The following is a 115,343-nucleotide window of genomic DNA, read 5'->3' on the forward strand; positions in this document are numbered from 1 at the left end:
TTCGCCCGCCTCGTGCGCGCCAACCTCATGCATCGCAAACGAACAGACAGCCTTCTCAAACCACCACCCAGCACCAATCAGCACAAAGACCAGATGGTGATGCAATGGGTGTGAGTTTAAACCGGACAGTAGTGGGCTTGTCCCGAGCATCTAACCACGTTTGATCTTGTGGCTCGTTAGATCCTCGGGACAGGCCCGAGGATGACGAAGGGGGCTTCGCTGAAGCCCCCTTCTTTTCGTAACCTTAGTGGTTGTCGCGGGGCACGCCCTTGGTCTGGGCAATGCGCTGGTACTTGACGGCATTTTCCAGAACTGCGCCGGTTTCCATCTGGCCGACGAGGCCGCGCTGGATTTCCTGCCATGGGGTCTGGTGGTCAGGGTACTTGTAGCCGCCAGATGCGGACAGGGCCTCATAACGCTTGGCCAGCTCTTCGGCAGAAATCAGAATGTCTGCCTTGCCGTTGCCAACGTCGATGCGAACACGGTCGCCGGTCTGAAGGATGGCGAGACCGCCACCGGCAGCCGCTTCCGGCGATGCGTTGAGGATGGACGGGCTGCCCGATGTGCCGGACTGACGACCGTCACCGATGCAGGGAAGCGACGTGACGCCCTGCTTGAGCAGGTAGTCCGGCGCACGCATGTTGACGACTTCTGCCGCACCCGGGTAACCGATAGGGCCCGCACCGCGCATGAACAGAACCGTGTTGGCGTCGATGCCGAGCGACGGATCGTCGATACGGTGGTGGTAATCTTCCGGTCCATCGAACACCACGGCCTTGCCTTCGAAGGCTTCCGGATCGTTCGGGTTGGACAGGTAACGCTCGCGGAATTCAGGCGAGATAACGCTGGTCTTCATGATAGCCGACGAGAATAGGTTGCCGCGCAGAACACGGAAGCCTGCACGCTCCTTCAGCGGCTGATCGAACGGACGAATGACCTTTTCGTCTTCGATGATGGCACCACGGCAGTTGTCGCCAATGGTCTTGCCGTTCACCGTCATCGCGTCTTCCTTGATGAGACCCTGCGTCATCAACTGGTTGACGACAGCTGGAACACCGCCTGCGTGGTAATAATCTTCACCAAGATATTCGCCGGCAGGCTGAAGGTTGACCAGCAAAGGCACTTCTTCGCCGTAGGTCTGCCAGTCATCGACCGTCAGTTCGACGTCGAGGTGGCGGGCCAGACCGTTCAGGTGGATTGGCGCGTTGGTGGAACCACCGATAGCAGAGTTGACGCGGATGGCGTTGATGAAGGCGTCCTTCGTCATGATATCGGAAGGCTTGAGGTCTTCCTTGACCATTTCAACGATGCGCAGACCGGTAAGGTAGGAAATTTCCTGACGGTCGCGGTACGGCGCGGGAATGGCGGCAGAGCCCGGCAGCTGCATGCCAAGTGCTTCGGCCAGCGAGTTCATCGTCGTCGCCGTACCCATGGTGTTGCAATAACCCGTGGATGGGGCCGAAGACGCAACCAGCTTCACAAAGCCGGCATAGTCGATTTCGCCCTTGGCCAGAAGTTCGCGGGCCTTCCAGACGATGGTGCCCGAACCGGTGCGTTCGCCACGGAACCAGCCGTTCAGCATCGGGCCGACGGACAGAGCGATGGACGGAATGTTGACGGTGGCCGCCGCCATAAGACAGGCAGGCGTGGTCTTGTCGCAGCCAATGGTCAGCACGACGCCGTCGAGCGGATAGCCGTAGAGCACTTCCACGAGGCCGAGATAGGCAAGGTTACGGTCGAGACCAGCGGTCGGGCGCTTGCCGGTTTCCTGAATCGGGTGAACAGGGAATTCGATGGCGATACCGCCGGCTTCGCGAATACCTTCGCGCAGACGGTTGGCAAGCTCAAGGTGGTGACGGTTGCAGGGCGACAGGTCGGAACCCGTCTGGGCGATACCGATGATCGGGCGATCCGACTGCAATTCCGCCTGGCTGAGGCCGAAGTTCATGTAGCGCTCGAGATAAAGCGCCGTCATATCCGCATTGTCAGGGTTATCGAACCAAGCGCGCGAACGCAGCTTACCGCCCTTGCCTTGAGTTGCGGGTAGGTTGTTCGAGTCTTTCATGATTTTGGTCTCCAGCCGAAAGTGGCGAATGGGTACGACAACAGGATTGCGACGACCTTGTGATGAGCGGCAGAGAAAAGAGCCCGGCGGGCAGGCGCACGCACCACGTCCAGCTGAGGACATCGCCCCAGGAGACCCGTCTTCTGAAAACAGTCGATGACGATTGTCACGAAATTTCCGCCCTGAATTATTCTTTTGCCCCGCCCTCATCTGCGACAAATGCCTGTAACGGTCAATGCCCCGGATCAGCGCTCGGTATTCATATTACTATTTTGTGAGGAAAGGCCTTGTCAAGTAAAGCCTCAGACCGATCCGTTCAGCCATATGAAAATATTTTGGCCTCTAATTTTATTGTAAAATAACAATAAATTCCATTTTCCTGCGTTTCCGCGGCGAAATCAACATGAGAAATTACTGAAAAGCACCTTTTCAAAGGTAATACTATATGCTCATATCGGTCTCGTCATAGCCGAATTCATCTCTGGGAGGATATAAGATGAAAAAAGCAATTGCGGCAGTTACTGTCGCTTTTTCTGTGTGTCTGGCATCAGGCGTTTCCGCAAAATCTCTGACCGTTGGCTTCTCGCAGATCGGCTCCGAATCCGGTTGGCGCGCGGCTGAAACGACCGTTACCAAGCAGCAGGCCGAAAAGCGCGGCGTCACGCTGAAGTTCGCCGATGCGCAGCAGAAGCAGGAAAACCAGATCAAGGCTGTCAGAGGCTTTATCGCGCAGGGCGTCGATGCGATCTTCATCGCACCCGTCGTCGCTACCGGCTGGGATGCCGTTCTCAAAGAAGCCAAGGAAGAGAAGATCCCTGTCATTCTTCTCGACCGTCAGATTGAGGCTCCCGACAGCCTGTATCTGACTGCCGTGACCTCCGACCAGGTCCATGAAGGCAAGGTTGCCGGTGAATGGCTGGCCAAGGATGTCGGCTCCAAGGATTGCAAGGTCGTAGAGCTTCAGGGCACGACTGGTTCTTCGCCTGCGATCAACCGCAAGAAGGGCTTCGAGGAAGGCATCGCATCGCATGCCAACATCAAGATCGTTCGTTCGCAGACCGGTGACTTTACCCGCACCAAGGGCAAGGAAGTCATGGAAAGCTTCATCAAGGCTGAAGGCGGCGGCAAGGATATCTGCGCAGTCTACGCCCACAATGACGACATGGCCGTTGGCGCAATCCAGGCTATCAAGGAAGCTGGCCTGAAGCCCGGCACGGATATCAAGGTCGTGTCCATCGATGCCGTTCCTGATATCTTCAAAGCCATGGCAGCCGGTGAAGCTAACGCAACTGTTGAACTGACACCGAACATGGCCGGTCCTGCCTTCGATGCGCTCGACGCTTATCTGAAGGACAAGAAGGAGCCGAAGAAGTGGATCCAGACGGAATCTAAACTCTACACCGCGTCTGATGACCCGATGAAGGTTTACGAGGAGAAGAAGGGACTGGGCTACTAAGCCGGTTTCGACTTCGGGAACGGCGGGCAACCGCCGTTCCTTCCTTACTATCCGTGCAGGAAAATACCATGTCCGAAGCCAGCCCCCTTCTGGAAGCGCGCGCCATTGGAAAATCTTTCCTCGGCATCGCTGCTCTCGATAATATCGACATATCGCTCAACCACGGTGAAGTGCATGCGCTGCTCGGTGAAAACGGTGCTGGGAAATCGACGCTCATCAAAATATTGACCGGTGTCTACAGCCGGGATCGCGGCACGATCCGCCTGGAGGGAAGCGAAATTTCCCCTGCGAATGTCGCAGAAGCACAGAACCTCGGCATTGGCACCGTCTATCAGGAGGTCAATCTTCTCGAGAACCTGACCGTTGCCGAAAACCTCTTTCTCGGCAGACAGCCCCGCCGTTTCGGCCTAATCGACCGGCGTGAAATGCGCATGAGATCGCAGACGCTTCTGGCGCGTTACGGACTTTCGATCAATGTCGATGCGCTGCTTTCCAGCTATTCGGTCGCGATCCGTCAGATCATCGCCATTGCCCGCGCCGTCGATCTCTCCGGCAAGGTGCTGGTGCTGGACGAGCCTACGGCCAGTCTCGACAACCACGAAGTCGAGATGCTGTTTACCGTGCTGCGGCAATTGCGCGCCGAGGGGCTGGGCATCGTCATCATCACCCACTTCCTCAACCAGGTCTACGACATTGCCGACCGCGTGACGGTATTGCGCAACGGCAAGCTTGTCGGCACCCGCACCATTTCCGAGCTGCCGCGCGGCGAGCTTATTTCCATGATGCTGGGCCGGGAGCTGCAAAGCGTGACGCATGATCGCCAGGCCCCGGAAGCAACCGTGGTGGAAGGCGAAGCCCCAATTCGCTTTACCGGTTACGGAAAGCGCGGCAGCGTTGAGCCCTTCGATCTCGATGTCCGCCCCGGCGAAGTCGTCGGCATTGCCGGTCTGTTGGGTTCGGGCCGCAGCGAGACGGCGTTCCTTCTTTTCGGCATCGACAAGCCGGATGGCGGACAAGCGAGCATCGATGGAAAGACAGTTGCCATCACCTCGCCAGAAGCGGCCATCGACAACGGGTTCGGCTTTTGCCCGGAAGAGCGCAAGACGGACGGCATTATCGGTGATTTTTCCGTGGCGGATAATATCGCCCTTGCGCTGCAGGCCCGGCAGGGATGGATGCGCCCGCTCTCGCACAAGCAAAAAGCCACCTTGGCGGATGGCTTCATCAAATCGCTCGACATCCGCCCGGCGGATCGCGAACGGCCGATCAAGTTTCTGTCCGGCGGCAACCAGCAGAAAGCTATCCTCGCACGCTGGCTGGCAACCGATCCACGCCTGCTCATTCTCGACGAACCCACACGCGGCATCGATATCGGGGCGCATGCGGAAATCCTGAAAATGATCGAGCGGCTCTGTTCGCAAGGCATGTCGCTCATCGTCATATCGTCGGAACTGGAAGAGCTGACGGCTGTGGCGCACCGCGTGATCGTTCTGTCCGACAGGCGACATGTGGCCGAACTCAAGGGAGAAGACGTGACGGCTGACAACATCATGCAAGCCATTGCCAGTGCCGCCAGAACGGAGGCCGCATGATGAATATTGTCACCAAGCGCCTGAAACGGCTGGCACCCCAACTCGCCGCCCTCGTCATCATCCTTGGCGCCATCGCGGCCATCTCGCCCGGCTTTCTGAACGTCTCGTTCCAGAACGGACGTCTCTATGGCAGCATCATCGACATTCTGGTGCGCGCCGCACCCGTGGCGCTGCTGACCATAGGCATGACGCTGGTCATTGCCACCAAGGGCATCGACCTTTCCATTGGCGCAGTCATTGCCATCTGTGGCGCGGTTGCGGCGATGTTGATCAGCGGTGGCCACTCGATCCCGGTCGTCATTGTCGTTTCGCTGGCTGTCGGCATTGTCTGCGGCATCTGGAACGGCATTCTCGTCGCCATCCTCGATATTCAGCCGATCATTGCCACCCTCATTCTGATGGTCGCGGGGCGCGGCATTGCCCAGTTGATTACTGAAGGCGTTATTCTGACCTTCAACAATGACAGCTTTTCCGCCCTCGGTTCCGGCTCCTTTGCGGGCATTCCGATGCCGATCATCATCTGGGTGCTGACCGCCTTGCTGATCGGCATTCTGGTGCGCAAATCGGCGCTCGGCTTTCTCATCGAAGCGACCGGCGTCAACCGCCGCGCCGCAGCGCTTGCCGGTGTTAGAGCCCGCTTCCTTCTGTTCTTCGTCTACGCCGTCTCAGGCCTCTGCGCCGCCGTCGCGGGCTTGATCGTGACAGCCGATATCAGGGGTGCGGATGCCAACAATGCCGGGCTTTGGCTGGAACTGGATGCCATTCTGGCGGTGGTCATTGGCGGCACATCGCTGAATGGCGGGCGTTTTTCCATCACGGCCTCGCTGATCGGCGCATTGATTATCCAGACGATCAACACAGGCATTCTCGTGTCCGGCTTTCCGCCAGAGTTCAACCTCATCATCAAGGCGGGCATCATCATCGTCGTGCTGACACTGCAATCCCCTGCCATCGGCACCTTCATCGGCTTTGCAAGATCGCGCAAACCGGATGGCCCTGCCCCGCACGCCAAACCCGTGAACCATGAGGGAGCCGCGCGATGATCCACACCCGCAACCTACCCTTTCTGACGACACTCGCGGTCTTCATCGTCGCCTATGTGCTGTGCGTCATGCAATATCCCGCGATGTTTTCCACCCGCGTCGTTGGCAATCTCCTGACGGACAATGCCTTTCTCGGCATCGCCTCTGTCGGCATGACCTTCGTCATCCTCTCCGGCGGCATCGACCTTTCCATCGGCTCGGTCATTGCCTTTGCCAGCGTGTTCGTGGCCGTGCTGGTCGGCACCTATAATGTCCACCCGCTGGTGGCCTTTGCTGCCGTGTTGGTTATCTCCACCCTGTTCGGCTGCCTGATGGGCGCGATGATCCGCTTTCTGACGATCCCGCCCTTCGTGGTGACGCTGGCGGGCATGTTTTTGGCGCGCGGTGCGGCCTATCTCATCTCGACCGACTCGGTGCCGATTTCGCATCCCGTCATCGATGCCATTCAGGGCTTCTATTTCCGCTTTCCCGGCGGTGGGCGGCTGACGGCGCTGGCCATTCTGATGCTGATCGTCTTTGCCGTTGGGATTTTCGTCGCAAGCCGCACGCGCTTTGGCGCCAATATCTACGCACTCGGCGGCAACCAGCAATCGGCGGAACTGATGGGCGTTCCCATCGGCAAGACGATCATTGGCATCTATGCTCTCTCGGGCTTTCTCTCGGGGCTGGCGGGCATTGTCTACACGCTCTACACCTCGTCGGGCTATTCGCTGGCGACGGTGGGCGTGGAACTCGATGCCATCGCAGCCGTGGTTATCGGCGGCACCTTGCTGACGGGCGGCACAGGGCTGGTGGCAGGCACCTTCATCGGCCTGCTGATACAGGGGCTTATCCAGACCTATATCGTTTTCGAAGGCACGCTTTCCTCCTGGTGGACGAAAATCGTCATCGGCATACTATTGTTCATATTCATCGTGTTGCAACGCACAATCATCTGGTATTCAAACAGACGATTGGCCGGGGGACATCCGGCATAACGGAAGCGGAGGCATTGATTGGGGCTGCTGGAAACCACGATTACCGGACGAAAGCGGCGTAGCAGCCACGCGCATGTCGTGGCTGAACTCGGCAGCGCCATCGTCTCCGGTCGCATTCCTGAAGGCTCGCTTCTGCCGAATGATGCGGAGCTTTCCCTGCGCTTCGGCGTCTCGCGCACCGTGCTGCGGGAAACCATGAAAACGCTGGCGGCCAAATGCCTTGTGGAGCCCAAAGCCAAGGTCGGCACCCGCGTTCTGGAAAAATCCAGCTGGAATTTCTTCGATCCCGACGTTTTGGGCTGGCGCTGCGACGCCGGGCTGGACCCTGAATTCATCAATCATCTGGCCGACATCCGGCTGGCGCTGGAGCCCGCAGCAGCAGCGGCTGCCGCCCGCCATGCCTCCAGCGAAGACATCGTCTCGCTCTACACCATCGCTGCGCAGTTCGATAATCTGAACCACACCCCGGAAACCATCGCCAAGGTCGATCTGGATTTCCATCTGGCGGTCGCGCGTATTTCCGGCAACCCGTTCATGCGCTCTGCCAGCGGCCTGATCGAGGCGGCACTGGCCATTTCCTTCCAGCTGTCCTCGCCCGCCGCTTCGCCAGAGACGATTTCGGAGATTGCGTCCAATCATCTGCGCATCGTCCATGCCATTGCGGCCCGGGACGAAGACGCTGCCATCAAAGCCATGCGACAGGTCATTCTGGTTGGCAAGGACCGGATCAAGAATGCTATCGCGGAGTGAGCATCCGAAGCCTTAATGAAAATTGCGGCCTTTGACGGTGATGTGGTCGTCTCCATCGTCCTGAATGTCTGATCGTTTCGGCAGGCGACGTCGGTCTTCCGGCGGAATGCCGTGATGGAACTCATCGCCCCTCCCATGCGGCAGCGGAAACGGCCCCTCCCTTTCGCCGACGCTTTTCAGCACATCCGAGAGATCGGTGACGCGATGGGCGACCAGATGCACGACCTCGCCTTCGCGCTGGAGCTTGCCGTAGATGCCAACCATCCCCGCCGAAAGGATGACGCGGCGGAATTTCTCGAAGGTTTTGACCCAGACCACGGCATTGGCAATGCCCGTCTCATCCTCCAGCGTCATGAAGATGACGCCCTTGGCCGAGCCGGGCCGCTGGCGGATCAGCACCAGCCCCGCTACCTCCAGCCAGCGTCCGTCTTTCGAATTGACGGCCTGCGCACAGGTGGTGATGCGCCGCCGGGAAAGATCGTCGCGCAAAAACGCCATGGGATGCTGGCGCAGCGTCAAGCCGACATGGCCGTAATCCTGCACCACCTCACCGCCAGCCGTCATGGGCCGCAGGGCAACCTCCGGCTCGCTCAGTTCCGCAATCACGCTATTCTGGCGCGTGGCCGCCGCCGCAAACAAAGGCAGCGGCTCATCCCGCAACGCCTTGATGGCCCACAGAGCCTGACGGCGGGAGAGGCCAAGCGATGGCAGAAACGCATCGGCTTCGGCAAGGGCAACCAGCGCATCGACGGGAACACCGGCCCTACGCCACAGATCATCGATGGAAACAAATGGCCGGTCCTCACGGCACGCGATGATATCGCCCGCGCGCTTGTTGGACAGGCCCTTGACCAGGCACATGCCGAGCCGCACGGCATTGCGTTCCGGTCCGACTTTTTCTTCCAGAGCACAATCCCAACGGCTGGTGTTGATGCAGACCGGGCGCACGACGACACCGTGATTTTGCGCATCGCGGACCAATTGCGCGGGGGCATAGAAGCCCATCGGTTGGGAGTTCAGCAGCGCGACGCAGAAAATATCAGGGTGGTGGCATTTTACCCAAGAGGACGCGTAGGCGATCAGGGCGAAGGAGGCGGCGTGGCTTTCAGGGAAACCGTAGCTGCCGAAGCCTTTGATCTGTGCGAAAAGACGTTCAGCGAATTCCGGTGCGAAACCGTTCTTGATAAGCCCGCCAATCAATTTACTTTCAAAATTGGCAATCGTTCCGACATTCTTGAAGGTCGCCATTGCCCGCCTTAACTGATCGGCTTCATTGGCAGAAAAGCCCGCACAATCAATCGCGAGCCGCATGGCATGTTCTTGAAAGAGCGGGACACCCAGCGTCTTCCAAAGGACTTGTTTGAGCATGGGATGTTCATACTCGATTGTTTTCCCCTGCGCTTTTTCCTGCCGCCTTTTGAGATAGGGGTGGACCATATTGCCCTGAATAGGACCGGGCCGCACAATCGCCACCTGAATGACGAGGTCGTAGAGTTCCTGCGGCCTCAGCCTCGGCAGCATGGACATCTGGGCGCGACTTTCGATCTGGAAGGTGCCTATCGTGTCAGCCTTGCAGATCATGTCATAAGTTGGCTTATCGTCATTCTTGATGCTGGTTAGCTCAAATTTCTCGCCTTTTCGAACCGTTAGCATATCGAAAGCTCGACGCATGCAGGACAACATGCCTAGTGCGAGGCAATCCATCTTCATGAAGTCAACAACCTCGATATCATCTTTGTCCCATTCGATAATGCGCCGGTTATCCATGGCGGCGGGCAGAATGGGGACGAGTTCGTCCAGTCGGTCATGGGTCAGCACGAAACCACCGGGATGTTGGCTGTGATGGCGCGGCGTGCCGATGAGTTGCCTTGCAAGGTCGAAAGCCAGTTTTACGCGGCGGTCATTGAGGTTGATGTTGAGGTCCTTCGCCTCCTTCTCACCGGCATCTTCGGTCCACCACCAGATTTGCGAGGACATGAGCTTGGTCAGGTCTTCCGGCAGGCCCAGTACCTTGCCGACATCGCGAATGGCACCCTTGCCGCGATATCGGCTGATGACGGAACACAGGGCTGCCTTGTCATGTCCATAATGGCCGTAAATCCATTGTATGATGTCTTCGCGCCGCTGATGCTCGAAGTCGACATCGATATCCGGTGGCTCGTCACGATTTTCCGACACGAAACGCTCGAACAGAAGATCGCTTTCATTTGGATCGATGGCGGTAATGCCAAGCACGTAACAAACGGCGGAATTGGCCGCCGAACCCCGCCCCTGACAGAGAATTTCCATCTTCCGTGCCTGACGGACGATGGCATTGACCGTCAGAAAATAGGGCGCGTACTTCTTCTTGGCGATAATCGCCAACTCATGTTTGAGAATATTTTTGACCTTTTCCGGCAGGCCATCGGGATATCGTACCGGCACTTCGTCCCAGACGTATTGTTCAAGCGCTTCCTGCGCGCTCAAGCCCGGTATTTGACGTTCATCCGGGTACTGATATTTCAGCTCTTTGAGCGAAAACGTGCACCTTCGCACAATCTCCAGCGTTCGACTGAGAGCGCCAGGATAGGCGGAAAACAGCCGGTGCATTTCCTGCGGCGGTTTCAGATAGCGGTCGGCGTGTCGCTCCCGCCGGAAACCGGCATCGTCGATGGTGCAATTGTGGCGGATGCAGGTCACGACATCTTGCAACATGCGGCGTTCCAATTCGTGAAACAGCACGTCATTGGTAACGACGGTGGCGACGCCAATGCGCTCCGCCATGCGCGAGAGATCATAGAGGCGCACATGATCGTTCGGGCGGCGGCGCAGGCTCATCGCCACATAGGCGCGATCACCGAAATCCGCTTTCAAGCGCCGCAGCCGAATGGATAGAAGGTCATCCACAAGGTCCGGCAAGAGGATGACCAGCAGCCCCTCGCCATAGGTGACAAGATCGCTCCACCTCAGATCGCACTTGCCCTTTGCAGCATCTTTTTTGCCGTGGGTGAGCAGACGGCACAGCCGGCCATAGGCGGCGCGATCGGTGGGATAGACCAGCACGGAGATATCATCTTCCAAGTCGAGCCTGCACCCGACGACAAGCCGGATGCCGGTTTTTTCTGCCGCTTCATGGGCGCGCGGGATGCCTGTGAGGCTGTTGCGGTCCACGATGCCCAGCGCCTCGATGCCGAGGGCTTTCGCCTGCGCGAACAAATCCTCGCAGGAGCTGACGCCTCGCAGAAACGAGAAATGCGACGTCACCTGAAGTTCGGCGTAATGGTCGCTCATCCGAATAGCCCGTGCAAAAACCAGCCCTGGGAGCCGGTATTGGCGTGCTCGCCATCGCCAGAGCGGAAAATCCAGAAACGTTCGCCGCTCTCATCCTCCACCGTGAAATAATCGCGAACGGCGGCCTGTTCGCGGTCGCGTTTCCACCATTCGCCGAACACGCGTTCCGGCCCATCGGCGCGCTTTACCAGACGGCGGATGCCGCGCCAGGTGAAGCTTTTGGGGGGATGGTCCGGCAGCAGCGCCATGGTCTGGATCGGTTCCGGGCGGGCAAAAAGGCGCACCGGGCGTGGCCAGTGGTCCGGCCAGCCGAGGGTATCATCGGCAGATTGGGCGGCCACCATCTGCACGGAACGTTCCGGCACATCGCTGGCGACAGCGGTATAACGATATACCTTGTGGCCGCGGTTGATGATGACATCGACGGTTTCACCAATATCGGCTTTTACATCGTCCAGCAGGGTAGAGCGGGCCTGACCCAGCACCAGCGCTTCCGCATGGGTTGCCGTCAGGGTCATTTTCTCGATGCCGAAACCGGGATTGATCGTATCGATCCGGTCGCACAAAAGGCGGGTGAGCTGTTTGACATCGCGAACCGGCTTCGACGTTCCCGCACGGATGGCCTGCAAGCCGCTATCGACCCGGTGCAGCACCAGATCGACACGCCGGGCGCCAAGGCCGCGTTTTTCAAGCCCGATGCAAAGCTGGCGAACGAGCTTTTCGGTGTATCGTGCGATGGTCTCGACAGCGGAAATGGGTTCGGCAAAGAAGCGGAAGGCCTCGACCAGTTCCGGGATGCGGATCGGTTCGATGGGTTCTGACAGCAGACAATGGGCCTGATCCAGCCTGCGGCCGATTTCCGGGCCGAACCGCAAGGTGAGCGGCGCGCGCGCCGTCGCCATCAGCTCTGTAATGGTGCGAAAACCCAGCACTTTCAGGTCGGCTACGACCCTTGGTTCAAGGCGCAGTGCTGCCAAGGGCAATGCTGCGAGGGCGGCTGTGGCCCCATGTTGCGGCACGATGGTCACAGGCTCTTTCCCGAAACGGGCAAGCGCATGCGCCGCGCCCCAGCTATCGGCAATCGCAGCGCGTGCGGTAAAGCCAAGCCCGTGCAAGCGATTGACCATGCCGGTCAGCATCAGCTGCTCGTTGCCATGCAAATGGTCTGCGCCTGTCGTATCCAGCACCAGACCGTCGGGTGGGTCTGGCGCGACGATGGGCGCATAGATGCGCAGGAACCAGAAGGCGAGATCGCGCAGTGCTTTGGCGTCGTCGGCTGCCTGCAACTCTTCAACGATGAGTCCTGGAATGATGGCCTGCGCCTTGCTGACGGGCATGCCGAGCCGCAAACCGGCAGCGGTCGCGGCCACATCCTGCGCCGCGATAACGCGGCGGCTTCCCTGTCTGGCGATCATGACAACCGGACGATCAAGCGCTGGCGCTTGTTTGCCAAGCGCCCTGCGATATCGATCCGTCGACCATGTCGGCAGGTAGAGCGAGACGACCCTTTGCATCACAGGCTTCCACTTCAAAATCGGCACATTCGCCGCCACGACAGCGCAAAAGCTCCAGAAACCAACGCGCCCTCCCTACCCCCTGCACGGGCAGTGGCGTGGAGGGCCGCACGGAAATACGCCAGCGGGTCACGGCAGCGGTTGGCTGTCCAAACTCCACGGCACCGGATGGATGACGCCAGCGGCGAATGGCAAGACCGACGACACCGGAGGCTTCCGCTGCCAGTTGCAGACGCCGGGACGTGTTCATCGGCAGTTTCGACACCTCCCCCACCACAGCCCCGAAGCCGTTGCAGCGCAGGCCTTCCTCGAAACAATCCAAGACGCCCTTCTCATCGCGACACTCCACGATGATCAGCCGGTTTTGCGACAGGCCTGCCTGCGTCAAGGCGGGCATGAACAGATCAGGCCGCGTCACGCACCACAGGATTTTGCCTTTCACACGCGCCGCGATGCCTGCCGAAAACAGGGCCGATGCGGCACCATCCACCGCGCCATTGCCGCCACCGCTGACCTCATGCAGGCTGCCAAGCTTCAACCCACCGCCGGGCAGATGGTCATCGAGTACGGGAACACCGAAGGGCAGAATCTCCTGATGGCGGGCCGGGCCTTGCGTGATCCGCTCCAGCCTTTCCCGCAATTCTTCCACAACAAGCTGTTCTGCGCGTTTATGCATGACACAAGACTTTTCAGGAGCATTTCACGCTAAAATACCAACTGTTCACTTTTTGTTCCAATTTCAGCAAAGAGTCAATAACGCTGGCATAGGAGTCTTGTGGAGAAAAGAAAAAGCCGGAAAACCGGCTTTTATAAATGCTCACTGCCCGGCGACGGGACGCATGGCAATGCGTGAAAAAGGCCCGGCACTCGCGGGTGCCCGCTGTGGTAGGGTCAGCTTTCCCGCTGCGTAATAGAGAAGGAAGGAGCCGATCTGATAGGCAAAGATAATGTCGATTTCCACGAAGGAACGCACCACGAAGAGAGCACATAGCGCGCACAGGATCAGCCCTTGCGGATCGTCTTTCTTCACCAGAATTGAGCGCAGATGCCCGATCAAGGTGCCATACAGCACGATTGCCAGCAGGAACATTCCCACGAAACCATTTTCAACGACGGTTTCGATATAGGTATTGTGGAAGTGAAAGCCGCTGCGTGTGGTGATGAAGAAATCGGCCCATAGGCGTTCCGCATCAAAGAAGCCCATAACCCAAAAGCCCTGATAGCCGACACCCAAAATGGGAGAGGCCTTGGCCGCCTCAATGCCCTGCTGCCAGAGATATGTGCGCCCGGTCAGGGTCGTATCTTTGCCGAAAATGCCGAGGATGGCATCGAGCAGCCCGAATTGCAGAGATGCCACGGCTATGAGGCCGCCAGCACCGACAAGCGCCAGAAAGATCATCTTGCGATTGCCGGGAGACAGCATGTTCATGGGCAGGAAGCCGATGATCATGGCCACCACGGCAGCCGTGGTGATGACCGACGTGGCCGATTGTGATGCCAGCAGGCAATAGGCGGACAGCAGACCCGCGACCCCGGCGATGCCGAGCCACAGGATATCCCGCTGTCGCAACACCAGCACGGAGGAAGCGGCGAAGATGACGCCCAGCGACGCATAGAACCCGAGCTGGTTCTTGGAAGAGAATGCACCGACGAAGCTGACCGTGCCATCGAGCGCATCGAACAGGTAAAGGCCGAACAGCAGCGAATACAAGAGAACGACGATGGTCCCGATCAGCGCGCCGCGCGTCAGTGTCCTTATCGAAATCACCCGCATGGCAATCAGCGCGCAGATGATATGCGTCATATATTGAATGGACGAACGCATGGTCACAGACATGGCATCCGACCAGAAGCTGGACAGGATGGCGAGAATTCCGAAGGCGAAAATCCAGAGATATTTGAAGTAATTGCCCAGCACGCGCCGGTAATCCACCAGCACCAGCGGAAACCACACGGCGTAATAGGCGAGGATAGAGACCTGCCCGAACTTGGATGAATAGGCGAACACGAAGAACGACAGCGCCACCGCCGCCGTTCCGTAGAGGCCGTTTCTATCCGGATCGATCAGTGCCGATTTGGCAATCCGCATCTCGACCTCACTGCATCAGAATTTCTGATGACACCTTTATCACGTCGCCGGGCTGGATGGACGTCGTTTCATCGGCCTTGATTTCCTTGGACTTGCCCTCTTCCTCACGCACGATGATGTAGGTGATGGTTGCCGACTTGCCCGATGGATCGAAGCGGATTGCTTCTGCCGATTGCGCAAGCGCCTCGGAAATCAGCTCACGGCTGGTTCCCAATTGCAGGTTCAGCTTTTGCAATTCGGCTTCCGTATCCTGCAATTCCTTGGAGCGCTGCGCGACCCAATCATTGCGCAGATTGATCTCGTCCTGCATGGCCTTGTTGATATCCTGCTTGGCGCGCAGCGAAGACGTATCGATATCGAGAAGCGTGGACTCCACCTCGGCGGCACGCTCCTCGGCGGAAATCCGTCGTTGGGCAAGGGCAAGCCCCTGCTCGTTCAGACGGTTGACCTTCTCGCGGTCTTCATTTGCCAGCTGAAGCTGACGGTTCTGCGTTTCCGACTTCTTCTGCAGGGATTCGACTTCCGTTTCCAGAAGCTGCCGCAGATCGGTCAGCGCCTTCAACTGAAGCGTATAGCGTTCGCTACGCGACTTCATGAGAGCATTCTCGCTTTCCAGAAGCGCATCGATATTGATGATCTTTTCAAGCGCAGGCGTCTTGGTAATTTCCTTGTCGCCCCGGACTTCGGCCTGAAGCCGCGCCTGTCTCGCCAGAAGGCGACCACGCTGGTCATCATAGACGGCGGCATCGCCGCGGGCATTGATGAAATCACGGGCAAAACGCTGACCGGCATCCGACCGGCGCAGACCGCCGGACAGGCTGACGGCCTTCAGGACGGTGAGATTGGGTGCGTAGGGATATTCGCCAGGCTGCTGAACATCGCCCGTGAGGAACACGGGACGGAACTGCGAGACCTCGACGGAAGCGGACGGAAGATTGCGCAGGGCAAACTTGCTTTGCAGCTGCGCACCGATTTCCTCGCCAACCTCACCCGTGGTTTTGCCGGCAACATCCAACTGACCAATGAAGGGAAGAGACAGCGAACCGGATGCACCGACGGCATAATCGCCGTTGATGACATCCCAGTTGCGGATCGTGCCATCGGCAGGCTGCCATTCCGCAACGCGAATGCGAAGCTTGTCGGCAGTGCCAAGGCGGTATTGATTATCCTGAGCGAAAGCGTGGAGCGGACCGATAACGACCAGAGAGGCCGCTATGAAAAGCGCAGGAACCTTGCGCCACGCACCATTCAATGAAAATCCGGCGGCAGTGCCAACCATATTGAACTCCATATTTACGGCTGCGCGCGCAGCCGGATTACGACCAGCTTTTAAGCCGGTCGCAAATGCCACAAAAAAGTGGCCGCAATATCTTAATGCTGCAAAACGCCAAGCTAAGGATTTTGTTCAATAGCTGCCGCGTGACATGCACACAGCTGGAATGGTTTTGACGATAATAAACACGTCCTGCATCATCGACCAGTTGCGCACATACTGCGTGTCGAAATCGACGCGAGCCTTATAAGACACGTCGTTACGACCACTGATCTGCCACAAGCCGGTGAGGCCTGGGCGTGTGCTGAGATAATAAGAAGCTGCACTTTCGTAATAGTTCAGCTCTTCATCAACCACCGGACGGGGGCCGACGACACTCATCTCACCACGAATGATGTTGATAAGCTGTGGCAGCTCATCAAGGCTGAGCTTGCGCAGAACGGTTCCGATTGCGGTAACGCGCGGATCGTCCTTCAGCTTGCGTGTTGATTTCCATTCCTCTGCAGCGTCTGGATTTGCAGAGAGATACTGTCGCAGGACTTCATCACCGTTCATCACCATGGTGCGGAACTTCAGGCAATGAAAAGAACGTCCGTTATGTCCAACACGACGATGCCCGTAAAATGCGGGACCGCGGTCAGAAAATTTAACCAAAGCCATGATCATAAGAAAGATCGGGCTAAGTACGAGGAGTGCTAGCAGGGCTGACGAAACGTCAAAGCTGCGTTTAGCGATTCCTCCGATCGGAAAGCTCACATCAAATTCATCTGAGCTACTAAGCGGCGAAACAGCCGATCGAGTCGCGGACTTCATAGAGAGGACTCCATTTATGTTTTGCGATGGTCGGTACCCGTTGGGCGCGTCATTTCGAGTATCATCTGACAGCAAGGCTGTGACCAGAATTTGGTGCTTTTGAATTTTTTGTGAGGCACCCCGCCTTAGTCTTACCGGGCAGGCGAACCCAAAATACTCACAAAAGAACTGGTTTTAATATTAAAATACAGCCAACCAAGAAGAAACGCACCAACGCTTCCCACGCCCTTCAAGGCAACGGTGTTACCTTATGTATTGAGGAGGAAGCTACATTTGATTTATTCTTATAGCGTTCTCGGTTTGCCCTGACGCCAGAGACCCTTCCGAACAGAAATCAAAGCTTATCAAGCAAAAAACGCTATGGTGCAGCGCAACAAAATTGCGGCAACGCACACTCAAAAAGACAAGGAATGTCTGTATTTTTATGAAGAAAAATTAATCTCGTCTTCAAAATTGCAGGAATCGATGTGCAAAAGGGACGCAATCATGACGCAAATGAGGCGAAAGAATGGCAGATCGCATTTGCATAGCTCCGAATAATGTTCGGCGAGTTCTCATATGCAGATATAATCGATTGAGCCAGTGACGATTGCGTGATTCTGCGTGGATTTTTTGACCGCGACTGCTCCCGCTCATCAAATTCCTACGCCACGGAGGTTGGCAGTTCACATTATTCCGGCGTAGCATGGTGACAAATCGTCGGCGACCTTCTGCTCGCGACTGAAATGCCGTGACGGTCGCGCCACTGGGGAGAGTGGTTGGTCGTTGCCTGAAATGGGAGGAGCCGTTTCATGTTCACCAACGCCATGAGCTTTGATCTCGGCGAAGACATCGACGCATTGCGCGATATGGTTCATCGCTTTGCGCAGGAACGGGTAAAGGCGCTTGCAGCCCAGATCGACAAGGCAAACGAATTCCCGGCAGAGCTTTGGCGTGAGATGGGAAGCCTTGGGCTTCTGGGCATTACCGTTCCGGAAATCTATGGCGGTGCGGATATGGGTTATCTGGCGCATACGGTTGCCGTGGAAGAAATAGCCCGCGCATCCGCTTCCGTCAGCCTCAGCTACGGCGCGCATTCCAACCTCTGCGTCAACCAGATCAAGCTCAACGGCAGCGACGAGCAAAAAGCCAGATATCTGCCGAAGCTGGTTTCGGGTGAGCATGTCGGCGCTTTAGCGATGTCTGAGGTCGGGGCCGGTTCAGATGTGGTCTCCATGAAGTTGCGGGCCGAAAAGCGTAATGACCACTATCGACTGAACGGCACGAAATATTGGATAACCAACGGGCCGGACGCGGATACGCTGGTGGTTTACGCCAAGACCGACCCGGATGCTGGCAGCAGGGGCATCACCGCCTTCATCGTGGAGAAATCCATGAAAAGCTTTTCCACCGGCCCGCATTTCGACAAGCTGGGCATGCGCGGCTCCAACACGGCGGAACTGATCTTCGAGGATGTCGAAGTGCCGATGGAAAATGTCCTTGGCGAAGAAGGCCGAGGCGTGCGGGTGCTGATGTCCGGTCTGGATTACGAGCGCGTCGTTCTGTCCGGCATAGGCACTGGCATCATGGCGGCCTGCCTGGATGAGATCATGCCCTATCTCAAGAGCCGCAAGCAGTTCGGCCAGAACATCGGCAGCTTTCAGCTCATGCAGGGCAAGATTGCGGATATGTATACGGCGCTCAATACCGCGCGCGCTTATATGTATGAGGTCGCCCGTGCCTGTGACCGGGGCAAGGTGACCCGACAGGATGCAGCGGCCTGCGTTCTCTATGCTTCGGAGCAAGCCATGATCGTGGCGCACCAGGCGGTGCAGGCCTTGGGCGGTGCAGGCTTCATGAATGAGACGCCCGTCAGCCGCATGTTCCGCGATGCCAAGCTGATGGAGATCGGTGCCGGGACATCGGAAATTCGCCGGATGCTGATCGGGCGCGAGCTGATGGAGAAGCAGGCGCAATGACCGTTCTGAAATCCGCAATCCTGACCAGCAGCGAAACCTTCACAAGCAATCGCAGCACCCATGAAGCCGCCTTGAAAACGGTGGAAGACGCCGTCGACATCGCCATGGCTGGTGGTGGCGAGACGGCACGCGAGCGCCACCTTGCCCGCGGCAAGTTGTTGCCACGCGACCGGGTGACCCGGTTGCTCGATCCCGGCTCCCCGTTTCTGGAAATCGGCATCACTGCCGCTCACGGTGTTTACGATGCTGCCGTGCCGAGCGCGGGGCTGATTACCGGCATCGGCCGGGTTAGCGGTCAGGACTGCATGATCGTCTGCAACGATGCGACGGTGAAGGGCGGCACCTATTTCCCTCTGACCGTCAAGAAACACCTGCGCGCACAGGAAATCGCAGAGGAAAACCACCTGCCCTGCCTCTATCTGGTGGATAGCGGCGGCGCGAACCTGCCCAATCAGGACGAGGTTTTTCCGGATCGCGATCATTTCGGGCGCATCTTCTATAATCAGGCACGGATGAGTGCTGCGGGCATTGCCCAGATTGCCGTGGTCATGGGCTCGTGCACCGCAGGTGGGGCTTATGTGCCGGCCATGTCGGATGTTACCATCATCGTGCGAGACCAAGGCACGATTTTTTTGGCTGGTCCGCCGCTGGTGAAGGCCGCGACCGGCGAAGTCATCTCTGCCGAAGAACTGGGCGGCGGCGATGTCCATACGCGCCTTTCCGGTGTTGCCGATTATCTGGCGGAAAATGATGAGCACGCGCTGGCCCTTGCCCGACAGGCCGTGGCCGGTCTCAACCGCCGCAAGGTTGAGACCGTGACATGGCAAGCACCGGAAGACCCGCTTCACGATCCGCAGGAAATTCTCGGTGTCGTCCCGGCAAGCCTGCGGACGCCTTACGATATCCGCGAAGTCATTGCCCGCATTGTCGATGGTTCCCGTTTCGATGAGTTCAAGGCGCGTTTCGGTGAAACGCTTGTCACCGGCTTTGCACATATCATGGGCTGCCCTGTGGGCATCGTTGCCAATAATGGTGTGCTGTTCAGCGAGGCGGCGCAGAAGGGTGCGCATTTCATCGAACTCTGCTCCCAGCGCAAAATCCCGCTCGTCTTCCTGCAAAACATCACCGGCTTCATGGTGGGGCGCCGATATGAGAATGAGGGCATTGCCCGCCACGGCGCCAAGCTGGTGACGGCGGTGGCAACGACCTCCGTTCCCAAAATCACCATGCTGGTGGGAGGCTCCTTCGGGGCGGGCAATTACGGCATGGCGGGCCGCGCCTATTCTCCTCGTTTTTTATGGACATGGCCCAATAGCCGCATATCGGTGATGGGCGGCGAACAGGCCGCAGGCGTTCTGGCGACCGTAAAACGCGACGGGCTGGAGCGCGCGGGGCAAAGCTGGAGTGCGGAGGAGGAAGCAGAATTCAAGCGACCCACCATCGAGATGTTCGAGCGGCAAAGCCACCCGCTCTATGCATCCGCCCGGCTGTGGGATGACGGTATTATTGACCCGCGCAAAAGCCGTGAGATTCTGGCGCTCAGCCTTTCTGTCTCCCTCAACGCACCAATAGCCGACACCCGCTTTGGCATTTTCCGCATGTGAGGAGAGCGCGATGTTTCAGAAAATACTCATCGCCAATCGCGGAGAAATCGCCTGCCGGGTCATAACCACGGCGCGGGGCATGGGCATCAGGACAGTCGCGGTCTATTCCGACGCGGATGCGCAGGCCAAACATGTGCAGCTTGCCGATGAAGCCGTGCGGATCGGCCCGCCAGCGGTTTCGGAGAGCTATCTGAACGGAACGGCAATCATCGAGGCCGCATTGAAAATGGGGGCGGAGGCGCTGCATCCCGGCTACGGTTTTCTGTCTGAGAACCCCGATTTCGTAGAGGCTGTCGAAAAGGCGGGGCTTGTGTTCATCGGCCCGCCCTCGACCGCTATCCGCGCCATGGGGCTGAAAGATGCGGCAAAGGCATTGATGGAAAAAGCCGGTGTACCTGTGGTGCCGGGCTATCATGGTGCGGAGCAGGATGCCGCCTTTCTAAAGGACAAGGCTGCGCAAATCGGTTATCCGGTGCTGATCAAGGCGCGCGCCGGCGGCGGCGGCAAGGGCATGCGACTTGTTGAAAGGCCGGAGGATTTTTTCTCGGCGCTGGGGAGCGCGCAGCGTGAAGGCGCGAAAAGTTTTGGCGACGCCGCAGTGCTGGTCGAGAAATACATAACCTCGCCGCGTCACATTGAAATTCAGGTTTTTGCCGATGCCTTCGGCAATGTCGTCCACCTTTTCGAGCGGGATTGCTCACTCCAGCGCCGCCACCAGAAGGTTATCGAAGAAGCACCTGCGCCAGGCATGACAGAAGAGGTGCGCGCCGCCATGGGTGCAGCAGCCGTGGAAGCCGCCCGCACGATTGGCTATCGCGGTGCGGGTACCATCGAGTTCATTGCCGATGGCAGCCAGGGTCTACGCATCGATGGTTTCTGGTTCATGGAGATGAACACGAGGCTTCAGGTGGAGCATCCGGTTTCGGAAGCCATTACCGGGCTGGATTTCGTGGAATTGCAATTGCGCGTGGCGGCGGGGGAACCCCTGCCCTTTTCGCAAGATGACGTAACAATCACCGGCCATGCCTTCGAGGCCCGACTTTATGCGGAAGACGCGGCGCAGGGCTTTTTGCCAGCCACGGGAAAGCTGGACCATCTGCGCTTTCCAAATGGTGCAGAATTCGAGCGGGCGGCCATCCGCATCGATAGCGGCGTGCGCTCCGGCGATACGATCACGCCGTGGTACGACCCGATGATCGCAAAAATCATCGTGCATGGCGAGACGCGTGACGCGGCACTGCGAAAGCTGACGGCCACGCTGAGCGGAACCGAGATCGCTGGGACGGTCACCAATCTGGCGTTCCTGACCGCACTTTCCCGCGACGCCAGTTTCGCCTCCGGCGATGTCGATACCGGGTTGATCGCACGGCATTTGCCAGAGCTGATCATAAGGCCGGAGCCCCCAGCTTATGGATCAGCCGTTGCTGCTCTGCTCATCGCTGGCCTTCTCGATCAACCCACGGGATCAGACCCTTTTGATGTGTTGCGCGGCTTTCGCATTTGGGGCTCATCCAGCTTGCAGCTATCACTCATGCGAGAGGAAAATGTCGAGCATATCGACATGCTGGTGGATGGCGCTGCCGTGAAGAATGCAGCGGGCAATTTTCGTGTAACGCGAAATGGGAACGACGTGACAGTGGAGGACGCTGGTCATCGTCAAACCTTCCGCGTGTTTACCCAGCAGGATAAGGCCCATCTCTTCATCGATGGTCATTGCTTCAGTTGGACGAAGATCGATCCACTGGCGCAAGCGGTAGCGAAAGATGAGGGTGGCAATATGATAGCCGCCCCCATGCCTGGGCTAGTTACGAAGGTGTTTGCCACAGCAGGTCAATCCGTCCAGCAAGGCGAGGCCTTGATGGTGCTGGAGGCCATGAAGATGGAGCATGTGCTGAGCGCACCGCGTGATGGCACCATCGCAGGACTGAACGCGACAGCTGGCCAGCAGGTCAGCCATGGAGACATCCTTATCGTCTTCGAGGCCGAGAATGGCTGATAAAGTCACGATCTTTGAAGTCGGCCCGCGCGATGGGATTCAAAACGAGAAGGCGATGATCAGCACCGCCGACAAGATCGCGCTGATCGATAGGCTCTCTCAGACTGGCCTTCGAAAAATCGAGGTCACCAGCTTCGTCGGCCCCAAATGGGTACCGCAAATGGCCGATGCTGCCGTTGTGTTGGCGGGCATTCGTCGCAAGACCGGCGTGACCTATGCCGCGCTGACCCCCAACCTGAAAGGCCTTGAGGCGGCGGTTAGTGCCGGAGCGGATGAAATCGCGGTCTTCGCCTCGGCATCGGAAGGCTTCAGCCAGAAGAACATCAACTGCTCGATTGCTGACAGCATCGAGCGCTTCGAGCCGGTTCTCCAAGCGGCAAAGGACATCGGCCTCCCCGTGCGCGGCTATGTCTCCTGTATTACGGATTGTCCTTATGACGGTGCTGTTGCTGCCGAAAGTGTCCTTGCTGTGAGTGAGACACTTCTTGCGCTTGGCTGCTACGAAATCAGCCTTGGCGATACGATTGGGGCGGCAACACCGGAAAAGCTTGAGGGTTTGTTGCGTTTGCTGTGCCGTCACATCGATGCAGCAAGACTGGCGGGGCATTTCCACGACACGCACCATCGTGCCCTCGACAATATAGAATATGCGCTGGAGTTCGGCATCCGCACCTTCGACAGTTCAGTCGCGGGCCTTGGCGGCTGCCCCTATGCGCCGGGCGCCAAAGGCAATGTCGCGACGGAAGCCGCCGTGGCCCGGCTTTCTGCGCTGGGCTATGACACGGGCGTCGATATGCAAGCACTGGAAAACGCTGCCGCTTTCGCCCGCCAGATAACAGGAGCCGCGCATGGAATATGAAACATTGCAGGTGTCCAGAGATAAGCGCGGCGTGGTTTCCCTTACGCTGAACCGGCCAGATAAGCGCAACGCCATGACGGCGACGATGATTGCGGAGCTGTCGGATTTTGCGGCTAAGGCCAATGCCGATGATAATATCCGGGCGATCATTCTCGCCGGAAACGGTCAGCTTTTCTGCGCGGGTGGCGATCTCTCATGGATGATGGCGCAGATCGAGGCTGACCGTGAAGCCCGGATGCGCGAGGCGAGAAAACTGGCGGAAATGTTGCGCGCGCTGAACGAACTTCGCGCGCCCCTTATCGGCAAGGTTCACGGCGCAGCCTTTGGCGGCGGCATAGGCCTGGCGTGCATCTGCGATGTCGTGATTGCCGCTGACGAAACAAAGTTCGGCCTGACCGAAACAAAGCTCGGCATCATCCCCGCCACCATCGGCCCTTATGTTCTGGCACGGATCGGTGAAGGCTTCGCGCGCCGCGTCTTTATGTCAGCAAGACTATTCGACGCCGCGGAAGCTGCATATCTCGGACTGATCAAAGCAGCCGTACCGGTGTCCGATCTGGATGAGGCGGTGGAATTCGAAGTTGCCCCGTATCTGAAGGTAGCCCCGCAAGCCGTTGGGCGCGCTAAGGCGTTGGCCCGCAGCCTGTCGATGAAAATCGATGATGCAGTGATCGATGCCAGCGTTCAGGCGCTCGCAGACTCCTGGGAAAGTGATGAGGCCAGAGAAGGTATCTCTGCTTTTCTGGAAAAGCGCCCACCGCGTTGGGCCAAATATCCATAAAAAAGAGCCGCCATTTTCATGGCGGCTCCAAAAATCAAAACCTATCAGGCTGCGCGTCGCTCGTGGCGACCTTCTTCGACCTCTTCGACAATCTTGCCGACAAAGGCTTCAAGGTCATCTGGCGAGCGTGAGGTGATAATGCCCTTATCGGTTACGACCTTCTCGTCCTTCCAGATGCCACCGGCATTCTTGACGTCAGTCTTTATCGAACCGTAGGAGGTAACCTGACGGCCCTTTACGGCATCGGCTTCGATGAGAAGCCATGGTGCGTGGCAGATGGCGGCGACGACCTTGCCGGATTTGACGAATTCTTTGACGACGCGCATGGCATCATCGCTGGCGCGCAAAATGTCAGGGTTGATCTGACCGCCTGGGAGAACCAGTGCGTCGAAATCTTCCACGCGGACATCCTTGGCGAGAATATCGACCTTGATGCTATCGCCCCAGTTCTTCTCATCCCAGCTTTTGATTTCGCCGTTTTCGAGAGATGCGATTTTGACGTCGGCACCCTTCTTTTTCAACTCTTCATAAGGCACCCGTTCAACTCTTCATAAGGCACCCGCAACTCGGAACGTTCATATCCGTCCGTTGCAAGAATCACGATTTTAGCAGCGTTGATAGCTGTCATGGCTTTCTCCTTTGCTAGATTGGTGTGCGAAGCTCAGTTGGCTTCGTCTGAATTGACGGATGGCAAGAAAAACTCGACATCGTCACGTCTTGCCTTTTCCAGTACCGCTATACGGTCCTGCCAGAAGCGTTCTGCTTCTTCCGGCTCTGTGTCGTATTGGCGGACGAAGGTCTTGTTATCGTCTATCATCACCTGACGGGTTCCGCCGAGGAGCATGTATTCTTCCGCAAGCTTTCGCGTTTCGGTCTTTTCCATCGCTTTTCTCCTTGGCGGGAGTGATCATATCGGAGAGCCCCGGATGGGTAAAAAGCTCGGCTGCTGTTTCGTTGGCCTTCAGAACAAAACAAAAAAATCCTGACGTCGTCAGGCATCGTTATGTTCGTGTGACACAGCAGCTCTCCTGCCAAGTGAACGTGCCCCCTGGACAATGGTTCCTAAAAAAGCAGGACGGAATAGAAGAGAACGATCAGTCGCCCAGCGCTTCGATCTGCTGAATCAGGCGCTCGGCTGACAGAAGCGCGGCGCCGGTTGCGGCGACCATTTGCGGCAGGATCAGCCATTCCAGCATCCACGCGGCACCGGATCGTTCCTGCTCATGCACCATTGCCTGATGCAGTGCTGAGACCTGCACCGCATTGAAACGCGCTAACGCCACCAGCGTTTCCGCTACGATAGGATTTTGCTTGTGTGGCATGGCAGACGAACCGCCGCCACCGGAGAGACGAATGCCGTGCCCCAGCTCAGCAAGCAGGGCAACATCCTGCCCAAACTTTCCGAGAGAGCCGGTGATGAGTGACAGGAAATGCCCGAAATCGGCAATGCCATCGCGCTGGCTATGCCACTGCGAGATATCGGCAAGGTCAAGCCTCTTTGCCAGTTCGGTGCGCAGGTCCGATGCCTTGTCTCCGAATTTCTCCAATGTACCCGCAGCGCCACCAAATTGAAGGGAAAAGCCCTTTTCCAGCAGGGTATGGAGGCGTTCTTCATGACGGTAGAGCGGCTTTTGCCAGCTTGCCACCCGGTCTGCGACCGTAATGTGAATGGCGGCCTGCATGCGGGTGTATCCCATGAGGGGTTTTGAACCATCGCGCTTGGTGAGATTTTCCAAACCCGAAATGCAGGAGGACAGCCGCGTGCCGATGATGAAGGCCGCGGACTTCAGGCGCAGCATGAGGCTCGTATCGATCACATCCTGGCTCGTCGCGCCGAGATGTACTTTGGTAGCAGCCTCGCCGCCCACCGCTGCGCGCAACTGGCGCACCAGTTCCGGTATGACGACACCGTCCTTTGCCACGCCATCCCGCAGGGCGGCATAATCGGCCGAGGCCGTTGCGAGACCTTGCGAAATGCTTGTGGCTTCCCCGTCTGAAATAATGCCCGTCGCAGCCTGCGCCGCCGCTAGCGCGGTTTCAAACCGCAGCATAGCGGCGATATCGGTTTCCGCGGAAAATAGCGCTGCTATTTCCGCATCACCGAAAAGACCGCCGAGGACAGGATGTTCAAAAGGGGAAAAGCTCATTTTGATCTCAAATGTCGAAGAAAACCGTTTCGCTGTCACCCTGAAGATGGATGTCGAAACGATAGGTGCTTCCTTCTTCCTTCTTTGCGATCAAGGTTGCAAGGCGTGGCTTGTGTTCAACACGGGCCAGAACCGGGTCGCTCGCATTCGCATCGCCTTCTTCCGGGAAATACATGCGGGTGTGTAGACCGATATTGATGCCGCGCGCGACAATCCAGAACGTGATGTGCGGGGCCATCCAGCGACCGTCCTTGAACGGTACCTTGCCGGGCTTGATGGTCTCGAAAACGAATTCACCCGTATCCATGCTGCCAGGCGAGCGGCCAAAGCCGGAGAAATTTGGATCAGCCGTGCCGCGTGTTTCGCTGGGGCTGTTATAAAGCCCTTCGGCATCCGCCTGCCAGATTTCGATCAGCGCGTCTTTCAGCGCATTGCCGCCGCCATCGTAAACCGTGCCGCGAATGGTGATACGCTCGCCCCTGGCGTTGTCATTATAAAGCGCAGCGGAACCGAGGTCCTCGGCAAAGACGCCTTCAATGCCGACGAAATTGGGCGTGCAGCCAATATGGACATATGGACCTGCTGTCTGGGACGCGCTTTCCTTGAAGTAATAAAGCGGCTGAACCATCTCAATTGCCCTCCATGCGGTTTTCAAACAGGGTGGAGCGGCGTCCGCGCAGCACGATATCAAACTTATAGGCACGCATATCCATCGGGATCGCCGAGGTCATGTCGAGCGCCGCAACCAGCCGCTCGATGGCCGCTTTGTCCGGAATGGTCTTGACGATTGGACATTGCCAGATCATCGGATCGCCTTCGAAATACATCTGGGTAATCAGTCGCTGGGCAAAGCCGTGGCCGAAGACGGAAAAGTGGATATGCGCCGGGCGCCAGTCATTTACGCCATTGGGCCATGGATAGGCACCGGGCTGGATCGTCTTGAACCAGTAATAGCCATCCGCATCGGTAATCGTGCGTCCAACGCCGCCGAAATTCGGATCGACCGGCGCGAGATAGGTTTCCTTCTTGTGCAGGTAACGCCCACCCGCATTGGCCTGCCAGAACTCTACCAGCGCACCATCGACACCCCGGCCACGTTCATCCAGAACGTGACCATGCACCAGAATGCGCGGGCCGATCGGCATTTCACCGGGCTTGGCATAGTTGAGGATCAGGTCGTTATCCAGCGGGTTAAGCATGCTGTGGCCAAAGACCGGACCGGTGATCTCGCTTCTGGTGCCTTCCAGCGAAATCAGCGCGCGCTGCGGCGAACGCAGGACCGAGGTCTTATATCCCGGCGCAAATGCGGGCGGATGAATGCTGAGGTCTCTGGCAAAGAAGGGTCCGGTTTCGGGCGGTGTATTCGTCATTTCTTTTCCTCCTCACGAGAAGACGCAGCCCGCATTTCGGCAAGCGTGGCCTTCGCAATCTTGAAAGCATGGTTGGCGGCTGGAACGCCAGCGTAAATTGCCACATGCATCAGCGCTTCGCGAATGTCTTCCTCCGTCGCGCCTGTATTGGCAGTGGCGCGCACATGCATGGCCACTTCCTCATCCTGACCCAGCGCGGCAAGCAGCGCTATCGTCACCATGGAGCGCTCCCGCTTGGTCCAGTGCGTGCCAGACCACACCGTGCCCCAGGCCGATTCCGTGATCAAGCGCTGAAAGGGCTGGTCGAACGGTGTGGACGCCGCCTGCGCACGATCCACATGGGGGTTTCCAAGCACTTCGCGACGGGTCTTCATCCCGTCTTCGAACCTGTTCGTCTTTTCGTCATCAGCCATGGTCAAAGCTCCGGCAGGGATTTGAGAAAAGTCTCGGCAGCGGCTGCATAGGCTTCTGGCTGCTCAAGGCAGGGTATGTGTCCGCAGTCTTTTATGGTGCTAAGGCGACTGCCGGGAATAAGTGCCGACAGCGCAGCGACCAGATCCGGCGGCGTCGATCCATCGCCATCACCAGCAATGCACAGTGTGGGAACTGTGATTCTGGGGGCAAGCGCGGTGAAATCGGCATCGCGAATGGCGGCGCAGGTTCCGGCATATCCCGCTGCATCCTGACGGGCGAGCATGGTTCGCGCACCGAGATAATCCGCATTGTCCGACTTGCGGAATGCAGCTGTAAACCACCGCTCCATGACGCCATCGACCAGCGGCGCGATACCATCGTGCTCGATCTTGCCGATGCGGTCATTCCACATATCCGCAGAGCCGATCTTGTGAGCCGTATTACTGAGGATCAAGGCCGCGACGAGATCCGGGCGACGGGCGTAAAGGCCCTGCGCAATCAATCCACCGACCGACAGACCCCAGATAACCGCCTTCTTGATGGAGAGGTGATCCAGCAGCGCTTCCAGATCATCGACGTGGTCGTCAATCGTGTACGGCGCATTTCCGGTGTCGGAAAGCCCGTGGCCGCGCTTGTCATGAAGGACATAGGCGTACCCATCACCCAGCGCCGCCATCACCGCGTTCCAGATACGGAAATCCGTGCCCAGCGAGTTGATGAAAACGATAACCGGCTTTGCCTCGTCGAGACCGGCCGCCTGATAGTGAATAGCCCGCGAGCCGGACAGCAAAAATTGCATGGTCACATTCCTCCTGCCAGCGATATTGCAAGATCGAATTGGTTAAGTAAAATAAGTTTATTGAGATTATTCATAACCAATAGATTATGAGAAATGATCGATCCAAGGATCAAATTTCGCCATATCCAGACCTTCGTGGAAATCGCACGCCAGAAAAGCGTCGTGCGAGCAGCCACCATCTTGCGCGTCAGCCAGCCTGCCGTCACCAAAACCGTTCGGGAATTGGAAGAGGTCCTAGGCGTCTCGCTGTTTGAGCGCGATGGGCGCGGCATAAAACTCAGCCGCTACGGCGAGGTGTTTCTCAAGCACGCGGGCGCAACGATGACGGCCTTGCGACAAGCGGTGGATTCGGTATCGCAGGATGCGACGAAAGCCGGGACGCCGGTGAGGATCGGCGCGCTGCCGACCGTCTCCGTCAGCATCATGCCAAAAGCCATGAACAGTTTTCTGAAGGAAGAAACTGGCAGCACGGTCAAGATCGTCACCGGAGACAACGCCGTGTTGCTGGAGCAACTGCGTGTGGGCGATCTCGACCTCGTTGTCGGTCGCCTTGCCACGCCAGAAAAAATGACCGGATTTTCCTTCGAGCATCTCTACTCAGAAAAGGTCCGTTTCGTCGTGCGTGCCAACCACCCTCTGCTGGCGGAAACCAATTCGATCTTCGAGCGACTTCACGCGTTTCCCGTGCTGACACCAACCCGTAATTCCGTCATCGGCCCGGTTGTCGATCAGTTTCTGCTGGCGCATGGGGTCTCGCCCCTGCCGACGCGCATCGAAACAGTCTCCGACGCCTTCGGCAGAGCCTTCTTGCGGACCAGCGATGCGGTTTGGATCATTTCCGAGGGCGTCGTCGCAGCCGATATTGCCGATGGGACGCTTGCCGTGCTGCCGCTGGACACATCAGATACCAGCGGCCCGGTGGGCCTGACCATGCGCGCCGATACACAGCCTTCCCTGCCGCTTTTGCTGCTCATGCAAATCATCCGGGAGACGGCGGCGGCGCTTGGGTCAAGACAACCTCAATAAGCTTTCCTTTAAACCAGCATTCTGCCGAGTTCGGACTGAACACCCAGCAGCGCTGGAAGATAGTTCTCCACCAGCTCCTCCATAGAAGCAGCTGTTGCAGGCACCCCGACATTAAGCGCGGCGACCGTCTGACGGCGAACATTCCTGAGCGGCACGGCAATGGAACGCAAACCCATCTCCACTTCCTGATCGATCAGCGCAAAGCCTCTGATGCTGGTCGCTTCCAGTTCCGCCATCAGCACTTCGATATCCGTGATCGTCCGCGGGGTTCTGGCTTCAAAGTGGGACATCGTGAGAATTCGACGACGCTCCTCAACAACAAGCGCTGCCAGAGCGACGCGCCCCATGGAGGTGCAGTAGGCGGGAAGGCGGGAACCCGGCATGAGGGCGATGGACATGACCCGTCTTTGGGCAGCGCGTGCAACATAGACGATTTCGGTTTCATCCAGAATGGAGACGGATGTGCTTTGCCCGATTCTTTCGGAGAGTTGGTCCAGCAAAGGCTGGACGATGCGCGGCAAGGGCATGGTGGCCAGACAGCCGGTGCCAAGCCGCAAGACCTTTGGAGTTACCGTGAAATATTTCCCGTCATAGGCGGCATAGCCCAGTTCGGAAAGTGTCAGCAGGCATCGACGGGTCGTTGCGCGATCCAGACCGGCAATGTCTGCGGCTTGCGAAATCGACAGCCGGGGATGGTCTGCGCTGAATGCCTCGATGACCTTCAAGCCCTTTGCGAGCCCGCCCATCAAATCTCTCTCGCTCGCCATGTCATCATCCATTTGTGCGATATACGAACAAAAATCATATAACGCACAAAATGATTGCAGTCGAGATGGTTTCGGCTTTACCTCTTGGCCAACGTAACGGCACAGCTACGACCGTCGAGGAGGCATTGCATGGACAAAACAATCAACAGCGCGGCTGAGGCGGTCTCCGCCATCGGTGACGGCGCGACGATCATGATAGGCGGCTTCGGCGGTTCCGGCGCGCCGATTGAACTGATCCACGCGCTGATCGACAAAGGCTCGAAAAACCTCACCGTCATCAACAACAATGCCGGCAACGGACGTATCGGGATTGCGGCCATGATCGATGCGGGCATGGTGCGAAAGATGATCTGCTCTTTCCCACGCTCCTCCGATCCTCGCGCCTTCACGGATCGTTATCTGGCAGGTGAAATCGAACTGGAACTGGTACCGCAGGGCACGCTGGCGGAACGTATACGCGCGGGTGGCGCGGGCATTCCAGCCTTTTACACACCAACGGCCTACGGAACCGAGCTCGCCAATGGCAAGCCGACTGCGGAGTTCGATGGACGTCATTACGTGCAGGAACGTTGGCTAAAAGCGGATTTCGCTATCGTCAAGGCGCATCTGGGCGACACCCATGGAAACCTGACCTACAGCAAAGCTGGCCGCAACTTCAATCCGCTGATGTGCATGGCGGCAGCGACCACCATCGCCCAGGTCTCAAAGCTCGTTCCCGCCGGCGAGATCGACCCGGAACAAGTCGTAACGCCTGGAATATTCGTCAATGGCGTTGTCGAAATCGATAATCCGCAACAGGAAGAAGCCCTGATCCGTGCAGGAGTGGCCTACGTATGACCGATACTCAAGCTCTCAACACATTCGAAGACATCAAGCTCTCCAACGCCCAGATTGCTTGGCGCGCAGCGCAGGACATAGCCGATGGTGCCTATGTGAATCTGGGCATCGGTTTTCCGGAAATGGTCGCGCGTTACCAGCCGCCCGGTCGCGAAGCGATCTTTCATACTGAAAACGGCATTCTCAACTTCGGTGAGGCTCCGCCGGAAGGCGAAGAGGATTGGGATCTGATCAATGCGGGCAAGAAGGCTGTCACGCTAAAGCCGGGTGCCGCGTTTTTCCATCACGCGGATAGTTTCGCAATGGTGCGTGGCGGTCATCTGGATGTCGCCATTCTCGGTGCCTATCAGGTCGCGCAGAATGGCGATCTCGCCAACTGGCGTGTCGGCTCCAAGGGTGTACCTGCCGTAGGTGGCGCCATGGACCTCGTGCATGGTGCAAAACAGGTCTTCGTCATCACCGAACATGTGACGAAGAAGGGTGAACCAAAACTCGTCGATACATGCGCATTTCCGCTGACCGGAGTCGGCTGCATTACCCGCATCTACACCAGCCACGCCGTAGTGGACGTGGTGGATGGTCACTTCGTGCTGCGGGAAAAGCTACCAGCCATGAGCATCGAAGACCTGCAAGCCATGACCGGTGCCAAGCTACACATCGATGGCCCCGTGGCCGATCTCGTTGCTCCAGAACTGTGAGGCACCTGACATGACTGACGTTTTTATCTGCGATTATATTCGCACTCCCATTGCTCGCTTCGGCGGTGCACTATCTTCCGTGCGTGCGGATGATCTCGGCGCGGTTCCTTTGAAAACGCTGATGGAGCGTAACGCATCCGTCGATTGGGAAGCTGTGGACGACGTGATTTTCGGCTGCGCCAACCAAGCTGGTGAAGACAACCGCAATGTCGCGCGAATGTCTCTGCTGCTCGCCGGACTGCCGGTTTCTGTTACGGGAACGACCATCAACCGCCTTTGCGGTTCCGGCATGGATGCCGTCATCACCGCCGCCCGCGCCATCAAATCCGGCGAAGCGGAACTGATGATCGCCGGTGGCGTGGAAAGCATGAGCCGCGCGCCCTTCGTGATGCCCAAGGCGGATTCTGCGTTCTCACGCAACGCCGAAATTTACGACACCACCATCGGCTGGCGCTTCGTCAACCCGGCAATGAAAGCATTTTACGGCGTCCATTCCATGCCGGAAACCGGCGACAATGTCGCCATCGACTATGAAGTGTCCCGCGAAGATCAGGACGCTTTTGCAGTGCGCAGCCAGCAGAAGGCGGCGCAGGCGCAGGCCAGTGGCAGGCTCGCAAAGGAAATCGTGCCGGTCAGCATCCCCCAGCGCAAGGGCGATCCCGTCCTCGTTTCCAAGGATGAGCATCCGCGTGAAACCAGCCTGGAAGCACTGGCGAAGCTAAAGCCAGTCAACCGTATGGATGGCGCAACCGTCACGGCAGGCAACGCCTCCGGCGTCAATGACGGTGCGGCAGCGCTCATCATCGCCTCTGCGGCAGCGGCAAAGAAATACGGCCTGACACCAATCGCCCGCATTCTGGGCGGCGCGACGGCTGGCGTTCCGCCCCGTGTCATGGGTATCGGCCCCGCACCTGCCTCCAAGAAGCTTCTTGCCCGTCTTGGCATCAAGGCGGACGCCCTCGATGTGATCGAACTGAACGAGGCCTTTGCCTCGCAGGGTCTGGCAACGCTGCGACAGCTCGGCATAGCGGACGACGATCCACGCGCTAACATCAATGGCGGCGCGATTGCGCTCGGCCATCCGCTCGGCATGAGCGGGGCGCGCATAGCTGGCACGGCAGCGCTGGAGCTTTCGCTGACCGGCAAGAGCAAGGCGCTGGCCACCATGTGCATCGGTGTGGGCCAGGGTATCGCCATCGCTCTGGAACGCGTTTGATCGTCAACGAGGCTCATTACCACAAAAATAGCGCCAGACGATCAAGCGATTGTCTGGCGCTTTTGCATTATAACGAGTGACCTATTGCTGTCAGCTCATTGTATCGGGGTGGGATTTGCCAAAGCTTTCTTCAAGTCATCGCTCATCGGCAGATTAAGGCTCATACCTATTCCGGGGATGGGGCTTTCGAACCAGCGTTTGTAGATCTCGGCCATCTCCGGGCTGGTGTAAATCTCCTTCAAAGCCTCGTTTACAGCTGCCGCAAATTCGGTGTCGTTCAGCCGCATCATGAAACCATAGGGCTGGGAATCCGTCACTTTCTCGTTCGAGATATGGTATTCGGCGGGATTTTTGGACTGGCCAATCATCGCGCTCAAAAGGACTTCGTCCATGGCGAAGGCGGAGACTCGGCCCTCGGTGACCATATCGAAAGCGGCCTGCAACGAATCTACGGGCACCACGGAGACATTGAGCTTTTTCGCGCGGTTGGCCTCGTTTATGTCACTCACATTGACGGTGCCGAGTGCCACGCTGACAGAGCGACCTTTCAGATCGCCCAAAGTATTCAGCTTGTTTTTCGCCAGAGAAACGTAACGCGTTGCGCCAAAAAAATGGCTGAGGGAGAAAATCGCGCTTTTTCGTCTCTCCACCGTATTGGTGCTGCCGTTGCATTCGATGTCCATATTCCCTTCATTGAGCAACTGAACGCGATTGCTGGGCGTGCGTGAAACGAACTCGATCTCGATCTTGTCCATTTTCAGCCGCTCTCTCAGCTTTTCCGTCACTTTGCTGCAGAGATCGATGGAATAGCCCATGATCTGACCATCGGGAGCAGTGAAGGAAAATGGCGGCGTGACGCCGTAGCCGATCCGGATTTTACCCGTTTCCTTAATGCGCTCTAACGTCGGTGTGGTGAACTGGGCCGAGGCAATACCGGCAGATAGCAACACCAGCGCCATTGGAAGCACGAGACGTTTTGAAAGACGGTGCTTCATTGCAGATATTCCTTCGGATCACGAAACGCAGCCTGAAGCTCTGCGGACATGGGAAGATTGAAATTGCGCCCGTCCGGCGGTAGCGGCGTCATGAACCATTTGTCATAGATGCGGTTGATGTCACCGCTGACGAATATATTGCGGAGCGCGTCATTCACGACCTTGTGGAAGTCCGCATCGTTCTTCGGCATCATGATGCCGTAAGGCTCCGGCGGGCCAAATGTTTCAGACGAAATCATGTAATCATTGGGCGACTTGGAAAAGGCGACCTGCGCCGCAAGCAACACGCCATCCATGACGAAGGCAGATGCCTTATCGTTTTCCACGAAGGAAAAACCATCAGAATTCAGCTTCGCCAGAAGCACGGAAATGTTGAGCTTGTTGGCACGGTTGAGGTTCTGCAACTGCTCGATATTGACCGTGCCGGTGGTGGACGCCACGGTCCGACCTGCGAGATCTTTGATGCTCGTCAGCGCGCTTGATTTTTTCGCTACAAACCGCGTGGCCGTGATGAAATGCGGATAGGAAAATGCCACCTGCTCGCGGCGCTCGGCATTGTTGGTCGTGGCGCTACATTCGAGGTCGATTTTTCTGGTTTTGACCAGCAAAAACCGCGTAGCGGGCGTGGCAACGACATAGTTGATGTCGATCTTGTCCAGTTTCAGCTCGGTTCGCACATGTTCTGCAATGAGATTGCAAAGCTCGACCGAATAGCCGATTGCGCCGCTATTGCCCGTTACAAAGGCAAACGGCACCTCATCCTCGCGGTAGCCGATGGAGATGGTTTTCGTCCGGGCAATTTTAGCCAACGTGCCCTCGTCCTCGGCATGGGCGACCGATGAAGACACGGACAGAATTTGAAGACCGAGGGCGACGGATAAAATGCCGCCGGCAAAAGCTTTTAGAAACCTGTTATTCACGCACCAAAACTGAGGATATCGCATGTCTTCACGCTCCTAGCGATGAAACCTTCCGGGGGTAGAAATCCTGATAAATATGCTGGATGTCTTCGATCTTTGCGGGACGTCCGAGATGATATCCCTGCCCCAGCCCACAGCTGGATGACCGCAGGAACTGGAGTTGGTTTTCGGTCTCGATTCCCTCGGCGGTCGTCTCAAGCCCGAGGCTTTTGGCCAGCTGAAGCAGGTTTGTGACAACCGCCCGGCTATCGGCTCGCTCTTCGATATTCATGACAAAACTGCGGTCGATTTTAATCTTGGTCACCGGTAGCGTCATCAGATAGCTGATGCCGGAATAGCCCGTGCCAAAATCATCCAGCGCTATGCCGACGCCAAGAGCGCGGAGGCTTTCGAGCGTTTCCTGACATTCCAGCGCGCAAATCTGGACGCTTTCGGTCAATTCCAGTTCGAGACGTCTGGCTGGTACACCATGGATCGCCAAGGCTGATTTGACGTTTTTGAGAAAACTGCCCTGCTGAAGCTGGACGGGAGAGACGTTGACGGCAACGAAAGTCTCCGGCGGCAGCAACTTGGCGTCCGCGCAGGCCCTGTTCAAAACCCATTCGCCAATCGCCACGATCTGTCCGGTCTTTTCGGCAACGGGAATAAAGTCGGCGGGAGACACCCAGCCGAGTTTTGGATGGCGCCATCTCAGCAGTGCTTCGAAACCCACCGGTTCAGATGTCAGCACGGAAAAGATCGGCTGGTAATGCAGTTCGAATTCGCCATCACGCAGCGCGGCATCCAGATCATGCTGCAAGACGTGGCCGCGTTCGCCGGACATTTCCATGCCCTGTTTGAAGAACCGGAAGGTTCCCCGCCCCTCGGATTTCGCCGCATAGAGCGCGATATCCGCTTTCTTGAGAAGCTCCGAGCTTTCGACCTCAAGACAGGTTTCGGTGCAAATACCGATGCTGGTGCCGACGGACACTTCGCGTCCCAGCAAGATGAAGGGCCGCGCAACGGAGCGGATGATACTGGCGGCGAGTTTGCTGGCTTCGACCAGCGAATCCTTGCGTACGACCTGAAGAATGGCGAATTCGTCGCCGCCCAGACGCGCGGCAATATCGCCTGGCTTCATCAGCAGCAGCAGGCGTTCCGCGAAAGAGACCAGCAGCGCATCGCCACTGGCGTGCCCCAACCCGTCATTGATCGACTTGAACCGGTCAAGGTCCAGCAGCATGATGTTGAAACGGTGCCCCCCCTCGCCCATCTGGGCAATCATGTCCTCGAGCTTCTTGCCGAAGAATGTGCGGTTCGGAAGACCGGTCAGAGCATCGTGATGGGCAAGATGCTCCATGTGTTTCGCCACATCCCGCACCTGCCGCAAATGCTCGCGCTCGACAACCGCCTCGCGAAGCGTTTCGATTGCCACGGCAAAATGGCCGATCTCGTCGTTGCGGTTCTGGAAGGGCGTGACCGAGCGCGTGTCATCGCGGGCAATGCGGCTGAGTGCGCTGACAAGGGCCGGAACCGGCTTGAAAACCTTGCGCATGATGAGGGTAACGGCTGCGCCCGTCAAAATCAGAATGGTCAACAGCAGGACAAAGGAATTGCGCAGAAGCTTGCTCTGGCTTTCTTGAAGGGCCTCTGCCTCGCCGATTGTCGTCACCAGCGCGCCTTGCAACTCGCCCTTCAAATTGACGACTGGGACATAGGCAATGAAGTGACGAATACTTCCGACCTCAGCAAACCCGGTGAAGAACTGAAGAGGTTCGGCATATTCGGGAAGCGAAAGACCTGTGCCGTCATTCGATCCGAGCGCTTCAGCGGAACTGATGAAGTGCCTGTCATCACTGGCCTTCTGAAACAGCCAGATATTGTTCTTGGTCTGCGCGGCGGCCAGCCCCAAAACATCGGAGGGGTTGAAGCCGGTGTCCAATATCGACGCATCGTCGCCCAAGGGGCGCTCGCTGATGATCTTGGTGATCTGCCCGTCATCGGCGCTATCGATGGCGATGAAGGTATAGATGGTGCGGATGGTAGAGCTGGTCACCTGGGCATTCAGCTCTGCCTGCCGACGCCATTGCTCAAGCGAATCCCGCTCCACCATGACCCAGCCGATTGTCGCGCCCATGACATAGGCGAGAACCACGCTACAGACGAGAAAGACGTTGATTTTCCAGAAAAGCGAATGGTACCACACAAGCCGCGTCTGGCCTGCGAGCAGATCGCCGGCCTCCCGTTCAGACTTGTTTGCGTGATCGACCATTTTGGCCTGATACCTTTTCCCCGAAGTTGCCAAACTCTACGGGCGCATGCCTTAACTCATGCTTTAAAAGGACTCAGCAAATCGCTATTCCCCACAACCATTCCGAGACATGGAAAACAAACTCTAAAAGAGTCTGCTAATTTTGATGCCCATGGTTGGAAACGGGTTGAAAGGCGCGACGACCTTTTCAGTCATCCGCCTCTCGAACACGCAAAAATCAGGTGCCGTAGGACTTAAGCGACCTGCAGACGCTGTGTGCTCTCTGCACCTTCACGCGACGCATTCAGGCAACGGGCAACGACATCGTGGTTGAGCCACTGTACCGGGCCGCGCGGCTCGGAAGACGCGCCGAAAATCAAACGTCCTGTGGCTTCGACCACCAGCGCGCTCAGCATATCGCTGATCATGACCTTGCTGTCACGATGCATGGCGGTGATTTCGTTGGACGTACCGATTGTCAGATCGGCCTGCGATTGGCTGTTGGGCATCGGCCAGGCAGAGAAGTCATAGAAGGGAACCATGACATCGCTGGCCTGCAGGCTGCTGATCTTGCTCATGACATCATCAAGCGTGTGACCATCTGCCAGAAGCGCTTCGCAAGCCTGCCACTGTTCATCCGCCCACTTGCCGCCGTTTTCCTTTTTCAGCGCCAGCAGAAGCGGGATAAGCGGCAGTTCGATGCCGGTGAACACATCCGAAGAATTGGTGCGGATCTCCGGGCAGTTGTAAACGCTTGCCTTGATGCCCTTGGCCCATGCGTCCTCGGCAATGCCTTCAAGACGCATCTTGGCATAACCCTGCGTGTAATTCGTATAGGTCTGCCAGCGGTATTCGCCGCCAATCAGAATGCCCGTGCCGTGATAACCATAGGCCGTATAACGGACCTGACCGCCTTCTGCTTCGACGCGTTCGCGAATAGCCGCGCTGGCATCGATGAGATGACGGAAGGTGTTTGCGGAGACTTCATCGAAATTGCGAAGAATGAGCTTGCCCATATCGCTATCGATCAGAGCCTGCGACGACATATGGCGCGCGCCAGTGCCCTTGTAGATTCGGTTCGCAACGACGAGGAAAACCTTCGCCTTGGGAATGCCGCCAGCCATGGTGTGTGCGAAGAAGACGTTACGACCTGCGGGAATCATGCCATCGAGAATGCTCATGACCTTTGCCAGCGCGGTCGTGAAGCGCTCCGTGGCCACGGCCTGGCACTTTTCGATATAATCCCAATCGAGCTTTTCGCGTTCCCAGCTTTCCAGCGTCAGTCCGGCCAGCATATCCGTCGCCGTCGGGCCGCCTTCCGGCGCATCGAGATCGAAACCGGCCATCAGGGGAACATTGATGATGGTTCCACCCAGTCTTGCTTCCGCTTCAGCCAGTTCTTCATCGGTCAAAGGCCGCAGGGAATTGTTTTCGTCTCGCCGTCCAACGGTGATTCCAACGATCTGCATGCCGGCTTTCCGGGCTTGGTCGAGAAGGCCGGTCGCGTAACCGCGCCCGAACAATTCGCCAAACAGAACAAAGACATCGCCTTTTCGAAACACTGTGTTGTCGGAGATAGTCTCCAGCGCGATCGGTTTTTTCATGTGCTCAGTTCTTCGAATAAGTGGGCATCAGGCAGTACGCCCGACATTTGCTGGATACTTCTTGAACGCAGTCGCTGCGAATGGAAAGTCATTTAAAATGACGGAATATTTCGAAACGTGAAGATGGACACGTTTTTCTGGCGGGACAGACCCCCATAACGAGATGAAACGCATGCGAACCCCTCCTCCAACGCCTGAAACGCATAGCATTTTTCTCTACAGCGATTCTGCATCTGGATAATGACAGCCGATCTTGCTCTTTCCGAACACCGCCTGTTAAAACAGATAATCTCTTACAAATAACGAGCGATCGACAGGAGCTGCGACAGCCTTGCTGAATTTCATGAATCGGTGGAAGCAACAGCCGGGTCGAAACACGACGCAATCCAGCGAATCGTTCCAGACATGGTCCATCGAGGTCATGCCGCGCACGGTTGCCAAGATAGATGACTTCAAGGAGATTTTGCCCGAGGGCACCCGCGTCTACATCGCGCATATTGCAGGCACGTCCATAGAAGACATGGTGGCGACGGCAAAGCGCCTTGGTGATGATGGCTTTACCGTCATGCCGCATTTTCCGGCCCGCGGCATTCCCGATGTCGCAACACTCGAAAACTGGATCAGCCGGTACCACAACGAAGCAGGTGTGACAGAAGCGCTCTTGCTCGGCGGCGGCGAGGCTCGACCTGCCGGAAACCTGACCAGTTCAATCGACCTTATCAAAACGGGCCTTTTCGACCGCTACGGTTTCAAGCGCCTGCATGTCGCAGGTCACCCCGAAGGCAGCAAGGATATCGACAGGGACGGCACCACCGCGCAAGTGGATGCCGCGCTGAAATGGAAAAACGACTTCTCCACCAAAACCGATGCGGACATGGCCATCGTTACCCAGTTCGGTTTCGATGCCAAAGTGGTCACGGACTGGGCGGAGCGGATGCAAAATGCCGGCATCACGCTCCCTATCCATGTCGGCATTGCAGGCCCAGCAAAACTCCAGACCCTGATCAAATTCGCCATTTCCTGCGGCGTCGGTCCATCGCTCAAGATTCTGCAAAAGCGCGCAATGGATATCAGCCGTCTGCTCACGCCGTATGAGCCAACCGAATTCGTCTCAGCGCTTTCACACTATAAGGCGCAAAATCCACACAGCCTGATTGAGCATCTGCACGTCTTTCCGCTGGGCGGGATACGCACGGGAGCCGACTGGATGAACCGCAATATGACGCCCGAAGCGCATAAGCGGAGCGCCTGATCGGCATCCCGCACATCATCAGTTACGCTTACGCATCCGGCATCGGCCCGACATAACGCGATTGCGGACGGATGAGCTTGCCGAGATGTTCTTGCTCCAACACATGCGCCGTCCACCCGGCCATGCGACCGGCGGCAAAAACGTTGGTGAAGCTTTCGCGCGGGAAACCAACGCCTTCCAGAACCAGCGCCGTGTAGAATTCGACATTGGTCTGCAAGGGGCGCAGCGGTTTCTTTTCAGCCAGCAGAGCCAGAGCCTCTTTCTCGACCGCTTCGGCGAAACCGATGCGTCCGCCACCATCCCGCAATGCGCCGACCGCCTGTTTCAGCACGTCGGCACGCGGGTCGCGCACGCGATAAATGCGGTGGCCGAAGCCCATCAGCCGTTCGCCGCGTGCCAGCGCATCGGTCAGCCATGGGTGAATGTGGCTCTCGTCGCCAATCGCATCCAGCATATCCAACACAGGTCCGGGCGCGCCGCCATGCAGCGGACCTTTTAGTGCGCAAAGTGCGCCGATGACGGAGGAGAACATGCCAGCTTTGGTGGAGGCGATGACGCGAGCGGTGAAGGTGGATGCGTTGAGGCCATGGTCAGCCACCGTCACCAGATAGGTATCCAGCGCCTTGACCTTCTCGGGAGAAGCGAGAGCGCCGTGCAGCATGTGCAGGAAATCTGCGGCCTGGCTGAGTGTCGCATCTGGAGCGACAGGGGCCAAACCGGTTTTCTTTCGGGCGATTGCGGCAGCAAATACCGGAACGGCAGCAACGGCCATGATGTGGTGGGCTTCCGGCTCTGCATCTGCCAGAGACGACAGCAAAAGCCGTAGCGCCTCGACCTGAGACAGGTTTTCCGTTGCCGGGAGAAGCGCTTCGACCAGACGGAAGGCGCGCAGCCGCGCCTTTCCGAGTGCGGTTTGAATGGCGGCTTCATCGCCGGGGCCGGAAGCAAGGCCTTGCCACAGCAGGGCAAGAACGGCCTCGAAGCTCCAGTCCGAAAGGCGATCCAGATCATATCCGCGCACAATCAATCGGCCCGCCGCACCATCGACATGACTGAGAACGGTCTCGGCGGCAACGACATTTTCCAGACCGGGGCTGGCGGCTTCCGAAACCAATGTGAGGGGTGACGCGATGTTTGCTGAAGTGGTCATGATAATCCTCATGGGTTGACTTCCATAAGAATGATGCTTGAATCAATATAATCAATCTTGATTCATTTAATCAATGTCGGGAAAATGACGAGACACGAACAGTTCATCGACGCGGAAGCCGCTTCGCAAGCCCTCGGCGTCAGTCGCGCAACACTTTATGCCTATGTCAGTCGCGGTTTGGTTCGCACCATGGAAGGGCCGGACGATCCCCGCCGCCGCCTTTACAGCAGCCACGACATCGACCAACTAAAGAAGAACAAATCCGTCGGCAGAAAGCCCAAGGATGTGGCCGCGACAACGTTGGATTGGGGCCTACCAGTCCTGTCTTCCGGCATCACGCTGATCGAAAATGGCCGTCTGTTCTACCGGGGCCGCAACGCCGTGAAGCTGGCCGAACATACAACGCTTGAAGATATTGCCCGGCTGCTCTGGAGCTGCGGCGACCACGATCCCTTCGCGTCCAAGACGGAATTGGAGTGGAACGAGGCACTGCTCGATCTAACGACGGATTTACCCCTGACGGAACGGTGTCAGGCTCTGCTTTCTTTTGTCGATGCGGGTCGAATGACGGCATGGCAGCGCGACAACCGCAAACTATGGCCGAGTGCCGCTGCCCTGTTGCGCAGCATGACGGCAGCAGCCAGCAACAGCCAGCCCAGCAACCTCGCAACACATCTGCATCTGGCCAATGTCTGGAAGTTGGATGAGGCCGCAACGGATATCATTCGCCGCACGCTCGTTCTGCTGGCCGACCATGAATTGAACGCGTCCGCTTTCGCCACCCGCGTCGTTGCATCCACAGGGGCGTCGCTGGGTGCCTGTCTTGATGCGGGCCTGTCAGCCTTGAGTGGGCCTTTGCATGGCGGCATGACCAGCCTCGTCGAAATTCTTTTCGATGAGGTCGATGCGGCAACGGATGCTGCGACAGTGGTGGAAAGGCGGCTGCGCCGTGGCGACGGCCTGCCAGGCTTCGAGCATCCGCTCTACCCCGATGGCGACCCGAGAGCAGCAGCGCTTCTGCCGCTCTTGCCGCGCGACGAAAAGCGCCAGTCGCTAATCGATACGGTGGCCGAAACGACAGGCAAATTACCGACCATCGATGTTGCACTCGTGTCGATCCGCCGCGCGCTGGGCCTTGCACCCGGCACGGCGCTCAACCTCTTCGCCATCGGTCGAACGGTTGGATGGATTGCCCATGCTTTCGAGCAGTTTCAGGAAAAGAAGCTGATCCGCCCTCGCGCCCGCTACGCTGGTCCACCACCGGAAAATACATGAGGCATAATCATTTCCTGTCGAATATATGTTGAAGACCATGTATTTCGACGTCGACAACAATCGCTTCACTTGCCAGCATCGAAAATGACTGCAATGAAATCGACAAGAATTGACGTTACGGGAGGCTGTTGCATGACGACGATGACAGAGGCGAATATAAGACTTGGCGCTATTCTCGCCGAGGCTGAAACTCGGCAGTCATCGCTCAGCGCTGCCCAACTGCAAAGCAGCGGCCTTGCGCCTGACAGCATCGAAGCGGGCCTTGCGGCGCAGGCGATTGCGGCTGCGGCTATCGGCAAGGAAATCGGCGGCTGGAAGATCGGCATGAACAATGGCCGCGCCGTCGCTGCCCCGTTGCTGGATGTTTTCGACAGCGCCGGTGCTGCACCATTCGACGTTCCCAAACCCGGTGCCGTGGCCATCGAGATCGAAATTTGCTTCGTTCTTTCAGACGATATTCCGGCACCTGCCACCGGAAAGGAATATTCCGCCCAAGACGTGCTTTCGCATGTCGCCTCCGTTCATTTTGGCGCGGAGCTTTGCAGCTATCGTCTGGTGGAAGAGGGCAAGGCCCCCTTTCCGCTGCATGTGGCAGACCGCATGGGCAATCACTCCTTCGTTCTGGGGCCGCAAATCGATCAAAGCATTCTTGAACGCATGACCAATCAGGATGCAACGCTGCCTGCGCTGGTTCTGGAAGGCGAAGATGGTGTGATGTTTGCTGCAGAGCCGAAGCACCCACAGAGCGATCCGCTTGCGCCGCTGCTTGCCTACGCCAACGCGCCGCTCGACCATTTGGGTGGCCTGAAGCGTGGACAGGTCGTCACCACCGGCAGCCTATGCGGCCTTGTTCGGCTGTCCGGCCAGACTGCGGTGAAGGCCGTCTGGGGCGATATTGCAGAGATTTCAGTCAGGCTGCCCGCGTAATCAGGCAACGCCGACATAGGTCTTGAGGAGACCCGGGTCGGCGCGCAGCGCCTCCACATCCATGGTCGCTTTTGCTGCACCATTTTCCACGAAACACACGCGGTCCGCAACAGACAGCACCGCCTCTATGCGCTGTTCCACCAGAAGCACGGCTTTGCCGCGCGCGCGCAGTTCAAGAATGACTTCGCGGATCGTCGCGATCATCGATGGCATAAGCCCCTCGGTCGGCTCGTCCATGAGAACGAGGGAAGGGTCGAGGCACAGCGCGCGGGCCGTTGCCAGCATCTGCTGCTCCCCGCCGGAAAGCGTGCCGGAGACCTGATCCAGCCGTGTTCTAAGGATGGGAAACAGCGCAAAGATGCTGTCGAGGATCACGAGATCGGTCTTGCGCGTCATCAGCCCTATCTCGAGATTTTCCCGCACGGTCATCTCAGCAAAGAGCCGCCTGCCCTGGGGAACATAGCCGACGCCGTGTTTCGGCACCTCATGTGCAGGCAAGCTGGTCAACTCAACGCCGTTCAACGTGATTGATCCACTGCGCGCCGGGATGAGGCCCATGATGGCTCGCAGCGTCGTCGTTTTCCCCGCGCCATTGCGACCGAGCAGACACAGGACCTCACCGGGCTGCACATCGAGCGAGAGGCCTTTCAGCGTGCGGCTGTTGCCGTGATAGACATCGAGATCGCGAATGGAGAGCATCTCAACTCCCTCCCAGATAGGCAGTCTGCACATCTTCATTGGCGCGGATATCATCCGGCGCACCGGTGGCCAGCACCTGCCCGCCATTCAGCACCGTGATGCGATCCGCCAGCCGCATGACCACCCGCATATTGTGCTCGATCAAAAGGATCGTCGTGTCTTTCGACACGGCTTTGACAAGATCGCAGAAGCCATCGATTTCACTGTCCGAAAGCCCCTGCGTTGGCTCATCGAGGATGAGGAGTTTCGGCGCGAGCGCCAGACCCATGGCAATTTCCAGAAGCCTTTGGTGACCATAGGCAAGCGCCCCGGCCTTCCCATCGGCCCTATCAGCAAGACCGACCTTTTCGAGTGCTGAAACCACAGCGTTTTCCAAAGCCTGATTTTTCCAGCTCAGCCAGCCGGATTTTCGCTGCAAGGTATTTTGCGCCGCCAGTGCTACATTCTCGAAAACACTCAGCTTCGGATAGATGCTGGTGATCTGGAATGTGTAGGCAATGCCCTTGCGCACGCGCTCATAGGCCGTATCTGATGTGATGTCCTCACCGAGAAAGGTCACCGTTCCCGAACTCGGCGCGATGCGCCCGGACAGAAGCGAAACGAAGGTGGTCTTGCCCGCGCCATTCGGGCCAATCAGCGCATGGATTTCCCCTTGGGTGACCTCGAAATCGACGGCTTCGACGGCCTTGAGGCCACCGAAATGGCGGCTGAGAGCCCTAGTGAACAGCAGCGTTATGGCAGCCATGGCAGCCACCTTTCACGTATCGATCCGAGAATGCCCTTGGGGAAAAACAGCACCAGAAGCACTAACGCAATGCCGGTGACCAGCATGTAAGCGGAGGTGTATTCGCTGGCTATATCGATCATATAGAACATCGATACCGTACCGAGAATGGGGCCAAGCAGGGTGCCCGCGCCGCCGAGAAGCGTGAACAACAAAGCTTCAATCGAATATTGAATGGAGCCGAAGGACGAGCCGACATAGGCAAAGAGCAGCGCATAGGCCGCGCCCGCCATGGCGCAGATGGTGCCGGAAAGGGTCAACGCGATGAGCTTCAACGCAAATGTGTTGTAGCCTAGCATGGTGGTGCGCGCCTCGTTCTCCCGCACCGCCACCATCACACGACCGGCAGGGCTGCGGATGACGAGGAAGGTAATCAGCAATGCGAAGGCCATCAGCGCAAAGGCGATATTGTAGCGTATTGCCGCATTGGTGAGATCAAAATTTGTGCCAAGAAGCTCGAAGCTGCGCGCCGAATGCGGCAGCATCAGCCCCTCCTCGCCCCGCGTCCATTCGGAGAAATAGAGGCTGGCCAGATAGGCGACCTGCGAAAACATCAGCGTCACGATCATGAAGGCGACGCCTGTCGTGCGCAGAGAAATCAGCCCGATCAGCAATGAGACGGCAAATCCGACACCGATCCCGGCCGCGAAAGCAGCCGGAACGCTCCATTCCAGATGATAGGCTGCGAGCCCAGCGCCATAGAGGCCGCTGGCAAAAAACAGCGCGTGCCCAAGGCTCAGCAGCCCGGTGTAGCCGAACAGCAGATTATAACCCATGGCGAAAATCGCCAGCACCATGACCCGCGTCATGGCAAGATGGTGATATTCCGGCAGCAGGAATTGCAGGCAGAAGAACACAAGAAGGACTGCGCCATGCAGACCCAGGATTTTGGCAGATGACGCGCCCCTCATCTCGCCTTGGCTCCAAACAACCCTTCCGGTTTGAAGACCAGAACCAGCGCAACAAGCAGCGTCGAGATCATCTTGGCCAGCGTCGGTGAAAAGAACACGGAAATGATGCCGTCGCTCAAACCTATCACCAGTGCTGCGACGACGGTGCCGCGAATGCTGCCCAGCCCGCCGATGATGACGACGATGAAGGAGAGCAGCAGCGGATCAAGACCCATGAGGTAATGCGCCTGCCGGATCGGCACGATAAGCACCGCCGCAATAGCCGCCAGCATCGCGCCCGCGGCGAACACGAAACCATAGACCCGGTCGATGGGAATGCCGAAGGCCTGCGCCGTCTCCCGGTCATATTGCGTGGCGCGCATGATGAGACCGATGCGGGTGCGGGTCAGGACATACCAGACGGCAATGAGAAGAACGACGGCAATGGCGATGACGAAGAGATTGTAGGCGGAATATCCGAACCACGGCAGTTGCAGGCGATAATAGAAAGGTGCCGTGACCGGACGAGCATCTGGCCCATAGGTCAAAAGCACCGTCTGCTGAATAATATAGAGCATGCCGATGGTGGCGACGATGGTGGATTCCGGATCGTAGGACAAACGCCGCAGCACCAAACGTTCCCCGGCAAAGGCCACGGCACCGACGACAAGCGGGCTGATGATGAGGGCGAGGAGAAAGCCGAGCGCTGGATGCATGCCAGCCATTGAGGTAACCCACCACGCCAGCACGGCTCCCAGCATGTAGAATTCGCCGTGCGCGACGTTGACGATACGCATAACGCCGAAAACCAGCGACAGGCCGAGCGCCGTCAGTGTCAGCACGGCGGCCTGCAGGAGCCCTTCCAGCGTGGCAAGTAACAGGAACGGGCCGAATGCCACGCGCTTATCCCTTCAAAACCGCAAGCCACCCTGCCGGGGTCCGGCACGGTGCAACATCTCCGTTCTTAGATCACAGAGACATCTTCGTATAGTCTGCGGTGATTTCGTAAGCGCCATCCTCGATGGACGTCTTGTGGACGACATCCAGCTTACCGCCGCTGACTTTCGAGATGTACTGGTGCCCGTAGCACTGGTGGTTCTTGCCGTTGAAGATCTTGTCGCCCTGCGGGTGGTCGCGACCTTCGTCGAATTTCTCCAGCGATTCCATCGCCTCGATAAAGGCAGCCCTGTCCTGCGGCCCGCGATAGCCTGCCTTTTCCATGGCCTGCTTAATGACGAACAGCGTTTCCCACACACCGAACATATGGGAATAGGTCGAGATATCCTTGGGGTCGGCAGCGCTTGCACCATTCTGATCGATACCCACGGCGGCGCGATAAATCTTGTCCCACTCGCTCTGGTCCTTCTGGGCATAGCGCGGCATGCCTTCCCAGAAATAGGTGTCTTCCAGATAAGACAGCTGCGGCGTCGCCAGATCGACGGCTTCGAGACTGTCGATGAAGCCGAAGATTTGCGGTCGTTGCGATCCGTAGAACTGGCCGAGTTCTGTCACGAAGGTCAAAACCGAAGGCCCGACCATGACGTGGTATAGCACCTCCGTATCCGAGGGAATGCGTGGCAAATACCGGGTGAAGGATGTCTCCGTTGGCGGAATGGCGATGAGTTCCAGTATCTCGCCGCCCTGCGCCTTCATCGCGGCGGAGAAGTAATCGCGGTGATCATGCCCGAATGCGTAATCCGGGAAGATCATCGTCGCCTTCTTGCCGAGGTTTTGGGAAATCCAGGGCGCCATGGCGGTAACCTGGCTGCGCACATCGGTAATGCAGGGCTGGAAGCAATAGCGGTTCAGCTTGCCGGATGCGACGTGGAAACCCTCGGACACAACGAGATAGGGCATCTTCAGCTCACCCGCGCGCGGTGCCGAACCGATCACCACATGCGAAAACAGCGTGCCGAAGATGGCATCGACCTTGTGCTGGGCAGCGAATTTCTCCACCACTTCGGCACCACGTTTGGCATCGGTACCGTCGTCTTCGACGATGATCTCAACGGGGCGGCCATTGATACCGCCTTCGTCATTGATGATCTTTGCGGCGGCCTTCGCCACCCGCTCATACCAGCGGCCATAGGAAGCGCCGATACCGGTTCGGTGAAGCTGCATGCCGAGCTTGATCGGCTGCGAGGTCTGGGCCTGCGCATAACGCACGAAGCCCGGCGCAACACTGGCTGCCAGACCCGCACCTGCGGTAGCGCCGAGGCCCAGAAGCGTTGCGCGTCGCGTGACATTTGTCTCCGGTGTGATCAACTCGTCGGCCATTTCCATCCCCATCAATGAGCATTCCTGCCCATTGTCTCCTGCCATCATAGCGGCAATATGCGATTGGCTTTCGCACTGCCTAAAAAACCAGAGGGCGATTTATGCCGTGCAATGCCGCATACGTAAATACGTGAACAATAGGAATTGATAAATATTATACAATCCGATTCTATACGTCGATAATTTAACCAGCCGATCTAAAATCATACTATTAATTCCCAATGAGCAATAAAAAACAATAATATATCGCTTTTATCGCCAACAATATTATCCAGTATTGCCGCCCCATCTAGAGAATAACAGAGACGATCGAGCGAATGTCGCAAACTGACAAAAAAGAGATTTGTGGAGCGACATTCTCCTGCCAGCGCATCCGAAGCCTACCTTTGCTGCCCGGCACAATCCTTATCGCGAGTCTCTTGAGCATTACACCCGCTTTTGCTCACGGAGCGGAGCGCGGGCTGATCATGCTTCTGCCGACGAATTATTATCTCATCGGTGGCGGGCTGGCTGTATTCCTGTCGTTCATGATGCTCGCTGTGGTTCCCAATCGCTGGTTCTCAGAGCTTGCACACAAGACCGTTGCGATTGCGCCCTCGCTTGGCATTCCCAAAGCGCCGGTCAGTTTTCTTGCATTCCTGCTGCTCGCGATTTGTGTTCTCGCCGGTTTCTTTTCAGTCCATGATCCCCTCAGCAATCCCTTGCCGCTGGTCATCTGGACCGCATGGTGGGTGGGTCTGACGCTGGCGCATGCCATTTTCGGCAATCTATGGCTATGGCTCAACCCGTGGACGGGCGTGCTTTCGGCACTGCGCAAAGTCACCGGTTCCGAATTGGGACGGAAGCCGATATTCAATCTGCCAAAGCGTATTGGCTATGTCCCAGCCATCCTGCAATTTTTACTCTTCGCATGGTTTGAACTGGTCTCGATTGCGCCCGAAGACCCGCCTCGGCTTGCAAGTGCCGTCCTGTGCTACTGGCTGTTCAACTTCATTGCGATCATGCTGTTCGGTCAAACCGAATGGATGAAGCGTGGCGAGCCCTTCTCCGTGTTCTTCCGCATGATCGGGATGTTTTCGCCTTTGTGTCTCCTCGAAACTGAGACAGGCAGGAAGATAGCGCTCAGCTGGCCGGGTGCGCGGTGCCTCACCGCCGAACCGCTTCCGCTCTCCGGCACAATCTTCATTCTGCTGACGCTTGGCACCGCATCCTTTGATGGCTTTGCCGAAACCTTCACATGGCTCGGCTTCATCGACGTGAACCCGCTGGAATTTCCGGGCCGTAGCGGTGTGATGCTGCCCAATACGCTGGGGCTTTTTGTTGCTCCCATTGTCCTGGCGATTTTGTTTTACGCCAGCGTCGGGGCAGGGTTTCTCCTGGCGGGCAGAACCAAGTGGAAAGACCTGCAACCCTTTGCCGGACGCCTCGTCTATTCCATCGTGTCGATTTCCATCACCTTTCATAGCGCCCATTACCTGACGCAGCTTCTGATCAACGGCCAATATCTGATGGTCGTCATGTCCGATCCCTTCGCGCTCGACTGGAACCTGTTCGGCACAGCAGACATGCATGTCACCGCGTCTTTCCTGCAAAACCTGGAAAGCGTGCGTCTTGTGTGGACAGCGCAAACGGCGATGATCGTGGCCGGGCATGTCGCTGGTATCATTGTCGCGCATGGCATTGCCACAGCGGAATTTCAGACGTCAAAAAACGCTGCCGTCTCACAGATATTTCTTGCTGCGGCCATGGTGTTTTACACGGTTTTCGGGCTCTGGCTTTTGTCCACGCCAACGGTTGGCTAATCTTTCAGCCGCCCGCATACCCCTGACTTTTCACAGGGGTCCAAGGCCCATTTATCTCTTTTTCGCCACAAACCAAAACGGCATCGCTGTTACACTTTCAGCTGGAGGAAATGTCGGGGAGGACAGTTTCAACAGGAGATATTTCGATGGCGAAGTCGATCATGAACGCTCTTGGCAAGCCGCTTTATTACAGCGACACGTCCACCGGCTTTTTCTCTGCAACGGGCTCCGGCCCAGACCTTTACGGCACCAGCAAAAATGACTCCATGTGGGGTGACAGCAGCGTCAACGTCACCATGCGCGGTGGCACGGGCGACGACATCTATTATCTCTACTCCACCATCAACCGCGCTGCCGAAGCACCCGGTGAGGGTATCGATACGATCAATACCTGGATGGGCTATACGCTTCCCGACAACATCGAAAACCTGACAGTCACGGGCGATGGACGCCACGCCTTCGGCAATGTGCTTGATAACATCATCAGCGGTGCATCCGGTTCGCAAACCATCGATGGCGGTGCGGGCAACGATGTTCTGACCGGCGGTGGCGGGTCAGATACGTTTGTGTTTGCCAAGGGCAACGGCACGGATCTGATCACAGATTTCGGTGCCGATGACATCATCCGGCTGGATGGTTACGGCGTCACCTCGTTCGATCACCTCGTCAGCGCCTCCACCCAGAAGGGCAGCGATCTCTGGCTCAACTTCGACAATGGCGAAAGCGTTGTTCTGGCCAATACCACCGCCGATGACCTGAGTGCCGACCAGTTCCGCCTGACGCTAGATCGCTCTCAGCTCACCTCGACCTTCTCCGACGAGTTCAACTCACTGTCGCTCAGCGATGGCCAAAGCGGCGTTTGGGAGCCGAAATTCTGGTGGGCAGGAGAAGAGGGCGGCAGCCTTCACACCAATTCCGAAAAGCAGTGGTACATCAACCCTGCCTATCAGCCGACATCCTCGGTTAATCCGTTTTCGGTCCAGAATGGCGTCCTCACCATCACGGCGGCCCCTACCCCGGACTCGATTTCCGATGCGGTAAACGGCTATGATTACACCTCGGGCATGCTGACCACGCATCCATCCTTTTCGCAGACCTATGGCTATTTCGAAATACGCGCGGATATGCCGAGTGATCAGGGTGCTTGGCCCGCCTTCTGGCTGTTGCCGACCGATGGCCGGTGGCCGCCGGAGCTCGATGTGATCGAAATGCGCGGGCAGAACCCGAACACGCTGATCCTGTCTGCCCATTCCAATGCGTCAGGTCAGCAGACCTCCACCATCAACAATGTCAATGTCGCCAGCACCGAAGGCTTCCATAAATACGGGCTGCTGTGGGAGGAAGACCACATCACATGGTACTTCGACGACGTCGCTGTCGCGCAGGTCGATACGCCCGCCGACATGCATGACCCCATGTATATGATCGTCAATCTGGCTGTCGGCGGCATTGCCGGCACGCCAACGAACGGGCTGCCCAACGGCTCGGAAATGAAGATCGACTATATCCACGCCTATTCCATCAACGATCCGGCCATCAGCGATATGGCGCAGACGACCCCGGCGGATAACCTTCTGATGTGATGCAGACCCGATGCTGGCATTTATCGATAAGCGTTAAATGCCAGCTTTCTTGTTCTGGGACGTGCGGGTTGCGACGCTGGCGTAATGCGCCTTCTTCTGATCATACATGCTGATATCCGCACGCCGGACCATGGCTTCCAGAGTCTCGCCCTGCTCGCTGGTGGCGACACCTATGGAGATGCCAAGCGGCGACGTGGAATAGAACTGGTTGTTGATCTTGAGCAGTTCGTAGATCGTGTCGACCATAGTCGTCGCCGCATTCTTGTCTGCGCCCGGCATGAGAATGGCAAACTCATCGCCACCGATACGGGCGGCATGGTTGGGTGACGCGACGACACCGTTCAGGACCTCGCCCAGCCTGCGCAAAAGCTTGTCGCCCGCATCATGACCCAGCGTGTCATTGGCGATTTTCAGGCCGTTGAGATCAATGATGATGGCAGAGACCGGGCGCAAGCTGTTGCGCTCCAGCCGGTTCAGCTCATCCGTATAGAAAGCGCGATTGTAGAGCTTGGTCAGCACATCATGCTTGCCCAGATATTCCAGATAGGCCTCGGCCTTCTTGCGGGCGGTAATATCCGTCAGCGCCACCTGCACCAGCGACCAATCCTGCTCATGGCCCGGAAAGACCGAGAACTGCAACAGGACGTGACGCTCGGAACCATCCAGCGCGTAATTGACGACTTCGCGCTGGTGGAACAGATTGCCGTTCCAGAGGTCGATCAGCTGTTCCTTGAAGGGCTTGTCCATTTCATCGCGAAACACATCGCCAAGGCGGTGTAGCAATGTCTTCTCATCCGGCGCGCAAAATAGGTCGAGCGTGGCCTTGTTGACCTCGATGACCCGGATTTCGCTCATGCACTGACGCACGAACTCGGGGTGCACATCCATGAACACCCGGAAATCCACGATGCCCCGGTTCTTGATGTCATCGATCAACCGCTTGATGTGGCTGAAATCCTCGACCCACAGCGACACTGGCGAATGTTCGAACATCCCTTCCGCGTAGCGCCGGTTGCTTTGCTCCAGCCTGCGCGCTTCTTCCCGCTCTGTTACGTCTTCAGTGGTGATCAAGATGCGCTCGAGCGTGGCTTCATGGCCGGGAATGACAGCGCCGCGAAGCTGGATATCCAGCCGCTCTCCATTCAGCGCGTAATTGACCGCATGGCTGGAAAAGCGGGGCTTTCCCTCCCACAGAGCTTCCAACTCGTTGATGTGGCTTTCCAGCATGTCATCGCGAAAGACACGATGCAGGTTTGCCAAAAGGTGATCGAAATCGCGGGCAGCGAACAGCTCCAGCGTCTTGTCGTTGACCTTCAGCACCCGAATTTTCTGAGAACATGCCTGCACGCGCGACAGGTCTTCCCGCAGAAAAGACCGGATGTCGTTCACACCCTGCTGGCGCCAGATGTCGAACTGACGCTTGACGCCAGAAAAGTCCTCGATCCACATCGCCACCGGCGCAAGGTTGAAGATATCTGCATCAAAGGATTGCGACATGGGCGTCATCTCTGTCTAGCGGCCTTGGAGAAGGTTTGCGCGCAAGATTTCGCGCAAACCAATGTCAAACAACTTCACCTGCTGAACTAAAGAATTTGCTAATTTGCTGCACCGCAACAGCAAAGTTTATGCTTTATCACTAAATGCCGAACTACCAAAGTTTAACGTGTCGGTTCACATCCTTGTAAAGCAGGTAACGGAAACGACCGGGGCCACCCGCGTAGCAGGCCTGCGGGCAAAAGGCGCGCAGCCACATGAAGTCACCGGCCTCAACCTCCACCCAGTCATTGTTCAGCCGATAGACTGCTTTGCCTTCCAGCACGAACAGTCCGTGTTCCATGACATGGGTTTCCATGAAGGGAATGGTCGCGCCCGGCTCGAAGGTCACGACATTCAGATGCATGTCGTAGCGCCCGTCCGCCGGGTCGATGAAGCGGGTCGTCGCCCACTTGCCTTCGGTATCGGGCATGGCGGACATTTCATGATCGTCTTCATGCGTGAAGATCGCAGGTGGCAGTTCCAGTCCTTCGACCACGTCGAAGACTTTTCTGACCCAGTGGAATTTGGCGGGTGCAGACCCCTCACCGCGAATCTTCCAAAGCTGACCGGCAGGAATATAGGCAAAGGAGCCTGCGCGCAGAGCATGCCGTTCGCCCGCATGTTCGATGCTCATCTCACCATCGACGACGAAAATCGCGGCCTGTGCGCGGGCATCCGGCTCAGGCCTGTCGCTTCCGCCGCCGGGCATCACTTCCATCACATATTGTGCGAATGTTTCGGAAAAACCCGTCATCGGGCGTGAGATGATCCAGGCACGCGTGTCGGTCCAATGCGGCAATACACTGGTGACGATATCCGACATCACCCGTTTTGGAATGACCGCATAGGCCGTGGTGAATGTCGCCTTGCTGGACAGAAGCTCCGTCTGGCCCGGAAGCCCGCCGAAATCAGAATAATACCGCTTGTTTTCCATGATGCACTCCAACGCCATGCTATGTCTTAGAATGCTTTAGAACCTTTCAGCGCCAAATGGAATCGTCATTTCATCGAGAGAAAGCCGCGCCACTTTCTCGGCGGCGCGGCTTGCGATTTCGGTCAAGGATCACGCCTTCTTCCGAATGACGCCATAGACGATATTGCGGTTTTCTCCGAAGAACACCTCCGCTTCGAAGGCCGATGGATCGATGCTGGCATTGATGATGCCCCACATATCCGCCTGTGAGCGCAGCAGAAGCGCCCAGTTCATGAAGGTCTCCATGAAACCGTCGTCGTCGATACCCTCTGCGAAATTGGCGAACAGGAACGTGCCACCCGGCTTCAGCATATCAAGGCAACGCTGCGTCAGAGTGATTGCCACCTTATCGATGAGGTAATCGTAAAGACCCGCGGCATAGACAAAGTCGAACTGTCCAAGATCATGCTTGCGGGACATAAGGCCACGAACCGACCCGTCGATCGCTTCGACAGCGGTGCCGCTGAAGTCTCTTGCAATGGCACCGATACTCATCGGGTCTTGGTCAAGCGCGACCCAACGCTTGATCCCGCCTTTTGCTAAAGCCGTCGAGCGATTGGCTTCGCGAAGATGCCCTGCCGCCACCGTCAGTATTTCAGTTTCCGGCCCCTTCTGCTCCGCAATCTGATCGACGTAGCGTGTCAGAATATCCAGACGCTCGCGGACTGCGGCTGAGGATAAAGAGTTTCTGGTGCATTCATAAAGGGTGGCACCCAAAGGAGACGCCGCGCTCACCTTATCGGAAACCGCTTCGTGTCCATAAATAAAATCGAGCAGTTGAGCGTCGCCGGAGTAGCCGCGCGGCTTTACGAAAGACCAGTTTGTGAACGGATCCTGATGCAAATATTCGGCGACGGGGTGGTTTTGAGCGATGGGAATGAGCTCTTTCCACACTCCAGAATGGCATTTTCTACGAAGCTGATGCAATCTTTTGGCGACTGAATGTATAATTTCCTGCGGGAAATTGTCCCCAATAAATTGCTGTTGTGCCAAATTGAGAATGAGAACAAGCTCTGCTTGTCCGAGCACCAACTGCTCTTCAAAGCGCTCGTCTCTTTTAGCAAAAATTTTCTGTGATATTGCCTCCGGAGTGATCAAGCTCTCTCCGTCGAATGATTTATTCTTGAGCTGGGACACTAACACCTCCAACGTTTAAGACATTGTTAACGCTATAACAATTCGAACGGGATGGCGAGAGCCGGAAGCAGTGGAATCTGACGTTATTGGAATTTATTTCTAAGTCTGTACGTTTAAGGTAAATCTAATATCCGTGTTTTTCTGACAGGGATTCAAACAAACTTAATCTGCACTGGAATAGAGTTCGGGCGCTCGTTGTTAGTCTGCGTCTGCGCATGAAAGCTCAAAGTGTAGATGCAGAATTGTCAGAAAAGCGACGGAATAACGAAGGCATTATTGCGAAATATTGCAACCAATGGATCAGTGCATGAAGCACAGTTTGGCAGATGTGGTTGAGTTAGATTTGCATGCAGACGCATCTCGCACGAGATCGGCTGACACGATGCGTGCAATTTTCTTGGAAGAAGCCGACACGAAGAGACGATTGGCGATACGCCGAGGCCTGTGGGCTTCCGGCCCGATCTATCTCATGTTCTCGCTAACGGACTTTCTTCTCATTCCAGACGTGGCCGTCCATACGATATTCCTACGTTTCGTGGTCGGCATCCTGGCGTTGATGACATTGGAAATGCAGATCCGTGGCGCGGTGAAGACGGACCAGATGGACCTGACATGTGCTGCTGCCGTGGTCAGCAGTTATATCGGCTGGCTTTTGCCCGCCATGATGACCAGCCACGTCACCAACATGTCTTATTACATGGTTTTCGGTGCCATATTCATGATGGGCGCCAACCTCTTCTTCACCTTCAATTTCAAGCTGTCGCTGGTCGCCTCCAGCCTCATCCTTGGAATATACTTCGTGGCCCTCAGCTATTTCCATGAAGACATCTATTATCTGATTGCCTTCGGCACCTTTTACCTCACTTGCTTCGTCTTCACGTCCTATGTGAATCTTCGCCTCAATCGCGAGCGGTACCATGTCTTCCTCAACGCCATGGAAGCGAAGGTGCAGCAGCGTGAAGCAGAAGATCGGGGCAGAGCGCTGCTTCGCCTGTCCAATACCGATCCGCTGACGGGCCTTGAGAACCGCCGCGCCATAGACGAAAGGCTGCGGCATCTCTGGGATGGCTGGATGGAATCCCAGCGCAATTTCGCGGTCTTCCTCATCGATGTCGACTTCTTCAAGAAGTACAATGACTTCTATGGCCACCAGGAAGGCGACCGCTGCCTGATACAGGTTGCCCAGACGCTACAGACAAGTATGGCCCGTTTCGATGCCGTGATTGGCCGTTATGGCGGTGAGGAGTTCATCGCCCTTGCCAGCTTCAGAAGTGCCAAAGACATCGAAGACATTGCCGAGACGCTGCGGCAGACAGTTGAAGACCTTTCGCTGACCCATGAAAGACGCCGAGACGGCACATCCATCATCACCGTCAGCGTCGGCGCGTCCTTCACACGACCACAGCCCGATCCGAAGCTTGAGCGTATCATCAACGAAGCCGACCGCGCGCTCTATCTCGCCAAGGCCAATGGTCGCAACACCGTCAAGCTCTTCGATCCCAATGATCCGCACAACAGCGACGATACGGAAAACGTCGCGGCCCTGCTCAATATCGCCATCGCGCAGGATCTCGTTTCCCTCGTCTACCAGCCCATCAAGAATCTATCATCCGACAAGATCATGGGGGTCGAAGCGCTGATGCGGCTGCGGCTTCTGGATGGAACGCTGGTTCCGCCCAGCATCTTCATTCCCATTGCCGAACGCAACGGCGTCATCATGGATCTCGGTCTGTGGGCAATCCGCACCGTGTGCCAGCAGGTTCTCAGCTGCGATAAAATCTCCGTTGTCAGCGTCAATGTCTCACCCATTCAGCTGAAAAGCCCCGGCTTTGCCACCTCCGTTGCCGCTATTCTGGGTGAGGTCGGCGTTGCCGGTGGAAGACTGGCGCTGGAAATCACCGAAGGGCTGGAGATGGACATGAATTCCGATGTTCTGCGCTGCATCAGCGATCTCAAAACACTCGGTGTGCGTATCTGGCTCGATGATTTCGGCACCGGCTTCGCTGGCCTGTCATGGCTGCGCCTCATCGACTTCGACACGGTCAAGATCGACAAGTCCTTTCTGCATGATGCCCACACCCCACGCGGCAAAGTCATGCTGAACGACATCATCGGCCTCATCCGCAACCGTGGACACAAGATACTGGTCGAAGGTGTGGAAACCGCAGAGCAACTAGAGTTGCTGAAGGAACTGCGGATCGATCAGGTTCAGGGCTATTATGTCGGGCGTCCCGCCCCTATCGACAAGTTCCGGCTGGAGACAACGCCCTATCTTCCCCGCACCGGCCTGATGCGGCCAGCCTGATACGAAAAACCCGGCGATGGTTCTCGCCGGGCCTATCAATTCTATCTCTAGAGCGGGACTTTTCAGTCCCCGCCTCCAGGCACTTCACAGACATCCCGTTCACCCACGATGATCGAGCGCTTGCCAACATGGTTGGCCGGGCCGACGATGCCTTCCTGCTCCATGCGTTCCACCAGCGAGGCAGCGCGGTTATAGCCGATGGACAGGCGGCGCTGGATATAGGAGGTCGAGCACTTCTTGTCGCGCAGTACCACCTTGACGGCCTTTTCGTAAAGGTCTGCCGTATCGTCCTCGGCCATGGCCGTCTTATCGAAAACGGCGCTGTCTTCTTCCTCGGCGTCGTCAGCCTCGTCGGCATCTTCGGTGACCGTTCCCAGATATTCCGGGCGACCTTGCGTCTTCAGATGCGCGACGACCTTTTCCACTTCTTCGTCGGAAACGAAGGGGCCGTGAACGCGGGCAATGCGTCCGCCACCGACCATGTGCAGCATGTCGCCCTGGCCCAGCAGATGCTCGGCACCCTGCTCGCCCAGAATGGTGCGGCTGTCGATCTTCGACGTCACCTGGAAAGAGATACGTGTTGGGAAGTTGGCCTTGATGGTACCGGTGATGACGTCCACCGATGGGCGCTGCGTAGCCATGATCAGGTGAATACCGGCGGCACGCGCCATCTGCGCCAGACGCTGGATGGCACCTTCGATTTCCTTGCCGGCAACCATCATCAGGTCGGCCATCTCATCGACGATGACGACGATGTACGGCATGGCCGTGAGGTCCATCTCCTCCTGCTCGTAGACGGCCTCACCCGTTGCGCGGTCGAACCCGGTCTGCACGTTGCACATGACCGTCTCGCCCTTGCCGCGGGCGGAAGCTGCACGGGCATTGTAACCATCGATATTGCGAACACCCAGACGCGACATCTTGCGATACCGGTCTTCCATCTCGCGCACGGCCCATTTCAGCGCCATGACGGCCTTCTTCGGGTCGGTCACGACCGGTGTCAGAAGGTGCGGAATGCCGTCATAAACCGAGAGTTCCAGCATCTTGGGATCGACCATGATCAGGCGGCACTCTTCCGGCTTCAGGCGATAGAGCAGCGACAGGATCATCGTATTGATCGCCACCGACTTGCCGGAACCGGTGGTGCCAGCCACCAGAAGATGCGGCATCTTTGCCAGTTCCGCCACCACAGGTTCGCCGCCGATGGTCTTGCCGAGGCAAAGCGCCAGCTTCATGCGCGTTTCGGCATAATCGGGAGACTCGATCAGTTCGCGGAAATAGACTGTCTCGCGAACCGGGTTCGGCAGTTCGATACCGATGACGTTACGGCCGGGCACGACGGCAACGCGGGCAGAAAGCGCCGACATGGAACGGGCGATGTCATCCGAGAGGCCGATGACGCGGGAAGATTTGACACCCGGCGCTGGCTCGAATTCGTAGAGAGTGACGACCGGGCCGGGACGCACATCGATGATCTCACCCTTGATGCCGAAGTCTTCCAGCACGCTTTCCAAGAGGCCAGCGCTCTGTTCCAGCGCTTCCGGCGTCATGGTCGTCGTTTGCAGAACCTGTGGCTGCTGCAGCAGGTCGATGGGCGGATATTCGTATTCCCCTTCGCCAAAGACAGGCGCATCGAGGAACATCGGCTGGTTGTTGTTACGGGCAACCGTGCGCATTTCCCGACGCGGCTCGACAACGGGCGCGACAACAGCGACGGCTTGCTCGACAGGGGCGACAGACTGTTCAACGGGGGCTTGGGCTGGGGTTGCGGCCTCCACCTCAGCCACCGGCTCAACCTCAACCTCGCGAGCAGAGCGAATTTCTACCTGCCGATAGAGCGAGACGGCTGACCCTTCAGGTCTGCTGAAAACAGGCTTCTCAATGACCGGCAGCGTCTGGCGAACCACCTGCACAGGCCGAGGCGCTGCCTTTGCAGCAACGGGCGGAGCTGGAATTGGGGCAGTCACGGCGGCGGCGCGCTGCGCCTTGATCCGTGCCAGTTCCGCAAGCCGCATGGGCCGTGACGGCGGCAGGATCGCATCGCCGACATCAAGGCTCATCGCCTCCCAGAACATTTCGTCGGAGAGAGCGTCTGCAAAAGCTGGCACGTCAAGCGTCGCCGGGCCTTTTTGGCCGTGCTCGTCAGGAAAGCATGCGACATCTATCTGCTCGGCATTGCCAGCGTCCACAGGCATTTCCGCTGTATTTTCGGCAACGGGCTCAGCCGGGGCAGATGCTTCCTGCTGCTGCTTCAGCGCGAGTTCACGCCGCAGACGATAGGTGAGAGCAAGCGCACCTGTTGCCCCCGGCGGCTGCGGCAACACGGCAGGCTTGGCGATGCGGCGTTCGACGGGCGTCGGCTTCGGCGCGGGCTGCTGTTCGGAGACGGCTTCAACGGCGACGGGGCCAGCGATGGCTACGACTTCCTCGTCGGCCTTACCTGACGGCGTAGCGGTAGACTGCTTTCCAGCAACGATGTTTTGCGGGGTACGGGTAAAGCGCACGTTGGGACCGAGGGTGAAGGCGTTCTGCCACAGCGGCATCTCATCACGGCCCTCAATCGCATTGGCGGCGATCTGGTCGGCATTGTGTCCCATAACCGCGCGCTGGTCTGCCGTTAACGGAATCATTCCGCGGGCGGCGCTTTGCGGGTCTTTCGGCTCCGCATTGGGCTGGTTCTGTCCCCTCTCTTCTATCGTATTGACGGAATTATTTAAATTTGAACGGGGAAAACGCATCACAGCCTGTACACTCATCATAAACGGACATTTGGCACAGCAAATGAGATAGAAAATAAAGGTTAATCACATATTGCCAACGGGCTCTCAAAAGCGAATTTTCACAAGCTTCTTGGCCGCTGTGTCTGTGCAGCCACGCATCGAAGGTGATGACGAAACCGCCAAAAATCGTTGAATATCAGGCGTTTTTACAGCTTTTAAGCCTCACCAAGACCTGACGGCGCCCCTTGCCGCTCTCTTTAATAAAAACTTCATGCGAACTGACAGATGCCGGCTTTACAACTAACATGTTAATGGCGTATCAAGTTGCTGTCAGTTTTTGGAGGAGCAGGCAATTGACTGGGAAATTCGGCCTATCGGCAGCACTTACGACACCCTTCGCGCAGGATGGAAGCATCGACATCGCGGCCATGATTGCGCAGGCGAAGCGCTCGCTTGCCGCTGGCTGCAACAGCGTCACCCTGTTCGGCACCACCGGTGAAGGCAGCTCTATCGGCAGCCGCGAACGTACGCAGGTGCTGACAGCTTTCCTTGATGCAGGCGTAAGTGCGAACAATCTCGTCGCTGGCGTTCTGGTGGATTCGGCGCAGGATGCTGCCGATCAGGCCGGTGAAGCCTTGAAGGCCGGTGTCCGCAATATCCTGCTCGCCCCTCCCTCCTATTTCAAGAATGTCAGCGATGACGGCCTGTTCGAATGGTTCTCGTCCGTTTTCCAGCAGCTTGGCACTGATGCCCGCGACGTTCTGGTTTACAACATTCCCTCTGTGACGACGGTAGCACTTTCCGTGGAGCTGATCGGTCGGCTGCGTCACGCCTTTCCGGGCGTCGTGACCGGCGTAAAGGACTCCTCCGGCGATTGGCCCTATACGCAGCGCCTGCTGGCCGAACATCGCGATCTCATCATCCTCATCGGTGACGAGCGGCATCTGGCGCAAGGCGTTCGCCTTGGCGGCCAGGGCGCGATTTCCGGCTGCGCCAACTTCCTGCCCGCCGAAATCCGCGCCATGGCCGTGGACGGCGTGGAAGACAAGCGGATCGAAGACCTCGTCGTTGAGCTTCTGAAATATCCGGTAACACCTGCCGTCAAGGTTTTGGTATCGCATGTGACGGGTGAACCCATCTGGCATTCGGTTCGCCCGCCCCTGGTTTCCATTTCCGCTGAAAACCGTAAAAAGATCGAAGCGGCCTTCGAGTCGCTGTTCAGCAAACGGGCGGCTTGAGAAGGATAGTCGATGGACGACAGCGGCGAACAGACAACGTTGAGGGAGAAGGCGTATGAAAGCTTTACGCACCACCTTCTCGCGCGCGATGTTCGCCCCGGCCAGTTCATCTCCCAGCGCCGCCTCGTAGAACTAACCGGATTGCCACTTGGCGCAATCCGCGAAGCCATTCCACGGCTGGAAGCAGACGGTTTGATCATAACGGTGCCGCAGCGCGGGCTACAGGTTGCGCATATTGACATCAACCTCATCCGCGAAGCCTTCCAGTTTCGTATTTTTCTGGAAAAGGAAGCGGTCGCGATTTTTACCCGCACGGCATCCGATGAGACGATTGCCGCTATGATAAAGGACCATCGCGATATTGGAGAAGCAGCCCAGAGCGGCAAGACATCGCCGGAACTGGATGCCCGCGCTCAAGCGGTCGACTGGGGCATGCACGACGCCTTCATCGATTCGCTCGGCAACTCCATCATCTCGAATGCCTACCGCGTCAATTCGATCAAGATGCGGTTGATCAACCAGGAACGGTTCCGCATTGCCGGTCACGTCAAATCGGTCATGGCGGAGCATCTGACCATTCTCGAAGCCATCGAGCGTCGCGCACCGGAAGAGGCCGCCGAAAGGCTGGTCGCCCATATTCGCAACGCGCGGGACAGGGCTTTGGCGGTTTAGGAACACAGCATAAGCAATCGGCCGGGGGTGAGGAGATTTTCGGCCAACACAAGAGGAGGAAAAAACATGACGCATTCACTGCTCAATCCCACACGCCGTGGGTTCATGGCTGGCACAGCCGCCATTGCGGGCACGGCCGCATTCGGCATTCGCCCCGCATCTGCCGCGGTCAACTGGAAAAAGCATGCTGGCACGACGCTGGAAGTCAATCTCGTCAAGAGCCCGCGCAGCGAAACGCTTCTGAAATACATCAAGGAATTCGAAGACCTGACCGGCATCAAGGTCAACGCCGAAGCAACGCCGGAACAGCAGCAACGCCAGAAGGTCGTCATCGAACTGTCCTCCGGCAGACCAAGCTTCGACGTGGTTCACCTGAGCTATCACGTCCAGAAGCGCCAGTTCGAAAAGGGCAAGTGGCTGGCCGATATCAGCGGCTTCCTGAAAGACCCGTCACTAACCGATCCATCGCTTACCGAAAGCGATTTCGCCGAAGCAGGCATGCAGTTTGCCAAGGATAGCGATGGCGTTCTGCGCTCCCTGCCCTTCTCCGTGGATTACTGGATTCTGTACTGGAACAAGGAGCTCTTCGACGCCAAGGGCCTGAAATATCCCCAGACCTTCGACGAACTTGTCACCGCCGCAGAAGCGCTGACCGATCCGTCCACCAACACCTATGGTTTCGTGGCACGCGGACTGAAGAACGCCAACACGCCGGTCTGGACATCGTTGATGCTGGGTTATGGCGCAGCTCCAATCGTGAACGGCAAGATCGACACCACGACGAAAGAAGCCGTCGAAGCAGCAAAGCTATATCAGCGCCTGATGACCAAATCTGCACCGCCTGGCGTTTCCGGTTTCAACTGGGCCGAAGCACAGTCGGCCTTCCTTCAGGGCAAGATCGGCATGTGGTTCGATGGCGTCGGCTTTGCACCGCCCATCGAAAACCCGGAAAAATCCCGCGTCGTCGGCAAGGCTGGCTATGGCGTGATGCCAAAGGGCCCGGCACAGCAGGCGGCAGGCACATTCGGTGATGGTCTCGGCGTGGTCGAAGCCAGCCAGAAAAAGGAAGCGGCTTACCTCTTCTGCCAGTGGGCCATTTCCCACGAAATGGGTGCGCGCCTGTTGCAGGCCGGTGCGGGCGTACCGTTCCGCCAGTCCATTCTGGAAGACGCCAAGGTTCGCGAAGGCGTGAAGATGCCTGCAGAGTGGCTGGATGCCGTCGTCGGCTCCGGCAAGGTCTCCAAGCTGGCCCTGCCCGTCATCATTCCCGTCACCGAGTTCCGCGATATCTACGGCGTTGGCCTCACCAACATGATTGGTGGCGCAGACCCGGAAGCCGAACTCAAGAAAGCGACCGAGCAGTTCGCCCCTGTTCTGGCACGTAGCGAGGGATAATGGTGTCCGTCAGCATCGAAAATGCCGCAAGGCCAACGAAACTCGTCAGAAGGAGCAAGCCCACGCGGCTTGCTCCCAACTACTGGCCTTTCGTCATTCCCGCACTCGTCGTCATTGCAGCGGTGATCGTGTTTCCATGGGTCTTTACCCTGTGGATGAGCGCGCAGCGCTGGACGCTGGGGCAGGAACAGAGCTTCATCGGTTTCGACAACTACATCCGTCTGGCAAGCGATGCGCGGTTCTGGGAATCGCTCTGGCATACGCTTGTCTATACGACGCTGTCGGTTGTCGCGCCCTTGTTCCTTGGTACGCTGGCGGCACTGCTGTTCGATGCGCAATTTCCGCTGCGCGGCTTTCTGCGCGGCGTCTTTGTCATGCCGATGATGGCGACCCCGGTTGCCATCGCGCTGGTCTGGACCATGATGTTCCACCCGCAGCTTGGCGTCTTGAACTATCTCCTGTCCTTCATCGGCATCGGCCCGCTGGAATGGATCTATAACCAGTCAACCGTCATCCCCTCGCTTGTGCTGGTGGAGACGTGGCAGTGGACGCCGCTCGTCATGCTCATCGTTCTCGGCGGGCTCGCCGCCGTTCCGCGTGAACCTTACGAAAGCGCCGAAATCGACGGTGCAAATGCCTGGCAGAAGTTCCGCTATCTGACCATGCCGATGATCGCGCCCTTCCTGATGATTGCCGTCATCATCCGCTCCATCGACGCCGTCAAAAGCTTCGACATCATCTACGCGATGACACAGGGCGGACCCGGCACGGCATCGGAAACGATCAACATCTATCTCTACAACACGGCCTTTGCCTATTACGACATCGGTTACGGCTCGGCCATGGCCGTTATGTTCTTCATCGTCATCATCGCACTGTCCTTCGTGCTGTTGATGGTGCGCGCCCGCACACAATGGAACGAGATGGAGGAGCGCTGATGAAACGCAAGACACTCGACAAGATCGGCCTGTTCTTCGTGGCTCTCGTCATGATCTCGCCCGTCATCCTGTTCTTCCTCTGGATGATCTCGCTGTCGCTGAAATTCGAAATCGACAACGGCGCCTATCCCCCCATCCTCATCCCCGAACGTTTCGCTTGGTCGAACTATGTGAAGGTGTTCGAGGAGAACAATTTCTTCCTCTATTTCTGGAATTCCGTTCTCGTCACCGGTGCGGCGACCTTCCTTGCCCTCGTTATCGGCGTTCCCGCCGGTTACGGCATTGCGCGGCTGAAGGCGGAAAAAGCAGCCATCGTCATCATGATCGCACGCATGACGCCCGGGCTCTCCTTTCTCATTCCGCTGTTTCTCCTGTTCCAATGGCTGAATCTGCTGGGCACGCTATGGCCGCAGATCATCATCCATCTGGTCGTTACCGTTCCCATCGTGGTCTGGATCATGATCGGTTATTTCGAGACGACGCCGAAAGAACTCGAAGAAGCGGCCAGCATCGACGGCGCGTCCTCATGGCAGGTCTTCCGGCTCGTGGCTCTGCCCATCGCCAAGCCCGGCATCGTCGTGTCCTTCATTCTCGCCGTCATCTTCTCGTGGAACAACTTCGTCTTCGGCATCGTGCTGGCCAGCCGTGAAACGCGCACCCTTCCGGTCGCGGTCTACAACATGCTGTCCTTCGAGCAGGTTAGCTGGGGTCCGCTGGCGGCAGCGGCGCTGATCGTCACGCTGCCGGTGCTGTTGCTCACCATGTTCGCACAGAAGCAGATCGTAGCCGGCCTTACCGCTGGCGCCGTCAAGGGCGGCTAACTCATCAAATTCATTACGGGATCAAAACCATGGCACCGGTCAATATTCAGAATGTTCAAAAGCGCTTCGGCGCAGTCAACGTCATCCACGGCATCGATATCGACATTGGCGATGGCGAATTCGTCGTGCTCGTCGGCCCCTCTGGCTGCGGCAAGTCCACTCTGCTGCGCATGATCGCGGGTCTGGAAGAAGTCAGCGATGGCGAAATCCACATCGGTGCGCGTGAGGTCAGCAACCTGCCCGCCCGTGATCGCGATATCGCCATGGTGTTCCAGAACTACGCGCTTTATCCACATATGACGGTCAAGGAGAATATGGGCTTTGCCCTGAAGCTCAAGAAGGTCAGCGCCGATGAAACCGCCGCCAAGGTCAACAAGGCCGCTGGCATTCTGGGTCTCGACAAGCTGCTGGACCGTTACCCGCGCCAGCTTTCCGGCGGCCAGCGTCAGCGCGTCGCCATGGGCCGCGCACTGGTGCGCGACCCGCAGGTTTTCCTCTTTGATGAACCTCTGTCCAACCTCGATGCCAAGCTGCGCGTGCAGATGCGCGGCGAGATCAAGGCCCTGCATCAGCGCATCGGCACCACAACCATCTACGTCACACACGACCAGGTGGAAGCTATGACAATGGCCGACAAGATCGTCGTGCTGCATGATGGCGTTATCGAGCAGATCGGCGCGCCGCTGGAGCTTTACGACCGCCCGGCCAACCTCTTCGTCGCCGGATTCATCGGCTCCCCGGCCATGAACTTCATTCGTGGCCATGTCGAGGAAGGCGTGTTCCGCACCACCAAGGGCCTGACCCTGCCCTTGCCGCAGACGGCGAATCCAGCAGAACTCGGTGGACGTGATCTGGTATACGGTATCCGCCCGGAACACATCCGCGTAGCCGAAAACGGCATTTCCGGGCGTGTCGAACTGGTGGAAGGCACGGGCTCGGAAATCTATGCCAAGCTTGATTGCTTGGGCGAAGACATCGCCTGCCTGTTCCGCGAGCGACTGGACATCCGCTTTGGCGATACCGTCAGCATTGCGATCGATCCCGCATCTGTGCATCTCTTCGACAGGGAAACAGGCAAGCGAATCTGAACGTCCATGGATGAAAATGAAAAACACGGCAAGCATGTGCTGTGCGTGGGTGCTGCCGTGCTGGACACGCTATTCCGCGTCCATGACATGCCCACCGGCCAAGGCAAGGTGCTGCCCTACGAGATGCTGCAGATTGCCGAAGGCATGGCATCCAGTGCTGCCTATACGGTTCACCGCATGGGCGGCCGTGCCAGCCTGTGGGGTGCCGTGGGCGACGATGAGACCGGAGGTCGCATTCTTCGTGACCTCGGCGAAAGCGGCATCGACACATCGGGCATGACCATCGCCAAGGGTGCACGCTCCGCCCTTTCGACCATCATCATTGATGATAAGGGCGAGCGACTGATCGTTCCCTTTTACGACGCCAAACTGCATGAGACCAAACGCTCCTGCACGGCGAATGATCTGGCACCCTTCGATGCCGTTCTGGTCGATGTGCGCTGGCCGGACCTGGCATTCGATGTGCTGACAATGGCCCGCTCCCTCGGCAAATATGCCATACTCGACGGCGATGTCGCACCTGTGGAAACGTTGCAGCGGCTGGCACCTGCCGCCACCCACATCATCTTTTCAGAACCCGCAGCCGATCGGCTGACTGGCACGAAGGATGTGCCATCCATGCTGCCGATCTTGCATGCGCGTTACCCGCAAACCTTCATCGCCGTCACCGCCGGACCTGCGGGCTGCTACTGGACAGAGGCGGGCAATCCCACGGTTCATTTCCAATCGACAATGGAGGTGGAGGCGGTGGATACGCTGGCAGCGGGAGATGTGTTCCACGGCACCTTTGCACTCGCCATCGCCGAGGGCATGGAAAGCCGCGCGGCCATTCAACTTTCATCGGTCGCCGCCGCGCTGAAATGCACTGTCTTCGGCGGTCGTGCTGGCACGCCGACGAGGGCGGAAGCCGAGGCACGTCTGCATCACTGGCTGTCGGCGCAGCAAACGTCCTGATTGGCGTTTTCAGACACCGGCATCAGTCGTTCGCAGACCTCCGCAAAAGCTTCATCGAGAATGGCGAGTTTATTGGCCATGGCACGCGCATATTCCACGTAAAAGCCGCGCGATATCCAGATGCGGGATCGCCCCCGAACACCGTTCCAGCCAACGCCGCCAATGGCTTCTGCCGCAGCCAGTTTGCGGCTGGCATGGGCGCGTGACAGGCCGAAGGATTGCGCCAGATGGGAGATGGCGCTGACATCTGTCAGAAAGCTGCTTTGCTCGCCATTTTCGTGATGATCCATGCCCGCAATCAACCGGTCCATCAAAAGACCGCCTGAATCTGCCCATGTGAAAATCGTATAGAGCGGGCCGGGATGGTAGAGTGACTGGTTGGTCAAAAGCGCGGGTGATACCGACTGCTGAATAATCGCCAAAACGCTATCCGGCTGCACCGCAAACCGCGCCGCTCTGTCTCCATCATCGATGACATCAAGGGCCTGAAAATGCACGAAATACCAGTGTTTCAAAAGCGACAGTGTCTCCAGTGAAGGCTCGACAAGGCGAGCGGCAACACTGTCATCGCCTTGCACCGGGCGGATGACGCCATATTTCAGAGCCTCGTCAAAAAAGGCATAGGCCGTGTTGCGACTGGAAACGCCAAATTGGCGGGCCAGATTTCCAATCGCCCGACGGGTCAGCCCCGGTTCGCGGTTGTCCAAAGCACGGAAATGATGCGCTAGGGCGGCATGGCAAAGAAACCAGCGTTGTTGCGAGGCAAACAGTCCTGCCGTTCTGGGTGCCGAGCTGTAGATCGCGACGAGATTGCGCGCCAGAAGCTGGGCCGCATGGCGAAACGCATCCGTTTCGATCAGGCAGTTCATATCGTTTTCGGATACCGACAACGGCAACCGATGACCAGCACGTCGAAAATTCAACCACGTCTCCCGATGGCGGATAAGGCAAATGAGCCGTCCACGTGCTACGGAGGACAGGCCTTTTCCGCAGTTACAGGAGTGAAAAACGCCGGTCTTCTCAACCAGCGCAAAAGCAAAAATTCTGCTTGAAAGCCTAGTGAATGAAATTCGCTTCGCGATATTCACCCGGCGCGACGCCGCTATGGGTTTTGAATATCCGGTAGAAGGTTGGAATACTGTCGAAGCCGCAGGCAAAGGCGATCTGCGTGACGGACAAGGACGGCGATTTGGTCAGCATCCTTTTTGCCTGCGCGACCCGCATGTCAGACAAAGTGCGGGAAAACGACCGCCCGGCATGCTCAAACACGATATGCAGCTGCCGCACTGAAACCCCAAGCTCCAACGCGACGGATGACGGCGTCAGCCTCTGCTCACCTATATCCCGCGCCATGATGTCCTGCGCCGCATGAAAAACGCCGGACCGAAGTGCTGCACGCACCTCCGGCATGCGATGATGCAGTCTGCCGCGTGCGACCATGGCAAGACGAGCAATATGGGTAACGTCGCTTTGCGGATCGACAAGCCTGCCGTTTGGCGCTGACAAAGCATTGAACAGCGCCCGTAAAGGCATTGAAAATGCAGCATGGAGATAACGTTCCGCAAACAGATCGTCCGCGGGCATGCCCAGTGCCAAATCGCCGCCCAGCGGAATCTTGAGCATCCGATAATGAAAATCCCTGTGATCGCCCGGTATCGCCCGATAGGGCAGATCGGAATAGCTGATCGTCATGTCATTGTTCTGAACGGAATCGACACGGCTCCTGCCGCTTTCCAGCACGCCTGAACCTCTTACTTGCAAACCGATGCACAGGCTATCGCCAGCAATACGCGCAATATCCTGATCCGTCCGGCTAACCCTATAGGCGGACGCAAGCATCTCGGACGCCACGGCATTGCCGACCTGATGAGCAGAAAACGCTCCCTGAAAATCACGCCGTCGTTCAGCCGCAAGTTCGATTGTCACGCCAAAAAGGCTCTTACCCCTGACTTCCCGCCACTGCTCGAAACGGTCCTGTGGCGCAATATCGTCTGTCGAAAAATGGATCATGCAAAAAGCCCTGAAAGCTTCCGCGCAATTTCAATCGGAAGCAGACATTGTGTGGCAAAAAGACGGAGATTTCGCAAGAAGCTGGAAGGGCTGAAAGTGGAGATGTCGGGCTGGTTTATTATGAATGATACTGCTTATGCGGCTTTGATTCTTCTTTTTTAGCTCTTTCGACCATTGAATTCATTACATATTTTCTATGACTTCCTAACCAACGCGGGCATTCCGCGGTATTTGATCTGGGCACATTGGGAAGCAAGTCAAAAGAAAACCCGCCGGAGCGGGTTCAGAAGACGGCCACTTAGCCGATGTCGCGGTAGCTCTACACGATGTGCCTAATCTCTGATCTTCGGTAGAAGCGTGCGATTGACCATTGGGGTTCAAAGATTGGTGAGATTCCGGCTTGGTCGAGTTCTGCCTTAATCGCAGCCCTATAGCCTTGACGAGATTTGGCGATCTGCGTCAGGGAAACATAGACCTCCTGGAATTCAAGCACCGATCGCCTCTCGATGAACGTAACTTTCCGGACTGTGTCACGGCGCAGGACCCGTGAACGGAGAAAGCCCCGCTTGATAAGTTCCGAGACTGTGCCGGTCGTCGTACCGAGTTGAGACATCGCTTCCTTGAGCCGCATCAGTTCGTCGTCGCTCCCCGCTTTGGGACCGACCTCAAGGCTGAAAGCATCGGCCTTTACTCTCGCCCGTTGAAGAATGGGGTCGCTCCCGGAAACGGCATACGCCTTCAAGTCTCCTTCGAGTAGCATGCCGACAATCAACCGAAACGGACGCTTCCATAATCTGGCAGCCTCAGACAGCGAAATGCCGTCATCGTTTCCATCAGTCACAGCAAGCTTTGTCTCAAGCTGATGGACCAAGTCTACAACCGCTGACTTTGGAATGCGTGTGAAGCTACGTTCGCCGTTCGCTCGTGTCTCCACCTGCTTTAAAAGTCCGATTTCCAGAAAGTCGAGAACACGCTTTTCACGGACGCCAAGCACCTCCGATGCCTCCTTACTCGTCAGAGTTTCGCATGCGGCTTGAAGCACGGGATGCAACGCTGCGGCGACGAAGTAGCTGCAAGCGTCTGAGAGGCCATCACGGAATCCTGGATCGGTTTCCTTTACCAGAGCCCTGATACGATCGGGATTAAGACCGTACTTTTCCTGAGCCGAGATTAAGCAATGAAGGTATCGGTTTCGAACAGGTTTGAAGATCGTCTGCCCATCGCCAAACGGCATATTACGCTCGATGACATCCTGTACCAGGTTTACGACATTCTCGTATGCTTCCTTGTCCTTGTTACGGCTCAACCACCTGTGCATGGGTCCAAGTACCGTTGTGCCGTGCTTCACCATGGGTCGTTTGCACTCAATCACCTCTGCAAGGACACGGCGGATTTCCTCCTCTCCGCGCATGGACAAGGTAAATCCCCATTCCGCAAGGTCACTCTCGTCGCGCATCCACTCCGCCACGCCGTGAAGCGCCACAAATTCTCCGATATAGCGGGATAACTCGGCGGCAACATGGACGTCGAGTTGGTCAAGAAAGCCGTCTCCGCCACTTCTGATCAGCCGGTCACGAAGATATCGGTCGAGCTGCGGTTGCCGGCTAGCAGTTGGCGCTGCGGCTGTCGCCAAGATAGACGCTAACTCGGCATCGACAAAGCGAGGGAAATCATGAAGATCGACATCGGCATCTACGGGCATCTTCGTGATCATGCACCCATGGTCCGGACAGCCCTCAATGCCTGAAATGCCCCACCAGGCTCGCCGATATGGTCGGGATACGGGCCGCCCCGTGCCGTTGTTTCTGTCATCGACAACACACTTCGCGCAGAAGCGTTGCACTCGGCCCGGATGCATGGCCTTACTGAGGGTTGCAAAGCCCATCTGCCACGTGCTGGCAGGTCCAGATGACTTGACCGCCAGTTTCCCCAACGCATCGATCGGCATACCAGACCACTCGCTGACCAGCGACAGTGCGTCATCCTCACCTTGAACGATGGCCTTTGCGGTCACATTCGTATGACCGAGGAACGACCGCAACGACGAAAATCCGTTAGCCGCGGCAAGACGCGCGACGAAATCGATCGCTGTTTCGTCGGCGTGATAGTCGAGTGTTACAGGCAGAACCATCACTTACGTCCTTTCTTTTCAGGGGTCCACAGATCGGCGACGGAGTTCGCGGGATCGATTTCACTCCATCGGGCCGCGGTGTAGATGTTATCGCTCGGCAGGCACCCGCTGGTCCGTGAGTAGTTGAAGGCGAAAGCGCGCAGATCAACCTTGTCCTTGCTTCTGCTCTTAGCCAAGGAGCATGCCCCTTGGATTGCCGCAACGATCTCACCGAAGCAGCCGCTATTAGCCCAGCATAGCCGCCCAAGGAAATCATCGGTGCGGAGCTCGTCAGGAAGCACCATGCCGAACTTGGCGTCGACGATATCGGTGAGCATTCGCAGGATGTCCGCTCGATTCCCCGGCAGGCTCAAAGGTACGAAACGCATGATCACCGAGCGGTTCTTCACCTGGCCGTCACCGCCCTTCAGCAAATCGGCAAGGTCCGGAACGCCCGAAAAGATCAGGTGCAATGGCCAATCCGCGATCTGCATCAGCGACTTGATGCGGTCCTGAACATCGAGGATCGCCTGGCTACTCGGATGGCGACGCAGATGCTGGGCCTCGTCAACGTGAAGGTAGATGATCCCGCGCTCGCGGAACTGGGTCTTCACGGTCGCAAAGAGCTCGGCTTCCGTCTGCCTCGCCTTCGACGGAACTCCGATGGCATCAAGGATGGACACTGCGAAATCCTTCGGCCCACAAGGCTTGGGTGCCTCCAGGCTGAGAACAGGACGCACCTCCTCGCCATATTCGTTCACCCGCGGCTGAAATTCGGGCATGTGGAGGAAGTGGTGCTCCAACGCCGTCGACTTCCCGGTGCCCGATCCACCCAACAGGAACAGCGCGCGCCGTCGCGACCCGACACCGCGACGGCAAAGGTCGACGTTGTCGACCATCTCCCGCAGCATCTGCGTCAACATCTTGTCACCCGGATTTTCGACGTAGTCGCTCACGGCCGGTTTCTTGTCGACGTTGTCGTTCAGTCCAATGGCTGTAGTGTCCATTATCGGTACTCCGCGTAATAGCTGTCGGTGGGTTCGATTGGCTTCGGTGTTTCGATCGGCGTCTGCTCGACGTCGGCCTTCTGCTCTTTGTTCTTCTTGTTCTTCTTGTTCTTCTTTCTGGCGTCGCGCTCCCGCTCCGCGTGGTAATCAGGGATGAGCCTGCATTCGGACACCGAGCCATCGCGCAGCGGGTCTACGGGCGTCTCGAATGTCTTCACCAAATCTGGAGCGCTTGCAGAGCTGACCGCCTCCCAAGCGCCGAACAGATCGCTTTCGAGGATCGCGTAGTGGCTGGCGTCCAGCTGGCGTGGCGTGAGGTTGGCGCGCAGGGCTGCGGCTTCACCGTTTTCTCTCAACCGATTAATGGCCCGGAACATTGCGTCCAGTCCCGCCTCGGCCTCGCTTGCGTTCTGCTGACGAATATCGCGGCGCGCCGCGATCCATTCCGCCAGTGACACACCACGCTCGATACCGACTAGGTTCTTGACGATGAACCATCCCTTGTCTCCACGAACGGCGATGTGTTCGAGGTTGTCGGGATCGACCTTGATCTCGAAAACCATCTGGCCGTGCGTGGTCCGTTGACGGTGGAGTTCTTCGTTCCCGTACGGAACACCCATGAATGGAATTCCTTGACTGCCGATACGGCGCTGGTAACGCTCACCGAAGATGTGCAGCATCTGCTCCGGGTCTTGGCTGGGAAATTCGATCCCGTGTTCCCGTACCGCCCTGATCCAGGCGTTGTGCGGCGTCGCGCCGCCAACTCCGCTGTGGGGCTTGTTATGATAGATGTCGCAGATGGCGAAGATGAACAATCTGACGACCTCGTCCGCCAGCAGGCTGATGTTATGCTCGGGATTGTAATCCCCCTTTTCGTCGATCGAGCCAAACGTCCGCCCTTCGAAGTAAGCAGCGATCAAGGGGCCGATCGAATGGAACAAGCTTTCGACGAAAGGGCGTGCAGCGGGTTTGCCCGCCTGAGGACGGTTGAAGGTGATCCCGGCGGATCGCATCACTGACTCCACCCGCTCGTTGGCGAACTCCTTGCCGTTGTCACTGAAGATGTCTCGCGGCTGGACGAATGCGAACCATGGTGTTTCAGCGCCGACGAAATCCGAGATGTGGCGCTTGTCGCTCATGATCATGCGGATCGAGGCGGCGGCCGACACGGAGTTCGGGTTCAAGCTCGCCTTGAAGGCCAGAATGTAGCGTGTGGCGACATCGATGGCCGCCACGAACCAAATCCTTTTTCCTTCGATTGCCTGGCGATAAGCGGGCGGAAGAATCGCCCACATGCCGGTTTCGACGAAAAGCGACATCAGGTCGACGTTCCAGAAGTCGATTTCGATGCGCTGCCCTACGTTGAGAGCGTCGATGCCCTTTTTTGCCATGCTGAAGTGTTTCAGCGCGGACGCGCGACCATGACGGCCGTCCCATTTATCGAACGCGTCGAACTTCGAGATGATCGACTCGAATTTACCGCGCTTGATCTTCTCGAGTTTGAAGGTGCGCTTGGCATTTTCAGCGGCCAGCGCGGCTTGGTAGTTGCGATACACCTGCGCCATCGAAGGTTTGAGCGGCGAGATGTATTCACGGGCCTCTTTGTGTGCGAACGCCACGGATTCGTGATCCGCTGCTCGGAGATGCAGGCCGGGACCATGGTGGCGGTGGACGAGTGCAAGGGTATCCTCCCCGCATTCGTAATAGCGTTTGCAGTCCTTTCGGAAAGTCTTCACCGAGGGCGTTGGGAAACCTGCAATTTGCACCATCTGATCGGCACGGCTCTGTTCGTTGAGTCCGAGTTGCTCGATAAGGATTTCGTTGCGCCATTGGCACAATTTCGCTTGGAGAACGCCCTTCTTGAAGCGAGGCTTCTTCTCCATATGTCCATACTCGTCATCGTAGCATTTGATCAGCTTTTCACGGAACAGCGCGAGAGGCCGCTTCTTGCCGGTAATATCCTCAAAGGTTTTGTCACCGAACACCGCGCGCAGTTTTTGGTTTTCAGGCGCGTTGTACTTGTGCTGGATAGTTGCCTTGCCGCTGGCAAGACGCGTGTAGATTTCGCGATGTGACACAAACACTTCGTGTTCACCGTCGATCTCGTTACGGAACCGGTAGCCAGCGGCATCGCGCGCCAGCGGTACCCAGTTTACATTGTTGTCGGTGTACCGGTCGCGACGGCTCATGTTCACAACGGCATGGTCGAAGACGTGCGGAATCGGAAAGGATTGCAGCATCGGAGGCTCCTTTTAGGGCTACAGAGAGGGTTCTTGGGTGATTGGGTGTTCGGTGCTACCGACGGACCATAAGCATGGTCAGATCGTCGATGGGTCCCGATGTCTCCGCGACAAGGACCCCGTCGTCGATCAGCAGCAAGAGCGCCGTGCGACGCTTTGCATGGTCGCCACAATTGCGAAGCAACTCACCGAAGCGAAAACGACCGGTCAACGTCTGGACGAGTTCCAATGCACGGTCGTATTCGGCATCATCACGCATACGCCGGGCACGCAGGATGCGCAGTGCGTTTTCGTAGACACCGTAGGTCGCATCGCGCTCCGTGATCAGTCGGATGTCATGGACTGCACCGGGTGTGGTGCTACCATTCCGGTTCCTCCTCAGAAACCCTTCGGCCTTGATGCGGGCAATGAGGTCGTTCATCGATGCGTTCTTGCGGGCATGCTTGACCGCTACGGCGACGGTGTGGCCATCTTCGAAGACCACACAGTAGTCGCAGATGTGCTCGCACGAGACTTCGTCGGCGTCCCGGTAGAGCAAGACCGGATATTGGGAGTGGATCGCCTTCACGTCCTTGCGAAGCTGCAGGTACGTGGAGAACCGACGTTCTAGGTCGCTCTCGTGATAGAGTACCGTGTTCTGGAAGATCGAGAAGCCGCGCAAAGTCTTGGCGTGCGTAGCCGGCGGCTTGCGCACGGCACGTTCGGCAACCGGCTCGTTCCAGAACTTGGTTTCAGTCGTCGTTCCTACGACGATACCGCGTTATTCCGCAGTCCCCGGCTTCGGCTTTGCCGTTCTCCGAAAGGCGGTTGGCGTGGCCGAACGTGCGCGGGTTGATCGCAGGCATGCTCAGGAAACCGAGGCCTGCGCGATCCAGCTTGATGTGACGGGAAACCTGACGTGCGAAATGCATGGAGCCCTCCTTGGCTTGAACACTATGACGACATACGGTAACGACGCAGACGGATTTTCCGTCCAGTTTATTACTTTGCTCGTATGCCTATCTCGTTCATCGCCTGGGCTCCTTTTCTAATGATCCTTGTGACCTAGTTCAGTGAATTTTCCAAGAGTGGGCGGTCGGATTTGTGCACCGGATCGGTACACCATAATAATCATGGTTAATTGTTCGTTTCACTTGAGAATGCCGTATCGTTGTAAAATCAAATGATTGCGTGATCCTCGTCGTCCCTTCAAAAGGCTGAAGGTTAGAGACAGTCATTTCCGCAGTTGAGGTGGGTCGGAGCGGCAGCCTCAATATCCTGCCTCGGAAGGTACCGCCTCTGGATATCTGCCTAATATGTCTCCAACTTTTGTCGTCACATCCGACGCCACTCCACGCTGCTTCAACATGTAGTCAAGGCATTGCAGAATAGCCTTGAGTGAATGTTTTACCGATGTAGGTATCTGAGTAGCAGGTTTTGCCAGAGGGGGAGACGCCCCGAGTAAGAGCAAGATACTCGGTTGTTTTTGGAACTTTCGGTTGAACAATCGGTCATGATGCGCACAATTATTTCTGAGATCGACTAGGCATTCGACCCAGTTTGTAAAGATTAGGTCTTTCGGCACGCCAAAGTCGGCCGCAATATTTGTTCGTAAAGGCCCAGACAAAAATTGTAGGATTCTAGAGGTTGCCCCGAAAGTCATAAACTCCTTCATCCGCCATATTGGGAATAAGGAGGGATGGCTATAATTTTCTTTGTAGTGCTTGGCTCGCCGATCTCTCGATTTATTGTAAATATCGGCGAACATCTTCAAAGCGTCAATTTGGGAGGCAGCGTTTTTAAACGCATCGCATTCGAAGTAAGGGTGGCTACCGTACCGCGAGCTAAGTGTCTCGGAAATTGAATTCCGCAGTAGAAGTTCGAACTGACCCACAGCAGCGAAGCAAGCGTCACGAAGCGCCATGTCGCATTCGTATAGACGAACTATGTCTTCGAATGAAGTTCCCGGATTGAACGGCTTGCCTATAACGCCAATCTGTCGACGGCTAAGAAAGTAGATTCTTAGTCGTTCGTAGCCAATTAGCTCGATTTCCTGAGCCGCGCTACGAGGACTTGGAATGCTCAGCCCCCTGTTTTCTAGGTGCCTGATCATGTCCGCCGTGGTGGCATGCGGTTTTGTGTATGGTATCAATGCCATGGCAAAAACGAGAAGGACCGCCCTTTTACACCCTCCAAGGAGGTCGTGTGGCGGCCCATGACAAAGTTAACATAAACGATGAGATTCAAAGTTTCAAGCCCGAGATTGCGAAATCGCAAAATGAAAGTCCGTCGATGCGTCGTTACTACTACTCCACGTAAACATTTGTCAAACTGCAACGTTCTGGCCATTTCTCTGTTCGACGTGGAGAGATTCATTTGACTGATGACGATGGAGTTTGGTTTCCATGACGAGTTCGGCGGCCCTTATGTTTCCTCCGCATTTGAGGTCGGTGTAATTTGCTACGTAACTCCGCAGTGTTATGGGCTCAGATACCCCAACGCGACTTCAGAAGGTTGACGTGGCGGTTATGGCGGGCTGTGAAAGTATCAGGAGCCCACTCAGCAGTATGAGCAAGTTCTTGCGCAGAAGCGTAGGTAGCGCGCTTTGTAGACGAGCCGTGCTGCCCAAGGCCGAAATACACCCGGATTTTCTCAGGGTACGGTAGATTGGAAGCTCCTGAGTTTTTTCTGGATGTTAGAAGAACGAGGTTACCCAGCTTGTTCGTTAGTTCCGCACGCTGGATTTCGTCAAATTGGCTCCAGCCTGCACCGGGATTTTGCGGCAAGATATGTTCGACGGTTTTAGTACCCGTCCAAGAGACCGGTTGCTCAGACAAAAGGCGATCGAGACGCTCCAAGATCGCTCTAACAACGCGTGTCGGAAAAACGTTGTAGAGATTCCCTCCTAACGCGCCTTCTGCCTCGTGTCTCTCGTCGCTCTTTAATGTTAGCGCAGCGTCGAGCTCGCTTTCACTAAGCTTCAAGGATTTCAGCACCTCAACATATCGGCTCATGCGCTGGGTATCGTATCTCCTGGTCAACTGCATGGTCCACGCCAAACCTTCTAATCGTTCAATTGTCTTGATCAGGCGTTCTGGCCCCTGTGTCAAAAATGCCGACAAAGCTACGGGAAGCCAATCCTTGTTTGGCACAAGATTGAGACCGATAAGCGCTTCCGCCGCCCTTCCTTGTAGCTCTTTCGGAAACGAACTGGCATCCGCTTCCAGAAGTCTTGCATAGTGTACCTTCGTCGGTCCCATTTCCTCTGTCAGGAACGACCGCACGTCATTCGCATCCGCAACTTTGAAGCGTTCGGCATAAGCGTCGCTCAGAGTGCGGCGGTTCTTGTTTTCCTCACGGATGAACCTGAGCGTCTCGAGCAAGCCTTCGAATTCTTGTCGCCCCAGATCATTTTCAAACTCTCGCCAACGCTTGGCCTGGAACTGTATTTCGGCTTCATCGGGAAACTTCGCCAGAAGTTCGGCTTTGATCACGTCCGCATTGGTCAGATCGAGGCCTCGGTCGTTGAGAACCTTGAAAATACGCAGGGCCGCGGTGCGGGATTCGGTCGAGACGACAACCAACACACACCTGTTTAGTAAATACGCTACAAGCTTTTGGCGATCCCCGACTGACAGTGCTCCAGCCATCTTCCGGAGAGACCTGGCATTGTCCCACATGTGTTCTTGAGCTTCTGTCTTGGGAGGACCGGACGGTGCTTCTTTAGCAGTCGCCCCAGGCGTTTGAACCGACTCTCTGAAGAAGAGCCGATCATCTTCGTGCGCTAACACACGAACCGCCTCTTTCTGCGCGAGGAAGGCGTTAGGTCGAATATACACGATGGAGTCGAGAGCAGCTCGTTCCTTTTCGTCGATCGCCAGATCACGCAGAACCGCACCTAGTATAGTAAGCGTAGTGAGACGTTGCTGTCCATCGACAACCTGACCGATCAGATGACCAGGTGGCTTGATCAAAACTAAGCTTCCGAGAAAATAGGGTTCGTCGGCCTCGTCATCCATGGCCTCCGTGAGATCGACAAGGAGCTGCTTCGCCTCTTCCTCCGTCCACGCATACGGCCGTTGATACGGGGGTATTTCATGCAAGAACCGGTCACCAAGGACTTCATATACGGAATGTTGTGCTGCACTGATCAATATAATCTTCCCCCGATGACTTATAGTATCTACGAACAAATGATTCGACTAAGAATTGCAACAGTGTTTGCTTTAGGACCGGTAACGACGTGACGGTCCAACTAAGTGCGCGTGCTGTCTGAACCCGAGTTACTTTTTGACCACCGCTGTTACTCTAATCGCTAAAGGACAACTTCATGCCCATAAATCCTCGAGCCAAATACGCGCTGGCCACCAAGCCGATCCTATGGAGCGAGAACGGGTATACCGGTCCCAGCGACCCCCAAGTCCATGGAGGATTTGTGAAGCAGTCCGGTTATGGCGGTGAGGAATGGAATGGCGATCAGAAGCGGATATGGAAGGGCTGGCGATACTTCAGTTCTGAGTCGAAGCCAAAGCTGGACGAGTTCGCGCGATATGGTCACCTTGGTTTGATAATGACCGCAATGAAGGGCGATGTTCAGTACATCGTGGGCGTAGCGTGCGATGTGTCCATTGTGTTGGACGCAGAGGAACCTCAGCTTCGAAAGGCGTTCAGACTTGGTGCTGTCGGTCAGGACCTTTGGGGCCAACCTTCAGTGAAACGCAGGTTTTCGGACAAGAAGGAGTTTATGACACACTGGGGCACTGGAATGCACACATTGCATTGGAAATGTCCGGAGGAACTTTATCATTGGTTCGACGATCCAATACCCTTGCCGAAATTTCCACTGCGGGCCGACAGGATGGTCCTGTCGAAGATGCACAACAGTTACCAATCGATACGGCCCGAAGATGGCTTGAGACTTCTTGGGCAAGCTCTGGATGTCGACCACCCGGTGGTCAAATGGATAATAAGCAGTGATTTCGATCCTGACTTTCTAAACGCGGGAGATCGGAAGCGGGGGCCGATGCCCACAAAGGCCCAGAAGCAAATGGTCGCTTCCGCGGCCGCAGCGCAAAAGCCATATGTTCGCTATCTGAAGGAAATGGCGATTTCGGTGAACGCTTTACATGGCCAGCTCGAAAACGAGTTTTGCGAGTATCTCGTATCGAAAGGTGCGACGGGAGTAGAACGCAATCAGAGCGGAATGGATGTTTGTTTCGTTGATCCCCAACATGGAAAGATTGTTGCCGAGTTGAAGCCGGCATCTGAGGGGGAGACCAAATTCGCTATCAGAATTGCCATAGGACAAGTGCTTGAATACCGGCACTTCAACAGACGCGATAGCCACCCCATCATCGTCTTGGGGTCCAAGCCGCGTCCGAAAGAGTTGGAGTTCGTGATCAGCCTCGGCATATCATGCGGCTGGAAGGCCAATGACACCTTCACTATCAAATGGGCCAAGTAGAACATCAGGCAACAGACCTTGAGCTTAACGTCCAATTGGTTTTGGTCCATTGCGAACGACAATCACAATAGGCGACCTTTTTCCCGTAGAAGCGGGTACGATCCTTGTTGCCAGAGATATTAGAATTGGATCGCCACGACACATTTTTGCAGTCGCGAACGGCGCTGCTGCGAATGCCTCTTCGGCTGCCGGAACTGATGGCAAACCTTTCTTTCCAGAACGACATAGATCGCTGGAACTACATTTTGCTTTTCACAGGGGCGAGCGCGGAGGGCGCGGGATGAGTGCTGGATATGTGTCATTGCGCACCGATGGTGTTGCTTAAAACAATATCTCTTTGAGAGGCGGTCAAGTTTGGATTATCCGCGTCAATGCCCGTAAGTGAAAACCATCTGTTCTTCACCTTTATTTTGGGTTCGAGAACGACCAGAAATTCTTCGGTCATTCTCAGGTTTGGTGGCAACTCAGCATCATACCAGCAGTTTTTAAAAGATGCGTCGTTCAGAGCTGTAACCGTTATCCCGTCTTCAAAAACGCATCCGCTAAAGTCGCATTTTGTGAATGTACTTTCGTCACCCAAAAAAACGAGGTCTTCAAAGCGTGTTATATGGCAACTGATGAAATCGCAGCTTGTATAGACAGACCACGTAAATGCACACTCAGAGTTTACTATCTGAGATTTCCTTATGTCGACGGTTTGGTTCCCGGAAAAAACTTCTTCAGCCCTCTCCAACCGCCCGCCGGTTATCCGCAGTCGATGAAATCCCTTTATGTGCGGCCAAGACTCAAACGCTGGCCATTGGCCAGTGGGTTCAAGTTCGATACTCACTCGACTGAAGCGCCCCGCTGCCGCCTCGGCAGCCAACAGCGTTTGTATGGAGGAAAATACAGACGACTTACTGACCGCTTGGAGATCGTTAGGACTAAAACCCTCATGGAAGAGGCTCTTGATCCCTTCCGCAAGTACATCCAAAGCCTCGGGGGCATATCGGGCCTTAGGTTCATTGATAAGAATGCTGAGGCTCGCAATTCCGGCAAGCTGATTTGGCGGTTTATTATCGGCCACCAACTTCGCGCCCTCTTGCAAAAGTTTTGCGTAGTTAGCGTCGTCGGTGGCGTCATTCTGTCGACGTTGTTGGTCCGCCTGACGCGAACCAACCAGCCCTCGCCAGGCAACAGTGCAGAAGGTGACAGCGCCTATCATAAGTGTGCCAAACGGCACCAATGTCGACGACATTTTGGAGCGAATTTCAGGGTCATTTTCCGAGAATACCCAAACCGCTGCCATGGCAGTGGTGGCAATTGTGAACATGCCGCATATGACAGCATAAGAAAACCACCTGTTCTCATCAGCAATGGGAGAATCCGCGACGTTATCTTCACCGTCAATCTTCATGCTTCGCCCCCAAATCACCAACTCCAGCCTGACTATCTATTTTCGCGCCAAGGAAAGCTGGTCTAACTAGAAAGCGATGCATCCTTGCGTGTTTGGCCGCACGGCCTCGCTTTGTCTGAGCCCATGCGACTCGCCCTTCGAAGTCAAGATTTACTCCGAAGCCGCCCTTCTGCTAATCTCATGTTGAATGGGGGGGACTTCTTGACCAAAGTGCTTGAAAATCATGATGCGATCAAAAGAGTGTCAACCACCGAAAAGGGCGACGCCCTCCGAGACCAAGTCATCGAACTTCTTGAAGCTGAAGGCCACAAGGTCTCCCGTGAAGTCCGTGTGAGTAGCAAGAAGGTGGATGTCCTGCTTGAGATCGACGAGGAATTCCGTCCTCAGACGATCGCCGTAGAGTGCAAAAACCTCAGTAAGAACATGTCGCAGGCTGAGCTCAATGCCATCTATGCGGACTACCTGTCGCTTCTGGACGAGGGCGAGATCACAAGCATATTCGTGATTGCGCGCCTCGATTTCTCACCTGAGGCGAAGTTGTACGCAAATAAGAGGCGCGGGCAGCTGGAAATCTTCACGATTAAGGAGTTCGAGGACAGTCTTCTAGGCTACCGAAAATACTGCCGTAACGTCCGCGATCTTTTTAGCGAGGCAGGCCTCGAAAACTATTATATAAAGTCATCCATCGAGGGCGGCGGCACGCTTCATGATCAGATCGTCGAGTGGATCGCCTCACCAACGACCACACCTGTGGCCATTCTTGGCGGCTATGGCATGGGAAAGACCTCTTACTGCAAATTCCTGACGCGAGAGCTTGCCGACAAATACCTTGATGACTCGGCGAACAGAGTTCCGATCTACGTCAAACTCTCGGATATCGCGACTCAGACCGACATGGACGGTTTGATCGCGAAGACCCTCGCGGACCGTTACAGCACCAAGAACTATTCCTATGCCAAATTCAAAAAACTGAACCGTGCCGGCAAGTTCGTCGTGATCTTCGACGGCTTCGACGAGATGAAGCACGCTCTTTCGTGGACGGACTTTAAATACAACTTTTCCCAGATTCATACCCTTTTGGACGGTAGGGCCAAGATCATCGTGGCGGGGAGGCCGAACGCATTTCTGTCAGACGACGAACACGCATGGATTCTCCGCGGGCAACGGATATCCGGTGATCAGGTTATCAGGATGCCCGATGCCCCAGAGTATCAAGAGCTGGCTCTGGCTGCGTTCACCGAGGCCGAAATCAACGACTTCTTGCGTAAATATCTCCATCATCGCCATCCTCGGCAACTCACCGAGAAGGCTGAGATCGAGACATGGATATCGGGCCGGATCGCCGACTTCGATAAGATCAGGGAAAACGGAGTCCTCCACCGACCCGTCCATTTGAAAATATACGCCGACATAGCTGCCGATCCGGCCGTGAAGCTCGAGTCTTTCACGACCTATGGCCTGTATTCCATAGCGACGTCCAGGATCAGCGAGCGCGAAGGCGAAAAGGTTGTGCGCAAGCAAATCGATGCCGAGAAGCGCCAAGCCGTCATAGAACGCATCGCCTGGTGGCTCTGGGACACGTACGACGGGCGGCGGCTCTATTTCAGCCCGGATGTCGTCCCTGCGTCTATCATCGGACGTGACCTTCTCGAAGACCCGCTGTACGAGCGAGACGCTCTGTACCGAGAGATATTTACGGGTTCCTTCTTGGAGAGAAAATTTGGCGAGAACTATTATTTCTCGCATCGATCGTTTCTCGAATTCTTTGTAGCCACAAGGCTTGAAAAGGCCGAACGGCTTTCGATTACAGCTTCCTCGGTCTTCAAGAACCTAAATCCAGAAATCCTCGAGTTCCTTCGGCAGAGCCCCGGTTATCAGGACTTTCTTGCTTATGTCGACAGAGGTATGCAAAGGTTTAGTGGCGAAATACCCCTTCCGATCCTTGAGGAAGTCTACCTTTTCCGCGAGCAGAAGGGGCTTGCTGATGTCCAGCTTCCGATCCAGGTCCTTCTTCAGTACTATGGCTTCCTTCGATCCGAACACATCGACATTCAGTCCCTCTCACGCATGATCGCTACGGATATCGATTCGAAAAACCAGGAGCACCGCGAGACCGCCATCTATTTCGCGCTATTCCTTCTCAGGACGCGTTTTGACAGGGATGTTCTTCTCGGACTGTTGAGATCGTTGGCCAAGATCGTCTCCTGGCCGACGCGAGCGGGTACGGCATCTGGCATGAACATGACAAAATACAGCTTTTCGCGGCAAAACATTGGAGAGTACGTATTCGTCAGGTTCGCCCGGATTGCCGCGGAAAAGTCTCGCGACGGAAATTCAATCATCAGCTTCGATTACATACGCGCTTTCGACGAAATCAGGGACAAGCGCGCGCCTAAGATCGTCGTGGCGGGATCAGGATTTCAAAATGGAAACGATGCGCCTGCTGCGGTTCGGTTCGAATTCGGTGAGGTCTTCGAGGGCTTTAGCGCGAAGGATCAAAAGTCGGCACTCGCGGTCCTAACGGTAGGAGTCGCCTGATCCTGGTCGCTCGCCAGACAACCCATAACCGTAGACATTTAAAGCGGCAACCAAGATTCCATTTCGTCCTAATAGACTATCGGGGTTAGAAGCTCCTAAAATAAGTAGCGCGAAGAAAGCGGAGGACAATCCCTGTATGTGCGTGGGATTAGCTGGCGCATCAGCTGACCATGTCCTCATCGAGCAAGAGACACCATGACCGTACTCAATTTTATCAATTCGGAAAAATCCGTTTTCATCGCCACGGACAGTAGCTTCAGCCACTCTGACGATAAACAGCCGGCGGGCTTTATCACCAAGGCATTCCTCCTGCCGCATCTGGACGGCATCATTGCGGGCACGGGCGATCCGAAGATCATAGCCGACTGGCTCGTACGCGCCAACACAGGGTTTGTGGTCCAAGATATGATCCAACTCGATCAATTCACGCAGCAGAGTTTGGTCGAGATCAATCAGCCACGGTCCTGTGACACGAAGGACACAGGCTCCACAACTATCTACCACTGGGGATATGATCGCCAGATCGGCGTGATGCGCTCCTTCGCCTACCGATCGGCGAACGGCTTCGTCAGCGAGGAACTTGGCTTAGGATCAGCACTCAAACCCGGCTACGACATCGGTGACTACGAAATCCAGAATTTTCCGAATGACTTCATTGATGTTGTTGAAAAACAGAAGGCAGCAGACGAGGCGTTGCCTTTGAACGAGAGAGTCGGGGTCGGCGGACATCTCATCGCCTACTGTATGCATGCGACCGATGAGCCGGACGGCACGAAGGTGACGATGTACACGCACAGAGTGACGAAGCTGTCTGGCTTTGATCATGCGTACCAGAGAGCCTGCGATAGGTTGTAGATCATCCCTACTCGGCCAGGTTCGCCCTGATATCTTCATCCGCGTTCACTGGAAATTCCGCGCCTTCACCTTCAACGTGTCGATGTGGAGGTCGGGTATGAAGATATCCCTTGCTGGAACGGCAGGCTTCGGGTTGTCTCTGGGATCGGGACCACCCCCTCGCGAGAACTCGTCGCCGCGTCCCTTTTGCAATGGAAACGCGCCGTCACGTTCGCCGAGACTACTGAGGTCGCTAGAGAAATCGAACAGGCGTTGGGCGACCAGATGGACAACATCGCCCTCCCGCTGAACCTTCCCGTTCACCCCGAGCATCGAAGCCGACAGGACGACCCGCCGCTGGCGTTCGAATAGCGACGGCCAAATGACGACATTGACGACACCCGTTTCGTCCTCGATCGTCGCGAACATCACCCCCTTTGCGCTTCCCGGTTTCTGACGGACCAGGACGATGCCCGCGGTCCAGAGCCACTTGCCGTCGTGCTGGCTCGCCGCCTCCGCGCAGGTGACGATGTTCTTCCGCCTCAGGTCCTCTCTTAGGAAGCTCATGGGGTGGTCCCGCAGCGTCAGTCCCGTGTGTCCATAATCCTCGACCACCTGTCGGCCTTCGACCATCGGGACGAGAGAAACTTCCGGTTCGACCATTTCCGGGACCGTCTCCGCTTCACGCTCGGCGGCCGCTGCAAACAGTGGCAGCGGGTCGTCGCGCAGTGCCTTGAGAGCCCAGAGAGCATCACGGCGCTCGAGCTTCAGCGACGGCCTGAAGGCATCCGCCTCGGCGAGCTGGACCAGGGCTTCCGTCGGCACTCCCGACCACCGCCAGACATCGTCGGCGGAGACGAACGGCTGGTCGGCCCGAGCGACGACGATGCGGGCCGCGTCGCGCATGGCCAAGCCTTTCACGAGCCGCATCCCAAGTCGAACCGCGTGGCGCTCGGTACCGGGAATGGCTTCCATCGTGCAGTCCCATCGGCTGGCATTCACACAGACAGGCCGGAGTTCGACACCGTGCGCGCGGGCGTCCGCGACGATCTGAGCGGGCGCGTAGAAACCCATGGGTTGCGAGTTCAAAAGGGCGGCACAGAACACGTCGGGGAAATGGCATTTGAGATAACAGGAGGCATAGGAGATGAGCGCGAACGACGCGGCATGGCTTTCGGGAAAGCCGTACGACCCGAACCCCTCCAGCTGTGAAAACGTCTTCTCGGCGAACTCCGCCGTGTAGCCGTTGCGGACCATGCCGTCGACGAGCTTCGTCTTGAAGCGTGAGACGCCGCCCGTGAACTTGAAGGTGGCCATGGACTTTCTGAGCTGGTCGGCCTCCCCAGCGGTAAACCCCGCGCACACCATGGCGACGCGCATCGCGCTTTCCTGGAAAAGCGGAACGCCAAGGGTTTTGCCGAGGACCGCCTCCAGCTCCGGGGTCGGGTAATCGACGGCCTCCTTGCCCTCGCGGCGACGCAGATACGGATGGACCATGTCTCCCTGGATCGGCCCCGGACGCACGATGGCGACCTGGATGACGAGGTCGTAAAAGGTCCTCGGTTTCAGTCGGGGCAACATCGCCATCTGAGCGCGAGACTCGACCTGGAACGTCCCGAGCGTGTCGGCTTTCCGGATCATCGCATAGGTCGCGTTGTCCTCCTGCTTGATATTCGCGAGATCGATCACGTCGTTCTTGTGTTCCCTGATCAAAGCGAATGCCTTCGACATGCAGGTCAGCATCCCGAGCGCCAGAATGTCCACCTTCATCATCTTGAGCGCTTCGACGTCGTCTTTGTCCCACTCGATAATCTGGCGATTGTCCATGGCGGCCGGCTCGATCGGCACAAGCTCGTCGAGGCGGTCGTTGGTCAGGACGAAACCACCGGGGTGCTGGCTGAGATGTCGGGGCGCGCCCATGAGCTGCTGCGCAAGTTCGAGCGCCAGTCGGAGCCTTCGGTCGCCCATATTGAGGTTATTATCCTTGACCTCCTTTTCGGAGACCCCCTCCTTGCTCCAACCCCAGACCCCGGACGACAGCTGGCGGATCATGTCCTCGGGCAACCCCAGAGCCTTGCCGACGTCACGGAGCGCGCCCTTGGCACGGTAGCGCGTGACAGCCGAACACAGGGCGGCCTTCGTCCGACCGTAGGTGTCGTAAATCCACTGGATGACCTCTTCCCGCCGCTCGTGCTCGAAATCGACGTCGATGTCGGGCGGCTCGGCCCGTTCCTGGCTGACGAATCTTTCGAACAGGAGGTCGTTGGTCTCCGGGTCGATGCTCGTGACCCCGAGGACGTAGCAGACGGCGCTATTGGCCGCCGACCCGCGGCCTTGGCACAGAATGCCCTTGGACCGCGCGAAACGCACGATGTTAAAGACGGTCAGGAAGTACGGGGCGTACTTCATCTTTTCGATGAGTTGGAGCTCGTGCCGGATTGTTTTCACAACGGTTTCCGGTACGCCCTCGGGATAACGATCCGCCGCTCCCTCCCAGGTGAACTTCTCCAGGGTAGCCTGAACGCCGAGACCGGGGATAATGGCCTCTGAGGGATACTGGTATTCGAGTTCGCTCAAGGAGAACGTACATCGCTTCGCGATCTCGAGCGTGCGGGCCAAAGCCTCTGGATAAGCATCTAACAATCGATGCATTTCCTCGGCGTGTTTGAGATAGCGATCCGCATGGCGTTCGCGGTTGAAGCCTATGTCGTCGATGGTCTTGTTGTGGCGGATGCAGGTGACGATGTCCTGTAACTGCCGCTTGCCCGGCTCGTGAAAAAGGACGTCGTTCGTGACGACCGTGCGGACGCGATGCCTAACGGCCATGTTCGAAAGGTTATGGATGCGGAGCTTGTCGTTCGGTCGCCGTCTCAGGCACAGGCTGACATAGGCCCTGTCTCCGAAGAGCTCCGACATCCTGCGCAGCTGGATCGCACACGTCTCGTCGGCTTCGTCGGGGATCAGGATGCCGATCAAGCCCTCGGCGTAGAGGCTGACATCGCTGAAATCCAAAATGCACTTCGCCTTGCCGCCGCGCGACTTGCCGAGCGAAAGAAGACGGCACAGCCGCGCGTAGGCCGCCCTGTCGGTCGGATAGATCAGGATCGCCATGCCGTCGATCAAATCCAGGCGACATCCTACGATCAAACGGACGCCCGTCGCCTTCGAAGCCTCCCATGCCCGCACGATGCCTGACAGCGAATTCCTGTCCACGATACCGAGCGCCTCGATCCCGAGTTCCGCAGCCGCGGCGAACAACTCGTCGGCGCTGGATGCTCCCCGTAGGAACGAGAAATGGGTCGTCGTCTGGAGTTCGACGTATCTCATCCGAATATCCCGTGTATGAACCACCTGTGTGAGCCTGTCGTCGTGTCCACGCCGTCGCCTGCGCGGTAGACCCAGAAGCGCTCGCCGCTGTCGTCCTCGACGACGTAGTAATCGCGGACGGCGTGAAACTCGGCATCCCGCAGCCACCATTCCCCGAAGACCCGCTCCGGGCCGTCGCCTCGGACGATCCGCCTCCGCTTGCCGCGCCATGTCATCGTTCTCGGAGGGCTATCCGGCAGGACCGCCAGCACCTCGATCTCTTCGGGACGCGCGAGGAGCCTACTGGGCCGTGGCCAGTTCGACGGCCAATCGACGCCTTTCTCTTCCGACATGGGGCCGACACGCTGAAAACTCCGTTCGGGGACATCACTGGCGACCGGGGTCATCCTGTAGATGCGGTGTCCGCGGTTTCCCAGAATATCAACCAGCGGTGTCACGTCGACGACCGTCTCCTCGATCAGGGATGACGACTGCTGCCTTTCGACCAGACACTCCGCCCATGTCGCGACGAGCGACAGCTTCTCGATACCGAAACCCGGATCGATATGCTCAATCCTGTCGGTCAGCAGGCGTGTCAGTCTTTTGTCGTCACGGACGGGTTTCGCGAGGCCAGCCCGTATCGCCTGGATGGTGTTGTCGACGCGATGGACGATGAGGTCACAGCGGCGGACACCAAGGCCACGGGTCTCCAGCTCGGAGCAAAGCTGCCCGACGAGGCGGCCGACGTATTTCGCTATGGTCTCCGCAGCCCCGATCGGCTCTGCGAACGGGCGGTGGACCTCCACGATCTCCGGACAACGGATGGGTTCGATCGGCTCGGCCGCACGACCGAACAACTGGTCGAGCCGCCTGCCGACCTCCGGGCCGAAGCGCAGGGTCAACGGCGCTCTCGGCATGGCCGATAATTGTCCGACTGTCTCGATACCGAGAACCCGTAGGCTGTTCACCGTTTCGGGTGCTAACCGCAGACAGACGATAGGAAGCCCCAGAACGGACTTCGCCGTCTCGGACGCGGGAACGACAGTCCATTCTGCTGAGGTGTATCTGGCGATCGCGTGTGCCGCGCCCCACGTGTCTGCCACGGCGGCTCGCGCGACCACGCCGACACCGCAGAGGCGGTTGACCATCCCCGACACCATGCGTTCTTCGCCGCCCTGGAGATGGTCCGCGCCCTCCGTGTCGATGACGATGCCGTCAGTGCCGTCCACTGCGACGACGGGGCTGTATTGCCGGAGCATCCAAAGCGCCATCTTATCGAGCGCAGCCAGATCGCCGACCGGGTCGGCATCGTACATGGCCAGATCGGCAACGAGAGCCTGGGCCTTGCTCGCGGGCATGCCGATGCGCAGACCGAGCTTTCGCGCGGCGTCGTCAGCTGCGCAGACCGTCCGCCTGGCCCCCGACCTAGCAATCACGACCATCGGCTTGTCAGGAGGCGGTGTGCCATCGGCCCCGGCCTTCCGTATCCTGTCCGTAGCCCATCTTGGGAAAAAGAGTGATACGACCCTTGGCATCACATGCTCCTACGCAGAACTCTGCACACTCGCCCGCGCGCGATCTCATCAGTTCCGCCAACCATCGCGGCCTACCCACGCCAGCCACGGGAAGGTCTTCCGACGGCAGCTGGCTTATTCGCCACCGCGTCACCGAAGCGGTGGGCTGGCCGTAGTCGTTCGCTTCCGCCTGTCGTCGCCATCGCCTCAACGCCAACCCCATTGTTCCAGACTTCTCCGCAGCCAATTGCAGCCGTCGTGAAGCCGTCATCGGTAACCGGACGATTTCACCCACGACCGCACCGAGGCCGCCAAAGCTCAGGCCCTCTTCGAAGGAGGCCAGCACATCCTCTTCCCGGTCGGCCTCGACGTAGATCACGCGGTCGGGATGAAGTCCTGCCTGCGAAATCGAAGGAGCGAACAGGTCGGGCCTGCTGAGGCACCAGAGGATTTTCCCCTTCGTTCTCGCGGCGATCCCGGCGACCATGAGGGCAGCGGCCGCGCCGTCCACGGTACCAGCCCCTCCGCCAGCGAACTCATGGAGCGCACCGAAAGCCAGCCCACCGCCGGGAAGTTTTCCGTCAATTTCGGCGACACCGAACGGGAGGCATTCCGCTTTCTTCGCCGACACACCCTCGAGCTTCGCTATCTGCTCGCGCAGGTCGTCGATGAGACTTGGAGACCGGACATGCGTTCTCATTCACGGACCTCCTAGGTGCGCGTTGGCAGGACTTCGTATCCTGAAAATCGGTTGACGTTCTCTATCTGTTCCGTTCTATAAGGAGAGTCAAGCCGGTCAAATCGGGCATTTTAGGTGACGTGCATTTGCCATCGCGGGAAAACCGAGATGAATCAGGACTCTAACATGCCATGCTAAGTGACCGGTCGGATTGGACTTTTTTTCAGACAACCAAGGGAAGTATGGATCAGGAACCAACGTTGCGATCGGTCAAGGGACCAATCATCGCCGTCGAATGCAGGGTCTGTGGGGTCTATACCGAACTTGACCGAGAGAGGACGGTTCGGCGCTTCAAGTCATCGGCACCGATATCTCGCGTGCGCCGCGTAGTCGTGGGTGCTTGTGATCGCATGTGCGTTGGTGGGGTGGACAGGTGTGAAGCCAGCCTGAAATCGCGGGATGCTCCACGGAGCTTTTGATTTGCGAGGACTGGCCGAATGCCTGTGCCGTCGCCAACCATACGACCAGCCGGAAGTCGCATGAAAGCGCAAGTCCTTCTGCGACTTGGTCTCAACGCAGGTTTTCAGCTGCCGTTCTATTGCAGGCTTCCTCGTTACCTATCTCGGTTTTGCTGATTGGCTTAAAGGCGTCCTTATCGAAATCGAAGAATTCAACGACGCATGTGCTGGTCTCGCTGTTCAGCCACTGGGTGGCAACCAGCCGGCTATCGCGACGATAGTCCAGGCTCAAATACATATGCTCCTCGCCTCCACGGGGAAACGACGCGGGTCGACCAGTCTGGTTATCTGCGAGAATGACAAACGAGCAGCCAGCACCGCAACCGATCTGGATCAGGGTGTAACGGCCTGCGAAATTCGGACCTTCACGCATTCCGTCGCGGATACGCGTTCTGAAGCTGTTGAATTCACGATCACGACCCCTGAAATCCGGCATCACGGTCTTGCCTGCAAACCGAGCGCGAACCGGAAAGCTCGTCGGGTTTGGCCGGGCGATGCTCGATTTCGCCGCGGCCACCGCTCCCTCCGGACGGTTTGAGGTCTGCCCGCAGGCATGCCATTGCATCTGATACCCGTATTCGCCCTCGCGACCATAACACCAGCCGACGGTCTGCAACTTGTTTCCAATGGCTTCGCGTCTCTCGCAGGCTGCCATGGTTTGGTCAGAGTCGCCGCTACCACCACGGCATGATCCGTTTTCATCTTGCCACTGGGATATCAAGCGGACCGGTCCTGAAACACCTTTGTCCGACTGGATGACCCTTCCGGTCTCGGAAAGGATCGTCTCGGTGCTCTGGTCCCAAACAACCGAAAACTCCGCCGTGCCCGAAGACACCCGGTCTCCAACGTCGCGTTTCGCAAACCAGTCAACCACCCCCTCTACCTTGCAGGTGTCCTGGCACGTTACTTTCGCTGAACCCGACTTTACGCTGTAGGCGCGGACGGGCCACCGCGATGCGAATTCAAGTTTCTGATCCATGACGGCGGCTCTTGATGTCGCCTTGCCATAGAATTCCACGGTCCCGGCATATGCCTTCTCCATGAAGGCAAGCGCTTCCTTGTTTCCGCGGGACCATGCGTCGTGATAGTCATTTACGAAAGCGATGGCTCTCTCTTCAACGGTCGGCGAAGGTGTCTCGTCTTTTTCGGGGGATGTCGCAGCTATATTTGGTTGCGCTGCGACAGTAGATACCCGCTCGGGCGTCTCTGTCGGAGTGCCTTTGGTTACCCCGAAATTTTGCATTTCGCTGGCTGTCAGATAACGCATGTCGTCACTGGGTACGGAGAGGCTCAGCTGGAGCAACTTGGGGTCGACGTCCATTTCCAACAGATACGTCATGATCTGGGCTGTCAGCGCTTGTACCGCCGCGACGGCTGTCCGACCGTCGATCTCTGTGTCGGGGGAGAAAGACGACTGATGCACGCCGATAGCTCCGGGCTCAGCCTGTCGGGTTGCACCTCCCACGAATGCCAATGCGCAAGCGGATGCGCATTGCGACGATCTCAACTGTAGAGTGGACAGTCCAAGCGATCTGATCATTCGCCCGTAGGCCATCGCCATGACGACGTTGCCACCGTCGCTATTAAAGGTGATTACCTTGGCCCCACTCGTCGCGACTTCTTTGGCAAGCAGGTCAGGTTTGTCGGTCGGAGTGAAGTCACCTTTCAGCAGGATAATCGGTGAAGAGTTCTCCATCGGCAAACGCTCGATGGTGACATCCGCATAAGCGGCTCTGCACCAAACAGTCGATGCAGCAATCGCAAAAAGCAATAAACGTCTAGACACGATCACAGCCCCCTGATCCCTCGCGAGACGTATGCTATCGTGTCAATCTTCGAGTGCAATGGTCGAAACGAGATATTCTTCCCACTTGGACATACTCTTGAGGGTACCGCAGCATGACACGCGTTAGCATAGCAGCCTTCAACCGGTCAAAAAGCGGTTCCAAGTCGCTAACAGATAGATAGCGTCGTATCCATTCACACCTTTGATCGGTAGTCATCCTCTACGCGGCAATAACCTCATCATAACCGGCCAATGATCACTGACGCCTCGGCCGGTCTTGGGATCAAACCGCCTCGGCTCGACGAAACCCTTGTCTGCATCATCGACCGCAACCTGCTCGGGATGAACGATCAAGGTGCCGAAGCTACCTAGATCGGCAAACCAGTTCTTTTTCGAAGGACGGGTTACACTCAGTTCGGGAGACACCAGGATCATGTCCAAAAAGGACCATGTGTTCCAATTGTCCATAACACGATCGGTGAACTTGCTTGACCCCGGCGCGTTGCATCCGTGTGTAGCCAGTGGCGAAACGTACCAGTTGCCCCGTTGCAGAAGACGGGCGAAACCCTCCATAGGTGCTTCGTTGCAGTTAATGTTGAAATCTCCCGCTGCAACGGCAAGGCTACCTTCGGGAAGCGCGGAGGCGAGTTCGCTCACCTGCTTGAGCGCACGGACGCGGCATTCAAACGGACTCGCGCCTGAGGGGAAATGAACACCGAAGACCGTCAGTTCCGCGCTGTCAGGTAACTGCACGATCACCTGAAGAATGTCGCGCGTCTTTCCGCACTTTTCCGACGCTCCACCGAAATCGATGACGTGGGCGGTGGGCGTGCCGACAATAGGAAGACGTGTCAGCAGACCCACATCGATCCCGCGACTGTCGGGCTTGTCACTGGTGTCGAGCTGGACAGCCGTGTAGCCCGCGTTCGACAGGTGCTGTGATACAAGGTCATCCAGGACCTTCTTGTTTTCAGTCTCCGGAATAACAACCACATCCGGCAGTACGGGCATGGCTTTAAGGACGTCAGCATATCGCTTGAGCTTCGTCGCATAGATCGCGCTGTCCCAATTGAGCGTCTTGCATTCGCTCGTATAGAAACCTGTCGGCCCATTGTACTTTTCGCACGCAGCGTCATGGGCCTGCCGATTCTGATCTTTCACGGTCAGCGGCAAGTAGGTGTCGTCACGGGGATTGGATGGATCATCCTCCGTGTCGAACATGTTTTCCGCATTGTATGAAACTATTGTGATCGGTTGCGCAACCGCAGCAGTCGCTATCAACCAAGTGGTAGTTAAAACCGTTATCAGACGCATTCGAATCCCCCGACCGAAAAAACCTGTCTGTATAGCTATGTCATGTCCCAGTGGAAGGCACGGTAACATGCAACCAGCTGTTAGTGAAGACGAGCTAACGAATATCACCCTGAGTGGTCGGTAATATGACAGTCAAATCCGACCTCAAGTGTTGTGTCCTTCCTGGATAATCTACGTTTTGCGGCTGACTTTACGATCAGGCTCGCAAGAAGCGCATAGCGCGCGCCGATTCTGAAAGTCTCATGGTCGAAATTCGTACTCGGGTGTTTAAAAATTTGGTCGTCGTACGTTGTACTGGATTTCAATTCCATACTACTAAAAGTATATAAGCATTGGCATTTTGGTTGCGGTTATCTGACATGTGTAAAAACGCGAATGGTTACTCCTCGAACATGATGTTCGACTTCGTTGAGGCCGTGAAGATTGCCGAAACACCTTACGCCATAGCGTGCGGCCTGGAGGTCGTAGCAGGTGACTTCGGACTGGATAGCTTCGCGATTTCGGGCCTACCTTTACCGGGCGAGAGCATCGCACCATACGTGCTGCTGAATGGCTGGCCGACGGAATGGTTCGAACGGTATGTCGCCGAAAAATATGTCCGGGTCGACCCTGTTATCCATCATTCGAGAACGACAGACGAAGTATTCATTTGGTCGGAGGCGTTGAACGGAACGCAGGTTGGACCGAGAGCGAGAAAGCTGATGAACGAAGCCTCGGACTTCGGGATGCGCGACGGAATAAGCGTTCCGCTACATCTGATCGGTGGCCTACAGGCTATCGTCACCTTCGGGGGTAGAAATATAAAGATGCCTCAGGAGGCCAAGGGCATTTTGCATCTCGTCTCCATATACGCGCATCATCGACTTCAGGCTATCACGGAAAAAGCCAACGGCACCAAACGAAGAAAAATCGCCAATCTCACCACCCACGAGTTGGATGTCGTCTATTGGTGCGCGGAAGGTAAGACAAACTGGGAAATCGCAAAAATCCTGGGACGGTCGAAAAATACCGTACAGCACCAGCTGCGTAACGCGCTTCAAAAGATGAACTGTGTCAACCGAAGTCAATTGATTGCAACCGCCATACGGAACGGCCTTATAAGGTGACAATAGCTATTCCTAGCTATTGTCTAAACGCAGGATTGTTGCATTTTCCCCGACGTCAATCAAAAGGGGTAAAACGCATGCTGCAGTCAATCATCGGAGACGCGATCCTCGGGTCAGAGTGGAGAGAACAGATTTGGCGGTTCCGCCATAAGCATTTCGTGGAGCGACTGGGTTGGGAAGGTTTAAGGAAACCCGATGGTCTGGAGATCGATGAGTTCGACACGAACGACGCGATCCATTTGGCTTTGATTTGCGATAGAACGGTGGTCGGTTACAGTCGGTTACTGCCGACAACCAAACCCCACCTGTTGTCGGATGTTTATCCGGAGGTGGCTGGTGGTAACGACTACCCAAAGGGGCCGCTCGTGTACGAATGGACCCGCTGCATTGCTGAACCGGAGGTTTCGATTGCCGGAGTTTTGGCGGCGAATATGCTTTTAACCGGCGTGCTCGAATATTGCCTTGTGGTGGGTATCGAGGCTCTCATTGTCGAAACGCATCCAAAACTTGTCAATCTGCTCGTGTCGACGGGTTGGGACGTCATGCCTTTTGCGGCACCATCGACACTGTCCAGCGGCCTCATTGTTCCGATTTGCGCAAAACCACTGCCCTTCGCACTCACCATCAGTCACGAGCAACAGGGTATCAACGGCAGTGTTCTCGAACTCCCGGAGAACGGAAGGAATCCACTCACCGGAAGGCCTCTTCTGCCTTTCCTGCAACCTCATAAGCAGTCGTCGGAGGTTTCGGAATATGCGTGAGAGGATCGAGGAAGCCGCGGCAATGGAATTTGTCGCCGACCATGCGACCGGTCTGATCGAAATGCTGAGATCGGCTGAAGAGAGCTCTAACGTCCACATCGTCACTTACCTGCTCGCGGCGGCGCGAGACCAGGCGCTATCCGCCACAACCGGGAAAGCCACTGAGCTGATCACGTCCTCTCCAAGCGCAAGCGTGACGGCGCTTAATTAACCGAGGTCGATACAACGCAGAAGCCTGATGCGTCTGCACCGCATCAGGTTATCCGAGGTAGCGGTAAACGACCACTCCGATGATCAGTACGATAAAGGGCAAGACCAATGCCTTGACGACTCCCGATATCGAAACAGGCCCCGAACTGTAATGATTGTCCGGTCCCGGATTTTTATCCCACCCACTGACCATTGCGGCTCCCTCATTTCCACTTGCCTATTAAGGAAGGAACGAAATCCGGCGCAAGTATTACTTGCAGGACTGGAGCGATTTCTCCAATGTACGTGCGGGGGCTCTAATATGAAAAAACGTTACTGGGCGATCTGTGGCCTTTGCCTATTCGCGATCTCGAAGCTAGGAGGAACGCCTCCAGTTCAAGACCAGTCGACCATTTCGGCCGCCTATGGACCCACTTCCTCGACCGACAGCGTAAGCCCTACCCAACCGGCTAAAAAGGCCGAACTCAAGCGCGTCGCTACACTCCAACCGCCGCAGGAAACCAAAGAGAATTACGTCGGCGACAGCGAGCCCGAGACATCGGAGGTCAGATACATCAGTGGAAACCGGGTCGCGTTGAGAACTCGAGCTGCCTCTGATGCTGGTATCATCGACAGGTTTGACGTCGGACGCAAAGTAGAACTCATCGAAGTTCAGAACGACTGGTCGCGCGTCAGAGACAGCTTGACCCTCAAGGAGGGTTGGATCGCGAGTCGCTTTTTGAAAGATCGAGAACCAGAGGCAAAAGCAGCCGAGCCGCCAAAACAAAAACCAACGAACATTCCTCCTGCAATCGCCCCATCTGTCATAATTCAAAGGATTATCACCGAGTCGGTCGCAAGTTATCCCGGCTCATGTGCCTGTCCATACAGCACGGATCGTCGTGGAAAACGGTGTGGCAATCGGAGCGCATATTCGAAACCGGGAGGCTATGCGCCGATCTGCTTCGCACAGGATGTTACGAACTCGATGATCGAGGCCTATCGGTAAAGCACATCCCGAATTGGCTACGACGCACGGGTTCCAAAAGGCAAGCGGCGTGAAGTATGCCGATTTCACTCCGCCATCTTCTCCGCATGCGATGTCACAAGCATCGCAACCAGGTGCACAGTGTTTCGTGCTCCGTACTTAACCTTCAAGCGCTCGATTCGATGTTCTACCGTCCTCGGGGATACAACGAGTGTCTCGGCGATTTCCTTGGCTGTCGCGCCCTCTATCAGCAACTGTACGATGGCTTCGTCGGCGACATCGAGCCTTTCATGCCGCTGCGGCGGGCTCAGCAGGAATTGTGCATATGAAGACGAGATGACCCACTCCGGTCTACCCGAGTTCTTCTGCGGAATAAGGATACGGTCGTAACCGAGGTTCACGCCGAACAACCGTGTTTTCACCAGTTCCATGGACGGCTGCTGCGATTCCATGACATGCCGGAGCCTCGGAATAACCGCGTCCTCCATGTATTTCTGGTCTTTGAAATCCTCCACGCAACAGTCGGCGAAAATCTTGTTGATGTTCAGAATACGAGAAGTGAATCCGGAGTGCCTGATGGCTTTCATATGCCATTTCTTGGGGTTGTCGCTCGTGACCGTGAACAACGTCAGGCGCATCTTGATCGACAGATGGCTGAGGATGTCGTTGTAAACCACCTCCGGTTTGGCGGCATCTGTGGCGCTGGTCTGGACCCAGTTGTCTATCATAGTGCGCGTAACCGCGCTGAAGGGTGTATCTTTTGCCATTGTCGAGAACTTCAAATCCAAAAACCGATATCCGCCAGTAATCGGATTCCCTGATGCAGCACAGGGTATTTTTACCTTGTGTGGTCAGCATGGTGTTGACGATAGACTGAGAAACGAAGTCTCCAAATCGCAAGCCAGGGTATATTCCCCCTCGGAAATTTCCTCATAGGTAAGACGCCGGCCCGATTGTCCACCCCAGGGCAACTTCTGCCCTATCGCTATTTAGCTAAACAGGGGCTGGCCTTGACACACACAAATGAACATTCGCTTCCGTCCGCGCACGGAAAAGAGCTCGTAATACCGGCGCTGCTTGCCGCACTTTCCGTGGCGGCGATTTCGCTTCCAATCGTCACCATGAAAACCATGGGGTTCAGCGGCGGTATCGCTCTCCCATCACCGCATCTCCTGGGCGGTACGGCATACCTTCTGCCGCTTGCATTCCTGATTTCCATCGGAAGTCGATTTGCGCCACAGGCACGCCCGTATCGGCGGATGATCGAAATCGTGGCTTTCGCCGTCGCCGCCGTTACTACACTTTACGTCGTCGTCACGCTCCTGAACGGCCTGAGCGAAATGAACGCCGCGAACAGACAGATGTCGCAGATGCTCGGGTCAGCCGCCACACGTCAGTTTTCGTTGTCGAGTGCCGTGTCGCTGGGAACCGGCAGCATCGCTCTCGGGCTACTGGTACTTGGCAGCCTCTGGCAAGTCCGTCCCGGTCGCCGATAACCCGTCATTTGATTTCCGGAGCTTCAATTGAAAAACATCATTCTCTCGATCGTGCTTTCATGCACGGCGTCTGCGGCATCACACGCCGCGGAATTCGATATCAACGGGATGGCGCTGGGCATGAATGCCGAACAGGTCATTGCGCGGTATGATGAACTACGTCCCGATGGACAAACCAGATTCTCGCAATGGAAACTCACTGAGGGTTCGGAATGGGTCGCCAACGGTCGAACGCTCTACAACGACCTAAGCCGTCCAGACGACATGGAACACGAGCGTATGCAATTCGCGTTCACGGGGCTTGGGAGCGGTAACAAGCTCTTCGCCGTACGCCGCGAGTTGAGGTTTCGACCTTCTGAGCGACCCTCGACGGAATCGGTCTATGCGGCCGCGGTGCAGAAATACGGCGAACCGTCCTATCTCCACAAAAGCGAGACAAGCATCTCGGCGGCATGGAAATTCAAAGCGGCGGAAGCACGGGCTGAGAAGCTGGAATCACCGCTCGGCTGCGTCGGAACATCGGATTTTCCTGTCGCTCTGGATGAACACACAGCAGGGAAAGGCAAAGAGAGCGCGGCGTTCTGTGGGCTGTATATCGAGTTCACTGTCCGCGGCAACCAAACCGGTCTCGCGAGCGAACTCGATATGGGCATGATGAACCATCTCGATCTCGTGAGTGATTTCGACACCGACAACCAGGATGCACGAAAGAGAATTGACGCCGCGCGCGCTAAGACCCTCAGTAGCGCCGCACCTGCCCCAAAGCTCTGAACAGTGCATTACCGAAGCCTCGCGACCGAGGAATACGCAATGCCGAAATCGAGGACGCCAGAGGCGGCGTCCTCGATTCCAGAATGATCGAGATTCCAGACATGAAACTCACTGCCGCCTTTTCCATCCCCATGCTGCTTCTTGGCATAACGACAGGCTTCGCAGAGACAGTCGCTGGCAACAGCAACTTCTTGGGACGCTGGTCACGCGACTGCGACCAGGGCCGCACCTGCTATATCGAAATCAGTGACACAAAATCGAAGCGAGCAGTGGAAATCACCTTTTCGGTCGAAGGGAATGGTCCCAGCTGCAAATGGTCGGTGAATGCGGTTTACGACCGCGGCTTCGGCGGTGCCGTCGCGCGCGATCCGCACGGCAACTATTATTTTTATCTTACCCGGCAGCAGGACGGACGCCTCTACTCATCCGGCACGATGCTGCCAGATTGCGGTCCCCAACCGACTGATCAATACTTTACCTCGGACGACGAGGTCCAGGCTCTCGTCGATAACCGCCAGGTCTTCGACCACAACGGATCGGCCATGATCGTATCTCCAAGTCAGGGAACCATCGTCTATCGCGATCCCAAGAAATCAATCGGCGACACCGTGAAGCACGGTGCGTTACTATTCAAAGCCAGCGCACCTTGGGACCCATACGACGATGCCGCCTCAATCCGGGGGACAGCATATTTTTTCAAGCGTGGCTGTGAACCCGCACCATATGAGGTCTCAGGACGCCAGCACGGTTGGCATACGCTGATATTGAAGGGTGCTGCGCCGGTCCGCGCTAAGACTGGCTGCGAAGTTGTCAGCTACAAGATGAACGGCAACTCCACCCTGAAGTTCGTCAGCTGGGGGGACTAGGAGAAAACTGAATCACTATAATAACTTGAAGAACGAAAACACGACGTCTTACGCGGGGGGAAGCTAATGCTACTTCACGCGTCGCTAAAGGTCTCGTAACGATCTAGGATCAGGTTCTGCCAATCCTCCTTTGCATGATAGATGGCATAGATGATGTTGCACGCACCAACATTTCCGTAAAAAAAACGGTAACCGTTCTGCACTCGTTTAAAAATTAAACCTTTATGAGTTGCAGTCGGCAATGAGTCGCAATTTCCAACATCAGCATAAATCTGGTCTTCGATTTCCTCCGCCTTTTCATCGCCGCTGTACTCTTCGTGATGATTGTAAATTCGGTGGAAGTCGTGCTTGGTAGAAGGATCAAGTTCCATCAAAAATCCACCGTTAAAGCCAGGCCGGATTCTTTTCGCTGCGCACGCTCTCTCCGAACGATCTCGCGATGTTCGGCAACGGTCAAGGATGTTTCTAGGGATATTTGCCGCGATCTACGCAAGAGGTCTTGGTAAACCTGTTCCGGCATTCCGGAAAATTCCTCGGCTTCTCCATATTCTCGTTCCATGGCGTTCTCCTTTCGCAGTCACCATCACAATAACAACTCCACAAGCAACGCACTAGAGCCAACCTGTCAATAGAGGCAATATCGTGTTAACGCCAGCACGTGCCTTCATCTTCTCTATTCTGTGTTCGACCGTCCTGGGAGAAAGCTCGAGCAAGCTACCGATCTCTCGCGCAGACATTCCCTCTCGTAGCAATTGGAGGATCGACACGTCGACGTCGTCGAAGCGTGTGTCACGGGGAACGACCGTGATGGAGTGGACCTCTCCGAGAATGACGCACCACGCTTTCTCTCTTGTAGGGTCCGGCAAGATGATGCCACTCGCCGCCAGCCTCGCATTACCAATCGTTTGATCGATTTTGCCGGTTATGGGACGTCCGCTGGTCATCACCTTTTGGCAAACCTCGACGAGGTCCGACTTACACAGGCCTATATCGAAAAAATTTCCGAGAAGACCGGATTTTTGAAGACGATCCGAATTGATCAATCCTGTAGGAATCCCGTATTTTCTGACGAACTCCACCCGCCAATTCGACGGCGTCGCGATCGTTTTTATCGACATCAGCACCATGTTGATTTTCAGGAGGTCTTCCACCGACCGACAGATTTCGGTTGGAGATTCCGGATGTCTCGACGAAGCCAGCCATGCATCGGTCATTCGTCGTGCGAGGTCTGTGAATGAGACGTTCGGTCTCAAGCGGTGGGTGTCCTGGAAGACGGATACCAACGTATTTGTCACGACGGACCGGAGGTTGTTGTTCTACGCGTAAGTACCTCTGATCGTTGAACTCGAGACCTGATTGGGAAGTCTAATGCCGCCTCGGCGAATGTGTTGATTTCTGTCAAGTCATGACTTGGTACGTTTTGGATGGAAGGCTTCAGTGGCGACATGGCAAGGATCGGATACGCTAGGGTTTCGACTGTCGACCAACACCTCGACTTGCAGAAGAATGCTCTGCATCAGGCTGGCTGTCATCGTATATTCGAAGACCACGGCGTATCGGGAAGTATTGAACATCGTTGTGGATTGTCGTCGATGCTGAAAGCCCTCCGGCGCGGAGATGTATTGATAGTGTGGCGGCTCGATCGCCTAGGCCGGTCAATTGCACATCTGATCTCGATGGTCGAAACATTGAAGCGACGCGGAATTGGCCTCATCTCGCTCACCGAAAGCATCGATACTTCATCGCCAGGTGGCCAATTGATATTCCACATTCTCGCGGCTCTCGCCGAGTTCGAGAAATCGCTGATACGAGAAAGAACTATCGCGGGCATCGCGGCAGCCAAGGAACGTGGAAGTATTTTTGGACGACGTCCCACGCTGACAGAGATACAATGCAAGGAAATCCGTCTTGCGCTGAATTCTGGTACGTCGATGAGCGACGTGGCCCGCAATTACCATGTCCATCCCCGAACGGTTCGACGAGGGCTAGACAGGCTGAACTGATAGCCAAACAAAAACGCCGCAAGCGACTTTGTCTCGTATGCGCCACTAGCGGTCATTCCCGAGATTCGATCGTGGAGCTAGCCGCTGAGATAGCGACGCATGCAATAGAGCAGTGTTGCCCGTTCTTCGTTCTCACGAATACCGATTACGCGCCCGAAGAGGATGCGGTGGGTTGCCTCGTCCACGGCATTGGTAAATTCACACTCAAAGCTGACCGAAGCGTCGGCCAGCACGGGGACACCAGTTAGGCCTTCCCTCCAATCGCCTAGAGCAAATCGATCGTCCGCCCGGGTCTTTCCTCCAAAGAGGTTCGAAATATCCTCTTGGCCCGGCATAAGCGTATTGACGCAGAAGCGGCTCGCATTTTCAAAAGCATGAAAACACGAGCTCGCGCGATTGATGCAGACGAGAAGCGTTGCTGGCGTATCGCTGACGCTGCAGACCGCCGAGGCTGTGAAGCCGTAACGCTTCCCGTCGTGTCTGGTGGTAACGACGTTCACAGCCGAGCCGAGGCGCGACATGCCACTGCGAAACGTGGCTTTGTCCACATCGTCGAAGCCGTGACTCACCATGTTCATGTCGGCCTCCTGCCGCTCAGACGGCACTACGCCGAGAGCTCTCTCCTGACGATCTCGGCTCCTGCACTCAAGGCATTCAGCTTGCCTCTTGCCACACGGCGAGACAGGGGGGCCATGCCGCAATTGGTGCAGGGGCAAAGGTTGTCTGCGTCGACGAACTTGAGCGCCCTGCGCAGCGTTGCTGCGACGTCCTCCGGAGTTTCGATTGCGTCGCTTGCCACATCGATGGCTCCGACCATCACTTTTTTCCCTCGAACAAGCTCCAGAAGGTCCATGGGAACATGTGAGTTGTGGCATTCGAGGGAAATCATGCCGATGCTGGATTTCTGCAGTTTGGGGAGAGTTTCTTCATACTGACGCCACTCTGAACCGAGGGTCTTTTTCCAATCAGTATTGGCCTTTATGCCGTAACCGTAGCAGATATGGACGGCGGTTTCGCACTTCAGCCCTTCAATTGCCCTTTCCAAGGTGGCAACACCCCAGTCATTCACCTCGTCAAAGAAGACGTTGAAGGCAGGCTCGTCGAACTGGATGATATCGACACCGGCAGCCTCCAGCTCCCTTGCTTCCTCGTTCAGTATCCCGGCAAATTCCCAGGCGAGCTTTTCACGGCTCTTATAATGGTCGTCAAAGAGGGTATCGATCATCGTCATTGGACCCGGCAACGCCCATTTGATGGGCCGTTTGGTCTGCTGACGCAGGAATTTGGCGTCCTCGACGAAAACGGGCTTCTGGCGAGACACGGTGCCGACGACTGTCGGAACGCTAGCATCGTAGCGATCGCGAATTCTGACGGTTTCGCGTTTTGCAAAATCAACACCGTCGAGGTGCTCGATGAACGTCGTAACGAAATGCTGGCGTGTTTGCTCGCCATCGCTGACGATATCGATTCCGGCCTGTTGCTGATCGTCCAGTGAAAGGCGCAGGGCGTCTCTCTTGCCCTCCAGCAATTCCTCATCCTCCAGTTTCCAGGGCGACCACAGTTTTTCAGGCTGCGCAAGCCAGGAGGGTTTCGGCAGACTACCGGCGGTCGATGTGGGGAGAAGCTTCTTCATGATGATGACCTGTTTTCGGTGTTGATCAGGCGGCGCAGTGAGCCAGAAATTGCTCAAGGGCGGCGCGGTATGGCTTGATGAAATGTTCTTCGGTGAACTTGCCCTGATCCACCGCCAGGCGACTGCGTTCGTCGCGGTCGTAGACGATCCGGGTCAGCGAGTAGTCCTGATGCTTCAGATTGGGCTGGTAAAATGTCCCGGCCGCTGCGTTCGCATTGTAGATTTCAGGGCGATAAATCCTCTGAAATGTTTCCATCGTGCTGATGATGCCGATCAGTTCGATATTGGAATAATCGGCCAGCAAATCGCCGACGAAATAGAAGGCCAGCGGCGCAACGCTACCCGCAGGCATGAAGTAACGAACCTGCAATCCCATTTTCCCGAAATACTCATCGGTGGGGGAGAACTCATGTTGCCGGTACTCGACGCCCATAATGGGATGATGATTTTCGGTCCGGGAATAGGTCTTGCTGGTGGAGGCGCTGATGCAAATGACCGGCTGTTTGCGAAACTGCGACCGGTAGGCATCCGACCGCAGAAAGGATTTGAACAGGTTCCCATGCAGGTCGCCGAAGTCGGCCGGAACACTGAAAGCAGGCAGGCTCTTGTTATACTCCGGCAGCACGACACTGAAGTCGTAGTCGCGCACATAGGAGGATAAGTTATTCCCCACAATGCCGTCGATACGTTCACCGGTTTTGTGATCGATGATCGTCGTTTTCAGTATCTCGATCAGAGGAAATGTCTCGCTATCAACATTCAGGCTCATTTCGACCGAAATGATCTCCAGCTCGACCGAATATCGGTCCGCTTTGGGATTGTCCCAATGCGCGAGGGCGTTGAAGCGGCTATCTATCATCGCCAAGACATTGCGCAGGTTTTCCTGCCGCTTTTCGCCCCTGGCCAGATTGGCGAAATTGGTGGTGAGGCGCGTATGTTCCGAAGGATGATAGTCCTCGTCGAGGGGTACGCTTGTGATTGTGAAATTGCAGGTCTGAGACATGTTTTGCCCCTATGGAGTTGGGGGCATGGGTCTGCGGACGCATAGCAAGACAGGCCGCGACAAAGCAGCCTTTGCTACGGCACACTGGGACACCCCGCCCGTGGACGTTATTTCGCCGAAGGCAGGTCTCCTGGCTCACGGTTCATCGCTTCCGTCCGTCTTCCCGGATTAAACCAGTGACATAGTGGACTTCAGCTCGCCGCTTACAGTTGCGGGGGCAGCGTCGGCATTTCCGAATGACACGGAGCACCGACTTCCCTCTTAGCCCCGGCGCGTTGCATGCAACGACCGGAGAACCTTAGGCACGATGACCATATTGAAAGGTGATCTGTCAGTCAATATCATATAATGATATCTTTATATCGTTAAGTCACTCTGTGCTCAGAGGTTCTGACCAATTGGATTAAATCGGGCGTTAACAGAGGATTTCAAACGCGCAGGCCTGAGCCGCGGCAAGCTAACAATCGATCGCCGCCTATAGGCGCAATTCAGGCAAGCGGATGTAACCATACGCTAACGTCCGCTTCGGGCCGAGTAGCGACGAGATGTGCTACTGTTGGTCGGCCTGATGGAGGCGACGCGGTGGGAGGAGTGGCGGAGGCCTTAGCATGGACACCGCCGTACTGCGTAATCGTTTTCCATGGAACAAGGGAATTCTGGTCGGACAGAAGCGACCGCTGCAGCCAAAGCACGTTTGGTCGATCCGCGTCAGGCTCGAAATGAGGGGGGCCATCCGAGAGCTGGCGCTGTTCAACCTCGCCATCGACAGCAAGCTCCGCGCTTGTGACCTGGTCAAGCTGAGGGTCGAGGACTTATGGTCGGGTAGTTCGATCCGGGATCGAGCCACCATCATCCAGAAGAAGACGAAGCGACCCGTGCAGTTCGAGGTGACGGAGCAGACGAAGACTGCGCTCGTGGCATGGCTTCCCTTCGTTCGAAGGAACGGCGGCAGCTATTTATTTCCAGGCCGTCGGAAGATGTCGCATCATTTGTCCACGAGGCAATACGCTCGGATTGTCCACCGTTGGGTCGCGTCTATCGGACTTGATCCTAGCGCCTACGGCACCCACTCCATGAGGCGAACCAAGGCAGCGCAGATTTACAAGAAGACAGGTAACCTCCGGGCCGTCCAGATTTTGCTCGGTCATACGAAGCTGGAAAGCACCGTTCGCTATCTCGGCGTCGAGGTGGATGACGCCCTCAGAATTGCCGAGCAGATCGAGCTATAGGTTCTCGACCATCGGCGACAGCCGGTGGTCTCTCTCGCGCCATTAAGCGGACATAGGCTGCCATTTTGTCTCAGTCCGCTCAACGAGCCGAAGAGTTCGTCGCCGATGTCACTTCTCCTCAGCTGCGATGCCGCAGGGCTTCCAGAACCTTCAGGAACGCCGGCGAAGCTTGTCGGCGGCTCGGATAATACAGGTAGTAGCCGTCCCATGGCGGCGAATATTTCTGGAGCACGCGGATGAGCCGTCCCTCTTCGACATAAGGAAGGACCATCTCCTCCGGGATGTAGGCGAGCCCGAAGCCATCCAGTGCTGCTTCAAGCGAGTTGAAGCTGTTGTTGAACGCGAGCTGGCCATCGACCTTGATCTTGATCTCTCGCCCCTTGTCTTCGAATTCCCAGACATAGAGACCGCCGGCACTGGGGAGTCGGAAGTTGATGCAGGTGTGATTGACGAGGTCCTTGGGATGCTTCGGGTGCGGTCTATCCTTGAAATAGTCAGGTGATCCTACCACGGCGAGGCAAAAGTCCGGGCCGATGCGTGCAGAGATCATATCCTTCGCGAGATGTTCGCCCATGCGCACGCCGGCATCGAAGCGCTCGGTCACGATGTCCGTCAGCCCATTGTCGAGAATCAATTCGACCTTGATATCCGGGTAATCAGGTAGAAGCTTTTTCAGCTTGGGCCAAAGGACATGCTTGATCGCGTATTCGGCGGCCACGATCCGGATCGTTCCTGCCGGTCTTTCCCTCAGATCGTTTAGGGCGTCGACATGCGCTTCGATATCGTCGAAATGCGGGCCGATACCATTCAGAAGGCGCTCGCCAGCCTCCGTAGGCGAGACCGCACGCGTGGTTCTCGTGAGAAGGCGCACACCGAGCCGGGCTTCGAGTTGCCGAAGCGTATGGCTGAGCGCCGATTGCGATACACCAAGCTTTGCGGCGGCGCGGGTAAAGCTCTGCTCTCGGGCAACCGCGATGAACGCGACCAGATCATTGACAGTATCCCGCGCCATTCATGAGCCTCCTTCATTTCGGGGCTTTCATTATGGCATATGGATCATGCGCATGAATCGAAAAATGAGCCCACATCAAGTAGGCTCACCAACTTTCGCGTGAAGGTCCCGTTGCTTAGACGGACAGATGCTGCTCGAAGAAGCTGGTCAGCTTGTCGAAGGGAATGATGTCGACCTTGTCGTAGAGATCGGTGTGGCTCGCGCCCGGGATCACCATCAATTCTTTCGGTTCGGCCGCCGCGGCATGTGCCGTCTGTGCGAAGTAAAGGGAATGTGCCTTTTCGCCGTGGATGAACAGGACCGGCCGCGGCGAGATTTCCGCGATGTAGGTCAGGATCGGCATATTCATGAACGATAGCGGTGTTGTTTGCGTCCAGGCGTTCCCGGAGTTGACCGCCCGCTTGTGATATCCACGCGGCGTCCCGTAATAGTCATGGTAATCGACCATGAACTGCGGCGCGTCAGGCCCGACTTCCGCGTTATACGCCGCCTGATATGCCGGGGTTCCCTTTTCCGCGTCGGCCCAGCGCTGGCGGCTCATCTGTTCAAGAGCCTGGGAGCGCTGCTCCAGCGTAACAGCGTCGTTGTAACCCTTCGACATGACGCGGGTCATGTCATACATCGTGCTGGCGACTACTGCCTTTACCCGCTTGTCCGAGGCGACGGCGTTGAGCGCCATGCCGCCCCAACCGCAAATGCCGATGACGCCGATGCGCTCGCGATCGACTTCCTGGCGAAGCCCGATGTAGTCCACCGCTGCGCTGAAGTCCTCCGTGTTGATGTCCGGCGATGCCACGTTGCGCGGCTCGCCACCGCTTTCGCCCGTATAGGACGGGTCGAAGGCGAGCGTGATGAATCCGCGTTCAGCCATCTGCTGTGCGTAGAGGCCGGAAGACTGTTCCTTGATCGCTCCGAACGGGCCGCTGACGACGATTGCCGGGTTTCCGCCACTGGCGCGCATCTTCGGCATATAAAGATCGGCCGCCAGCGTGATGCCGTAGCGGTTCGAGAACGTCACCTTCTGATGGTCGACGTTTTCGCTCTTCGGGAATGTCTTGTCCCAATCCTGCGTCATGTTCAAAGTCTGCGCCTGTGCGTGTGATGCTGTCATGATGGACGCTGCGCCAACTGCAGCAGCACCGATGGTGGTCAGCTTGAGAAGGCCACGGCGGCCCATGTCCGGGCCCGCACCTGCAGTTTCGTTTCGGTCGCTCATTTCATTCTCCTTGAGAGGTTGCCGCGATGTGCGGTCGGCTGGCTGTCACATGGAGAATAGGGCTAGTCCGTGGGCAGGATTAGCCAGCTCGCGAGGGATGTCGTCATGAGCGATACTCATAAATGAAGCTGACCTATGACGCGAACGCAAATGATGAGTGATCGATAGTTCCGCCGTGACGGGCTCGATTCTCATGAGCACCATTCATAAAGACATCCCGTTTCAGCAGGCTAATTTACCAGTTGGCTATCCTCTATCTTTGGTCCTGCTCATCCCCGCGCTGGGGGACTTCGATTGATGAACAAAGAAAGGTTGCGGTCAGGAATGGCACAGAATGTCGCTCGATACGGTCTGCTCGGCTTCGTGGCTCTTGCAACGGTCATTGGCGGATATCTGCTGTTACCCGAAGGCTCCGGGCCGACGGCCGCCCTCGCGCAAGTCGGCTCCGTGACGTTCCCCGATCTGGATAAGCTCGTCCACTACACCACAGTGCGGCGCGGCGTTACACGCGAGCACATGCTGATCAACCAGACGGCTCTCGATGCCATCCAAGCCGGACAACCCGTTCCGACAGGGACGAACGTGGTTCTCGTCGATCACCAGAGCGATGTCCTCGCGCGCTACCTGATCGCCCAGAAGAACGGCGACGGCCCCGATGACTGGGCGTATCAGGCCTTCAACACGGATCGCTCGATCAAGACGGACGATGAAAGTCCCGCCCGATGTTTCTCCTGTCACCAGACCCGGCAGGATCGCCAGTTCATGTTCACCTTCAACGATGCGCGAAGCTTCAAGCCTTGATTGCGATCCGCAACGGAACCGGAGCGCGAGACATGACATCGCCTTTTCTCAATCGCCTTTTTCTCCCGGCTATAATGATGGCGCTGCTCGTGCTGTCGTTGGCATACTGGTGGCTGGAAAACCTCCCGCACGAAATATTCGGCACGGTCATGTTCGTGGCGCTCGGATGGCATCTCGCCGTCAATCGGCACTGGTTCGGCAATCTCAAGCGCGGGCGCTATGACGCGAGACGCGTTGTGATCGTAGCGCTTCATGCCGCGCTCGTCCTGAACATGCTCGTCCTGCTGGTGACCAGTTTCACAATCTCGAAATCGCTGTTCGCCGCGCTGCCGATCCCCGACAGCATTTATCTGCGCGAGGTCCACTGGTTCTCAGCCTATTGGGCCATGATGATCGTCGGTATCCATCTCGACCTGCACTGGGTGCGCGTGATGGCTATCTGTCGGTCAGCATTCTTCCGGTCGGCGACCAGCATGGCGAGGACGATCGTGCTTCGCCTCGTGACCCTGATGCTTGCAGGCTATGCGCTGTGGAGCTTCTCGGTCCTCGATGTCTGGGGCAAACTCACTTTCACCTACAGCATCGACGTCTGGAATTTCAGGCAGTCCGTGACGCCATTCTTCGGCCACTGGCTCGGCGTCGTGGCGATTCCCGCAATCGCAACCCACTACGTGATGACCATCTGGCGCAGCCGTTCCGGCACGCGTCGCCGATCCTCGAATGCACAACGCGCCGGCGCGCACTGAGCGCCGCAGGTGCAAAACTCAAGAAGTTCACAAATAACATGTCCATACAGATCACAGCTCCCGCAGATGAAGCGACAATCCAACCAGCCAACTGGGGTGGGGTTCTGTCGATGACGCTCTGCGTCTTCGCTCTCATCGCCTCCGAGTTCATGCCGGTCAGCTTGCTGACGCCGATTGCAGGCGAACTTGGCGTCTCCGAAGGAACGGCAGGTCAGGCCATCGCCATCTCCGGGGCGTTCGCCGTTCTCACCAGCCTGTTCATTTCCTATCTGGCAGGAAACTGGGATCGCAAGGTCCTGCTGCTGCTCCTGACCGCGTTGATGATCGTCTCCGGGACCATCGTGGCGATTGCGCCGAACTACGAGATTTTCATGATCGGGCGCGCGCTGATCGGCGTCGTCATCGGCGGGTTCTGGTCGATGTCCGCGGCGATCGCCATGCGCCTCGTGCCGGAACATCTGGTGCCGCGCGCACTCGCCATCTTCAATAGCGGCAACGCTTTGGCAACCGTCGTCGCCCCGCCGCTCGGAGCATTCCTGGGTTCGATCATCGGGTGGCGTGGCGCGTTCTTCACCGTCGTTCCCGTGGCGGTCGTTGCTTTTCTCTGGCAGTCGATCAGCCTGCCGCCCATGAAACCGGTGGCATCCAAGACATCCAAGAACGCGTTCAGGCTGTTGAAGCGTCCCTTGGTTGCGATAGGGATGATATCGGTTTCCGTCTTCTTTATGGGTCAGTTCTCGCTGTTCACCTATGTCCGTCCATTTCTTGAGAGCGTGACAAAGGCAGATGTCACGACGCTCACCTTCATCCTTTTGGGCATAGGCCTAGCGGGTGTCGCCGGCACCAGCCTTATCGGCTATTTCCTTGGAAATAACCTGTATCGGGTTCTCATCGTCATACCGGCACTCATGGCAATCGTGGCCGCGACACTCATCGCCTTCGGAAGCAATATGCCGATCACCGCGCTGGCGCTCTTCATCTGGGGTATGATCGCGACGGCGGCTCCCGTCGGCTGGTGGACTTGGCTGGCACGTTCGTTGCCGCAGGATGCCGAGGCCGGAGGCGGCCTGATGGTCGCCGTCGTCCAGCTCGCCATCACGTTGGGTGCGGTGATCGGTGGACTGCTCTACGATACGGCGGGATATCGCACGACGTTCATAGCCAGCGCGGCGCTACTGGTTCTGGCATCGGCGCTCGCGTTCCGAACATCGAAAGCGCTCTCTTAATGCAAGACATTCGACGATGGAGGATCGGCCTATGATCAGACGACGTTCATTTCTCGGTGCGGCCATTGCCGCCATATCATTCCCGACCCTGGCGCTCGGGCAGGAGACTAATAAGGAAAAGCGAGCTATGAAATTCAGGATGTCGTTCAACGAACAGACCATGACGGCGACCCTATTGGACAATCCGTCAGCGCGGGAGCTTGTCTCCATATTGCCGCTCCAGCTCACGATAGAGGACTACTCGACCAACGAGAAAATCGCCTATCTGCCGCGGAAACTCACCCAGGTCGTCGATCAACCGTTCGACAACGAGCGTCCCGGCGACGTCGCCTATTATGCGCCATGGGGCAACCTCGTATTTTTCTACGACAGCTACCGATATTCCAAAGGCCTCATCCGCCTCGGACGCTTCGACGATGGTTTTGTGCCTCTGCTGACCCGTGGCGAATTCCCACTTCAGGTCGAACCAGCCTGATGTCGTGTCGCGATGATGTTCCGGTGATGTCCGCTTCGGGACGATTGCGGTCTTCCGCTTTGCGCCAATTGCGGACGTAGTAGAAACGGACGGCCAAAAATATCCGGCGACTCGATGCCTTGAGGGTCGAGGTGCAAATGTGTATCGGAGTGCGACATCAGACAGCCACAATGAGTGAGAGAAAATGCTCCGTTTTTCAATGCTAATAGCTGTTTGCTTGAGTATCAGCGGATGTGGACTAACGAAGGTGCCTGATATTATTCATGAGCGCGACGTGAATAGGTTAGATGCTGTAGGCGTCAGCCTGGAAAGCGCCAGAGCTATGGCGACGCGAAATGGCTTCAAATGCAACCAAAGCCTTGATCGAAACCGCACTGTGGTGTCCCAAGACAACGTCCAACGAAAAACTGATATCCTTGAGTGCCACAAAACATCCCTTGATTTGGTTTGCCCGCAGCGCAGATACGTGGTTTTCAACGCCGATCCGCAAAGCGGCAGAGTTTATAGCGTGGGCAGGCGTGTGACCCAACATTTCTGTTTCTAAAGACGATATCTACGGTATCGCCCGGAACGATCCATAGCGATAAGTTGGACGAAGGCTTCCGCAAGGTCGTTGCCGGGCAAGGCCTTGCTTCGGACGCTTCATGGAACGAGATCGAGAAAGCCGTGCTGCCGATGTTTGCCCAAGTTCCGATGGGAAGGGTAGGAACACTTGAGGAAATCGCTGATGCCATCGCTTTCCTCGTAAGTCCGCGAGCCAGCTACATTACAGGAGCAAGCTTACGGCTAGACGGCGGCATGCCGCCTGAACTTTGATCTTTCGTCAAATACGCTTTGGGCCATATTGCTGACGTCGGCTCAGCGCCAAAACTGACACAAGCTGCGAGATCATAGGTCGCCGCAGTAGCTCGGGACAAAAACAAGTTTCGAATTGAATACACAGGGTATTTCTACCCTGTCATTTTGCTCGGCTTGTTAACGCGAATATCCGAAATCTTTTGTTGAAGCGAACTTATGTACTCGCGCGAACCGATCGTAGGCCCGGATATTAGATGACCAGCTTTTTAACCAACGTTTCGGCGATGGCGGCGTTAACAACGCTGCGCTCGATCGGCGCGCAATTGGGAACCACATCCGAGAATATGTCGTCTGGCCTGCGGGTCGCAAAGGCCTCGGACGACGTGGCCTATTGGTCGATCTCCACGAAGATGCGCTCGGACACGAAGGCGATGAATGCCGCCACCGAAAGCGTCGGACTTGCAAAGGGTGTCGTGGACGCAGCTTATGCGGGGATGCAAAACGTCAGGGACGCATTCGTGGAAATTCGGAATATCGCAATCACCGCAAGCAGTATGCAGCCCGCGCCCACCTCGACAGCAGTTATACCGACCTTCTACCCGGACCCTGAATTCGTCAAGTCGGACGTTCACGAGATGGAGTTGCGGGTGCAGGAGTTGCTCGACCAGGCAAGAGCTTCGATCCTGGCTTCATCGTTCGCTGGCGTCAACCTGCTCTACCATCCCAAGAACGCGGCGGTGAAAGCCAGTCAGCAGCAGTTCTCCTTCGTTACCGGGTTCGTTGACGGAAAGGTCCAGACACTGGACGTGAAGGCCATGGATACGCTTGTTCTCAACGACGACTTCGGTAGCTACCCGACGACGTACCCCGAGCAGTACAATCCGGAAGAGACTTTGTTCGATGGTAGTGAATTGATCCGCGTGGACAGCAGCTTCACCCCGTCGTCCGTCTACTGGTTCAACGTGGGCGGGTTGACCAACCCGGCGACAGGCGACCCCGAGGCAGTCACACTCGATAACGTATACATGTTCCAGCGCATCGAAAACCATGTGGTGAGGCACGGCTCCGACCGCAAAGAGCTTTATGACGGACTCGTCAACGAGATCGACGAGAAGCTGAACGGCCTCACCTCCAGAATGGCCACTCTGGGATCGTTGCAGCAATCGCTCGATCTTCACGAGGAAAACGGGCGAAAGCGCATCGACGCGGCCAACAAGGGTGTCAGCCGTTTGGTCGATGCCGACATGGAGGAGACGTCGGCGCGGCTCAAGGCTTTGGAGGTGCAGCAGCAACTGGCGACCAATTCGTTGCAGATTGCCAATACCGCGCCATCCACAATCCTCCAGCTTTTCCAATAGCGGGAACAACCATCCGGTTTTTTCTGGCCAGCATTGCCAAGAGCGTGATCGGACGAACCGAAATGTGACGTTGATCGATTACGGAACGAACAAAAGGATATTAAATCCTTCCCTGACATCAAACCGAGTTTCATCCAGCAGCACATCTCCATGTTTGGACATAAACCATTCCGCCACGTCGGCGTCGTAGAATTCGATAATCGTTGCCTCGACCGCTGATTTTGCCGCATCCAGTGTTTCGGCTTTGCCCATCTTTCTCATGTTTATTTGCACCAACCTTCGCTTGGCCGGGGTGCCTGCATCAGAAACGGCAACCGATAGCTCGCAACCGTTATAGCTTTTGACCCTGACCCGCAGCCGCTTTGGTCGGAGTTGGTTGAAGGTGTCATTGACCGCTTTGATCCGTGCCTCAATCTCCGCGGCATCGATGTGAGTTTCGGGCATGACATCGGCCGCAGGTACAAGGTCGGCGGCAAACTCCTGCCTCGCAACCTCTGCAGCGTGATGCGCATAGGCCAGATGGGTAACAGGCAGGTCTTTCAGCCAGTTCCGCCGCTGTGCGATGGCCATCGACTTCGCCGCCTGTTCGCCAAACTTGGAGACCGAGAAGTTTTCCCTCTTCTGGCCTTCATTGGTCATCAGGGTTGCCTGCCAAAGATCGCCGTCACGCGTATCGATCCGTCGCACACCAGATATGCCGCTCTGATTGTTCTTTCGAAGGAGAACGGCCTGCTCATGATTGGTGACGGGTGGGATGGCGGCGATCACGGCGTCGCGGAAGGCCCGCGCCTGGGCATAGGCCGCAGCATCCGAACCATAGATGCTGTCCTTGAACAGCCGAACAATCTTGTGGCCGCGTCGTCTCAGACTGACCCACCATCCCGCACCACGACGCTCATTGGCTTCCTCGCGCTTGAGACCATATTTGCCGGCGTCATGCTTCGTCAGCGGGCTGTGAGCTTTGCGGCCCGTCTTTTGCTCCACCTTGTCGATATTCATTTGCGCCATGGGTCCTGCCTCGTCGCATCTGTCTGCGGTCAAACTAGCCGTAAGATTGCGGCGAGTTTTGGGATGCGATGATGGTTTGCGATTGTGAAGCTTATACGAACTTGCCTCAATTCCATGCTTTTGCCACAATGATTGATTGCATTCTGTTCAGTTCTTGACAGCTGATTGATATTTTATCTTATCCGATCACCGGGGTTCCCCATGACCGACCAGCCATCGTCCGCCGATTTCATCCAGGCCAGCCGTGTTTTAAAGGTCAAGTCGCCGCTCGGCGAGGACCAACTGCTGCCCGAACGCATGGTCATCAACGAAGGCGTGTCGCAGCTCTTCGAAATCCAGCTGAATGTCCGCGCCAAGAAGGAAGCGGTCAAGCCCGAGGAACTGATCGGCAGGCTGGTCGATGTCTCGATTGAAGTAAGCCAGGGCGAAGGCGAAGATGGCGGTGTCCGCCGTCCCTTCAATGGCTTGGTGACGGAACTGCATG

At 56.7% G+C, this 115,343-nt stretch carries 100 protein-coding genes, 2 pseudogenes and 1 riboswitch (1 of these 103 running past the window's edge); of the genes and pseudogenes, 47 read left to right on the plus strand and 55 right to left on the minus strand.

The genetic code is table 11. The features are described 5' to 3' along the window. Window positions 1-244: 244 nt before the first annotated feature. Complete coding sequence (locus ABUK73_RS05980) at window positions 245-2,065, minus strand: IlvD/Edd family dehydratase (RefSeq protein ID WP_353576473.1); 1,821 nt, start codon at window positions 2,063-2,065, stop codon at window positions 245-247. A 496-nt stretch (window positions 2,066-2,561) separates the two neighbouring features. Between ABUK73_RS05980 and ytfQ the strand changes: the two genes are divergently transcribed. The 5 genes from ytfQ to ABUK73_RS06005 all read left to right on the plus strand — a co-directional run bounded on the left by ytfQ (window position 2,562) and on the right by ABUK73_RS06005 (window position 7,883). Next, the gene (gene ytfQ / locus ABUK73_RS05985; RefSeq protein ID WP_353576474.1) at window positions 2,562-3,521 is read left to right on the plus strand and encodes a galactofuranose ABC transporter, galactofuranose-binding protein YtfQ; all 960 of its coding nucleotides are present in this window, start codon (window positions 2,562-2,564) and stop codon (window positions 3,519-3,521) included. A gap of 68 nt (window positions 3,522-3,589) precedes the next feature. Then, entirely contained in the window at window positions 3,590-5,113 is a 1,524-nt protein-coding gene (locus ABUK73_RS05990) for a sugar ABC transporter ATP-binding protein (RefSeq protein ID WP_353576475.1), read from the plus strand. After that, entirely contained in the window at window positions 5,113-6,156 is a 1,044-nt protein-coding gene (locus tag ABUK73_RS05995) for an ABC transporter permease (RefSeq protein ID WP_454892336.1), read from the plus strand. Before ABUK73_RS05990 ends, ABUK73_RS05995 begins: the two co-directional genes overlap by 1 nt. Continuing rightward, window positions 6,153-7,133 carry a galactofuranose ABC transporter, permease protein YjfF gene (gene yjfF, locus ABUK73_RS06000; RefSeq protein WP_113089128.1) on the plus strand — a complete coding sequence of 327 codons (981 nt, stop codon included), beginning with the start codon at window positions 6,153-6,155 and terminating at the stop codon, window positions 7,131-7,133. Before ABUK73_RS05995 ends, yjfF begins: the two co-directional genes overlap by 4 nt. Before the next feature lie 18 nt (window positions 7,134-7,151). Beyond that, window positions 7,152-7,883: a FadR/GntR family transcriptional regulator gene (locus ABUK73_RS06005; protein WP_353576477.1), complete on the plus strand. Its 732-nt coding sequence runs from the start codon at window positions 7,152-7,154 to the stop codon at window positions 7,881-7,883. A gap of 12 nt (window positions 7,884-7,895) precedes the next feature. Here the strand turns inward: ABUK73_RS06005 and ABUK73_RS06010 are convergent, their stop codons facing one another. From ABUK73_RS06010 to ABUK73_RS06035, 6 genes are all read right to left on the minus strand, one after another. Continuing rightward, the gene (locus ABUK73_RS06010) at window positions 7,896-11,153 is read right to left on the minus strand and encodes an error-prone DNA polymerase (protein ID WP_353576478.1); all 3,258 of its coding nucleotides are present in this window, start codon (window positions 11,151-11,153) and stop codon (window positions 7,896-7,898) included. Then, complete coding sequence (locus tag ABUK73_RS06015; protein WP_353576479.1) at window positions 11,150-12,667, minus strand: Y-family DNA polymerase; 1,518 nt, start codon at window positions 12,665-12,667, stop codon at window positions 11,150-11,152. The genes ABUK73_RS06010 and ABUK73_RS06015 overlap by 4 nt, the downstream gene beginning before the upstream one ends. Then, entirely contained in the window at window positions 12,582-13,343 is a 762-nt protein-coding gene (locus ABUK73_RS06020; protein WP_353576480.1) for an ImuA family protein, read from the minus strand. Before ABUK73_RS06020 ends, ABUK73_RS06015 begins: the two co-directional genes overlap by 86 nt. Before the next feature lie 141 nt (window positions 13,344-13,484). After that, window positions 13,485-14,756: an O-antigen ligase family protein gene (locus ABUK73_RS06025; RefSeq protein ID WP_353576481.1), complete on the minus strand. Its 1,272-nt coding sequence runs from the start codon at window positions 14,754-14,756 to the stop codon at window positions 13,485-13,487. 7 nt (window positions 14,757-14,763) lie between these two features. Continuing rightward, on the minus strand, window positions 14,764-16,035 hold the full coding sequence (locus ABUK73_RS06030; RefSeq protein ID WP_113089158.1) for a polysaccharide biosynthesis/export family protein: 1,272 nt from the start codon (window positions 16,033-16,035) through the stop codon (window positions 14,764-14,766). Between the two features lie 126 nt (window positions 16,036-16,161). Then, on the minus strand, window positions 16,162-16,842 hold the full coding sequence (locus ABUK73_RS06035) for a sugar transferase (protein ID WP_113089122.1): 681 nt from the start codon (window positions 16,840-16,842) through the stop codon (window positions 16,162-16,164). A 791-nt stretch (window positions 16,843-17,633) separates the two neighbouring features. Here ABUK73_RS06035 and ABUK73_RS06040 point away from each other — a divergent pair. Genes ABUK73_RS06040 through ABUK73_RS06060 form a run of 5 tightly spaced genes read left to right on the plus strand, consistent with a single transcriptional unit; the run spans window position 17,634 to window position 24,040 of the window. Continuing rightward, on the plus strand, window positions 17,634-18,800 hold the full coding sequence (locus tag ABUK73_RS06040) for an isovaleryl-CoA dehydrogenase (RefSeq protein ID WP_353576482.1): 1,167 nt from the start codon (window positions 17,634-17,636) through the stop codon (window positions 18,798-18,800). Further along, window positions 18,797-20,404 carry a carboxyl transferase domain-containing protein gene (locus ABUK73_RS06045; RefSeq protein ID WP_353576483.1) on the plus strand — a complete coding sequence of 536 codons (1,608 nt, stop codon included), beginning with the start codon at window positions 18,797-18,799 and terminating at the stop codon, window positions 20,402-20,404. Before ABUK73_RS06040 ends, ABUK73_RS06045 begins: the two co-directional genes overlap by 4 nt. A 10-nt stretch (window positions 20,405-20,414) precedes the next feature. After that, window positions 20,415-22,400 (plus strand): acetyl/propionyl/methylcrotonyl-CoA carboxylase subunit alpha, encoded by a 1,986-nt coding sequence (locus tag ABUK73_RS06050; protein WP_353576484.1) that lies wholly within the window; start codon window positions 20,415-20,417, stop codon window positions 22,398-22,400. Then, window positions 22,393-23,259 (plus strand): hydroxymethylglutaryl-CoA lyase, encoded by an 867-nt coding sequence (locus ABUK73_RS06055; protein ID WP_353576485.1) that lies wholly within the window; start codon window positions 22,393-22,395, stop codon window positions 23,257-23,259. Before ABUK73_RS06050 ends, ABUK73_RS06055 begins: the two co-directional genes overlap by 8 nt. After that, complete coding sequence (locus ABUK73_RS06060) at window positions 23,249-24,040, plus strand: crotonase/enoyl-CoA hydratase family protein (protein ID WP_353576486.1); 792 nt, start codon at window positions 23,249-23,251, stop codon at window positions 24,038-24,040. The genes ABUK73_RS06055 and ABUK73_RS06060 overlap by 11 nt, the downstream gene beginning before the upstream one ends. Before the next feature lie 44 nt (window positions 24,041-24,084). Here ABUK73_RS06060 and ABUK73_RS06065 read toward each other — a convergent pair. From ABUK73_RS06065 to pcaD, 7 genes and pseudogenes are all read right to left on the minus strand, one after another. Continuing rightward, window positions 24,085-24,668: pseudogene (locus ABUK73_RS06065) on the minus strand (DJ-1/PfpI/YhbO family deglycase/protease). 33 nt (window positions 24,669-24,701) lie between these two features. Continuing rightward, complete coding sequence (locus tag ABUK73_RS06070) at window positions 24,702-24,923, minus strand: hypothetical protein (RefSeq protein WP_113089114.1); 222 nt, start codon at window positions 24,921-24,923, stop codon at window positions 24,702-24,704. A 211-nt stretch (window positions 24,924-25,134) separates the two neighbouring features. Continuing rightward, window positions 25,135-26,187, minus strand: a complete 1,053-nt coding sequence (locus tag ABUK73_RS06075; protein WP_353576487.1) for a 3-carboxy-cis,cis-muconate cycloisomerase — start codon at window positions 26,185-26,187, stop codon at window positions 25,135-25,137. A gap of 7 nt (window positions 26,188-26,194) precedes the next feature. Continuing rightward, window positions 26,195-26,815, minus strand: a complete 621-nt coding sequence (gene pcaG, locus ABUK73_RS06080) for a protocatechuate 3,4-dioxygenase subunit alpha (protein ID WP_353576488.1) — start codon at window positions 26,813-26,815, stop codon at window positions 26,195-26,197. Between the two features lies 1 nt (window position 26,816). Further along, complete coding sequence (gene pcaH / locus ABUK73_RS06085) at window positions 26,817-27,557, minus strand: protocatechuate 3,4-dioxygenase subunit beta (protein WP_353576489.1); 741 nt, start codon at window positions 27,555-27,557, stop codon at window positions 26,817-26,819. Continuing rightward, complete coding sequence (pcaC, locus tag ABUK73_RS06090; protein WP_353576490.1) at window positions 27,554-27,970, minus strand: 4-carboxymuconolactone decarboxylase; 417 nt, start codon at window positions 27,968-27,970, stop codon at window positions 27,554-27,556. Before pcaC ends, pcaH begins: the two co-directional genes overlap by 4 nt. 2 nt (window positions 27,971-27,972) lie before the next feature. Beyond that, window positions 27,973-28,770, minus strand: coding sequence for a 3-oxoadipate enol-lactonase (gene pcaD / locus ABUK73_RS06095; protein ID WP_353576491.1), 798 nt, complete (start codon window positions 28,768-28,770; stop codon window positions 27,973-27,975). 93 nt (window positions 28,771-28,863) lie between these two features. Between pcaD and pcaQ the strand changes: the two genes are divergently transcribed. Beyond that, a complete protein-coding gene (gene pcaQ, locus ABUK73_RS06100) occupies window positions 28,864-29,796 on the plus strand; it encodes a pca operon transcription factor PcaQ (RefSeq protein ID WP_353576492.1) in 933 nt (310 codons plus the stop codon). Between the two features lie 8 nt (window positions 29,797-29,804). On the opposite strand, the gene ABUK73_RS06105 is transcribed toward pcaQ, so the two are convergent. After that, window positions 29,805-30,563, minus strand: coding sequence for an IclR family transcriptional regulator domain-containing protein (locus ABUK73_RS06105; RefSeq protein ID WP_353576493.1), 759 nt, complete (start codon window positions 30,561-30,563; stop codon window positions 29,805-29,807). 129 nt (window positions 30,564-30,692) lie between these two features. Here ABUK73_RS06105 and ABUK73_RS06110 point away from each other — a divergent pair, with 129 nt between their 5' ends. The 3 genes from ABUK73_RS06110 to pcaF are packed head-to-tail and all read left to right on the plus strand — an operon-like array spanning window position 30,693 to window position 33,314. Further along, window positions 30,693-31,400 (plus strand): 3-oxoacid CoA-transferase subunit A, encoded by a 708-nt coding sequence (locus tag ABUK73_RS06110; protein ID WP_353576494.1) that lies wholly within the window; start codon window positions 30,693-30,695, stop codon window positions 31,398-31,400. Next, window positions 31,397-32,098: a CoA transferase subunit B gene (locus ABUK73_RS06115; RefSeq protein WP_113089105.1), complete on the plus strand. Its 702-nt coding sequence runs from the start codon at window positions 31,397-31,399 to the stop codon at window positions 32,096-32,098. The genes ABUK73_RS06110 and ABUK73_RS06115 overlap by 4 nt, the downstream gene beginning before the upstream one ends. A gap of 10 nt (window positions 32,099-32,108) precedes the next feature. Then, window positions 32,109-33,314, plus strand: a complete 1,206-nt coding sequence (gene pcaF, locus ABUK73_RS06120; protein WP_353576495.1) for a 3-oxoadipyl-CoA thiolase — start codon at window positions 32,109-32,111, stop codon at window positions 33,312-33,314. Between the two features lie 95 nt (window positions 33,315-33,409). Here the strand turns inward: pcaF and ABUK73_RS06125 are convergent, their stop codons facing one another. The 4 genes from ABUK73_RS06125 to ABUK73_RS06140 all read right to left on the minus strand — a co-directional run bounded on the left by ABUK73_RS06125 (window position 33,410) and on the right by ABUK73_RS06140 (window position 39,063). Beyond that, window positions 33,410-34,309, minus strand: coding sequence for an amino acid ABC transporter substrate-binding protein (locus ABUK73_RS06125; protein ID WP_353576496.1), 900 nt, complete (start codon window positions 34,307-34,309; stop codon window positions 33,410-33,412). Further along, window positions 34,306-35,118, minus strand: coding sequence for an amino acid ABC transporter substrate-binding protein (locus ABUK73_RS06130; protein ID WP_353576497.1), 813 nt, complete (start codon window positions 35,116-35,118; stop codon window positions 34,306-34,308). Before ABUK73_RS06130 ends, ABUK73_RS06125 begins: the two co-directional genes overlap by 4 nt. Before the next feature lie 139 nt (window positions 35,119-35,257). After that, window positions 35,258-37,480, minus strand: a complete 2,223-nt coding sequence (locus ABUK73_RS06135) for an EAL domain-containing protein (RefSeq protein ID WP_353576498.1) — start codon at window positions 37,478-37,480, stop codon at window positions 35,258-35,260. A 233-nt stretch (window positions 37,481-37,713) separates the two neighbouring features. After that, entirely contained in the window at window positions 37,714-39,063 is a 1,350-nt protein-coding gene (locus tag ABUK73_RS06140) for an enoyl ACP reductase FabMG family protein (RefSeq protein WP_353576499.1), read from the minus strand. Window positions 39,064-39,406: 343 nt separating this feature from the next. Here ABUK73_RS06140 and ABUK73_RS06145 point away from each other — a divergent pair, with 343 nt between their 5' ends. Further along, window positions 39,407-40,315, plus strand: a complete 909-nt coding sequence (locus ABUK73_RS06145; protein ID WP_353576500.1) for a methylenetetrahydrofolate reductase — start codon at window positions 39,407-39,409, stop codon at window positions 40,313-40,315. Window positions 40,316-40,343: 28 nt separating this feature from the next. Here ABUK73_RS06145 and ABUK73_RS06150 read toward each other — a convergent pair whose 3' ends face one another. Next, a complete protein-coding gene (locus tag ABUK73_RS06150; RefSeq protein ID WP_353576501.1) occupies window positions 40,344-41,465 on the minus strand; it encodes a citrate synthase/methylcitrate synthase in 1,122 nt (373 codons plus the stop codon). Window positions 41,466-41,549: 84 nt separating this feature from the next. Between ABUK73_RS06150 and ABUK73_RS06155 the strand changes: the two genes are divergently transcribed. Then, the gene (locus tag ABUK73_RS06155) at window positions 41,550-42,740 is read left to right on the plus strand and encodes a citrate/2-methylcitrate synthase (RefSeq protein WP_353576502.1); all 1,191 of its coding nucleotides are present in this window, start codon (window positions 41,550-41,552) and stop codon (window positions 42,738-42,740) included. A 132-nt stretch (window positions 42,741-42,872) separates the two neighbouring features. Then, window positions 42,873-43,667: a 2-keto-4-pentenoate hydratase gene (locus tag ABUK73_RS06160; RefSeq protein ID WP_353576503.1), complete on the plus strand. Its 795-nt coding sequence runs from the start codon at window positions 42,873-42,875 to the stop codon at window positions 43,665-43,667. On the opposite strand, the gene ABUK73_RS06165 is transcribed toward ABUK73_RS06160, so the two are convergent. The 5 genes from ABUK73_RS06165 to ABUK73_RS06185 all read right to left on the minus strand — a co-directional run bounded on the left by ABUK73_RS06165 (window position 43,668) and on the right by ABUK73_RS06185 (window position 48,317). After that, window positions 43,668-44,366: an ABC transporter ATP-binding protein gene (locus ABUK73_RS06165; RefSeq protein ID WP_353576504.1), complete on the minus strand. Its 699-nt coding sequence runs from the start codon at window positions 44,364-44,366 to the stop codon at window positions 43,668-43,670. It lies immediately after the preceding gene. A gap of 1 nt (window position 44,367) precedes the next feature. After that, the gene (locus ABUK73_RS06170) at window positions 44,368-45,111 is read right to left on the minus strand and encodes an ABC transporter ATP-binding protein (protein ID WP_353576505.1); all 744 of its coding nucleotides are present in this window, start codon (window positions 45,109-45,111) and stop codon (window positions 44,368-44,370) included. Next, window positions 45,099-46,061 (minus strand): branched-chain amino acid ABC transporter permease, encoded by a 963-nt coding sequence (locus ABUK73_RS06175; protein ID WP_353576506.1) that lies wholly within the window; start codon window positions 46,059-46,061, stop codon window positions 45,099-45,101. The genes ABUK73_RS06170 and ABUK73_RS06175 overlap by 13 nt, the downstream gene beginning before the upstream one ends. Next, complete coding sequence (locus tag ABUK73_RS06180; RefSeq protein WP_353576507.1) at window positions 46,058-46,939, minus strand: branched-chain amino acid ABC transporter permease; 882 nt, start codon at window positions 46,937-46,939, stop codon at window positions 46,058-46,060. Before ABUK73_RS06180 ends, ABUK73_RS06175 begins: the two co-directional genes overlap by 4 nt. A gap of 70 nt (window positions 46,940-47,009) precedes the next feature. Next, a complete protein-coding gene (locus ABUK73_RS06185; RefSeq protein WP_353576508.1) occupies window positions 47,010-48,317 on the minus strand; it encodes an ABC transporter substrate-binding protein in 1,308 nt (435 codons plus the stop codon). A 419-nt stretch (window positions 48,318-48,736) separates the two neighbouring features. Here ABUK73_RS06185 and ABUK73_RS06190 point away from each other — a divergent pair, with 419 nt between their 5' ends. Further along, window positions 48,737-50,119 (plus strand): hypothetical protein, encoded by a 1,383-nt coding sequence (locus ABUK73_RS06190; protein ID WP_353576509.1) that lies wholly within the window; start codon window positions 48,737-48,739, stop codon window positions 50,117-50,119. A gap of 146 nt (window positions 50,120-50,265) precedes the next feature. Further along, a complete protein-coding gene (locus tag ABUK73_RS06195) occupies window positions 50,266-51,702 on the plus strand; it encodes an endo-1,3-1,4-beta-glycanase EglC (RefSeq protein WP_353576510.1) in 1,437 nt (478 codons plus the stop codon). Window positions 51,703-51,735: 33 nt separating this feature from the next. On the opposite strand, the gene ABUK73_RS06200 is transcribed toward ABUK73_RS06195, so the two are convergent. The 3 genes from ABUK73_RS06200 to ABUK73_RS06210 all read right to left on the minus strand — a co-directional run bounded on the left by ABUK73_RS06200 (window position 51,736) and on the right by ABUK73_RS06210 (window position 55,348). Next, window positions 51,736-53,199, minus strand: coding sequence for a sensor domain-containing diguanylate cyclase (locus ABUK73_RS06200; protein WP_353576511.1), 1,464 nt, complete (start codon window positions 53,197-53,199; stop codon window positions 51,736-51,738). 151 nt (window positions 53,200-53,350) lie between these two features. Further along, entirely contained in the window at window positions 53,351-54,172 is an 822-nt protein-coding gene (locus tag ABUK73_RS06205; protein WP_353576512.1) for a bifunctional allantoicase/(S)-ureidoglycine aminohydrolase, read from the minus strand. A gap of 129 nt (window positions 54,173-54,301) precedes the next feature. Further along, window positions 54,302-55,348 (minus strand): class I SAM-dependent methyltransferase, encoded by a 1,047-nt coding sequence (locus tag ABUK73_RS06210; protein ID WP_353576513.1) that lies wholly within the window; start codon window positions 55,346-55,348, stop codon window positions 54,302-54,304. A 307-nt stretch (window positions 55,349-55,655) separates the two neighbouring features. On the opposite strand from ABUK73_RS06210, the gene ABUK73_RS06215 reads away from it, so the two are divergent. Then, complete coding sequence (locus tag ABUK73_RS06215) at window positions 55,656-57,653, plus strand: putative bifunctional diguanylate cyclase/phosphodiesterase (RefSeq protein ID WP_353576514.1); 1,998 nt, start codon at window positions 55,656-55,658, stop codon at window positions 57,651-57,653. A 62-nt stretch (window positions 57,654-57,715) separates the two neighbouring features. Here ABUK73_RS06215 and ABUK73_RS06220 read toward each other — a convergent pair whose 3' ends face one another. Continuing rightward, window positions 57,716-60,412, minus strand: a complete 2,697-nt coding sequence (locus ABUK73_RS06220) for a DNA translocase FtsK (RefSeq protein WP_353576515.1) — start codon at window positions 60,410-60,412, stop codon at window positions 57,716-57,718. A 314-nt stretch (window positions 60,413-60,726) separates the two neighbouring features. Between ABUK73_RS06220 and ABUK73_RS06225 the strand changes: the two genes are divergently transcribed. The 7 genes from ABUK73_RS06225 (at window position 60,727) to ABUK73_RS06255 (ending at window position 67,479) form a co-directional block, all read left to right on the plus strand. Then, window positions 60,727-61,611 carry a dihydrodipicolinate synthase family protein gene (locus tag ABUK73_RS06225; RefSeq protein WP_353576516.1) on the plus strand — a complete coding sequence of 295 codons (885 nt, stop codon included), beginning with the start codon at window positions 60,727-60,729 and terminating at the stop codon, window positions 61,609-61,611. Window positions 61,612-61,623: 12 nt separating this feature from the next. Continuing rightward, the gene (locus tag ABUK73_RS06230; RefSeq protein WP_353576517.1) at window positions 61,624-62,283 is read left to right on the plus strand and encodes a GntR family transcriptional regulator; all 660 of its coding nucleotides are present in this window, start codon (window positions 61,624-61,626) and stop codon (window positions 62,281-62,283) included. A gap of 66 nt (window positions 62,284-62,349) precedes the next feature. After that, window positions 62,350-63,678, plus strand: a complete 1,329-nt coding sequence (locus ABUK73_RS06235; RefSeq protein WP_353576518.1) for an ABC transporter substrate-binding protein — start codon at window positions 62,350-62,352, stop codon at window positions 63,676-63,678. Further along, window positions 63,678-64,616, plus strand: coding sequence for a carbohydrate ABC transporter permease (locus ABUK73_RS06240; protein ID WP_113089085.1), 939 nt, complete (start codon window positions 63,678-63,680; stop codon window positions 64,614-64,616). Before ABUK73_RS06235 ends, ABUK73_RS06240 begins: the two co-directional genes overlap by 1 nt. Then, window positions 64,616-65,437 carry a carbohydrate ABC transporter permease gene (locus ABUK73_RS06245; protein ID WP_353576519.1) on the plus strand — a complete coding sequence of 274 codons (822 nt, stop codon included), beginning with the start codon at window positions 64,616-64,618 and terminating at the stop codon, window positions 65,435-65,437. The genes ABUK73_RS06240 and ABUK73_RS06245 overlap by 1 nt, the downstream gene beginning before the upstream one ends. A gap of 29 nt (window positions 65,438-65,466) precedes the next feature. After that, a complete protein-coding gene (locus ABUK73_RS06250; RefSeq protein WP_062451252.1) occupies window positions 65,467-66,525 on the plus strand; it encodes an ABC transporter ATP-binding protein in 1,059 nt (352 codons plus the stop codon). 6 nt (window positions 66,526-66,531) lie between these two features. After that, window positions 66,532-67,479 (plus strand): sugar kinase, encoded by a 948-nt coding sequence (locus ABUK73_RS06255; RefSeq protein ID WP_353576520.1) that lies wholly within the window; start codon window positions 66,532-66,534, stop codon window positions 67,477-67,479. Here the strand turns inward: ABUK73_RS06255 and ABUK73_RS06260 are convergent. Together ABUK73_RS06260 and ABUK73_RS06265 are read right to left on the minus strand one after the other, a co-directional pair. After that, complete coding sequence (locus ABUK73_RS06260) at window positions 67,449-68,402, minus strand: hypothetical protein (protein WP_353576521.1); 954 nt, start codon at window positions 68,400-68,402, stop codon at window positions 67,449-67,451. The two genes, ABUK73_RS06255 and ABUK73_RS06260, sit on opposite strands and share 31 nt — an antisense overlap. A gap of 133 nt (window positions 68,403-68,535) precedes the next feature. Then, window positions 68,536-69,318: a helix-turn-helix transcriptional regulator gene (locus tag ABUK73_RS06265; RefSeq protein WP_353576747.1), complete on the minus strand. Its 783-nt coding sequence runs from the start codon at window positions 69,316-69,318 to the stop codon at window positions 68,536-68,538. Between ABUK73_RS06265 and ABUK73_RS06270 the strand changes: the two genes are divergently transcribed. Next, the gene (locus ABUK73_RS06270; protein ID WP_353576760.1) at window positions 69,235-69,651 is read left to right on the plus strand and encodes a hypothetical protein; all 417 of its coding nucleotides are present in this window, start codon (window positions 69,235-69,237) and stop codon (window positions 69,649-69,651) included. The genes ABUK73_RS06265 and ABUK73_RS06270 overlap by 84 nt on opposite strands. A 157-nt stretch (window positions 69,652-69,808) precedes the next feature. Here the strand turns inward: ABUK73_RS06270 and ABUK73_RS06275 are convergent, their stop codons facing one another. From ABUK73_RS06275 to ABUK73_RS06305, 7 genes are all read right to left on the minus strand, one after another. Next, entirely contained in the window at window positions 69,809-71,620 is a 1,812-nt protein-coding gene (locus tag ABUK73_RS06275) for a TniQ family protein (protein ID WP_353576522.1), read from the minus strand. After that, window positions 71,620-72,606, minus strand: coding sequence for an ATP-binding protein (locus tag ABUK73_RS06280; protein WP_353576523.1), 987 nt, complete (start codon window positions 72,604-72,606; stop codon window positions 71,620-71,622). Before ABUK73_RS06280 ends, ABUK73_RS06275 begins: the two co-directional genes overlap by 1 nt. Then, a complete protein-coding gene (locus ABUK73_RS06285) occupies window positions 72,606-74,846 on the minus strand; it encodes a Mu transposase C-terminal domain-containing protein (RefSeq protein ID WP_353576524.1) in 2,241 nt (746 codons plus the stop codon). The genes ABUK73_RS06280 and ABUK73_RS06285 overlap by 1 nt, the downstream gene beginning before the upstream one ends. A gap of 55 nt (window positions 74,847-74,901) precedes the next feature. After that, window positions 74,902-75,540 carry a hypothetical protein gene (locus ABUK73_RS06290; protein ID WP_353576525.1) on the minus strand — a complete coding sequence of 213 codons (639 nt, stop codon included), beginning with the start codon at window positions 75,538-75,540 and terminating at the stop codon, window positions 74,902-74,904. A gap of 37 nt (window positions 75,541-75,577) precedes the next feature. Beyond that, the gene (locus ABUK73_RS06295; protein WP_353576526.1) at window positions 75,578-75,757 is read right to left on the minus strand and encodes a hypothetical protein; all 180 of its coding nucleotides are present in this window, start codon (window positions 75,755-75,757) and stop codon (window positions 75,578-75,580) included. 338 nt (window positions 75,758-76,095) lie between these two features. Further along, window positions 76,096-76,983, minus strand: a complete 888-nt coding sequence (locus tag ABUK73_RS06300) for an Abi family protein (protein ID WP_353576527.1) — start codon at window positions 76,981-76,983, stop codon at window positions 76,096-76,098. A 328-nt stretch (window positions 76,984-77,311) separates the two neighbouring features. After that, entirely contained in the window at window positions 77,312-78,979 is a 1,668-nt protein-coding gene (locus ABUK73_RS06305; protein ID WP_353576528.1) for a DUF262 domain-containing protein, read from the minus strand. A gap of 281 nt (window positions 78,980-79,260) precedes the next feature. Here ABUK73_RS06305 and ABUK73_RS06310 point away from each other — a divergent pair, with 281 nt between their 5' ends. After that, the gene (locus ABUK73_RS06310; RefSeq protein ID WP_353576529.1) at window positions 79,261-80,289 is read left to right on the plus strand and encodes a hypothetical protein; all 1,029 of its coding nucleotides are present in this window, start codon (window positions 79,261-79,263) and stop codon (window positions 80,287-80,289) included. A gap of 298 nt (window positions 80,290-80,587) precedes the next feature. Here the strand turns inward: ABUK73_RS06310 and ABUK73_RS06315 are convergent, their stop codons facing one another. Continuing rightward, window positions 80,588-81,685, minus strand: coding sequence for a hypothetical protein (locus ABUK73_RS06315; RefSeq protein WP_353576530.1), 1,098 nt, complete (start codon window positions 81,683-81,685; stop codon window positions 80,588-80,590). Between the two features lie 210 nt (window positions 81,686-81,895). Here ABUK73_RS06315 and ABUK73_RS06320 point away from each other — a divergent pair, with 210 nt between their 5' ends. Both ABUK73_RS06320 and ABUK73_RS06325 read left to right on the plus strand, forming a co-directional pair. Continuing rightward, the gene (locus tag ABUK73_RS06320; protein ID WP_353576748.1) at window positions 81,896-84,223 is read left to right on the plus strand and encodes an NACHT domain-containing protein; all 2,328 of its coding nucleotides are present in this window, start codon (window positions 81,896-81,898) and stop codon (window positions 84,221-84,223) included. Between the two features lie 195 nt (window positions 84,224-84,418). Next, window positions 84,419-85,078, plus strand: coding sequence for a hypothetical protein (locus ABUK73_RS06325; protein WP_353576531.1), 660 nt, complete (start codon window positions 84,419-84,421; stop codon window positions 85,076-85,078). 45 nt (window positions 85,079-85,123) lie between these two features. Here ABUK73_RS06325 and ABUK73_RS06330 read toward each other — a convergent pair whose 3' ends face one another. The 5 genes from ABUK73_RS06330 to ABUK73_RS06350 form a co-directional block, all read right to left on the minus strand. Then, window positions 85,124-88,384, minus strand: coding sequence for an error-prone DNA polymerase (locus ABUK73_RS06330; protein WP_353576532.1), 3,261 nt, complete (start codon window positions 88,382-88,384; stop codon window positions 85,124-85,126). After that, window positions 88,381-89,898: a Y-family DNA polymerase gene (locus ABUK73_RS06335; protein ID WP_353576533.1), complete on the minus strand. Its 1,518-nt coding sequence runs from the start codon at window positions 89,896-89,898 to the stop codon at window positions 88,381-88,383. The genes ABUK73_RS06330 and ABUK73_RS06335 overlap by 4 nt, the downstream gene beginning before the upstream one ends. Next, window positions 89,813-90,577, minus strand: a complete 765-nt coding sequence (locus tag ABUK73_RS06340; RefSeq protein WP_353576534.1) for an ImuA family protein — start codon at window positions 90,575-90,577, stop codon at window positions 89,813-89,815. The genes ABUK73_RS06335 and ABUK73_RS06340 overlap by 86 nt, the downstream gene beginning before the upstream one ends. A 549-nt stretch (window positions 90,578-91,126) precedes the next feature. Beyond that, window positions 91,127-92,860, minus strand: a complete 1,734-nt coding sequence (locus tag ABUK73_RS06345; RefSeq protein ID WP_353576535.1) for a COG3904 family protein — start codon at window positions 92,858-92,860, stop codon at window positions 91,127-91,129. A 213-nt stretch (window positions 92,861-93,073) separates the two neighbouring features. Continuing rightward, on the minus strand, window positions 93,074-94,174 hold the full coding sequence (locus ABUK73_RS06350) for an endonuclease/exonuclease/phosphatase family protein (protein WP_353576536.1): 1,101 nt from the start codon (window positions 94,172-94,174) through the stop codon (window positions 93,074-93,076). A gap of 392 nt (window positions 94,175-94,566) precedes the next feature. Here ABUK73_RS06350 and ABUK73_RS06355 point away from each other — a divergent pair, with 392 nt between their 5' ends. The 4 genes from ABUK73_RS06355 to ABUK73_RS06370 all read left to right on the plus strand — a co-directional run bounded on the left by ABUK73_RS06355 (window position 94,567) and on the right by ABUK73_RS06370 (window position 97,239). Further along, window positions 94,567-95,280 carry a helix-turn-helix transcriptional regulator gene (locus ABUK73_RS06355; RefSeq protein WP_353576537.1) on the plus strand — a complete coding sequence of 238 codons (714 nt, stop codon included), beginning with the start codon at window positions 94,567-94,569 and terminating at the stop codon, window positions 95,278-95,280. Window positions 95,281-95,357: 77 nt separating this feature from the next. Further along, entirely contained in the window at window positions 95,358-96,041 is a 684-nt protein-coding gene (locus ABUK73_RS06360) for an acyl-homoserine-lactone synthase (protein ID WP_353576538.1), read from the plus strand. Beyond that, window positions 96,034-96,252 (plus strand): hypothetical protein, encoded by a 219-nt coding sequence (locus ABUK73_RS06365; protein ID WP_353576539.1) that lies wholly within the window; start codon window positions 96,034-96,036, stop codon window positions 96,250-96,252. The genes ABUK73_RS06360 and ABUK73_RS06365 overlap by 8 nt, the downstream gene beginning before the upstream one ends. Before the next feature lie 300 nt (window positions 96,253-96,552). Next, window positions 96,553-97,239 (plus strand): SH3 domain-containing protein, encoded by a 687-nt coding sequence (locus ABUK73_RS06370; protein WP_353576540.1) that lies wholly within the window; start codon window positions 96,553-96,555, stop codon window positions 97,237-97,239. Between the two features lie 65 nt (window positions 97,240-97,304). Here ABUK73_RS06370 and ABUK73_RS06375 read toward each other — a convergent pair whose 3' ends face one another. After that, window positions 97,305-97,985 carry a helix-turn-helix transcriptional regulator gene (locus tag ABUK73_RS06375; RefSeq protein WP_353576541.1) on the minus strand — a complete coding sequence of 227 codons (681 nt, stop codon included), beginning with the start codon at window positions 97,983-97,985 and terminating at the stop codon, window positions 97,305-97,307. Window positions 97,986-98,228: 243 nt separating this feature from the next. Here ABUK73_RS06375 and ABUK73_RS06380 point away from each other — a divergent pair, with 243 nt between their 5' ends. The 3 genes from ABUK73_RS06380 (at window position 98,229) to ABUK73_RS06390 (ending at window position 100,351) form a co-directional block, all read left to right on the plus strand. Continuing rightward, window positions 98,229-98,714: a hypothetical protein gene (locus ABUK73_RS06380; RefSeq protein WP_353576542.1), complete on the plus strand. Its 486-nt coding sequence runs from the start codon at window positions 98,229-98,231 to the stop codon at window positions 98,712-98,714. 27 nt (window positions 98,715-98,741) lie between these two features. Continuing rightward, window positions 98,742-99,485, plus strand: coding sequence for a hypothetical protein (locus tag ABUK73_RS06385; RefSeq protein ID WP_353576543.1), 744 nt, complete (start codon window positions 98,742-98,744; stop codon window positions 99,483-99,485). Between the two features lie 83 nt (window positions 99,486-99,568). Further along, a complete protein-coding gene (locus tag ABUK73_RS06390) occupies window positions 99,569-100,351 on the plus strand; it encodes a hypothetical protein (RefSeq protein WP_353576544.1) in 783 nt (260 codons plus the stop codon). A 74-nt stretch (window positions 100,352-100,425) separates the two neighbouring features. On the opposite strand, the gene ABUK73_RS06395 is transcribed toward ABUK73_RS06390, so the two are convergent. Genes ABUK73_RS06395 through ABUK73_RS06405 form a run of 3 tightly spaced genes read right to left on the minus strand, consistent with a single transcriptional unit; the run spans window position 100,426 to window position 101,565 of the window. Beyond that, window positions 100,426-100,722 carry a hypothetical protein gene (locus ABUK73_RS06395; protein WP_353576545.1) on the minus strand — a complete coding sequence of 99 codons (297 nt, stop codon included), beginning with the start codon at window positions 100,720-100,722 and terminating at the stop codon, window positions 100,426-100,428. Then, window positions 100,722-100,910, minus strand: coding sequence for a hypothetical protein (locus tag ABUK73_RS06400; protein WP_353576546.1), 189 nt, complete (start codon window positions 100,908-100,910; stop codon window positions 100,722-100,724). The genes ABUK73_RS06395 and ABUK73_RS06400 overlap by 1 nt, the downstream gene beginning before the upstream one ends. Window positions 100,911-100,962: 52 nt before the next feature. Beyond that, a complete protein-coding gene (locus ABUK73_RS06405; RefSeq protein WP_353576547.1) occupies window positions 100,963-101,565 on the minus strand; it encodes a helix-turn-helix transcriptional regulator in 603 nt (200 codons plus the stop codon). Window positions 101,566-101,796: 231 nt separating this feature from the next. On the opposite strand from ABUK73_RS06405, the gene ABUK73_RS06410 reads away from it, so the two are divergent. Further along, window positions 101,797-102,354, plus strand: coding sequence for a recombinase family protein (locus tag ABUK73_RS06410; protein WP_353576749.1), 558 nt, complete (start codon window positions 101,797-101,799; stop codon window positions 102,352-102,354). A gap of 77 nt (window positions 102,355-102,431) precedes the next feature. On the opposite strand, the gene ABUK73_RS06415 is transcribed toward ABUK73_RS06410, so the two are convergent. From ABUK73_RS06415 to ABUK73_RS06425, 3 genes are read right to left on the minus strand one after another with little or no spacing between them, the layout of a single operon-like run. Beyond that, on the minus strand, window positions 102,432-102,932 hold the full coding sequence (locus ABUK73_RS06415; RefSeq protein ID WP_353576548.1) for a flavin reductase: 501 nt from the start codon (window positions 102,930-102,932) through the stop codon (window positions 102,432-102,434). 26 nt (window positions 102,933-102,958) lie between these two features. Continuing rightward, window positions 102,959-103,987, minus strand: coding sequence for a methionine synthase (locus tag ABUK73_RS06420; protein WP_353576549.1), 1,029 nt, complete (start codon window positions 103,985-103,987; stop codon window positions 102,959-102,961). Window positions 103,988-104,012: 25 nt separating this feature from the next. Beyond that, window positions 104,013-104,990 carry a DUF1852 domain-containing protein gene (locus ABUK73_RS06425; RefSeq protein ID WP_353576550.1) on the minus strand — a complete coding sequence of 326 codons (978 nt, stop codon included), beginning with the start codon at window positions 104,988-104,990 and terminating at the stop codon, window positions 104,013-104,015. A 103-nt stretch (window positions 104,991-105,093) separates the two neighbouring features. After that, window positions 105,094-105,306, minus strand: a riboswitch (cobalamin riboswitch). 292 nt (window positions 105,307-105,598) lie between these two features. Here ABUK73_RS06425 and ABUK73_RS06430 point away from each other — a divergent pair. After that, window positions 105,599-106,219, plus strand: coding sequence for a tyrosine-type recombinase/integrase (locus tag ABUK73_RS06430; protein ID WP_353576551.1), 621 nt, complete (start codon window positions 105,599-105,601; stop codon window positions 106,217-106,219). 118 nt (window positions 106,220-106,337) lie between these two features. Here the strand turns inward: ABUK73_RS06430 and ABUK73_RS06435 are convergent, their stop codons facing one another. Then, complete coding sequence (locus ABUK73_RS06435; protein WP_353576552.1) at window positions 106,338-107,231, minus strand: LysR family transcriptional regulator; 894 nt, start codon at window positions 107,229-107,231, stop codon at window positions 106,338-106,340. 115 nt (window positions 107,232-107,346) lie between these two features. Next, window positions 107,347-108,447, minus strand: coding sequence for an alpha/beta hydrolase (locus ABUK73_RS06440; RefSeq protein WP_353576553.1), 1,101 nt, complete (start codon window positions 108,445-108,447; stop codon window positions 107,347-107,349). A gap of 297 nt (window positions 108,448-108,744) precedes the next feature. Here ABUK73_RS06440 and ABUK73_RS06445 point away from each other — a divergent pair, with 297 nt between their 5' ends. The 4 genes from ABUK73_RS06445 to ABUK73_RS06460 are packed head-to-tail and all read left to right on the plus strand — an operon-like array spanning window position 108,745 to window position 111,695. Then, window positions 108,745-109,248 (plus strand): cytochrome P460 family protein, encoded by a 504-nt coding sequence (locus ABUK73_RS06445; RefSeq protein WP_353576554.1) that lies wholly within the window; start codon window positions 108,745-108,747, stop codon window positions 109,246-109,248. Window positions 109,249-109,280: 32 nt separating this feature from the next. Further along, a complete protein-coding gene (locus ABUK73_RS06450) occupies window positions 109,281-109,994 on the plus strand; it encodes a DUF4405 domain-containing protein (RefSeq protein WP_353576555.1) in 714 nt (237 codons plus the stop codon). 38 nt (window positions 109,995-110,032) lie between these two features. After that, complete coding sequence (locus tag ABUK73_RS06455) at window positions 110,033-111,220, plus strand: MFS transporter (RefSeq protein WP_353576556.1); 1,188 nt, start codon at window positions 110,033-110,035, stop codon at window positions 111,218-111,220. Window positions 111,221-111,251: 31 nt separating this feature from the next. Then, the gene (locus tag ABUK73_RS06460) at window positions 111,252-111,695 is read left to right on the plus strand and encodes a cyclophilin-like fold protein (protein WP_454892330.1); all 444 of its coding nucleotides are present in this window, start codon (window positions 111,252-111,254) and stop codon (window positions 111,693-111,695) included. Between the two features lie 283 nt (window positions 111,696-111,978). Here ABUK73_RS06460 and ABUK73_RS06465 read toward each other — a convergent pair whose 3' ends face one another. Beyond that, a complete protein-coding gene (locus ABUK73_RS06465) occupies window positions 111,979-112,227 on the minus strand; it encodes a hypothetical protein (protein WP_353576558.1) in 249 nt (82 codons plus the stop codon). A gap of 14 nt (window positions 112,228-112,241) precedes the next feature. Between ABUK73_RS06465 and ABUK73_RS06470 the strand changes: the two are divergent. Both ABUK73_RS06470 and ABUK73_RS06475 read left to right on the plus strand, forming a co-directional pair. Continuing rightward, window positions 112,242-112,511, plus strand: a pseudogene (locus ABUK73_RS06470) (SDR family oxidoreductase); the annotation flags it as partial. 236 nt (window positions 112,512-112,747) lie between these two features. Beyond that, the gene (locus ABUK73_RS06475) at window positions 112,748-113,851 is read left to right on the plus strand and encodes a flagellin N-terminal helical domain-containing protein (protein ID WP_353576559.1); all 1,104 of its coding nucleotides are present in this window, start codon (window positions 112,748-112,750) and stop codon (window positions 113,849-113,851) included. A 78-nt stretch (window positions 113,852-113,929) separates the two neighbouring features. Here ABUK73_RS06475 and ABUK73_RS06480 read toward each other — a convergent pair whose 3' ends face one another. Then, the gene (locus tag ABUK73_RS06480; RefSeq protein WP_353576560.1) at window positions 113,930-114,850 is read right to left on the minus strand and encodes a hypothetical protein; all 921 of its coding nucleotides are present in this window, start codon (window positions 114,848-114,850) and stop codon (window positions 113,930-113,932) included. A gap of 210 nt (window positions 114,851-115,060) precedes the next feature. Between ABUK73_RS06480 and tssI the strand changes: the two genes are divergently transcribed. Beyond that, on the plus strand, window positions 115,061-115,343 hold the start of the coding sequence (tssI, locus tag ABUK73_RS06485; protein WP_353576561.1) for a type VI secretion system tip protein TssI/VgrG. It continues 1,982 nt past the right edge of the window; 283 of the gene's 2,265 nt are visible here — the first part of the coding sequence; its start codon is at window positions 115,061-115,063; its stop codon lies off the right edge, out of view.

Origin of the sequence: Agrobacterium vacciniicorymbosi (assembly GCF_040427045.1) — a bacterium.
Lineage (GTDB): Bacteria > Pseudomonadota > Alphaproteobacteria > Rhizobiales > Rhizobiaceae > Agrobacterium.

Coding starts and splice junctions, on each gene's coding strand:
- ABUK73_RS05980 (WP_353576473.1), bottom strand. CDS start 2,065: ATGAAAGACTCGAACAACCTACCCGCAACTCAAGGCAAGGGCGGTAAG.
- ytfQ (WP_353576474.1), top strand. CDS start 2,562: ATGAAAAAAGCAATTGCGGCAGTTACTGTCGCTTTTTCTGTGTGTCTG.
- ABUK73_RS05990 (WP_353576475.1), top strand. CDS start 3,590: ATGTCCGAAGCCAGCCCCCTTCTGGAAGCGCGCGCCATTGGAAAATCT.
- ABUK73_RS05995 (WP_454892336.1), top strand. CDS start 5,113: ATGAATATTGTCACCAAGCGCCTGAAACGGCTGGCACCCCAACTCGCC.
- yjfF (WP_113089128.1), top strand. CDS start 6,153: ATGATCCACACCCGCAACCTACCCTTTCTGACGACACTCGCGGTCTTC.
- ABUK73_RS06010 (WP_353576478.1), bottom strand. CDS start 11,153: ATGAGCGACCATTACGCCGAACTTCAGGTGACGTCGCATTTCTCGTTT.
- ABUK73_RS06015 (WP_353576479.1), bottom strand. CDS start 12,667: ATGCAAAGGGTCGTCTCGCTCTACCTGCCGACATGGTCGACGGATCGA.
- ABUK73_RS06020 (WP_353576480.1), bottom strand. CDS start 13,343: ATGCATAAACGCGCAGAACAGCTTGTTGTGGAAGAATTGCGGGAAAGG.
- ABUK73_RS06025 (WP_353576481.1), bottom strand. CDS start 14,756: ATGCGGATTGCCAAATCGGCACTGATCGATCCGGATAGAAACGGCCTC.
- ABUK73_RS06030 (WP_113089158.1), bottom strand. CDS start 16,035: ATGGTTGGCACTGCCGCCGGATTTTCATTGAATGGTGCGTGGCGCAAG.
- ABUK73_RS06035 (WP_113089122.1), bottom strand. CDS start 16,842: ATGAAGTCCGCGACTCGATCGGCTGTTTCGCCGCTTAGTAGCTCAGAT.
- ABUK73_RS06040 (WP_353576482.1), top strand. CDS start 17,634: ATGTTCACCAACGCCATGAGCTTTGATCTCGGCGAAGACATCGACGCA.
- ABUK73_RS06045 (WP_353576483.1), top strand. CDS start 18,797: ATGACCGTTCTGAAATCCGCAATCCTGACCAGCAGCGAAACCTTCACA.
- ABUK73_RS06050 (WP_353576484.1), top strand. CDS start 20,415: ATGTTTCAGAAAATACTCATCGCCAATCGCGGAGAAATCGCCTGCCGG.
- ABUK73_RS06055 (WP_353576485.1), top strand. CDS start 22,393: ATGGCTGATAAAGTCACGATCTTTGAAGTCGGCCCGCGCGATGGGATT.
- ABUK73_RS06060 (WP_353576486.1), top strand. CDS start 23,249: ATGGAATATGAAACATTGCAGGTGTCCAGAGATAAGCGCGGCGTGGTT.
- ABUK73_RS06070 (WP_113089114.1), bottom strand. CDS start 24,923: ATGGAAAAGACCGAAACGCGAAAGCTTGCGGAAGAATACATGCTCCTC.
- ABUK73_RS06075 (WP_353576487.1), bottom strand. CDS start 26,187: ATGAGCTTTTCCCCTTTTGAACATCCTGTCCTCGGCGGTCTTTTCGGT.
- pcaG (WP_353576488.1), bottom strand. CDS start 26,815: ATGGTTCAGCCGCTTTATTACTTCAAGGAAAGCGCGTCCCAGACAGCA.
- pcaH (WP_353576489.1), bottom strand. CDS start 27,557: ATGACGAATACACCGCCCGAAACCGGACCCTTCTTTGCCAGAGACCTC.
- pcaC (WP_353576490.1), bottom strand. CDS start 27,970: ATGGCTGATGACGAAAAGACGAACAGGTTCGAAGACGGGATGAAGACC.
- pcaD (WP_353576491.1), bottom strand. CDS start 28,770: ATGCAATTTTTGCTGTCCGGCTCGCGGGCTATTCACTATCAGGCGGCC.
- pcaQ (WP_353576492.1), top strand. CDS start 28,864: ATGATCGATCCAAGGATCAAATTTCGCCATATCCAGACCTTCGTGGAA.
- ABUK73_RS06105 (WP_353576493.1), bottom strand. CDS start 30,563: ATGGCGAGCGAGAGAGATTTGATGGGCGGGCTCGCAAAGGGCTTGAAG.
- ABUK73_RS06110 (WP_353576494.1), top strand. CDS start 30,693: ATGGACAAAACAATCAACAGCGCGGCTGAGGCGGTCTCCGCCATCGGT.
- ABUK73_RS06115 (WP_113089105.1), top strand. CDS start 31,397: ATGACCGATACTCAAGCTCTCAACACATTCGAAGACATCAAGCTCTCC.
- pcaF (WP_353576495.1), top strand. CDS start 32,109: ATGACTGACGTTTTTATCTGCGATTATATTCGCACTCCCATTGCTCGC.
- ABUK73_RS06125 (WP_353576496.1), bottom strand. CDS start 34,309: ATGAAGCACCGTCTTTCAAAACGTCTCGTGCTTCCAATGGCGCTGGTG.
- ABUK73_RS06135 (WP_353576498.1), bottom strand. CDS start 37,480: ATGGTCGATCACGCAAACAAGTCTGAACGGGAGGCCGGCGATCTGCTC.
- ABUK73_RS06140 (WP_353576499.1), bottom strand. CDS start 39,063: ATGAAAAAACCGATCGCGCTGGAGACTATCTCCGACAACACAGTGTTT.
- ABUK73_RS06145 (WP_353576500.1), top strand. CDS start 39,407: ATGAATCGGTGGAAGCAACAGCCGGGTCGAAACACGACGCAATCCAGC.
- ABUK73_RS06150 (WP_353576501.1), bottom strand. CDS start 41,465: ATGACCACTTCAGCAAACATCGCGTCACCCCTCACATTGGTTTCGGAA.
- ABUK73_RS06155 (WP_353576502.1), top strand. CDS start 41,550: ATGACGAGACACGAACAGTTCATCGACGCGGAAGCCGCTTCGCAAGCC.
- ABUK73_RS06160 (WP_353576503.1), top strand. CDS start 42,873: ATGACGACGATGACAGAGGCGAATATAAGACTTGGCGCTATTCTCGCC.
- ABUK73_RS06165 (WP_353576504.1), bottom strand. CDS start 44,366: ATGCTCTCCATTCGCGATCTCGATGTCTATCACGGCAACAGCCGCACG.
- ABUK73_RS06170 (WP_353576505.1), bottom strand. CDS start 45,111: ATGGCTGCCATAACGCTGCTGTTCACTAGGGCTCTCAGCCGCCATTTC.
- ABUK73_RS06175 (WP_353576506.1), bottom strand. CDS start 46,061: ATGAGGGGCGCGTCATCTGCCAAAATCCTGGGTCTGCATGGCGCAGTC.
- ABUK73_RS06185 (WP_353576508.1), bottom strand. CDS start 48,317: ATGGCCGACGAGTTGATCACACCGGAGACAAATGTCACGCGACGCGCA.
- ABUK73_RS06195 (WP_353576510.1), top strand. CDS start 50,266: ATGGCGAAGTCGATCATGAACGCTCTTGGCAAGCCGCTTTATTACAGC.
- ABUK73_RS06200 (WP_353576511.1), bottom strand. CDS start 53,199: ATGTCGCAATCCTTTGATGCAGATATCTTCAACCTTGCGCCGGTGGCG.
- ABUK73_RS06205 (WP_353576512.1), bottom strand. CDS start 54,172: ATGGAAAACAAGCGGTATTATTCTGATTTCGGCGGGCTTCCGGGCCAG.
- ABUK73_RS06215 (WP_353576514.1), top strand. CDS start 55,656: ATGAAGCACAGTTTGGCAGATGTGGTTGAGTTAGATTTGCATGCAGAC.
- ABUK73_RS06220 (WP_353576515.1), bottom strand. CDS start 60,412: ATGATGAGTGTACAGGCTGTGATGCGTTTTCCCCGTTCAAATTTAAAT.
- ABUK73_RS06230 (WP_353576517.1), top strand. CDS start 61,624: ATGGACGACAGCGGCGAACAGACAACGTTGAGGGAGAAGGCGTATGAA.
- ABUK73_RS06235 (WP_353576518.1), top strand. CDS start 62,350: ATGACGCATTCACTGCTCAATCCCACACGCCGTGGGTTCATGGCTGGC.
- ABUK73_RS06240 (WP_113089085.1), top strand. CDS start 63,678: ATGGTGTCCGTCAGCATCGAAAATGCCGCAAGGCCAACGAAACTCGTC.
- ABUK73_RS06245 (WP_353576519.1), top strand. CDS start 64,616: ATGAAACGCAAGACACTCGACAAGATCGGCCTGTTCTTCGTGGCTCTC.
- ABUK73_RS06250 (WP_062451252.1), top strand. CDS start 65,467: ATGGCACCGGTCAATATTCAGAATGTTCAAAAGCGCTTCGGCGCAGTC.
- ABUK73_RS06255 (WP_353576520.1), top strand. CDS start 66,532: ATGGATGAAAATGAAAAACACGGCAAGCATGTGCTGTGCGTGGGTGCT.
- ABUK73_RS06265 (WP_353576747.1), bottom strand. CDS start 69,318: ATGCTTGCGTCCGCCTATAGGGTTAGCCGGACGGATCAGGATATTGCG.
- ABUK73_RS06275 (WP_353576522.1), bottom strand. CDS start 71,620: ATGGTTCTGCCTGTAACACTCGACTATCACGCCGACGAAACAGCGATC.
- ABUK73_RS06280 (WP_353576523.1), bottom strand. CDS start 72,606: ATGGACACTACAGCCATTGGACTGAACGACAACGTCGACAAGAAACCG.
- ABUK73_RS06285 (WP_353576524.1), bottom strand. CDS start 74,846: ATGCTGCAATCCTTTCCGATTCCGCACGTCTTCGACCATGCCGTTGTG.
- ABUK73_RS06295 (WP_353576526.1), bottom strand. CDS start 75,757: ATGCATTTCGCACGTCAGGTTTCCCGTCACATCAAGCTGGATCGCGCA.
- ABUK73_RS06300 (WP_353576527.1), bottom strand. CDS start 76,983: ATGGCATTGATACCATACACAAAACCGCATGCCACCACGGCGGACATG.
- ABUK73_RS06315 (WP_353576530.1), bottom strand. CDS start 81,685: ATGAAGATTGACGGTGAAGATAACGTCGCGGATTCTCCCATTGCTGAT.
- ABUK73_RS06325 (WP_353576531.1), top strand. CDS start 84,419: ATGACCGTACTCAATTTTATCAATTCGGAAAAATCCGTTTTCATCGCC.
- ABUK73_RS06330 (WP_353576532.1), bottom strand. CDS start 88,384: ATGAGATACGTCGAACTCCAGACGACGACCCATTTCTCGTTCCTACGG.
- ABUK73_RS06335 (WP_353576533.1), bottom strand. CDS start 89,898: ATGCCAAGGGTCGTATCACTCTTTTTCCCAAGATGGGCTACGGACAGG.
- ABUK73_RS06340 (WP_353576534.1), bottom strand. CDS start 90,577: ATGAGAACGCATGTCCGGTCTCCAAGTCTCATCGACGACCTGCGCGAG.
- ABUK73_RS06350 (WP_353576536.1), bottom strand. CDS start 94,174: ATGCGTCTGATAACGGTTTTAACTACCACTTGGTTGATAGCGACTGCT.
- ABUK73_RS06355 (WP_353576537.1), top strand. CDS start 94,567: ATGATGTTCGACTTCGTTGAGGCCGTGAAGATTGCCGAAACACCTTAC.
- ABUK73_RS06360 (WP_353576538.1), top strand. CDS start 95,358: ATGCTGCAGTCAATCATCGGAGACGCGATCCTCGGGTCAGAGTGGAGA.
- ABUK73_RS06365 (WP_353576539.1), top strand. CDS start 96,034: ATGCGTGAGAGGATCGAGGAAGCCGCGGCAATGGAATTTGTCGCCGAC.
- ABUK73_RS06370 (WP_353576540.1), top strand. CDS start 96,553: ATGAAAAAACGTTACTGGGCGATCTGTGGCCTTTGCCTATTCGCGATC.
- ABUK73_RS06375 (WP_353576541.1), bottom strand. CDS start 97,985: ATGGCAAAAGATACACCCTTCAGCGCGGTTACGCGCACTATGATAGAC.
- ABUK73_RS06390 (WP_353576544.1), top strand. CDS start 99,569: ATGATCGAGATTCCAGACATGAAACTCACTGCCGCCTTTTCCATCCCC.
- ABUK73_RS06395 (WP_353576545.1), bottom strand. CDS start 100,722: ATGGAACTTGATCCTTCTACCAAGCACGACTTCCACCGAATTTACAAT.
- ABUK73_RS06400 (WP_353576546.1), bottom strand. CDS start 100,910: ATGGAACGAGAATATGGAGAAGCCGAGGAATTTTCCGGAATGCCGGAA.
- ABUK73_RS06405 (WP_353576547.1), bottom strand. CDS start 101,565: ATGACCGATGCATGGCTGGCTTCGTCGAGACATCCGGAATCTCCAACC.
- ABUK73_RS06410 (WP_353576749.1), top strand. CDS start 101,797: ATGGCAAGGATCGGATACGCTAGGGTTTCGACTGTCGACCAACACCTC.
- ABUK73_RS06415 (WP_353576548.1), bottom strand. CDS start 102,932: ATGAACATGGTGAGTCACGGCTTCGACGATGTGGACAAAGCCACGTTT.
- ABUK73_RS06420 (WP_353576549.1), bottom strand. CDS start 103,987: ATGAAGAAGCTTCTCCCCACATCGACCGCCGGTAGTCTGCCGAAACCC.
- ABUK73_RS06425 (WP_353576550.1), bottom strand. CDS start 104,990: ATGTCTCAGACCTGCAATTTCACAATCACAAGCGTACCCCTCGACGAG.
- ABUK73_RS06430 (WP_353576551.1), top strand. CDS start 105,599: ATGGACACCGCCGTACTGCGTAATCGTTTTCCATGGAACAAGGGAATT.
- ABUK73_RS06435 (WP_353576552.1), bottom strand. CDS start 107,231: ATGGCGCGGGATACTGTCAATGATCTGGTCGCGTTCATCGCGGTTGCC.
- ABUK73_RS06440 (WP_353576553.1), bottom strand. CDS start 108,447: ATGAGCGACCGAAACGAAACTGCAGGTGCGGGCCCGGACATGGGCCGC.
- ABUK73_RS06445 (WP_353576554.1), top strand. CDS start 108,745: ATGAACAAAGAAAGGTTGCGGTCAGGAATGGCACAGAATGTCGCTCGA.
- ABUK73_RS06450 (WP_353576555.1), top strand. CDS start 109,281: ATGACATCGCCTTTTCTCAATCGCCTTTTTCTCCCGGCTATAATGATG.
- ABUK73_RS06455 (WP_353576556.1), top strand. CDS start 110,033: ATGTCCATACAGATCACAGCTCCCGCAGATGAAGCGACAATCCAACCA.
- ABUK73_RS06460 (WP_454892330.1), top strand. CDS start 111,252: ATGATCAGACGACGTTCATTTCTCGGTGCGGCCATTGCCGCCATATCA.
- ABUK73_RS06465 (WP_353576558.1), bottom strand. CDS start 112,227: ATGTTGGGTCACACGCCTGCCCACGCTATAAACTCTGCCGCTTTGCGG.
- ABUK73_RS06475 (WP_353576559.1), top strand. CDS start 112,748: ATGACCAGCTTTTTAACCAACGTTTCGGCGATGGCGGCGTTAACAACG.
- ABUK73_RS06480 (WP_353576560.1), bottom strand. CDS start 114,850: ATGAATATCGACAAGGTGGAGCAAAAGACGGGCCGCAAAGCTCACAGC.